Raw genomic sequence first — 115,343 nt, forward strand, 5'->3', positions numbered from 1 at the left:
TTAAGCTTGGCTTTTTTTCGGTACCATTTTTCGTCGAAATAGGGATTGGGTTTATATCCCAGGTCGACCCCTGTGTTGAAATAATGCTCGTAAGGATCTTCTTGCAAAAGCGCAACATCTGGATAGGTTTTCAGATACCAGTCCGGCATAAACAGGCCGGATTTGATCAGGCGTTTGATCTCGCGGGACTTTATCCCTTTTTTTGGAATGGAAGTGATGCCGGAGAGTGCCATAATATTTTGCGTTCTGTTACCTTGTGTCTTATTGCGAATAAAGGAATTCCGGCCATCTTGCAACCGGGGTGATGACAATTGCCTTGGTATTTCGTTTATCTCTGACCCTCCAGCCGAAAGAGGCTATCAAGACGGCTAAATGGTCTACCATTTCGTGCAAACGCAGGTGGATAGTAGGGATCGATGGGGTCAAGGTGCCCCCAGATGGTTTTCATGTTGTCATATTCGCGTTTGGCGCGTTTGATTTGATCAGGTGCTACCAGATCTTCATTGCCGCGGGTTTCCCACCCTAAATGGGTAAAACTGAATTGCGGCGTGTAAAGACAGGTCAGACCCTGTTCCCGAATACGGAAGCACATATCATAATCATTATAGGTAACGGACAGGTCATCCGCATTGAAGCCCTTTGCAGCGGTAAATGTATCATGACGCATAGCCATGAAAGCGCCAATAAGGGCGGCACATGCATGGTCCCTGTCTCGTCTGTCCAGATACCCATGGAATGATGCTGGCTCGCCCAGTCCCTCAATGCGGCCATCAGCGGTATCATAAAAGATAAGCCCGCCTTGTTGCAGGGTGCCATCTTCAAACAGAAGGCGCGGGCCGACAAGGCCAATATCAGAACGGTCAAGAAGGGCCCTAACCGTCAGGTCCCAGCCATAATCATTCGCCGTTGCGTCATTATTCAGAAAGACCAACAGTTCTGCATCTGTCTGTGACGCAGCCAGATTATTTTGCGCTGACCAGTTAAAATCTCCTTTGTAGGAGATCACCCGCGCAGTGCCGGCCTTTTCATACTCGGCAAACAGGGTATGGGTTTCTTCCTCGATACTGTCATTGTCAATAATAAGGATTTCTGTTTTATCCCGCAGGGCAAGGGTGTGTTCAAGGCTTGTCACACATGCCCGCAGGAGGTCCGTACGGTCCCGTGTTGGTATGATGATGGCCATTCTGGGCTGCTGGTCGGGTGTAGACTGTTGGAGTGGGTGCTGCGCCGCCCAATTGATTTTAAGATGCGGTGCAAAGGTAGCCTGTTTTTCCGGGGAGGGTATTTCGACGGTCGCCTGTAGCTGCATCCGTCCAAAATGTGCGGCCGTTGTACGCTGCAGATCAGCTAACTGGACTTCTTGATCTCCAGTGGTATTTCTGTGCCACAGACAGGTCCCGACATGTTGGAAGCCGTTTTTGCCAAGACGTTCATAGGCACGTAGGGCAAGGTCATGGAAAACGGCGGACTGCGCAGTGGGTGCAAAGCCCCCCAGTTCAAGGAAAAGAACGCGGTCGATAATAAAGCTGGGCCCGATGTAGGCCGTTTGCAGCATCAGGTCATAGTCAAAGCCCGCTTTTAAATGCGGGCAGCTATAGTTATCCGTCTCTTGGTCATAGTAATCATGATCACTATAGATCAAGGGAGCCGCACCCGTTTTAGCTGCTATATCAAGTCGTGCAAGGGAGGCGTCCGATACCCTATCATTCTGTGGTAGAAACAGGAGGTAGGGACGATCAGCGGCGTCCGCTTCTGCGATCATATCCTTCGTTGGGTATGGGCCGTCCAGTTCAATGACAGTAATCTGTGTGATTGGTTGTGACGGCGTACTTGGTTCTGTGTTCTTTACAAAAACATCATAATCACACAGAGGGTAGTTACTAAGCGATACTAGGCTTTTTTCCCTGACCAGCAAGTGACCCAGCTTGTCCGCCTGTGCGACGCTAGAGGTTCCAAAGGCTTGAACTTCTTTAATCTGGTGTCTGATGTCTTTCAGATCAGACAGAGCATTGATGCCGGACGGCTGGATTTCCATAGGGGCGAATAAAAGCTTATCCGTATTGCCGTCACGAATGATCAGTACCAGCGGTTTTTCGGTCAGGTCTTCAGGGATAGCTTTCAGTGCAAGGTCAAAGCCGCAATTGGTCATTGTATCTGGCACGCCGGTAATGTCCCGGCGAAGCAGGTTAGCAGTAGCGGTAGCGCGCAACCGGTCATTCACTAGGATCTTCAGATTTCGCGGAACATTCGGTGCCTCAGGCAATATCCAGCCAGCTATCTGCCCGGTTTGGCGTATTTCCACCTCGCCAGGAATGGAGGGTTCTGGTGGTGACTTGGCAAGTGCATGAAGCCCCCGGGTGAAAGATTTTGCACCTTTTGGGGATAGTATTTTTGTGAGGGCTTTTTTGACCGCTCGCACTTTGTAAAAAGCAATCAGATACGCGAGCCAGTTACCGCCGGGGGTATGTTTGCCGCCATGCCGGGTTAGAAAGTTACTGCACCCTGGTAAGAGGGCTGGGTCAAGGTCACAGGTTTGTGGCAGTTGGCCATATAGAACGCGCTGATACTGATTGATCTGGAACCCTTGCCAGCGGAATAGCCGTCTTGCAGCAGCTTCCAGCGTTTGCCCGGTCAGCATTTCCACCTCGCCGCTGTGGACAGGTTCGCGGCCCAGTACGGAAATCAGTAATCCCTCGGCGTCTTCCGGGGAGAGCCTTGTCTCCTGTTTTTTCCAAAAATAAGCCATGGGGATTTGAGGCGTCTTTAGAAGCCGCCGTCAACACCGTATTTCAGGATGCCTTTTAGATAGTCGCCGTAGCTGTTTTTATAGTCCGACGCAATCTCTGCAAGCTGGGCATCGTCAATAAAACGTTGCCGCCATGCAACCTCTTCCGGGCAGGCAATCTTTAGGCCCTGACGCGCTTCGATCGTCTGGACAAAGTGACTGGCCTGCAACAGGCTGTCTACCGTGCCGGTATCAAGCCACGCGGTACCGCGCTGCAGTTTCACCACATTCAGGGTGCCTTGTTTCAGATATACGTCGTTTACGGCAGTGATCTCCAACTCGCCGCGGGCAGATGGTTTTACGCCTTTGGCGATATCAACCACAGAATTATCGTAAAAATATAAACCTGTTACAGCCAGATTGCTTTTGGGGTTTTCGGGTTTTTCCTCAATTGAAATTGCCTGCCCGTTTTTGCCCATTTCAACAACACCAAAAGCCGTTGGATCACCTACGGGGTAAGCAAAGACATAGGCGCCGTCTTTAACCTGCCCGGCCTGCCGCAGATACTGAGTAAAACCAGCGGCGTAGAAAATATTGTCACCCAGTGCAAGCGCGCACCCTTCGCCGTCAATAAAGTCTTCGCCGATCAGGAAGGCCTGCGCCAGTCCTTCGGGGCGGGGCTGCTCTGCATATTCCAACCGGATGCCCCACTGGCTTCCATCGCCAAGAAGGTCACGGTACAGGGGCAGGTGCTGGGGTGAGCTGATGATCAGGATTTCCCGGATGCCGGCCAGCATCAGGGTCGTTAACGGGTAATAGATCATTGGCTTGTCATACACTGGCAACAGTTGCTTGCTGATAGACTTGGTAATTGGATACAGGCGTGTGCCCAGACCGCCAGCCAGAATTATGCCTTTCATGTGACCTCTCCCGTCCTAGTTTAGTTTTTTTCGAGCAGTTTCTTGATACAGCTTTTCATGCTGTCCCGCCAGTAGGGTAATTGAATGCAGAAGTTATCGTCCAGCTTCCCGCAGTTCAGCGTTGAATTGGCTGGACGCTTTGCCGGTGTCGGATAGTCGTCGGTAGTAATGCTGCTGACTGTCGGGCACGGATGGCCGTATGTGTTTGCTTCTTCAAAAATTGCGGTGGCGAAGTCAAACCAGGATGCAGCGCCCATGCCTGCCATATGGTAGATGCCGCCATAGCCAGACGCGCGCGGTACTTCCCACATATGATAAAGGGCAGTAAGCAAGGCGCAGGCTATGTCAGGCGCATATGTTGGATTGCCTACCTGATCGCCCACAACACCCAGTTCGGTCCGGCTTTCGGCCAGTGTCAGCATGGTTTTCAGGAAATTTTTACCATGGGGACTATACACCCAGGCAGTCCGAAAAATAAGCGCATCAGGATTGATGTCCTGTATCAGCCGTTCACCAGCCAACTTGCTTTTGCCGTAAACCCCTGTGGGGGCCGGCTGGTCTTCTTCTGAATAGGCTCCGTTTTTGGTGCCGTCGAATACATAGTCGGTAGACAAATGCAGAAAAGGGATCTTGTGGTCTGCTGCTGCACGCGCCAAAAGTGCGGCCCCGTCAGCATTAATTGCAAATGCAGTTTTTTCGTCTGTCTCGGCGGCATCAACAGCTGTATAGGCGGCGGCATTCAGGATCGCATCCGGTTCAAAACTGTCGATCGCCTGCCGGACAGCATCTTCGTTCGTCAGGTCATAGTCAGGTCGACCCGCAAACAGAATATCTGCTTCGAACTCGTTAGCTACATCAGCCAGAGACAGAGCTACCTGTCCAGATTTTCCTGCAACAAAAAGTTTCATGTTATTTTTTTAATAACCCCAGACGTTCTTTCGCGTGCGTGCGCAGCGGCTCCCACCACCAGTCATTTTCCAGATACCAGTCTACAGTCTTTTCAATGCCGGTTTCAAAGTTTTCTTCTGCCCGCCAGCCCAGTTCGGTTTCTAGCTTGGTTGCGTCGATTGCATATCGGGCGTCGTGGCCGGGCCTGTCGGTCACATAGGTGATCTGATCTTCATATTTGCCCGTCTCTTTGGGGCGGCGTGCATCCAGTATTTTGCAAATACCTTTGACCACCTGCAGATTCGTCCGTTCGTTCCGGCCGCCCACATTATATTTTTCGCCCAGACGTCCTGTTGTCAGGATGGTGAAAAGCGCCTTGGCGTGATCTTCTACATACAGCCAGTCGCGGACATTGGAACCATCCCCGTAAATTGGCAGCGGCTGCCCATCGAGTGCATTTAAAATCACGAGCGGAATCAGTTTTTCAGGGAAATGATACGGGCCGTAGTTATTGGAACAATTGGAAATAACTACAGGAAAGCCATAGGTTTCATGCCAGGCATTCGCCAGATGATCCGCTGATGCCTTGGAGGCAGAGTAAGGCGAGCTTGGGTCATACGGGGTTGTTTCCATAAACAGTCCCGTGTCCCCCAGCGATCCGTACACTTCGTCGGTAGAGACATGCAGGAAACGAAAAGCCTGCTTGCCCGCCTCTGACAGTGACTGCCAGTATCCGCGAGCTGCTTCCAGCAGTTCAAACGTGCCAACAATGTTGGTTTTGATAAAGTCGCCAGCCCCGGTGATCGACCGGTCAACATGGCTTTCTGCTGCCAGGTGCATCACCGCGTCCGGCTGGTATTTGGTAAACAGGGCGTCTAGTGCAGCACGGTCACAGATATCGACTTTCTCAAAGTGATATAGTTCAGAATCTTCAATTTCTTTCAGCGAGGCAAGATTGCCGGCATAAGTCAATTTATCGACATTAATTGCCATGTGTCCAAGGTCTTTGACCAAGTGCCTGCACACTGCGGATCCGATAAAACCTGCGCCGCCGGTTACTATGATTTTCATACCTGTGTCCTTCTTGCGGTCGTTTGCCATTCACTGTGTCTGTTTGCGGCTGTTCGCTGGATTGCCGCACTATTGCCTATTCTTCCTTGAATTGAAAGGGAGAGTTGAAATCTTTCAACTTTGGGAGTTGTTTATCTTTTTCCGACTGAATGACGGTGTCAGGCGTAACCGGCCAGTCAATGTCTAAATCCGGGTCATCATAGGCGATGCCCGCATCATGGTCGGGGGCATAAAAATTGGTTACTTTATAGAGAAATTCTGTATCGGGTTCGAGCGTGCAAAATCCGTGGGCCATGCCGGGTGGTGCCCAGAGCTGTTTCCAATTATCTGCACTTAATTCTACGGCTACATGCTGTCCGTATGTCGGTGACCCAACGCGAATGTCTACAATAACATCCAAGACTTTGCCGCGTGTGACACGGACCAGCTTGCCCTGATCAAAGGGTGGTGTTTGGAAATGTAGCCCGCGTAGAACGCCAACATCCCGTGACAAGGAGTGATTATCCTGCACAAAATTGGTGTCAGGCAGAAGCTCGTCAAAAACCTTTTGATTATAGGTCTCTGAGAAAAAACCACGATCATCCCCAAAGCGTTTGGGTTCGAACACATAGGCTCCGGGAATGGCCAGTTTTGTTACCTGCATAAAAACTCTCAAAAAATAATTCGTATTCTTATCCTTATAAGGAAACGAACATTGTATATAAAGATGTTTATTCATTGATTCTTCGCCCAACAGGCTCGTAAGATGGCGGCGTTGAGAGGTTCGAAAAGTTAAAAACGACAATGCACAGAATCAGCCGTACAGGAAACACCCACTCATTCGGGAAACAATTGCGCCTTGCCGCCCAGCAGGCAGGTGAAAATGGGCATGTATTAGCCTATTTCAGGCCGGTGATGAGTAATCCGTTTCTTCGCATGCTTTACAGCGATAGTTTCGCATCCGGATATGCCTGTGTTCCTGTGCTTGAGCGAACGTATCTGGATGAGATACGACAGGCACTGCCGCGGCCTGCATCGGTGACTATCCATTATCACTGGGTGAATGCCGTGTTTTCAAAGATGCGTACTGCCCGCAGTGTACAAAAAGCCTGTAAATCCTTTATCGGCACGCTTCAGCGCCAGCGCGATGAAGGTTTGGCGACCTTGTGGACTGTGCATAATATCCTGTCCCATGCTGGAAAGTTTATCGATGAAGAACTGTATCTGCGGCAGGAAATGGCGGCACTGGTTGACCATATCCATATTATGAATCCAGACACAAAGGCCCTGTGCGCGCCGTATTATTCGTTACCGGACAGCAAGATTTTTCACAGTCCGCATCCATCCTACACCGGGGTATATAGCTCGTATGTAAGTAGAGAGCAGGCGCGGCTGGATTTGGGTGTGGCAGAAACGGATATCGTCTTCCTGGCGTTTGGTGCGATTGGTCCTTATAAGGGGCTTCGGCATTTTCTGGATATCTGGCCACAGGTACAGGCAGCCATTGGGGGGCGCGGCAAACTGGTAATCGCGGGCAGGGCTGCAGACGGCAGCTTTTTGAAAGACGTGCAACGTCGTATGAAGGGCCATGACGACATTCGCCTATTTGCCAATCATATTGACGATCAACAGGTGCAGGCTTTTTTCAAGGCTGCGGATATTGCGCTTTGCCCGTATCAGCGCACCCTGAATAGCGGTGTGATTATGACCGCTGCGACATTTGGCAAACCTGTTATCCTGCCGACTGAACTGGCTCCCATTCTGTCCGGTGCAGAAGATGGATGTTTTACCTTTTCATCCCGTGACATGGCAACGATCGTGCCCGCCGTAGTCAAAGCCGTTGAAAGACTTGAAGCTGCTGATATACTTGCGCCAATTGCTGACTGGGCCCGCACCATGGAGCCTGGTATTTGTTCGCAACAATTTTTCAAGGCGTATGCCGAGGCACGCCAACGATAGACAGGTTTAACCAGGGGGTTCAAGTTGGTTCATTCGATCACGCCAGTCATTCTTTCCGGCGGGTCCGGTTCAAGGCTTTGGCCGCTCTCCAGGTCCGACTTTCCAAAGCAGTTTTTACCTATCTTTGGCAGTAAAAGTTTTTTTGTGCAAACGGCAGAGCGAGTGTCCCCGCAGTACGGCTTTGAACCACCGATGGTCGTCGCTAATGAAGCGCACCGGTTTATTGTAAACCGGCAGGCAGAAGAAAATGCTGTCGAACTTGGTGATTTTTTTCTGGAACCAATTGGTCGTAATACGGCTCCTGCAATTTTGATCGCTGCCATGCGGGCGTATGCCAGTAACCCTAAGGCACTGTTGCTGTTTCTGCCATCAGATCATGTGATTCTGGACACGCCGGGTTTCCATAAAGCGGTCCAAAAGGCTGCTGAGGTTGCTGCGAATGGTCGGCTGTGCTGTTTCGGGATAACACCTAGTCGGGCAGAGACAGGGTATGGATATATTCTGGCTGGGGATGCGCTGGCTGCGGGTAAGGGGGCCTACACTGTCCAGGCTTTCAAGGAAAAACCTGATGCAGAGACCGCGGAAGCCTATCTGAAAGCAGGTACCTACACATGGAATAGCGGGATGTTTCTGTTCCGCGCAGATGTTCTCATGCATGAAATGAAACGGTTTGCACCGGCCATGGTTGCGGCCTGTGAAAAAGTATTGGCTGCGACGGTGAAAGATCTAAATTTTGAGCGGTTCAGTGAAGACTTGTTCAAAGCGGTTCCCGCAGATTCGATAGATTATGCACTTCTGGAAAAGACCGATTTGGCTGCGGTAGTGCCCGCTGATATTGGCTGGTCTGATGTTGGGAGCTTTTCCTCGCTTTGGCATCACAGTGAGCAGGATACAGAGGGGAATGCGCACTCGGGCGATGCCATCTTTGTTGATACTAAAAATACCTATGTGCGCTCTGGTGGGAAGCTTGTTGCCACTGTTGGTGTCGAAGACCTTATCATTGTTGCAACAGACGATGCTGTTCTTGTGGCCGATAAACATTCAGATCAGGATGTGAAGAAGGTTGTTGATGTACTGAAGGCACAGGACCGTCAGGAAGTACAGGAACACTCTACGGTCTACCGGCCGTGGGGAAGCTATAAAAGTATAGCAATTGGACCCCGGTTCCAGGTTAAGGAAATCATGGTCTATCCCGGCAAGCGACTGAGTTTGCAAATGCACCATCACCGTGCGGAACACTGGGTCATCGTTGAAGGAGAGGCCGTTGTTACCCGCGACACAGAAGAGTTTACACTTGGTGAAGATGAGAGTGTCTATCTGCCTGTGGGTACGAAGCACCGCCTTGAAAACAAAGGGGATGTGCCGCTTAGATTGGTGGAAGTGCAGACCGGTTCATATCTGGGTGAGGATGATATTGTACGTTTTGAGGATGATTTTAACAGGTCATGAAAGTAGCTTAGAGTTTTCAGTAAGAAAAAACCCCTGGCCAGCGTTATGAGGCAAGGGGTTTACTTTTCGGGAAACACTGAGATGCGTTACTTCAGTGTGACCAGATCTGCGAGGTTTTTCTCCAGATGCTCTTCTTCAAGTGCGAGCGAGAGGTTAGCCATCAGCCATCCCACTTTGCTACCACAATCAAATCGCTGCCCTGAGAATTCCAAAGCATGGAAAGGTTGTTCGCCAATCACTTTGGCCAGTGCATCTGTTAGCTGGATTTCGCCGCCCGCACCGATTTCCTTGCTGGATAGATAGTCCATTACGGCTGGCTGCAGGATATATCGGCCCACGACCGCTTGATTGGACGGGGCTTTCTCTGGTGCGGGTTTTTCAACAAGGCCTTTAACCTCAATCATGTTACCGTCGACCACACCGGGGGTGATGACGCCGTAACTTGAGGTTTCAGCGGGTTCAACTTCCATAGTTGCGATGATATTGCCGCCAACATCCTTATAGGCTTCGATCATTTGTTTCAGGCAGCCGGGTTTGCCTTTGATCAAATCATCCGGAAGGGCGACGGCAAAAGGTTCATCATTGATGAAATTACGGGCACACCATACGGCATGTCCCAGACCGCGTGGACGCATCTGCCGAACATAAGTAATGCGCCCTTCTTCAAGCAGCATGCTTTTGGCAATTTCCAGTGCTTCCAGCTTTCCTTTTTCTGCCAGAATATTCTCAAGCTCATAGGCATGGTCAAAGTGATCTTCCATTACCTGTTTGTTACGCCCGGTTACCAGAATAATTTCTTCGATACCGGCTTCGAGCGCTTCTTCCACCGCATACTGGATAAGTGGCTTGTCAAGCACGGGCAGCATTTCCTTCGGGATTGCCTTGGTGGCAGGTAGAAACCTTGTTCCAAGACCGGCAACAGGAAGAACAATTTTCTTGATCGGTTTATGCATCAGTTATCCTAGAGTTTATTCGAAATTATTTGTGCACTTATTGTGCCTGTATCTGTGCTGTTCATTATTCAACGGTGACAGACTTGGCCAGATTTCTTGGTTGGTCCACGTCAGTGCCTTTTTCCAGTGCGGTATAGTATGCCAGCAACTGCACGGGTAAAGCGTACAAAATAGGGCTGGTCAAGTCACCGGCAGAAGGCATGGAAAAGCTTCCGGCCAGATCAGCTTGCGGCAGACTTTTTAAATGATCAGAGAACAGCACTACCCGTCCCTTGCGGGCCATGATTTCCTGTAAGTTTGATACAGACTTATCCAAAAGACCGTCACTGGGTGCGATGCCAATCACAGGGACATTTTCGTCAATTAGCGCGATGGGGCCATGCTTCAGTTCTCCTGCAGCATATCCTTCGGCGTGAATGTAGCTGATTTCTTTAAGCTTCAGGGCACCTTCCATCGCGATTGGGAAATGGATACCGCGTCCGACAAAAAGAATGTCGCGTGCATCTGCAATTTCCGCCGCGATGGCTTTAATATTTTCTTCGGTCGCAAGAACCGTGGACATCTGGGCGGGCAGGTGCTCCAGCTCTTTCACCAATGTTTTTTCTGTGTCGCTACTGATGAGCCCCTTGGCGACGCCCATCGCAACAGAGAAAGCAGCCAGAACGGCCAGTTGGCATGTGAATGCCTTTGTACTGGCGACGCCGATCTCGGTCCCGGCATAGGTTGGCAGAATGATATCAGCCTCGCGCGCCATGGTTGATTCGGTTACATTGACAATGGCGGCAGTGTGCTGCCCAGCCTCTTTGGCATGGCGCAGGGCGGCAAGGGTATCTGCAGTTTCTCCCGACTGGGAAATAAAGATACACAAACCATTTTCTGCATAAATGGGGTCCCGGTACCGAAATTCAGAGGCGATATCGACCTCGACAGGGGTGCGCGCATATTTCTCAATCCAGTAGCGGGCAACAGATGCAGCATAATAACTGGTGCCACAAGCAACCAGTGTGATTTTTGTGACTGACTTCAGATCAAAAGGCAATTTGGGCAAGGTGACCTGTGTCCCGATCGGATCCAGATACCGTCCGAGTGTTTGCGAGACAACAACAGGCTGTTCAAAAATTTCCTTTTGCATGAAGTGACGATGATTGCCCTTGCTGACAAGCGCATTGGTTACATGGGTTAGGGAGATTTCCCGTTCCACAGCAGAGCCTGCCGCGTCAAAGACCGCCACCCTATCCCGGGACATGACGACCCAGTCGCCTTCCTCCAGATAGATCAACTGATTGGTCAAGCCAGCAAGCGCAAGAGCGTCAGACCCAAGGAAGTTTTCTCCTTTGCCAATGCCTGCGACCAGTGGGCTGCCACGACGGGCACCAAACATGAGATCATCTTCTCCGCTGATAAGAACACAGAGTGCAAAGGCCCCCTCCAGCTTATCCAGCGTGGCTTTAAACGCGTCTTTTGGTGCCATACCTTCTTCAATGTGGCGGGTCAGCAGGCGTGCGACAACTTCGGTATCAGTTGCCCCCTCGAAGACAACCCCTTTGGCAAGTAAGTCATCTTTCAGGCTTTGGAAGTTTTCGATAATGCCGTTATGGACAAGGGCAACATGGTCCGTCATATGCGGGTGGGCATTTTCAATGACCGGCTCACCGTGGGTTGCCCAGCGTGTGTGCCCAATGCCGGCTTTTCCTTTAATGGGAGAAGTGACGAGTTCTTTTTCAAGGGCTTCCAGTTTTCCGACGGCCCGCCTGCGATCAAGCGTACCGTTCAGAACAGTCGCAATGCCCGCGCTGTCATAGCCGCGGTATTCCAGACGTCTCAATGCTTCTACAATTCGGGGGGAGGCAGACGAAAGCCCCAGGATGCCAATGATGCCGCACATGTTTTAAGCCTCTTTGTCTTTTTGTTTTTTTTCTTCCTGACGTTTGCGGAACCGGGCGGCATAGTTTTCTTTGCCGCGCTGGTCGGCCCGTGTTAACGCCAGTGAATCGTCTTCAACTTTCTTGGTGATGACACTTCCGGCACCGATTATGGCCCCGGCACCTACGGTAACAGGGGCAACCAGTGCCGTGTTTGAGCCAACGAAAGCCCCGGCGCCGATCCGGGTTTGATATTTGAAAAATCCATCATAATTACACGTGATTGTCCCGGCTCCGATATTGGCATTCGCACCGATGTGCGTGTCGCCTATGTAGGACAGGTGGCTGACCTTCACGCCTTCGTCCAGTGTCGATTTTTTTATTTCAACAAAGTTACCGATTTTTGACTTTGGTCCAACATCTGCTGCTGGCCGCAAGCGGGTATAGGGGCCAACGGATGCACCGTGTCGGATGGTTGCGCCTTCAATATGGGTAAAGGCTTTTACCGTAACTGCGTCTTCCACGGTTGCCCCCGGTCCAAACACAACATTTGGTTCAATGGTAACATCAACGCCAAGTTTCGTGTCATAGGAGAAAAAGACAGTCTCAGGCGCGGTCAAGGTCACGCCTGCATCCATAAACTCCTGCCGTTTGCGCTTCTGGAAAATTGCTTCTGCGGCGGCGAGGTCGGCCCGGCTGTTTACACCGAGAACATCTTCTTCCGCTGCTTCTACGACATGGACGCTGCGCCCTTCCTTGCGGGCTGCGGCCACCAGGTCGGTCAGGTAATATTCCCCGGATGCATTATTGTTTGTCAGCGTATCAAGCCAGTCAAACAAACGCGTACCGTCAATGATCATAACACCGCTGTTGCACAGGGTGATGGCGCGTTCCTCTTCGCTGGCATCTTTATATTCAACAATACGGTCGAGCGTACCGGCTTTGTTGGTTACAAGTCTGCCGTATTTGCCCGGATTCTGCGGCCTGAACCCCAGAACAACAATGCCAGGGTCGGCGCTGCTAGTCCGTTCAGACAGCATTGTTTCCATAATAGCAGTAGGGATAAATGGGGTGTCACCAAACAAGACCATTACATCGCCCGTGAAGTCGGTAAGCGCATCCTTGCAGACCATGACGGCATGACCGGTGCCGTGTTGTTCTGTCTGGTCAATATAAATATGGCCCGGCGCAGCTTCTTTGATTTGTTCACTAAGGGCGCCTACAACCAAGAGTGTTTTTTGCGGGCCCAGTGGGTGAACACTGTCCAATAAGTGCAGGAGCATTTCCCGGCCTGCAATTTTATGCAACACCTTGTGGCGGCTGGATTTCATCCGTGTGCCCTTGCCGGCGGCAAGAATTACCGCAGCGATGTTGTTCGTGGTCATAGTCCTGGCGCCCCTTATGCCTAATAGAGTGTTAATAACTGACCTTTTATACCCCTGAATGTCAAGAAGTGAACCAGCATGGCGGCAACTTTATGGCGACATCTTTTGCCGTGTATGCCCTTGATCTTGTTTGAGGGATGGTGTGACCGTTTTCCCCAGCATATCTTCTTTGGGAATACGGTACCAGCTTGGGCGTTTTCCCGTTCTGGCTGCGACCTTGTCTTTATGTCGGTAGAAGGCTTGAACTATGCTGTTTTCCAAACGGTGCAGCAAGCCCGATGCAATGCCCGGAAAAGGATTAAAGGGATTGTACCGACCATACGCCCATATCTCCAGGCGGGTCTGGTATCCTTCCGCCTGTCCCCGTCCATGGAACCCGTTTGTGTTTGCAATAACAAGGGTACCTGCTTTCACTGCCAGACTTTCGGGTGCAGGCAGCCCCATGGCAGCCAGATCATCCGGGAATGCACGAAGCGAGCCCCGGGCAGCATAGGTATTCATCTTGTCGGGTCCCAGGATGCTTTGCCTATATTCCCAGGCCAGCCGTTTGCGCGTTAATTGGTTTGAGCCGCGGACATATGTAAACGGCCCCTTTTCAAGCGGAACGTCTTCAAGGAACAGCCATGCTTTGATGGACGGGTGAAAGGAATCAGAATGCATGGTTTTCTGAGGGTCATTCTGTTTGGTGTCCTGGCCACCATTGACAATGCGCTGCAGATAAACAATTGGCCGGTGCCATTTGGCGCCGCAGTAGTAAATAGGGTCCAGGAAACGCTTGCTCGTTACAACGTCGCGCAGGGCCGGTGTGTGTGTAAGGGCAACTTCATCAAGCAGAATACGCTGGGTGAAGGTGTCGCCCTGTACCATTTGTCGGGCATCGTCGGGTAAGCTATTCAGGTCAGCATTGAGGCGTGCCAGCGTGTCGGCGGGCGCGAAATTTTCCAGAATGATAAAGCCGTCCCGGTGAAAGGCGCTGCGCTGCTCTTTGGATAGCAAGCCAGACAATATAGCCCACTTAAACTGTGACGCGGCGTGCGCGCATATGACCCGCAAGACATGTAGCCCCATCCGATTAAGGGTGACCGAACCAAGTATTGGATTATCGCGAAAGGACTTGCTGCGACCGAACAGACTAAGAAACCATAGGGGCCACATGTAGATTTTTCGGAGCGCTTTCATTGTCTGTGTGTTCTGCCGTTGTTATCGCTGGTTCGAGTTAAGGACATTTTGATTGTTCTTAACAAGCTCATGCAGAAAGGCATAGGCTTTTTCAAATCTGGGGATGTCGACCAGATCTTTGTGAATCGCTAGCCACAGCGGCAAGGATACGTTGATCTCGTCCTTTAATACCGGTGTTAGCGCTTTCATACGTTCTGCCACAAAACACGGTAAGAGGGCGATGCCAACCCCGCTTTCAGCGGCATGCGCCTGCGCTAAAACGTTCGTGGAGTGGAAGGAAATTTTCTGTCCTTCGATTAATCGGCCTACGGACCGTAATTCAGTAACAGGCAGCAGGTCTTCGATATACCATATGAAATCGTGCCCATTCAGACCGGCTAAATTTAGAATAGGTGCATGGTTTTTCAGATAGGACGGCGCAGCATACAGTCGCAGGCTATAGGTGCCGATCTGTTCAAAATCCAGTCTGTCATTATGGGGCTTGGCGATGGAAATTGCGGCGTCCGCTTCCCGTTTCGAAAGCGACAAATGACGTGTTTCTGCAACCAGTTCCAGTTCGATATCAGGATAGCGCTGGTAAAAGCCAGACAGTCGCGGGGACAGAAATTGGCTGCCAAACGCTTCTGGCGTCGCCAGACGAACCTTGCCGGACGGGCCGGATGATGTGCGCGACAAGCCATCCAGCAAGGCATCACTTGTATATTCCATCTGTTCGGCATGACGCATCAGTTTACGGCCTGCTTCGGTCAGCTGAAACTGCCGGTTTCGGCGTTTAAACAATGTGACACCAAGTGCCGTCTCTAACGCCTGAATACGGCGACTAACGGTGGTATGCTCCACGCCAAGCCGCTGTCCCGCCAGCGATAATGTCCCGCGACGTCCCAGTTCCAGAAAATATCGCAGATCATTCCAGTCATACATACAGCGTATCCCATCCAGTGCTATTATTTATGTGCAAAAATACACATTACATTATGCAAAACTTCTCAGTGACGTGCAAGAATGCATATTATATGGTGCGGCACGTAATTTCAAATTTGGGAGAGAGTTATGTACGAACGTCACCATTATGTGGGCGGTAAAGTTGTTGAGGGTACTTCCGGACGGTTTGGTCCTATTTTCAATCCGTCTACGGGCGAAGAGCAGGGTCGTGTTGCGCTTGCCAGCAAAGCCGAGGTCGAAGCCATCATCGAGGTTGCAGACAAAGCAACAGAAGAATGGGGTACAACATCAGTTGTGAAGCGCGCCCGTGTTCTGCAAAATCTGGTGCATATTCTGTACCGTGAAAAAGACAAACTGGCCGAGGCACTGTCCAGCGAGCATGGTAAAGTTTTCTCTGATGCACAAGGGGACGTGCAGCGCGGTCTGGAAGTAGCAGAGTTTGCAGCAGGTATCCCGCATCTGATTAAAGGTGAATACAATGATAATGTTTCCACTGGCATTGACATGTATTCCATGCGCAAGCCACTGGGCGTTGTCGCAGGCATCACACCGTTTAACTTCCCGGCGATGATTCCGCTGTGGATGAGCTGTGTTGCCATTGCTTGTGGTAATACATTTGTTCTGAAGCCGTCTGAGAAAGATCCAACAGTACCAATGATGCTGGCGGACTGCTGGAAAGAAGCAGGGCTGCCGGACGGCGTTTTCAACGTTGTGAATGGGGACAAGGAATCAGTTGATACGCTGTGTACAGACCCGCGTATCAAGGCTGTCTCGTTTGTTGGGTCCACACCAATTGCGCAGTATGTCTATTCTACTGCAACCGCACATGGAAAACGCTGTCAGGCAATGGGCGGCGCCAAAAACCACATGCTGATTATGCCTGATGCGGATATGGAGCAGGTGTCAGATGCACTGATTGGTGCTGCTTATGGTTCTGCGGGCGAACGCTGCATGGCAATTTCTGTCGCGGTGCCAGTTGGCCAGGCAACTGCCGACAAGCTTGTTGAGATGCTGAAACCTCGCGTTGAGGCACTGAAGGTTGGTCACTCTATGGACCCGGCGGCAGAAATGGGCCCCCTCGTGACAAAGGAGCATCAGGCGAAAGTGCGTGCTTATCTTGATCTTGCAGAACAGGAAGGCAGCAAGTTTGTCGTTGACGGTCGTGACTTTAACTATTCCATGCAGGGTTATGAAAATGGCTATTATCTGGGTGGGTCGTTGATTGACCACGTAACACCGGACATGCGCTCTTATAAGGAAGAGATTTTTGGTCCAAGCCTGCAGATAGTGCGGACGAACTCATTCGATGAAGCGGCAAATCTGCCAACTATTCATGAGTTTGGTAATGGTACCAGCATTTACACCCGTGACGGCGACACAGCGCGTGAGTTTGTTAACCGCGTTGAAGTTGGCATGGTAGGTGTGAATGTGCCTATTCCTGTGCCGTTGGCGTTCCACAGCTTTGGTGGCTGGAAGGCATCTGCCTTTGGCGACACAAACCAGCACGGCATGGAAGGTGTGCGTTTCTACACCAAGACAAAGACTGTTACCAGCCGCTGGCCAACCGGTATTCGGTCCGGTGCGGAATTTGTTATTCCGACGCTTAACAGCTAGGGCTTATATGCTTTTTAACAGGCTCGACATTGTCGGGCCTGTTCTGTGTTGTAGGTGCAGGTCAGGCTGTAATTCTTTGTTGCAATTGCCTGCCCAAACGGCACTATGAAAATTCGGAGTCTGGAGTAAACCTGACCCAGGAAAACATCAGCGGGGGAGATACCTATGAAATTCAAGAATTATTTACTGTGCGGTGCAGCCGTGCTGGCACTGGCAGCCTGTTCACCACAAACTGGGGGTGGCAACAGTCAGGGCACTGATCAGGCCACGGGCTCGGCCAGCCAATCATCACTTGCGGATATGGAAATCCATATTCCTTACGAAAAATTTGTCCTTGATAACGGCTTGACAGTCATCGTGCATGAAGACCGCAAGGCGCCGATCGTTGCCGTGAATGTCTGGTATCATGTCGGCAGCAAGGATGAACCTGCTGGCAAAACAGGTTTTGCCCATTTGTTTGAACATCTGATGTTCAATGGGTCTGAAAATTTTGACGGGGAGCTATTTGTACCGCTTGAAAAAGTGGGCGGTAAGGATCTGAACGGCACCACCTGGTTTGACCGTACAAACTATTATGAAACCGTACCAACCCCGGCACTTGAAATGGCACTTTGGCTGGAATCTGATCGCATGGGGCACCTGCTTGGTGCGGTGACGCAGGAAAAGCTGGATAACCAGATTGGCGTTGTCCAGAATGAGAAGCGTCAAGGCGATGCCCAACCATTTGGTAAAATGGAATACCCGCAGTTAGAGGGCCTGTTCCCGCCTGGCCATCCATACCGTCACAGCACAATCGGGTCTATGGAAGACCTGTCCGGCGCAAGCCTTGAAGATGTGCATGCGTGGTTCAAGAAATATTACGGCGCTGCCAATACGGTTGTTGTGCTGTCCGGTGATGTGGATGCGGCTACTGCCCGCCCGCTTGTTGAAAAATATTTTGGGGATATTCCGGCTGGTCCTGCACTCAGCAAGACCAAAAGCTGGGTGCCCGTCAAGTCCTCTAATCAGATAGAGGAAATGACCGATGATGTACCGAACCTGCGAATTTCCAGAACGTGGACCGTGCCAAACCGTACGGACAAGCGCGCGTATTTGTTGCGGTTAGCTGCCGAAGTTCTGGGCGGCGGCAAGAACAGTCGTTTGTATCAGGCACTTGTTTACCAGTCGCAGCTGGCGTCGGATGTGTCTGTGCATCTACAGCCGTTCGAATTGACCAGTCTGTTCGAAATTGAAGTGAATTTGAAAGACCCGGATGCGCGGGAAAAAGCCGAGCAGATTTTGAACGAAACGGTTGAAAAGTTTTTGGCAGAAGGTGCAACGGCTGAGGAAATATCCCGCGCCCAAACGGTGATTACAGCCAGCACCATTAGGGGGCTGGAGCGTATCGGCGGTGGCGGCAGTAAGGCTGTGACACTGGCGCAAGGGGAGCTGTATGCCGGTGACCCAGCTTTCATCAGCAAGGTCATCAACTGGACAAACACAGCAACGGCCAGTGATGTTAACGAACAGGCGAGAGAGTGGCTGACAAACGGCTACTATCAGTTAACTGTTCTGCCAGCGCAGTCCTACACGACTGTGGCAAGCAGTGTCGACCGGTCCGCGGGTCCGCCAATGCCTACAACAATGCCGGAGTTGACGTTCCCAGCCGTAGAGGAAGCAACCTTGTCGAACGGTATGAAAGTGGTTCTGGCCAACCGGACAACCGTACCGATTGTTGAGATGGCGCTTCAGTTCGATGCAGGGTATGCCGCAGATGCCGGACAAAAACCGGGCACGGCGAAGTTTGCCCTTGCCATGATGGATGAAGGGACGACAAACCGCTCGGCGTTAGAGATTGCTGCCGAGGCAGAAAGTCTGGGCGCTGGTATCAGTTCCAGTTCCAATCTTGATGTATCCCGACTGCATCTGAATGCGCTGAAGCCTAATCTGGATCAGTCACTGGATTTGTTTGCCGATGTTGTGAGGAACCCGGCCTTTGATGCCGAGGAAATGGAACGTCTTCGCCAGCGCTGGATCGTCAGCATTGATCAGGAAAAGTCCAGCTTGATGCAGGCGGCCCTGCGGTTGATGCCAACGGCCCTGTATGACGAAGGGCATCCCTACCATATGGCGTATCAGGGGTCTGGCACGAAAGAATCAATTACGAATCTGACCCGTGAAGACATAACGGCTTTCTACAGCAACTGGCTGCGTCCGGATAATGCCACGGTGATGATCGCAGGGGATATCACAATGGCAGAGGCAATACCCGCGCTTGAAAAAGCATTTGGGTCATGGACAGCCCCTGCAACGCCAAAACCGGAAAAAGACGTGGATGCGCTGTCTTCGCCTGCAGGCGGGCGGATCATTTTGGTTGATCAGCCTAATTCACCATCTACGATGATTATGGGGGCACAGCTCCTATCCTCAACCGGGGCGGATGATGCCATGCTGATAGATATGGCAAGTGATATTTACGGCGGCGAGTTCACCAGCCGATTGAATATGAATATCCGGGAAGATAAAGGATGGTCTTACTATGCCTATGCCAGTGCGCTTGATGCGCGCGGACAACGGATGTGGATCAATTATTCTCCTATTCAGGTTGATAAAACCCGGGATGGTTTCCTGGAAATGCGGAAGGAACTGGAAAATTATGTCCGCGCTACGCCTGCGTCAGAAGCAGAATTGCAGAAGATGAAGGAAACACGGACCAACAGTTTGCCGGGTGCGTTTGAAACATCGGGTGCGGTTCTGGGTAACATGTTGGGGAACGAGCGGTTTGGTCGGCCTTATGATCATGTTACGACCCTGAAATCCCGGTATGAGGCATTAACCGTGGGGGATGTCCGCACGGCTGCTAGCGAAAGCCTGAAACCAGAAAATATGGTATGGTTGCTGGTGGGTGATCTGTCAAAAATCGAAGCTGATATCAGGGGCCTTGGTATTGGCACCGTTGAAGTGTGGGATAAAGACGGCAACCGTCTACGTTAAAAGACATTAGAGATATCTCGGATCGTTGTGGCGGTCCGGGTTTGCGAAAAACGCATTTACAAAAGACTATATGGGGAAAGAAAATGGTTCGGAAGTTCGGGATAGTAGCACTTGCTGCATTAATGTCATCATCGGTTTTATATGCAGAATCTGCTGACTGGCCATATCCGCAGGATGTGCCGGTTTCAGAGCCAGTATCCGTTGGGTTGGCGGGTGAAGTTCCTGCGGATATCACACGCTATCTGATGGCACGCAGTGTCCGGTCCGTTCAGATCGCTCCTATGGGCGGCAAGGTTGCCTATATCAGCAACGCCACCGGTATTCCCCAGGTTTGGGTCATGAATGATGACGGTACTGGTGAAACCCAGCTTACTTTTGGTAACGGGGTTACTTTCTACCGGTGGCATCCAGAGGGAACGCATATTCTATACGGTGCGGACAATAACGGTGACGAACAGGAAGCTTATTATCTGCTGGCTGCAAACGGTCGTTCTGAGAAACAGGTGCTGGAGCATTCTAATGCCTATCGCCAGTTCGGGGCCTTTTCCAGCGACGGCACGCAAATCGTCTATGCGTCGACCGAACGTAATGGCCGTGACTTTGATATCTATGTCACTGACCTTGAAAGTGGCGACACGCGCATGGTGTATGAAGGTACTTTTGGATACTATCCTGTTAGCTGGCAACCAAACGGTGATAACGTCATCGTCAGTCAGACGGTTGGGGAAGATGCCAACAATGTTTTCCTGTTAAATGTTAAATCGGGAGAGATGAAGCCGCTGTTCAAGCCGGAGGTGGCGTCCGCCTATACCGACTTTACCTGGTACTGGCGCGGCACACGCTTCTATTTCGCCACTAATCAGGACCGTGAATATCAGGCACTTGCATCCTATGACATGGAAACCGGTGAAATGTCTTTTATCTCCGAGCCTGACATGGATGTTGAAAACGTCCGTATGTGTGGCGGAGGCCGTTATCTGGCATGGACAACCAATGAAGGTGGGTATGACCGTCTGCATTTGTGGGATTTTAAAGAAAATCGTGCGGCCAGCGTTCCCTACCTGCCAGACGGCGTGATCAGTATCAGCTGGGTGAATATGCACCGGTCCTGGATGACGATTACAGTTACAGGGCCATCAAGCCCTGGTGATGTCTATCTCTGGAAGGTGTCAGAAGGTGAAATGCGGCATCTGAAAGCACCTGTAATGGCCGGTCTAGACCGTAACACGATGGTCAAGCCAGAAGCGGTGACATTCAAAGCGCGGGACGGCGTTACCGTGCAGGGTCTTTTGTATTTGCCCAAGGGTGTGGAAAAGCCGCCGGTTGTGGTTGACGTGCACGGCGGGCCAACGGCACAGGCACGGCCACGGTGGCAGCCTGCCGCACAGTATCTGGTGGGCAAGGGTATCGCCGTTCTGGATATTAATGTACGCGGCTCCACTGGATTTGGTAAAACCTATATGCGTCTTGATAATCAGGAAAAACGTCTTGATAGCGTACGTGATCTTGTTGATGCGGTTGCGTGGATGCGGGAAGACGGGCGCGTGGATGCCGACAATGCTGCCGTGATGGGTGGGTCCTATGGCGGTTATATGGTCAATGCCGTGATGGGGCTGTATCCCGATGTGTTTAAGGCCGGTGCTTCATTTGTCGGTGTATCAAACTGGGTGCGTGCGCTTGAAACTGCATCACCGGGGCTGAAAGCCAGTGACCTGATTGAATATGGTGATATCCGCGATCCAAAGTGGCAGAAATTTTATGCGGAAAATTCTCCGATAAACACAGCGCACAAAATTAAGGCGCCGATGTTTTTCGAACACGGTGTCAATGACCCCCGGGATCCGGTGACAGAAACCGATGATATGGTCAAAACCATCCGGGATAATGGGTATGAGGTTGAGTATCTCCGTTTCCCCGATGAAGGGCACGGTATTCGGAAAATGTCGAATAGAATTACCCATTTCCGCCGGTTGGCACGTTTCCTGGAAACGCACCTGAAGGCTGAAAACTAAAAGGACAAATGTTGTGGACTATCAGTTAAACGAGGATCAGCGCGCCATACAGGATATGGCGCGATCATTCGCGGAAGATGTAATTGCACCGCAGGCAGCCCGCTGGGACGAAGAGAAAATCTGGCCAGCAGATGTTGCGAAACAGGCGGGCGAGCTTGGCTTCGGCAGTATTTATATCAGTGAAGACGCAGGTGGATGTGGGTTAAGCCGTGTTGAATCCGTTTTGGTTTTTGAGCAGCTTTCAAAAGGCTGTCCGTCCACAGCATCAATGATTTCCATTCATAATATGGCAGCCTGGATGATTGATCAGTTCGGATCCGAAACGGTTAAGGCTAAATATCTGCCAGAGCTGGTAACGCTGGAGAAAATGGCGAGCTACTGCCTGACCGAACCTGGTGCGGGGTCTGATGCAGCGTCTTTGAAAACCCGTGCTGTCCGGGATGGAGATAGCTATGTTCTTAACGGTGCCAAGGCATTCATATCCGGGGGCGGAACCTCTGATGTGTATGTGGTTATGGCCCGTACAAGTGATGACGGTGCAAAAGGGATAAGCTGTTTTGTTGTCGAGAAGGGTACGCCTGGGCTTTCCTTTGGGGCGCAGGAACGCAAGCTCGGGTGGCATAGCCAGCCTACTTCCGCCGTCATGTTTGATGATTGCCGAATTCCGCTAGAAAACCTTATTGGTGCCGAAGGCCAAGGCTTTAAAATTGCCATGCAGGGTCTGGATGGGGGGCGACTGAATATTGCAGCCGCATCCATCGGCGGGGCGCAGCGCGCGCTTGATGAAGCCATTATCTACACCAAGGACCGCAAGCAGTTTGGCAAGTCGATTGCTGATTTTCAGGCAACTCAGTTTAAATTGGCAGATATGGCAACCGAGTTAGAGGCAGCAAGGCTTCTACTGTATGCTGCCGCGCAAAAGGTCAGTGCCAAGGCATTAGATGCTACCGCGTCGGCTGCAATGGCGAAACGGTTTGCCACTGATGTTGGCTCCACTGTTGTCAATGACGCCCTGCAGCTTTTTGGCGGTTACGGGTATCTGATGGACTATCCGATCGAACGAATTTTGCGCGACCTGCGTGTGCATCAGATTTTGGAAGGTACGAACGAGATTATGCGTGTTGTCATCGCACGTGATTTGTTAAAGGACTAAAAGTATGAGCGATAGCGAAACCCTTTTTGAAATCAAGGGATCCATTGGCCTGATTACCCTGAACCGGCCTAAGGCGCTGAACAGTCTGACGCACGGTATGGCCGTGGCGATCAAGGACCAGTTAGCGGTCTGGACAAAGGATGATCAGGTGCAGGCGGTGGTGGTAACCGGCAGCGGCGAGAAAGCCTTTTGCGCTGGTGGTGATGTGGTCAGAGTCGCACAGTCCTACAAGGCGGGCACAGACGAATGGCGGGCGTTTTTCCATGACGAATATCTAATGAATGTCGCCATTGCCGAGTTTCCCAAGCCTTATATCAGCCTGGTTGACGGTATCACCATGGGGGGCGGCGTTGGCGTTTCTATCCCGGGTGATTTCTGGGTAGCGACTGAAAAGACATTGTTTGCAATGCCAGAAACCGGTCTGGGGCTGTTCCCTGATGTTGGAGGTGGGTGGTTCCTGCCGCGCATGCCGGGGGAAAGCGGGATGTTCATTGCACTTACCGGTGCGCGCTTAAAGGCACCCGATTTGCACGCACTGGGTCTTGCCAGTCATGTAGTCGCGTCAGCTGATATTCCAGAGCTTATCGAAGCCTTGTCGATCAAGGCCATTCACTGCGGCAACTGTGTCAAAGACGTTCTGGATGCGTTTCACAGCGATCCGGGCAGTGCACCGCTGATGGAATTTGTTGATGGTATTGACGAGCATTTTGCCGGTTTCAGTGTCGAGGACATCATTTCAGGCCTGCGGGCGGATACGTCCGACTGGGCGCAGAAACAGGCGGATATTATGGCCACCAAATCGCCGACCTCTCTGAAAGTAACTTTTGAGCAGTTGCGCAGAGGCGAGGCACTTGAAACATTCCGCGATGCGATGATCATGGAGTTTCGGATCGTGAACCGCATGATGGAAGGCGCTGACTTTTTCGAAGGTGTGCGGGCAATCCTGATTGATAAAGATAATAAGCCGACATGGTCCCCTGCTACGCTTGCGGATGTTTCTGATGAGGCAGTTGCTGCATATTTTGCACCGCTTGGTGACGGGTGTGAGCTTGCTGTGTAACCCTGTTGCTGGAAGGAAAGTAAGATGAAAACACTTGGATTTATTGGCCTTGGAAACATGGGACTGCCGATGGCGAAAAACCTGCTGGGTGCCGACTTTATGGTTAAGGGCTTTGATCTGTCCAGCGATGCTTTGAATGCCTTCAAGGAAGCGGGCGGTACCGTTTGCAGCAGTGTGGGCGAAACGGCGTCGAATGTGGACTGTGTGATTACCATGTTGCCGTCTGGCCCGATTGTGCAGGATACGTATCTGGGGGATGACGGTATTCTGGCAAACTGCGGTTCTGACTGTTTGCTAATAGACAGTTCCACGATTGATGTGGCGACTGCGCGTGCGGTATCTGCCGCAGCGGCGGATAAAGGCTGTGCCATGCTTGATGCCCCTGTGTCTGGCGGCGTAAGCGGTGCTGCAGCTGGGACACTGGCCTTTATGGTTGGCGGTTCAAAAGATGCCTTTGATCGGGCGCAGCCTGTTCTGGACCCGATGGGTGCCAAGATTGTTCATGCTGGAGATAGCGGCAATGGGCAGGCGGCCAAGGCCTGTAATAATATGTTGCTGGCAATTTCCATGATCGGCACCTGCGAGGCTTTTAATCTGGGGCGGTCCCTTGGTCTGGATGATCAGGTGTTTTTCGATATTGCATCAAACGCATCTGGCCAGTCCTGGTCTTTGACAAGCTACTGTCCTGTACCCGGCCCTCTGCCAACATCACCGGCGAATAATGGCTACCAACCGGGCTTTGCAACGGCACTGATGTTGAAAGACCTTGGCCTTGCGATGGAAGCAGCACAGTCCACGGGTGTACAAACGCCGCTTGGCGAACTATCGAAAAAAATCTACAGCGCGATGACAGATGCCGGGCATGGCGGCGTCGATTTCTCGGGTGTGATTAAGCACCTGGACGGTAGTTTATAGTCCTGGTGATTAGCGCGAAGGCCGTATGCCTGAGCGCTTCGTAAGATATGATAAGACAAAGCCCACGCCGAAACGGTGTGGGCTTTTGCATTTTGCTAGGTCAGGTGCAGCAATATCCTGTGCTACAGGCCCATGTCATGCCAGCCTCTGTGGCTGTCCATGCGTGTCCCTGCTGGTGTGCGATCTGTGCTGTGCGGGCCCTCTGTTACAGGTGCAGGGCGAACATTCTGCCCCGATGCACCATACCGAATAACGGCTTGTGTTCTGTTTGACACACCCAGCACCTTGAAGATTGCGTGCATGTGTGCCTTCACCGTACCTTCGGCAATAGTAAGCTGTGCTGCGATTTCCTTGTTTGGGAGTCCGTCTGCGGCCATGGCGAGGATCTGGCGCTGTCGGAAGGAAAGACGCTTCAGGTCGATGTTTGCCGAATTGTGTGCATCCTGTTTCATCATATTGGTCTGAAAATCGGTGAATTCGTCTTTGATCGCACTATGGATATCTGGGGTTGCTGGTGTGTTGCTCATACGTCCCAGACTATCAACCGGCATACGTAGTATCTGGCGGACATGTCGGATGATATCAACAACGCTGGCGCTGCGGTGGACCGAACTTGTGGCGCCTTCGGGGATTTGCGTTCCTTTGACATCTGCCACTGCAAGAATAGCCGTTGAAGGATAAAGGCGATGCGCCACCTTCAGACAATCTGCGCCGTCACCGCCTAAAGAGGCAGGGTGGATGACAATCAGATCAAATTTCGTATGTTTTGCCGTTTTGGCCAAAAATGTGGTGTTGCTGTCTGCTTCGACAACGTCAGTAAAAGGGGCAGCCGCAGAAACGACTTCTTTTAAAGACAAACGATAGAGTTCCTCACCATCAATAATGAGAGCTTTCATAATATTATCCTCGCTGTAACCCTGCTTCTAAGACATGGGTGCGGGAAATCGCTGTTGACCAGTCGTTTCCCTATTTGTTTTTATTGTGTAAGCTTAGCCTAATTTGCTCCAAGAATAAAGATGTTGCGATAACTTGTGTTTATTCAGCGATGAAATGCTGAAAGTTGATCATTTTTGAATGTGTAGAGAGATATATGTCGAACGATCTAATGAATTTGTTGGTTACTGACGAGGTCAAGACGACTCTGGACTGGCTTGATGCGCAGCAGGTATCCATGCAGGAAACTGTTATTAACTGGTCTCATATCAACAGTGGTAGTCGCAACCTTGATGGTCTGTCCGCGATGGAAGACGAAATTGTCTCTGCCTTCCGCTGTCTGGATACTGAAATCGAGCTAATTCAGTTGGAGGATACGGAAACTGTGCTGGACTCGGGAGAAGTGACCCAGGTCGCTAATGGTCGCACAATCCGCATTTTTAAACGCCCGACAGCCAATCGGCGCGTGTTGATGACCGGGCATTATGATACAGTTTTTCCGAAAAACAGTGCCTTTCAGAAAACCCACTGGCTGGATGAAAACACCCTGAACGGCCCCGGTGTTGCCGATATGAAAGGCGGCATACTGGTGATGTTGCACGCTCTGCAGGGGTTTGAGAAGACGGCGGCCGCAGCCAACGTTGGCTGGGAAGTGCTCCTGTCACCGGATGAGGAAACAGGATCGCTTGCATCGGCCCCCCTGTTGGCCGATCGGGCACAGGCTGCACATATCGGCATGACGTATGAACCGGCTCTTGCAGACGGTACGCTTGCTGGTGAACGTAAGGGCAGTGGTAATTATACAGTCCGGGTTCAGGGCAAGGCAGCCCATGCGGGTAGGGAGTTCTTCGAAGGACGCAATGCGGTTGTTTTGCTGGCAGGTATTATTGGCAAGCTTTCAGCCCTAACCGGTGGTCGGGAAGGGTTGACGGTAAATCCAGCGGTGATCACAGGCGGTGTTGCCCCGAATATTGTGCCGGACCTTGCCATGTGCAGGTTTAATGTCCGACTGAAGGCGCCAGAGGACGCCCCGTGGTTTGAAGGGGAAGTTCAAAAAATTATCGACACTGCAAATACGGAAGATGGTTTTACGGTGGAACTGTTTGGCGGCATTAATCGTCCTCCAAAAGCCCTTTCCGATGCGAATCTGAAACTGATGGATTTGATCGGGGCCTGCGGCAAGTCACTGGGGCTATCCATTGCCTATGTGCCAACGGGCGGGTGCTGCGAAGGCAATAATCTGGCGGCGGCAGGGCTACCCAATGTTGATACGCTCGGTGTGCGCGGCGGTATGATCCACAGTGATGAAGAGTTTATGATTGTAGAAAGCCTTTCTGAACGGGCAAAACTTTCTTTTCTAATCCTGACGGCTTTTGCGCACGGAGCACTGGACAGCGTCATTTCCGCCCGGTAGAAAGGAAGAGAGGGAATAACCCGCTACCCTCGTAAGGCGGGGAAATATTGGGAATAACCAATGCTTGTTGTCCGAGCCGTCCGGGAAAGCGATTTACCCGGTTTGATGGACCTTGCTGCGAAAACGGGGACAGGGCTTACAACTCTGCCAGCGCATGAGCCATCGCTTCTGGAGAAAATCCATGCCTCGCAGGAGGCATTTTCTGCAGAGACCTTCTCTGAAAAAAAACTAACCTATCTTTTTGTCCTGGAAGACACAGAAACCGGCACCATCGCCGGAACCAGCGCGATCATTTCTGGTGTTGGGTATGATCGGCCTTTTTACAGTTATCGCCTGCTTCATATCACACAGGTCAGCCATGAACCTGAAATGCGCGTCGATACGGAATTGTTGCAGCTTAGCAATGACTTTGTCGGCGCGACCGAAGTAGCAACCTTGTTCCTGGCGCCGGAATATCGCCGTGATAATCTGGGAAAACTGCTCTCAAAAGCACGCTATATGTTCATGGCCTGTCACCCGGAACGGTTTTCTGAGCGGGTAATATCCGAGATCAGAGGCTGGGTCCGTAAGGATCAAAGCTCCCCTTTCTGGGAAGCAATTGGCAGACATTTTTTCGGTGTAAGTTTTGCGGAAGCAGATGAAATTAATGGGCGTGGCAACAGCCAGTTTATCGCCGACATGATGCCGAAATTTCCGATTTACACAGCGCTACTGCCGTCCAGTGCGCAAAAGGTTATCGGCAGACCCCATGATAATGCCAAGCCCGCGATCCATATGCTGGAATCTGAGGGTTTTCGTTTCTCGGGCGCGGTCGATATTTTTGATGCCGGCCCGGCAATGGAAGTCAGCCGCGACAATATTCGCACCGTTCGTACAAGCAGCGAAGCAACGCTTGGCGGTACTGTTGATGGCGCCGGTCATGACTTTGCCCACCTGGCCTGTAATCAGGAACTTGCAGGTTTCAAAGCTATATTGACGGATGCAGTGGATACAGCCAGTGGACTTTGGATACCGAAGGGCTCTGCAGAATTGCTCGACATTCAGGCAGGCGACGCCGTCAGAACAGCGCCACTATTGGCAGACACGTAATTATCAGACCCTGAAAGGGAATAGCATGACGCATTTTATCGGAGGGAACTGGACAGAAGGTTCAGGCGCAGCCTTTCAATCACTGGACCCCGCCACGGGTGAGACTGTCTGGCAGGGTAATGAGGCAACCGAGCAAGAGGTTGAACAAGCTGTAACCATCGCCCGTGCAGCATTTGAAAGCTGGGGTTTTCTGTCGCTTGAACAGCGCGTACAGCATGTTCGCGAATATGCCGCAGCTCTAGAACAGCGTAAATCGGAAATGGCGGAACTGATTTCCCGGGAGGCGGGCAAAGTCAGCTGGGATGCGCTTGGCGAAGCTGGCGCCATGGTGGGCAAAGTAGAAATTTCTATCAAGGCGTATGAGGAACGGACAGGTACACGGGAAGCCGAGAATGGCCCGATTAAATCCCGTCTTAGCCATAGGCCGCACGGCGTTATGGCAGTTTTTGGCCCCTACAATTTTCCCGGTCACCTGCCGAACGGTCACATCGTTCCTGGGCTGATTGCGGGGAACACGGTGGTGTTTAAGCCCAGCGAACAAACCCCGGCGGTAGCTGAATTGATGGTTCGTATCTGGGATGAAGCCGGCCTGCCAAAGGGTGTCATCAATCTGGTGCAGGGTGGACGTAGCACGGGTGAAGCACTTGTTGGATCGCGCGGTATTGATGGATTGCTATTCACCGGTAGTGCCCGTACGGGGCAGGCTATTGCACGGCAACTGGTCGACAGGCCAGAAGTTATTCAGGCGCTGGAACTTGGCGGTAATAATCCCCTGATTGTACATGAGGTAGAGGACAAAGAGGCAGCGGCGCTTCTGACAATTAATTCGGCGTTTATCAGTTCCGGTCAGCGCTGCACCTGTGCCCGGCGTTTGATTGTTCCTGTCGGGGCAGAAGGAGATGCCTTTATCCAGACATTGGTGGATATGATGGCGCGGATACGGGTCGGTGCATGGAATGATGATCCAACTCCCTACATGGGGCCGGTGATCAGCGGGGCGGCAGCAACAGCGGCCATCGCGGCCTATGACGATTTGGTGCGCGCTGGTGGCATTGTATTGAAGCCGTTAGCGCGCCTTGACCGCGGCGATGCTTTTCTTACCCCCGGACTTGTCGATGTATCGGTTATTACCACGCGCCCGGATGAAGAAATTTTCGGACCGCTTCTGCAGCTTGTAAGGGTGAAAGATTTCGAAGAAGCAATCGCCGAGGCCAATAATACCCGATTTGGTCTGGCTGCCGGGTTATTGTCTGACAATCGACAGAACTATGAGAATTTTTATCCCCGTGCCCGTGCGGGCATTGTTAACTGGAACCAGCAGTTAACCGGTGCAGCGTCCACAGCGCCGTTTGGGGGCATTGGCTGGTCAGGCAATCATCGGCCAAGCGCCTATTATGCTGCTGATTATTGTTCATACGCGGTTGCCAGCATGGATAATAGTGGTGGCCGGGTAGAGATTGGCGCATTGCCGCAGGGACTGGATACAGAATAAGTAACACGGCCGCCTGACGGTGCAGTGACAGGCGCAAGTGAAAAGGATTTGAAATGGCGTGGTTTGAAGCAAATTTTGATGGTTTGGTCGGCGCGACCCATAATTATGCAGGGCTGAGCTACGGTAATGTTGCTTCTGCAAAAAACAAAGGACTGATAGCGAACCCCAGAGAAGGGGCGCTGCAGGGATTGGCAAAAATGCAGCATATGCGTGATCTGGGCATGGTTCAGGGTATCCTGCCGCCCCATGATCGGCCGCATTTATCCACCTTGCGCGCACTTGGGTTTTCTGGCTCTGATGCTGAAATTCTTACGACTGCATGGATGGCGAATCCAGCGCTAGTTGCCAATTTGTCGTCAAGTGCGACCATGTGGACTGCCAATGCTGCAACGGTTACACCGTCGCCCGATACCACCGATGGACGGACGCATTTCACACCTGCAAACCTGTCCGCAATGTATCACCGGTCAATTGAGCATGAGACAACAGGAAGGGTTCTGCAGGCCATATTCCCGGAAGGGGACCGGTTTACCCATCACGCTGCTATTCCCGGTGGACATCACATGGGGGATGAAGGGGCTGCAAACCATACTCGTTTCTGTGGCGAGTACGGGGATGAGGGGGTTGGCCTGTTTGTTTATGGTCGCGGTGCTTTTGAAAAAGCAGACGATCTGACATTCCCCGGCCGACAGACGATGGAAAGCAGCCACGCTGTGGGAACTGGGCATGGATTGCGTCCCGGCCGCATGCTGGTGGTGCGCCAGAACCCGGAGGCGATCAACATGGGCGCGTTCCATAATGATGTGGTTGCTGTTGGGAACCGGAATGTACATTTCTATCATGAAAAAGCATTCGAAAACCCCGCGGCGCTTAATGCCGCGCTGCAAAAGGCAGTGGGCGATGTGGAAATGCATTTCGTTGAAGTGCCGGACGCTGCAGTTCCTCTGAAGGATGCCATTAGCAGCTACCTGTTTAATAGCCAGCTGATCAGTGTGCCCGGACGCGACGGCATGACCCTGATCCTGCCGGTTGAGGTGGCAGAAACGGTGTCGACTAAACGATATGTTGATGAACTTTTGGCGTCAGGCGGGCCGATTACGCATGCAGACTATATGGATGTGCGTCAAAGCATGCGCAATGGCGGCGGGCCTGCGTGTCTGCGGCTGCGTGTTGCCATGTCGGATGAGGATAAAGCCGCGCTGGGTGCTAACTGCATATTGACCGATACGTTGGTGGCAACGCTGGAAGACTGGGTGAAAAAGCATTACCGGGACCGGGTTGCGCGCGAAGACTTGGGCGACGTTGCCTTGATGGAGGAAAATTTCCGTGCACTTGATGAACTGACGCAAATCCTGCAGTTAGGTAGTGTCTATGACTTCCAGCGGTAATGACCTTCTGATCGCATCAATTTCGCGAATAGGTTTAAGTGAAATACGCATAGGTTATGACGTGCAAAATACATATATGCACGTGTGAATAATCTTTTGAAATTAATAGGATAGTAAGATTTAGCTACTTTAAATAGCCTCTGATTTACATACAGTTTTCAGGGGCTTTTTATGCGTGCTTTGGTTTTTTGTTTGGTGTTTTTTTCGTCTACGGTATCAGCGCAGGAGGCAATGTTTCGTATGCCATCAAAATGTGCCGGAGTTGAAACTGGTGCTCAGCGCGAGGACTTCTGGAATATCACTTTCCCGCCATGTATCGACCGTTCAGTGTGCGGCACCGAAGATGCAGACAGTGTTTTAAAATCGCAGCGCCAGATCGGTGCAGAAATCCATAGCATCCACGAAAATATTCGTGATTATGATATCGGTAACACTACGGTCTCTATGTGTTCCAAGTTGAACACCTTTCATGATTTATTATCCTACTATGATCAGTTCGTGACGAATTTTCCGAAGTCGGATCAGGTAACTTACCAACAGGACCGGGCCGCAATCCATGCAGGCATTTCAAAATGGATGGCACGCGAGACAATGACCCGTGGCCAGTTGAATATGGAGTTGATGAAGGAAAAGCAGCTGGAGAAAGAAAGGCGGGAGCAGGAGCGTGCTGCGGCTATTGCCCAGGCAGAAAATGAACGCAAACTGAAAGAAGAAAAGAAACGCCAGGCAGCAGAGGCGAAAGCCAAGGCAGAAGCCGATAAAAAGGCACTGGCAGCTGCCTTTGAACAGCGTCTGCTTGCAGCACTGGCGGAGCGGCAGAGGTTTTTTGTGTCGACGCTGACAGCTGGACCGGGTCAACCGCTTGGTTCTGTCCGTGATCTGTTCAGCTATGCGTATTTGCAGGTGCAAAATAGTTTGGTGGATATTGCCAGCCGAGAGTATGAACCGACTGCCAAAGGCGAATTTGAAACGTCTGATGCCTATAAAGCCCGTATTCAGACAGAGGAGAAGGCGTTCCTTGCTGAAACAGAAACACGTCTGAAAGCTGCGCAGGCAAAAGCTGCGGACACCCTGAAAGGCGCACTTCAGAAAATGTTCGGGCGTGTTCGCGTCGCAGGTGCCGTTTATGACGCTGATCAGCAGGTATTTTCAGGCGTACTGGTCACACCTCATAAAGTAGAGATTGGGCAAGTGCACTTTAAAGTGCCCCTTGACGTAGCGCCACAGGTGAAACAGCGGCTGACGCATAGTGATGTGATACTTGGCTTTGATATGAGCCAGAAAAATCGCGCCCTACTGGACAAGGCCGTGATTGTCGACCGCAATGCGGCGGACCCTGCCCAGTCAAACTTCTATGATGCCACTGTCCAGGCTAGCTCGGTTGACACGTCGACAGAGGCGCTGGATGCCTGGTTGGCGGCCTATACGGAAATGGTAGAGAAACAAAAGGCCGAGCAGGCAGAAAAAGCACGTCAGGAGCGGGAGGCTTATGCAAAACGCTATCCTTACACGGCGACTGTGAGCTGTAATCTGGGGCGTTTGGCGATCTGTCTTGGTAAGGATGGGCAGGTCAAAGTCAGAACGGCTGAAGGTGCTGACACGATCACCAGCTACAGTCATAGCGGTGACAGTGATGTGGAAATCCCGCTATCTTACCGGTTTGAGGTGTTGGCCCAAAATGGTGGTAGCCGTAATCGAGTATTGTCTGTGACGATTTCGGAAACCACATCCGGCAAGGTTGTATGGCAGGATGCAACAGCTGAACCCTTTGGTGTGCTGCGTGCCAGTAATTAAAGTGAAGCAATCACAGTGGCATAATTAGGGTTGAGGGAATTCAGGCTGATCACAATAAATCTACTGCCTGTTACTGGACGTACAGGGATCGAGTGTTAGGCTGTGACCAGTTATGAGGAGACCGAGACATGTGGATCAAAAATCGCAATGGCTGGAATAGCCCTGAAAGAGATGTGACGCCAGAAAGCCTTTTCCTGAACCGGCGAAAGTTTATCGCGGGTGCGGGTGCCATTGCAGGGGCGGCGCTGGTTGGTGGCGCTTTCTCCCCAACCGAAGCCCGAACGCTGAAAGAATTGGGCGCAAAGTCTTCTGCGTTTGATCCGGGCGAAGAGCTGACGCCGTACAGTGCTGTAACCCAGTATAATAATTTTTATGAATTTGGTACGGACAAGTCTGATCCGTATGAAAACGCAGGGTCCATGCAGGTTGATCCGTGGTCGGTTAGTGTTGACGGCCTCGTTGACCGGCCAGGTACTTATGACTTGATGGACCTGATTGATTTTAATGCGCTTGAAGAACGGATCTATCGTCTGCGCTGTGTTGAGGCATGGTCCATGGTAATTCCGTGGATTGGTGTGCCTTTGTCATCTGTCCTGAATAAAATTGGCGTTCAAAGCGGCGCTAAATATGTGCGCTTCGAGACCCTGAATGACCGCAAGCAAATGCCGGGTGTGCGCTGGCCGGTGCTGGACTGGCCTTATGTTGAAGGGCTGCGCATGGACGAAGCCATGAATGATCTTACCTTGATGGCGGTCGGTTTATACGGCAAGGAGTTGCCAAACCAGAATGGTGCACCTCTCAGGCTTGTGGTGCCGTGGAAGTACGGATTCAAATCCATCAAGTCCATTGTGCGTATCAGCCTGACAGAGAAACAACCACGGACAAGCTGGCAGAAGTCAGCACCGCAGGAGTATGGGTTTTACTCCAACGTCAATCCAGAGGTGGACCATCCACGCTGGTCACAGGCAAGAGAGCGCCGCATTGGTGAATTCAGCCGCAGGAAAACATTGATGTTTAACGGTTACGGCGAATGGGTTGCAGATTTATATGCGGGTATGGATCTGGCGAAATATTATTGATGAAGGTTTCTGTGCATCATCTGAGGGTATGGGGTAAACCCTTGATATTTTTGCTGTCGTTGGTCCCGGCACTATGGCTCGTGTATCATTGGTATCTGGCCTATGGGGGGCTGCCCCATGATCTTGGTTTTAATCCAAATGAAACATCCAACCGGTTTACCGGTGACTGGGCGATCCGGTTTTTACTGCTTTCACTAGCTGTTACACCTTTTGCAACTGTACTGCGGTCGCCGAAACCGCTGCTGTTTCGGCGGATGCTTGGGCTATACGCGCTTTTTTATGCAGGCCTGCATGTGCTCAGTTATATCTGGCTCGATATGGCGTTTGACTGGCCAGAGCTTTGGGCAGATGTGCTGAAACGGACCTATATCACGGTGGGTATGCTTGCGATTCTCTTTTTACTCCCGCTTGGGGTTACCAGTACAAAAGGCTGGATCAAGCGTATGGGCGCAAAGCGGTGGCAAAAGCTGCATAAACTTGTTTATCTGATCGGGCTTCTGGCGTGCGTGCATTTCATTATGATGCGGAAGGGTTTTCAGGTGGAACCTTTGATTTATGCGGGCATATTCGCTGCCTTAATGCTGGCGCGGCTAAGAAAAAGGCGCGGAAAAGTCCGCGCCTGATGCCGTTTCTGAATGCTTGTCAGTCTTAGACCCTAGGTTGGATCAGCCTTGTAAATCATATTTACATCGTCGCATTCTTTATCCAGTTTCTTAGAGATTGCCTCAAGCTCTGTTCCCATGGCTTCCATCTTGTCGAGCGGGATTTTACCGCTTAGGGCAAACCGCATCATTTCGGCCACATCCCCTGTCATCGCCACGGAAAACATCTCCATGAACATGCTGTAACTTTCTGGTTTCAGCTCGCGCTTCAAGCCATCAATCACGCATTTACAGCCTTCACTAGAGTTGTTGTCATCATTCATGCAGGCTTGCATCAATTGTTTTTCTGCATCCTCAACAGATTCTGCAGAGGCCGGCAAGGCAGGTATTGCCAATCCTGCAATTAGTGCCAGTGTGAGTTTTAGTTTCATCATTTTTCCTCGCAATTACTTTTATACTCAGCACATGGAATCACTTTAGTTTAGCTGGGATTTCTTTTTAATACCATCATGTTTGATACCATGCGCATGACAACTTCATTATTTTGGTTAACAACTACCGTTTCAGTTTTTACCAGCCCAAGGTGTGGTTTGGAAGCACTTTCCCGTTTCTCCAGCGGGGTGCTTTGGACACGGAGTATATCACCGGGGAAAACAGGTTTTTTCCATTCAAGCTTATCAAGGCCAGGGGAGCCCATGCCAGCGAATCGTCTGTCCTTCATATCATCTACGAGGATACGCATGGTCATCGATGCCGTATGCCAGCCGCTCGCACACAGATTACCAAAGACGGATTGCTTGGCCAGTTCTTCATCCATATGAAAGGGTTGTGGATCGAATTTAGAAGCAAAATCCACGATTTCTTCCTTGGTTACTTCGCGTTTGCCAAATTCGCTTGTTTCGCCGACCACAATATCTTCATAAAAAGATTCAAACATAGATTTTCCAGTTCAGTTTGCGCAAATATTGGATGAAGACTATAGTGGAGGGGCTATGAAAATCCATACTAAGATATGTATTGCTGCTATTCTTTTCACTGTAGGTGTTACCTCTGGTGCCACTGCGGATACGTCCAGCAGTGCTATAGTCCCAGCAAAATCACAGAAGGTTACAGCGGTTTATGATTTTGTATGGAATGGATTTCTGATTGGTACCAGCGACACTGTCATTGACCTGGCAGACGAGAAGTATGTGATTGACTTTAAGTTCCGTACCCGCGGAGTGATGAAGATATTCTCAAGTGGTCGGTCGCAGGTAACATCGTACGGCAAATTCTTAGCTCCCGGCGAAGTGTTGCCGAAAGAATTCTCCTCCTCAGGTCGCTGGAGCGGTGATGACTTTGCCCGGTCAGTTTTTTATGATGACCAGGGCCGGGCTGTTGGTTCGCAGCTGGATTGGCCGCAAGAATGGCTGGATGATTTCAAAAATGAAGATGTCCCGGTTGATATGCAGCAAGGGGCTGATCCTTTGTCTGTAATGTTGCCAGTATTGACCCAGCCGTTACCCGTAACAGACAAAAAAGATCCAGCCCAACACCGTTTTTATACCGGGCGCAGTGTACTGGACTTGCTGATGGCCTGTGACGGCGAAGCAGATGATCTTAAAAAGGTTCGGCGGTCAGAGCATTTTGGCCCGGCGAAACTCTGTCGTTTTAATTTTAAAATGATTGCCGGGTTTCCGATCGAAACCGAAGAAGAGAAGCGTAAGCGCGAAAAGCGGGAGGCCAAAGAACGTGCCCGTGCAGAGCGTGACGCTAAAAAAGGAAAAACCCGGAAGGATGAAGACGATGATGACTTTATCCAGGTCTGGTTTCAGGATGATGCTTCGGTACCTGGACTTAATCTTCCTGTCCGGGGCGAGTTTGCCTTGGATATGGGGACGGTAAAGATGTATCTGCGCGAACTGAAAGGGACGGCGCCCGTCACACAATCTGGCAGGTGATTCTTCGAATAAAATGTGGTACTGAGTGGCTGTTCTGCCCTGTGATAAGGAGGGGCAGATACAAACATAGTACCTAAGGCAGGAGGACGGTATGGCAAAACGCCAATCACCCACGCCGCCTAAGAACCCATTTGCCAAGGCTTTATCAAGCGGATTGTTCCAGCAGAAGAAGGTCAGGGCAAAGAAGGGTAAGGGGGCCTACATACGCCGCCAGAAGCATCAAAAGTCGCTTCCGGCGGCGTTTGACGTTCTGCCACATGCTGTGTGCGCTATATAACTTTAGTTAATCCTCTTAGATTGGTTTTATAGGCTGGATTTTTCCATTCAGATGCCACAGTATGGCGCCGTTTCTAATGTTATTAATTATTTCAGTAAGGGGGCTTTCATGAAATCCATCCTCAAAACTGCTGCAGCGACGGCGATTCTGTCCGCAGCATTTTCTACGACCGCACTTGCAGGTGTGAAGCTGATCCATGCAGGGGAACTGCTTGCGGTCCCGGGTAATGATCCGGTCAAGGAACAAACAATTGTTATCGAGAATGGCAAAATTAAAGAAGTTCGTTCCGGGTATGCTGATCCGGCTGCGTACGGTGCTGACACAGAAGTTGTTGACCTGAAAAACAGCTTTGTGATGCCGGGCATGATGGACATGCATGTGCATCTTCAGGGAGAGCTGGGTCCAAATAACGATAGCGAGTCGCTGAAGATGTCTGATCAGCTGGTTGCGATCAAAAGTCAGCATTACGGTATGCTGACACTGAAAGCTGGCTTTACCACGGTTCGGGACGTTGGGTCGAACCCGCAGTATATGTATGCACTGCGTGACGGCATCAACAACGGCTGGGTCGATGGCCCACGGATCATCGCAGCGGGCGGTGTTGGCATCACTGGTGGCCACGCTGACGTTAGCGGTATGAAGCCTGATCTGATGGAGAAATATACATCAAAAGCCGTATGTGATGGTCCTTTTGATTGCCGCCGTGCGACCCGTCACCAGATTAAATATGGTGCGGACCTGATTAAGATCACGTCTACGGGCGGCGTTTTGACAGACCGTGCAACCGGTACCGGCCAGCAGATGGAAGCTGACGAACTGGCAGAGGTTGTTCAGGCAGCCAAGCGCATGGGCCGTAAGGTAGCGTCACACGCACACCAGGAAGACGGTATCATTGCTGCGCTGAAAGCAGGCGTGGACAGTATCGAACACGGTACTTACACGGGTCCGGAAGCGATCAAGCTATTCAAGAAAACCGGTGCGTATCTGGTGCCAACGCTTATTGCGGGTGACACTGTGAAGAAGATGGCAACAAGCTCTGATTTCATGTCTCCGGCGATTAAAGCCAAGTCCATTGAAGTTGGTAGCTCGATGAAAGCGAACTTCGAGAAAGCCTATAAAGCAGGCGTGAAGATTGCCTTCGGTACCGACAGCGGTGTGTCCAAACACGGCACAAACGCCTACGAAGCTGTTCTGATGAACGAAGCTGGCATGAAGCCAATGGATATTCTGAAGTCGGCCACTGTGAATGCGGCTGATTTGATTGATATGAGCGCAAGCCTTGGCACCATTGAAGCCGGCAAGCATGCTGATATTATTGCAATGGATGAAAGCCCGCTGCAGAACATCAAAGCATTGATGGACGTAGATTTTGTCATGAAGGGCGGTAAGGTTTTTAAAGACTAAGCCTCTCAGTCACTAACTTTGAAAGAAAGCCCCGGTTCTGCCGGGGCTTTTTGTTTTTTAGAATGCGAGACAGGCTGGTGTTACTGCGACTTCATTAGAATGTTTTTCACATCTTTGACCGGCAGGGCTTTGATCGTGCCCCGGTGGCCTATGGTATCCTCCGCCATCAGAAGGGCGTTATAGATAGCTTCCTCGGTTGCTTCTGCGACGCTTTGGAACAGGGGGCTCATTCTGCTGTTGGGCAGAGTGTTTTGGTCAAGGGCATCCGCACTATTATCACGGCGAACGGACGGGTGGGTGGAAAAGGCCAGTATATAATCCCCTGATCCGTTTGTCATACTGGACCCGGTGCGGGCAAGTCCGACGGTTGCCCGTTTTGCCAGTCGTAGCAGGTTCCTGTCTGATAGGGGCGCGTCCGTTGCAACTACAATCATGATTGAGCCATCAGCCGATGCATCTGTGCCGACCGCGTCTTTCAGGTAATATTGATCCAGTTGTTCGCCGATTTTGTGGCCGTCAATCGTTAAAACACCGCCGTAGTTCGCCTGGACGAGAACACCAACCGTATGTCCGCCAAGACTTGCAGGCAGTCTCCGGCTGCTGGTGCCAATGCCACCTTTCCAGCCGAATGCCACGGTGCCTGTGCCAGCCCCCACGGCCCCTTCCGTCACCGGGCCGGAAACTGCTTTGTCCAGTGTTTCCTTGATCTGGTCTTTTGTAACAGCGCGGGCACGAATATCATTTAGAAATCCGTCGTTGGTTTCCCCTACCACCGCGTTGACCGACCGGACATCTTCATTGCCCGGCTGTGCCAGGGTCCATTCGACGGTAGCTGCGATACCTTCTGCCACATTCAGGGTGTTTGTCAGCACGATCGGAGTTTCAATTTCGCCCAGTTCCATGATTTGACTGATCCCGGCCAGTTTGCCGTACCCGTTTGCAATATAGACGGCCGCGGGTACCGGGTTTTGCCGTAAATTCCCGTCTGCGGGAATAATGACTGTGGCGCCCGTGTTTATCGCTGGCGGTGCTTTCAGCGTATGGTGGGCAACTTTCACACCCTTAACATCGGTTATCGCATTCAGGGGACCCGTTGGCAGAATACCGGGCGTGATCCCCAAATCACGGGCGCGGACTTTGTCGCTGTCTGCTTCAACAGAAGATACATCTGATACGGGAACAGCGGTGGTTGCCAGTCCGGCAATGATAGCAAGGGCGGCTAGGCCCTTTGCCGTGTGTGATAGACGGGTAAACATATTTACTAATCCTGATCTAATGAAGTGATGGGTATCATGCTGTTAACCGATTGGCCGAGCATGATCTTAAGGGCTGCTTCCAGCATGGGCAGATTGACATCCGCGTTAATTTCAGCCGTGTGACGGAAATTGGGGAAGCTGTTTATTTCTGTCAGTTGCACGCAACCGTTTTGCTGCAACAAGATGTCTATACCAAGGAGGGCATAGGTATCCTTGGTGGACGCATTGCAGGCATCATGTAGGGCAGGGTTAAGGTCCCTGATAAGCTGCACACAGGCAGGGAAGAAACGGTCATACTGTTCATAGTCCGTGAATGACTGCATGGTGACAGGGCTGTCATCCTTGTCGTATCCCCTGTGATCAATCTGGACGGCGTAATCAGTACTGTCAGCCTGATAAGGCACACCGTGGATGACATTAAATCCACCCTTGAAAAGATAGATTTTATGATCCCATAACAGAACGTATAGACGTGTCGTGAATTTGCGACCGTCCAGAAGCATCAGGTCATTCACCGCGGCCTGTATGATTTCGTCGCTGTTGATTATTGCATTGTGCAGGGCGCTATTTGTGACACAGCGCATGCCTTTGCCGCCGGTTCCAGCGGCTTTCTTGATAAACCAGAGGGCGGCGGGGGCACCTTTGTGGGCAAGGGCGTCTTCTTTGGTGAAATAGGTGCGGGGTGCGAGCCGTTCTAACCCTTTGTCAGCCACCAGCTTTGCCAGGCTTTTCTTGTTGGACAAGGCATTTAAAACAGCCCGTTCTATCAGCCCAAGCCGTCTATACTCTGATGGTACCGATGACAAATCAGGCTGCGAGCCGCCGTATGTATCCCAGTAGGTGAAACAGGTCCGCAGGAAGCTGCTGGGGTTCTGTTCCCAGATTGCCTTACTGACTTTGTGAAAGTGTGCAGTAGCACGGTTCACCAGAACCAGTGGTCCCATCGCCGGATTTGTTGCGGGTACAGGCAGTAGATCATATCTACCGTTTCTTGCACGTTCAGACAGGGTTTTTGAGCGGAAATCAAGGCCACAGAAGGTTTCATAGTCTTCAAGCGAACGGGCTGTGCCCAGACTGAATTTCTCTATATCCTGAAGATATGCCGGATTAGACGGGAGCTCACCAGTTAGAAGATACTTTACTCTTTGGCGCGATCGTTTGTCTCTGTCTGTCCAGTCACTATGGTCATCAAAATGGGTCGCCTTGCGGTGACTGCGCTGCCAGCACTGATACGCCACTAGTTTATTGGGATGGAAAATATCAAAGCCGTGTGTCCAGTATCGGGCAGACAGAGATATTTCTTCCCCAAAGAAATAAAGATAAGGATCGCAAGGCACCTCAGTGAATACCTCTGATTTGCCGAATAGCAAACATCCGCCCATAAAAGCGCCGCGGAAGGGTTTTGCAGGCGCTTGGTCAATCGGAATACTTTTTGAACGCAGCAAAAGGGTGTCAAATTCGTCAAACCGTTCAGCCTGAATGCCAGAAATATGTGTTTTCTTCAGATCCATCGGCGGAATATAGGGCGGCGTATAGGTTGTCAGAACCGGCTTGTCGCTGTCACATTCTGCCAGCATGGCAATCAGGCTTTCATCCCAGCCCGGTTCAAACCGCATGTGGCTGTCAGTTTGCAGTACATAGTCTTCGTCTTTATAGTCCAGCTGACCACGCCAGCGTGCCTCGCAAACACCCTGTGCATGTGCGGCATCTATTCGGTGGATGGTGACTTGTTCCGGCTTCGTTACGATTTCAAAAAGGTCATCATCTTCATGCGGGTCTGCATGAAACATCACAGTGACGCGCAGTCGGTCGGGGAACGCTGCTTTGTCGAAAAGGTCATGTATGGAATGTTGGCATTCCGGGTCGCGGTAGGCAGCTATCTGGATAAATATGGTTTTGTCAGATGTTGGTGTTTTTTTTTGTGCCTTGGCAGAGCCTTTTTCCCGGATAACAGCCTTACCTTTTCCCGTTGTTTTAATCAGTTCTTCTGAAAAGTCCTGAATTTCAGCCATGGGACGCGCATGGAACCAAAGGTTGAAGGCCCATTTTTCGCCCTTTATGACAGGTGTGCCAGCATGCAGGCTGTCAGGGTGAATTTTTGTGGTGCCTGATTTGCAGTTATGAAACAGAGCCAGTCGCCCTTTTTTTGCTGTTACTTCTGCCTTCAGCGTGGGGAAGCCGGTCGCGCCGCCTTCTTCAATATCGTTCAGATAAACAAGGGCTGTGACTAGCCGCTGACCACCGCGTTTGCAGTAGTGCCGCCCCCGTTCAGTAGACAGGTCATAGCTATCGAAATGCGCCTTATATTCCTGACTTACACCGTAATGTATCACTTGCAGAGCTTCTGCATTCTCAAGCGGTATCTGAACGATGCCTGCGATCCTGTCAGCAATGGCTTTGATCGTGTCGTCGGTCTTATGGGGTATCCATGTATTACTACCAGTGCGACCGTCAGAGATCGCATCGTCACCTTCCAGTGAAACACGAGCGCGCTCTACCTTATCTTTGGCCAGGTTGATAATATAGTCACATTCTTCAGGCGACAGTACATCATCAATATAGGCAATCATGGGATCTACGTTAATCACATGGCTGTTCTTATATGCCGGTTGTACCGGAGCTACTTTTGTCATTCATGTCGCCGTAAAGTAAAGTGGAAGCATATCAAAGATGTATTCTTCCCTAGGTTAACGATTTGGTCACACATTCCAAGTAAGTCCCGTATTTTGTGAAATTACATGCCGTTATGTAAACAGTTATATTACAGGTTTCAGCTTTTTTATGAGTACTTCTTCTATTTTGCCACCGGCTGATGCAGCCGCTGAAACACCGTCGAACGTGTCAGATGGAGGAGTATTGCACCCTACACCATCAGAGACCGGGGTATCACCCTATACCTTTCATGATTTACCTGGTCAGCTTTATTTTCTGTCTGTGAACGATAGTGGATGTGTTGTGGACGCTAACGGCGCATTTTTGGCATTTGTTGGCAAGAAACGTCAGGATGTATTGGAACAGCCGGTTGAGTCTATTGTAAGTGATCTTGGTATTTATATCACACAGGATATAATCCAGCAGGTTCGGGAAACGCGCCAGCCATGGGGAGAAGCACAGGAATATCATCACCCGTCTTCTGGCAAGCATTTCATTGAGTGGCGCTGTTATACGACAGTTCGACAGACTGATAACCGCGTATATGTGGTTGGTGTGGATGTGTCCCACCACCAGTTTGTCAAGGACCAGCTAGCAGAAACCACATCGGTTGGTCGTGTCGGATATTGGCGGTTTGACCTGAACCATGAAAAGCTGTTTTGGTCTGATGAAATCTATGCCATTCACGGTGTTTCAAAGGATGACTTTGTTCCAAGTGTGGAAACGGCGATAGAGTTTTATTTGCCTGCAGACCGCGAAATAATCAGTGCTGCGGTTGTCGACTGTATAGAAAACCATAAGGCCTATACTATTCATCTGCGCATTATGCAGCAGTCAACCGGCCGTACGATCTATGTCGAGACTAAAGGCCGCCCCGAGTTTGATGTAGAAGGCCGTATCGAAGCAATTTCCGGCACTTTCCGAGACCGGTCCGATATCGTTCTCGTGCAGAATGAACATGAAGTAATGGTGAAAAGCCTGCAGGAAGCCAGACATTTATCAGAGCACCTGCATCATACGCTGGACGAACATGCACTTGTGTCAATTACAGATGCGACTGGCGTGATTATTTATGCCAATACCAAGTTTACTGAAGTTAGTGGCTATAAGCTTGATGAACTGCTTGGAAATAAGCACAACATCATTAAGTCGGACAAGCATGATGCCGCTTTTTATAAAGATTTATGGCGCACGATTGCCAGCGGTGAAACCTGGCAGGGTGAAATTTGTAACCGAAAGAAAGATGGGGAATTATATTGGGTACGATCAACGATTGTGCCCTTTAAAAACACCTACACAGACAAAATTGAACAGTATGTTGCTGTTAGAACCGAGATTACTGAAGCTAAAAAGCTGCAGGCCGAGCTTGATGCAGCGCTTAAAATGGCGGAGGAAGGCAATCTGGCAAAAAGTAGGTTTATTGCCAATATGTCTCATGAATTGCGGACACCCCTAAACCATATTATTGGCTTTTCTGATTTATTGATGTCTTTGGCAGACGATAAGCAAGCACAGGAGTTTGCGTCCTATATCCGTAATAGCGGTCAGGAGCTTTTTGAGAAGCTCCAGTCAGTACTGGAATTGTCGGCGAATATTGCACCAGATAATCTGAATCAGTCTAACGTTCAGCTGCTCAAGCATATCGAGGAAGATTTATTTCCTGGCTTTCGGTCTTCTGCGTCAAAGGCTGGCCGTATTCTGGAGGAAGAGGTCCCGAATCAGTCCGCGACAGAGATATATCTTTGCACGGATGAGATAGACCGAGCCATCAAATATGTTTTCGAAAATGCGGTACGTTACACACGCTCTGGTGAGAAAATTCTGCTAAGATTGTCAGAGACCGACACGAAGGTTCAAATAGACTTAGCTGATGAAGGGCCGGGCATACCGGAAGAAAAGCAGAATCTGATTTTCACGCCATTTGCGTTGGTGAATGAGGATTATAGTGCAGCAACGCCAGGAATGGGTGTCGGACTGCCTGTGGCCAAAAGGTTGATTGAACGGAATGGCGGTACGCTGGAGCTGATTGAGATGCCAGGCAAAAGCACCTGCTTTAGGATTAGTTTTAACAGGTCATAGAAAAGCAAAACGGCGCCTGTTACAGCGCCGTATTTATTTTGGCTAGACGTTAAAGCGGAATAATAATACATCCCCGTCTGCGACAACATATTCCTTACCTTCAAGGCGCATTTTCCCTGCATCCTTGGCACCTTGCTCCCCACCGAGGCTGACATAATCGTCATAGGCAATGGTCTCTGCGCGGATGAACCCTTTTTCAAAGTCGGTGTGAATTACGCCCGCTGCTTGCGGTGCTTTGGTGCCGACAGGAATTGTCCATGCTCGGGTTTCTTTTGGACCACATGTGAAATAGGTAATCAGGTGCAGAAGGTCGTATCCGGCACGAATAACACGGGCGAGACCCGTTTGACCAAGACCGAGGGTTTCCAGAAATTCTGATTTGTCTGCTTCATCGTCCAGCTGGGCGATTTCTGCTTCAACTGCCGCGGAGATCACAACAGCACCGGCCCCTTGCTCGGCAGCCATTTTAACAACTTTTTCGGAAAACTCGTTGCCGCTGGCTGCGCTTTCTTCGTCGACGTTACAGATATATAGAATTGGCTTGCTGGTCAGTAGCTGCAGCTCGCGCAGAATTTTTGCTTCCTCGTCGCTTGACAGTTCAACCTTACGGGCAGGAATACCGTCTTTCAGCAGCGGAATACATTTTTCGATCATTGCCATTACGGCTTTTGCTTCTTTATCGCCACCGCGCACCTTGCGACCCAATCCGTGTATACGGCCTTCCAGACTTTCCAGGTCTGCGATCATCAGTTCGGTTTCAATGGTCTCAGCATCAGCTACTGGATCAACACGACCATCCACATGTGTGATGTCATCATCTTCAAAACAGCGCAGAACATGACAAATCGCATCTACTTCCCGAATGTTCGCCAGAAACTGATTGCCAAGGCCTTCCCCCTTTGAGGCACCACGAACAAGGCCAGCGATATCAACGAACGATAGCTGGGTCGGGATGACTTCTTTTGACCCCGCTTTGGATGCAAGTTCATAAAGGCGCTCATCAGGCACAGGAACCTGGCCTACGTTTGGCTCAATCGTGCAAAATGGATAGTTTGCAGCTGCGGCGGATGCCGTATTTGTCAAGGCATTGAACAGGGTAGACTTGCCAACATTAGGAAGCCCTACGATACCACATTTGAAACCCATTATTTGTCTCCTGTCTTCAGAGATCGCAGCATATCAGCCATCGGACCATCTGGTACTTTTTTGGAATAACTGGCGGCCGGTTTAGGGGCCGCTGCTTTTTGTTTTGTTTCGTCCGTGGGCGACGAAGGTGCCCCGGCTGGTTTTTTTGTGCCTGTACTTGGGCGCTGCGGTGTCAGACGCTGTGCTAGTGCAGTCTGGAAACGCGCACCGTCGCGTTTGGCAAGCCACGAGGCTTCCCGTGCGATACCGTCCAGAACTTCTTCAATTTCCGGCCACTCTGATTTGGCAAAGTCGCCCAGCACATGACTTGTCACCTTGTCACGATGCCCTGGATGCCCAATGCCAATTCTGACCCGGTGGAAGTTTTCTCCGATATGGGCCTTGATTGATTTCAGCCCATTATGGCCGGCAAGACCACCGCCTTGTTTAACTTTGACTTTTGCAAACGGTAAATCCAGTTCGTCATAAAAGACGACAACATCTTCGGGTGACAGCTTATAGAAGCGCATGGCTTCACCTACCGAACGGCCACTTTCATTCATAAATGTCTGTGGTTTGAGGACCAGAATTGGTTCTCCGTTCAGCTTGCCTTCGGATACCAGTGCCTGAAATTTTTTTCGTTCCGGCAAAAAGTTATGGCAGCGAACGATTTCGTCCACTGCCATAAAGCCGACATTGTGCCGGTTATCCAGATATTTGCTGCCCGGGTTGCCTAATCCGACAAAAAGCAGCATGCTATCTTCCTTTCCGGCTACAGGTAGGGACTTGATTAAGCCCCCGACCAATATTTATGCAGACTCTGCGTCCCCGGCATCTTCAGATTCTTCGTCAGAAGCATCAGCAGCGTTTGTCGCAGACTTAAGACCACTTGGTGCAACAATCGCACAGATAGTGAAGTCACGGTCAGAAATAGTAGGTGTGCAGCCTTCTGGAAGCGTAACGTCAGAAATTTTAACAGCTTCGTTAATGTCAAGGCCAGCAACAGATACTTCAATAAACTCAGGAATAGCTGATGCAGGAACGTTCAGTTCAATATCGTGACGCGTGTAGTTGATAACGCCGCCACGCTTCAGACCAGTTGATTGTTCTTCGCCAATAACTTTCACTGGAACAGCCATTGCAACAGATGCACCTTTGCCCAGACGCAGGAAGTCGATGTGCATAGGAATATCAGATACCGGGTGCAGTTGCAGATCACGTGGCAGAACAGTTGATTTGTTCTTGCCTGCTACGATTTCGTAGGTGTGTGACATGAAACCACCACGGTTGATCAAACGAATTACTTCGTTCAATGGAATCTGGATGGACAGTGGGTCTTTGTTGTCACCGTAAATTACGGCTGGAACTTTACCAGTACGGCGAACAGCACGAGAGGCTCCCTTGCCAACCCGGTCGCGGAGTTCCGCTTCGATTGTAATGACTTTTGCCATTGTAATTCTCCTAAATATTACCTGTCGGGACAATCCAGACAGGCCCGTCACTTCCTCCAGGGATGCAAGGACGGATTACCACCCCTTCAGATAACGAAGGGAAGTCGGGCGCGTGATACTGTACAATGCGCACAAAAGCAAGCTGAATCACGGTAAAATGCAAAGAAAGCAATAGACCTTTAACCATTTTCTGCGATATATGTTTTCAGGGGATGATATTTAATCCGTATCGGGGTTTGAGTAAAGTAACTGTGTATTCCATATCAGGAACCTTGAATGCGTATAAGTAAATATTGGGCGGCACTTCGGATAGCTCTTGGTTTAGCGTGTCTGTTACCAGCAGTGATAGCACTTGAGGCTGTTCAGTCATCTGATTCCACAGTGCGCGTTTTTACCCATGGTGAAGGGACCTATGCCCAGCCTGATGAAACTGGAAAACTGGCAGGGCCGGGCATGGATGTGCTGCGGTGTGCTATGGACCGTCTCAAGCGCGCGTATGAGGTAAAAACTGTTGCCATGGTGCGGGTAGACCGCATGATTGAAGATGGTTTAATCGATATCTGGTTTCCCAGCTATAACAAGGGCGAGATTGACCGACACAGAAAAATAATTGGCGTGCTGGGGGAATTAAGAATTAACTGGATTTTGCGCCAAAATATGGACATGGATCCCTTCAGCAAAATGTTCAAAGATACCGCCAAAGTCACCGCATTTCCCGGGTCAACACCAGAAAGAATGCTGCAGCGAAATGGCTATCGATATATACAGGGGACAGATGATACCGACCGCATGTTTTTGATGCTGTATGGCGGTAAGGTAGATGCAATCCTGTCTGCAGACTTCCGTGCATTTCTCAGTCCCCGCTTCAAGGACGCTGTAAAAGACGTCCGTGTAATTGAATATGCCCGGTACCCTGCAGGGTTTGAGCTATTTTCACCGTTCATAGACAAAGAGCCAGAGTTTGAAAAGGCTTTCGCGACTGCACTGGATGGATGTTAGCCGCCTGTGAGGCGCCGCTTCCCTGATAAGCAGTAAAAAATAACCGCCTCCTGATGACAGAGGCGGTTTTGTATTTTCTTTATTGGGACGGCAGATACCTACCTACGCCCAACAAAATGCGACCATAGCACCAGGTGCCCTTAAGTGCGCTTAGTCAAACAGGCTGGAAACGCTTGTTTCGTGTGCAATTCTGTTCATGGCTTCTGCAAGCAGGGGCGCCACGCTTACAACACGGATTTTGTCAGTTGCAACGCAGGCATCGCTTGGGCGGATGCTGTCTGTAATTACAACTTCGTCCATGACACTGTTTGCAATGCGGTCATACGCCGGACCAGACAATACGCCGTGTGCGATATATGCGGAAACGGATTTCGCACCCTGCTTCATCAGGGCTTCTGCCGCGTTACACAGCGTTCCGCCACTATCGACAATATCGTCAACCAGCACACAGTGCATCCCGGATACATCACCAACAACGTTCATAACCTCGGACACACCAGCGCGTTCACGGCGTTTGTCGACGATTGCTATCAGGGCATCCATACGCTTTGCATAGGCACGGGCACGAACAACACCTCCCACATCAGGCGATACGATCATTGTTTCCTTGCCCGCGTATTTTTCTTTCAAATCACGAACAAGAACCGGCATTGCATAAAGGTTATCGGTTGGAATATCGAAGAAACCCTGAATTTGCCCTGCGTGCAGGTCCATAGTCAGAACGCGGTCCGCACCAGCGGTTGTGATCAGGTTTGCAACAAGTTTCGCCGAGATCGGTGTCCGCGGGCCGGGCTTCCGGTCCTGACGGGCATAGCCGAAATACGGAAGAACAGCTGTGATGCGGCGGGCGCTTGCACGGCGCAGCGCATCAATACAAACGAGTAGTTCCATCATATGGTCGTTTGCGGGATAGTTAGTGCTCTGAACAAGAAAAACGTCCTCACCGCGGACGTTTTCATGAATTTCTACAAAGACTTCCTGATCAGAAAAACGCTTAATGGACGCTTTCGTCAGGGGCATGTTCAGATAGGCTGCGATTGCTTCGGCAAGTTCCGGGTTGGAATTACCGGCGAGAATTTTCATGCCCATTGGCTAGCCTCCATCAGGACAAAAGTTAAATCAAAAACTTGAATCGTGATGTATCAGTATCGTCATGCTTTTGTAAAGTTTGCAGATACGAATTTTAGGATATTGGTGCCTATCAGACACACATGGCTAAGAATTGCTTCTCAAATGGTCTGTTCAGGGCAGCATTATTACCGAGATTTGCCGTCCGTAATCCGAATCACCCTTGTGTGTGGAGCGTCTGTATGAAAAATGCCTGGAACTGCTGTAGGTATCTGTGCCGCTTTGCCAGATATGCTCGATACCGTGTTTCTGAAGCCGGTTCTCAACATACCCAGGTAGGTCAAACTGATGGTGGTCAGCATCCTTGCCGTTCTCGAAAAAGCGTTTTGAATTGGCATCTGTATCCAGAAAACGCTCTAAAAAGTTTTTATCAACTTCATAACTGGGCTGATGGATGGTGGGGCCAATGGCAGCTTGGATCCGTTGTCGGTCAGCACCCAGTGTTTCCATCATACTGACTGTATTTTCCAGAATGCCCGTCAGCGCGCCTTTCCAACCCGCGTGGGCCGCGCCGATAACGCAGACTTCCGGGTCGTAAAACAGGACCGGGGTGCAATCTGCTGTCAGGATGCCAAGAATAAGTCCGGGTGTGCGGGTGACAAGGGCATCAGCTTGCGGCCTGTTGTCTGAAAAGCTCTTCGTCGCATGATGCACGATATTAGAGTGTATCTGGTAACAACTAAGGAGCGGTGTGTGTGCGCTACCAGACAGTGTATCCGCTACGATACGTCTGTTTTCTGTTACATGCGCCTGATTATCGTTTGATCCCGGGCCACAGTTCAAACTGCTGTAAACGCCCTTGGACACTCCTCCGGTATTGTCAAAAAAACCGTGGGGGCACTGCAGTGATGATGTTTGATAATTTTTCATAGCGGGTACCATCATACGTAGGAGTGTGTCTGAACTATGGACATGGGGGCAACGGCCTACCAGCCACCACCGCCTCCACCGCCACCGCCGCCTCCGGAGCCGCCAGAGAAACCGGAGCTGCCAGAAGAGGAAGGCGGTGTTGCTGCCGCTGCAACGATTGTGGACATGGACGACCCAATAGACTGTCCGACTGATCGGCTGGAGAAACTGGAACTACCGTGATACCAAGCAGGACTGTAGGACGATTTGCCCTGTGCTGCCGCAGTGTCCTCCAGAATGTTATGGAACTGGGCGCCCCATTCATTTTCCAGCTCAAGCGCAATCGCATACGGCAGATATTTCTCATATAGTTCCGGCGTTTTCTCCGGTGGTGTATGGAAGTTTAGCCGGTCTTCTTCTGCAACTTTCAGATACAGTTTGAAGCCTTCGATATGGTCCATGATTTTACGGCCAAACTGTGTGGGGGCCGGCATCAGGAAAACAAACAGCGTCATAACAGCCATTGTAGCGCCCAGAATAATGATAGCGCCAAGGCCATAATCCGCCAGACTGCCAGAGAAGAAACTACTGCCCCACATGATAAAAAGAACAAGGGTAAGGAGGTGTCTGGCCTTTAAGCTTCCGTCAGTCAGGCGAAAACTTTTAACCATCCGGGTCAGAACAATGCCCAGGGCAGTAAGGGCAAACAGCATCGGAATACCTTCAGCGAGCGAGTCAGCCGCAATAAATGTCGAAGTAATGGTCAGCATACCAAGACCAGCACCAATAAGGTATGCGGTCCAGTTGCCAACGAAATAATCAGACTTTTCCTTTAGGATTGCTTTTCGGAAGGCTGTCTGTGCTGCTGCAACATCTTTGGAATATTTGTCTTTCAAGGTGATGGATGACTGGGTGCCGGGCAGCAGCTTATCAAAGAGCGCTTTTTCACCCCGCGCCAGTGGCACTGTCCGGTCTTTGACCGTCAATGTAATTTCGTCGCCTATCTGATCAATGACAAGAAAGCCTTTTTGTGCAGCACTGACAATGGCGCCTGTCAGCGCCTTGCTGTCATAGCGCATTTTCAGAATATAGCGGCACGCAGCAGGGGACAGTCCCTCGGGCGGCTCATACTGGGCAATAATGGTGCCTTTTTTCGGATCACGCCCAAGCTTGTTCCATGCCATGAAAAAATACAGCGTGGTAAAAAACAGTCCAATGGAGCCAGCCAAAAGATTAAGATTATCCAGAAACAGGCGATTGGTTTTGTCCAGTGCCGTAGGCCTGTCTACAAAACCGGCTGGCCATTCAACAACAATTGTCAGGCCTTCATAGGTGCCAAGGGGGCTCGTTGTATCAAACCGGACAATGTTGTCACTGATCATGTCGGACTGATATGCCCCGTCCCTGGACCCGGACCGCCCGGTATAGGCTGTCGTGCGGGAGATGGTTGCTCCACTGGGCAGCTCAATAACCGCACGTGCTTTCAGTATCGGGAATGCCCAGCCATTGCCGGTCACATTCCAGTATAGTTCGTCGACTGTATCGAAATGTGTAACCTGCCAGCTGGTGGTGTAGGAAATCGTGTATGTGTGTTCCCCGCGGGGTAAGATGATATTGGCGCTTCCAATTCTAATACGTTCACCGTTACCGATGGATTCCTGGGTCCAGTTAACATCACTGTTATCCTTTTGGACAGACTGGACTGTAAAACCCATTTTGATACGGTTGCCGTTTCTGTCGGTATATTCGGTTGGGAAGTCCCGGAAGATGCCGTGTCTGATCTCGGCTCCTTCTGCGTTAACCCGAATGGTCTCCGTGATTTGCAGCTCGCCTGTCGGCAATACAACAATATCACTGATAAATTCTCTGATCTCTTCGCGTGCAGTAGCAGGGAAGGCGACTGCCGAGATCAAGGTGATCAGGGCAAGGATAGAAAACCGAATACGCACAGATATATCTCTATTAATTAAAGGTAACTTTAGGGGCGGTTTTCACGGCACCAGCTTCTGCCTCGTCCAGCTCAAAATACTCGGATTTATGAAAGCCAAATTGCCCGGCAATCAGATTGGACGGGAAGCTTTCGACCATAGTGTTCAAATCCCGCACACTGCCGTTAAAATAGCGGCGAGACTTTTGGATATGATCTTCGATCTCAGAAAGGTCGGTCTGCAATTGTTGGAAGTTGGTGTTGGCTTTCAACTCCGGGTACGCCTCGGATACGGCGAAAAGCTGTCTTAGTGCGCCGGACAGGATATTTTCTGCGCCGGATTGCTCTCCCGGGGTGCCTGTGGATTTGCTGGCGGTGTTGCGGGCTGCGATAACATTTTCCAGCGTTTCTTTTTCGTGGGATGCATATCCCTTGACCGTTTCAATAAGATTCGGGATCAGGTCGTAGCGCCGTTTCATCTGGACATCGATATCAGACCAAGCCTCTTCTGTACGTGTCCGAAGCACAACAAGTTTGTTGTAGATTGATATGACAAACACGGCCAGAAGGATTAGGCCACCAATAACACCATAATATATCATGATAATTTTCTCCAATGTCTCTATGTTATCTTATGGTTAAATAGTGATTCAGGCAACAAGGGATAGAAAATATGCGGCTGAAACATTTGATAGGGGTTGTTGGGGTTTTAATGATGGCTGGTTCTGCAACTATGGCGGAAACGGAGGCTGTGCCAGATGCAGAACTGGTCGACCTTGGGCAGGTTATTCCCGGGCTTGTGTGCGAGGCGCGCTACTTCGGGAATGAGAATTTCATAGGCGAGCAGATTGATGGCTATCTGGCACCGAAATGCCTGTTGACCCGCCGTGCAGCACAGCAGCTCGCATATGTACAGAAGGAACTGGAAGCTTTCGGGATGACGCTGGTGGTGTTCGATGGGTATCGGCCACAGCTTGCCGTTGATCATTTTGTGCGCTGGGCGGCGGATCTGGATGACACTAAAATGAAGACTGCCTACTATCCAAATGTCCCCAAATCCAAATTATTTGAAGAAGGGTATATCGCTGCCAAATCAGGTCATAGCCGGGCAAGTACCATTGACCTGTCCATCGGGAAAACAGACAAAAACGGCGGCTATACTCTTCTCGAAATGGGGACCCCGTTCGATTTCTTTGATGTGCTGTCACACGGTGAAAATCCGGATATTCCTGCGGACGCGCGCGGGAACCGCTTGTTACTGCGGTCGGTGATGATGCGTCACGGTTTTAAACCGTACAGTGCAGAGTGGTGGCATTTCACCCTTGAAAATGAACCGTTTCCCACCACTTATTTTACAGAGCCGGTTGAATAAGGGCTGATAGTAGGGGGATAAGATGGCGAAAAACCTGCCTGAAATTTTTGAAGAAATGCGTCAGGCCTTGCTTGGTCGAAGGCCTGATCACAAGTGGGGTGCCAGTGCAGGTGAAGCTGCGTCTGCTGCGGTGGGTGGCCTGAAAGGTCTGGGCGGTGACACCCTGACCAAAACGGCTGAGCATTTTAATGAAATCTCCCCCTATATTGAACAAGCGGGCTTTGAGGTCATTGAAATAGAAGTTGGGCTGGGCCTGTCACCAAAAGTGGTCGCACACTTGGTTTTGAATGAATTGCTGGAGCCAGAGGAGCAGCAAGCCCTGCTGGACGAAATTCAAACGCAGAATAAAACCCTGACATATACGGTGGTGAATTCCCTGTTCAAAACCACAGAGGCAAGACGCAAGCTTAACTTCAAGCGGTTTCATTTTACCCATATTGAATTGGAGCTGAGTATTCTGCCGACCGTTGTGTTGAAGTTCCGACGCAATGATTATGACGGCGATGATGTCAGTGATGTCCTGTCTGCAAATGAAGGCGAGGCTGATTCACTTCTTCCGGAAACGTGATTTCAACTGGTTCAGGCGAGTTGACTGGGTATTAAGAATACCGGTCCGCAGGAAGTCAGGGATATCCGGCAACTCCTGATTTGTAAGAACATCCCGCTTTTTCGGCGCTTCCACCGAGGTATTGTGCGGGGTTACATTGCCGCCGCAACTACTGCAGACGACCTTCGGCACCACTGCATGCCCGCATGTTGAATGCCGGGTAATTTTCGGTGTGCCTTCTTCTTCAAAACAGTAGGCGTCCCCCCATCCTGTGATGGTCATCATCACGGGGAACAGCGCCATGCCCTTGTCCGTCAGGGCATATTCATAGCGTGTCGGTTTTTCCTGATAGCTAACTTTGGTGAGAACCCCACTGTCCACCAGTTTGCCTAGTCTGTCAGATAGCATTGTCCGGGATATGCCAAGCGATGATTTAAAGTCGTCAAAACGCATGGTCCCCGCAAAACATTCCCGCAGAATAAGCAGGGTCCAGCGATCACCAATGACCGCAAGCGCCCGTGCGATAGAACATCTTTCGTCTGACAGGTTTTGCCATTTCATGTGTATGAAGCCCTCCGATACAACTAAGCATTATCAGAAGGCAACCAGTGCCGTCTAGCGGAAATAACCTATGGTCCAAAAAATGGACCATTAGGTATATCAACGATTATTTTGCAAAAAGCTGTGACATGTCTTTAAAGCTTTTTATCTCGATCGCATTACCTGCGGGGTCGCGGAAGAACATAGTCGCCTGTTCTCCAACCTTGCCCTGGAACCTGATTTTAGGTTTGATGATGAAATCCACATCGGCTTTGATCAGCTTTTCTGAAAGCACATGCCAGTCATCCCAGTTCAACACTGCTCCGTAGTGAAAGCTGGGGACATTATCGCCGTCCACACCGTTATGATCCGGGTCTGTCAGCGGTGTGCCAAGGTGCGTCACAAACTGGTGACCGAAAAAGTCAAAATCAATCCACTTTTCGCTTGAACGACCTTCCGGGCATCCCAGGAGCCCCCCGTAGAAAGAACGGGCTGCATCAAGATCGTTCACTGGTACAGCAAGATGAAATGGGGGAATGGAATGGGTCATAGTCTAAGCTCCTCATAAAACATCCTGACACCATAAACCTGCTTATAGAAAAACGGTATCTTTTTGAACAAAATTTCAATTCCTTGACACGTGTCAAGGTTTCTTCTTCAAGTTGTGTGCATACTCAGGATATCAGAACGCCAAATCTGATGCTATCCGGGGCCGAACTTTGCTTTAATGCTTCCCCTATTCGCCCGGTTCCGGTAAATTGTGGCGCATTCTCTTTGAGGATGCGTCACTTTTGTATTTCAGGCTTTGCCGCACGTATATGCGCCAGTGTTTACAGCGCAGGTGGCGCGGGTATGTCTTTGTTCTGAAGCGCAATAACTTTAAATAGTTCGCCCATTTCCTCTGGTGCGGTTAGTCGCTTAAGCTCTGACAGTAGGGTCGCTTGTGTTTCCAGGTCTTTGCCCTTTGCAAGCGCCTGTGCCCGCAGCCCAAGACCAAGTGCCATTAAGAATTGCCCCTGTGTCGCAGGGCCAAATGTCGCGGCTCCTGCCTCTTTGCCGGCATATTGTAGTTGGTCAAAGGCAACATGGGCCGTCAAGTCAGCTTTGCCGGGCTCCAAAAGCGGATCGGTATAGTTGTGTTGCCTGAGCGCCTGGAAGCTATCTCCGGGCTTTGATGTGCTGTACCCATAGTCAATGAAAAGGGCAGCCCCGCCGTGACCGACAATATGGCGGGCTATCTGCCCGGTGAATGATAAAGCAGCCGGGCATACTTCCACCACATCACCTTCCGGGCACTGTTGCAACGACGAAGGAATAAGTGCTGCCATGGAGGATGCGGGCATCAGGCACCACTGCAGATCATTGTTGTTGTCTGCGGTAATGGCACGTTGTCGCCACCCATCTTTGGTCTTTTCAAACTGGTGAATAGGCAAGGCATCAAAAAATTCATTTGCAACAAAAAGTGTGGGCAGGGGGTCCAGGGCTGCAAGATTATCGTGCCACGCTGCATGTGGTACTTTTTTGCGCTGCATGTCCCGTAGTTGTGGTGACGCTTCGACAAAATTTACTGATGCTGCTTCGGTAAAGCCCTGCACCTGTTTGCCTGCCCGCAGAATATCTGCCATTAGCGTCCCGCGCCCGGGGCCCAGTTCAACAAGCTGAAACGAGGCGGGGCTACCCAGGGCCATCCATCTATCCGCGCACCAAAGGCCAAGCATTTCGCCGAACATCTGGCTAACATCCGGGGCCGTGATAAAATCCCCTTCTGCACCAAAGACGCGCTCTCGTGTGTAATATCCATGCTTTGGATGCATCAGACATTCGGCCATATAATCAGCAAGCGGGATAGGGCCGGTTGCACGAATGCGGTCAAGGAAGATATCTTTAAGTGCGGTCACAACTTGGTTCGCTTGCTGTTGTTGCTATTATTTGTTTGGTTTATTTTGGTAAAAAGATTGCCCAACCAGCCACAGTGCGAAAATCAGTGTCGGGATAGAAAGCATCTGTCCTCTGGAAATCCCTTCGACCAACCCGATATGGGCATCAGGCTCCCGCACAAATTCAACAAGAAAACGAACCAGACCGTATCCAAGGAAGAAGACACCTGCGATAAAGCCGGGTCGCTCTTTCGCCAGATTGGTCTTGTGATAGAGGAACTGCAGCAGCAGAAACAATAAAAGACCTTCGCCAATAGCTTCATATAGCTGGCTGGGGTGTCTGGGCAGCCCACTTGGGTCAGTGGGGAACACCATCGCCCAAGATGCATCTGTGGTCCGACCCCAAAGCTCACCGTTAATGAAGTTAGCGAGCCTGCCGGTGAAAAGGCCAACGGGCGCGACGATTGCGATCACATCTGCAAACCGCATCAGATCAAGCTTTTTCCTTTTGGCGAAAAGAATAACGGCTATCACAACACCGGCCGCCCCGCCGTGAAAGCTCATGCCCCCATCCCACAGACGTAGGATAGAAATTGGGTCCTCGAGATAGGCTGACAAGTTATAAAAGAGAACATATCCAAGTCGGCCACCCAAAATGGTGCCGATCGCTGCCCATGTCAGAAAGTCATCCACATGGTCTGTCGACATAACTGCGCCGGGTTTGGATACCAGTCGTCTGATATACCACCACCCAAACATCAGGCCAGCAATATAGGCAAGCGAGTACCAGCGGATCACAATTGGTCCAAGTTCAAAGAGAACCGGGTCAATCTCAGGGTACGCCAGTACGGAAGCGCTGACAGCAGCAAGCATAGATATAGCCTTTCAACGGGTGGTCAAACTGCGACAATCTTGATGGTCGGTAGCTATCTGTCAAGTCATGTCGGCGCTATTTCGAACATCAACGGGGAAAGCCATTGCATTTTATGGGACAATGTCCCATATCAACACTGACTGTCTGAAGGATAATGACACCTGGAAGGATGCAAGCATGCAAACCAATAACAAGTTTATTGATGATCTGGCGAAACTGGCAACCAGTGCTGCAGGTGCAGTGCATAGTGTTCGTGGTGAAATGGAAGACAGTTTCCGGGCGTGGCTTGATCGGCAACTTGCGGGCATGGATCTTGTCAGCCGCGAGGAGTTTGAAATCGTCCGTGACATGGCTGAAAAAGCCCGGTCCGAGAATGAAGACCTACGCGCCGAACTGGAAATTCTGAAAAAGAAACTGGCAGACTAGTTTTTTTAAAAGAATTTTTTCCAAAAAATATTCAAAAAATCGCACACCTTAAACGTTCAGAATAAGCGACTGTTTCGACTCGCTTAATCACGATTCTAAAACGATTCGCTGAAATAGTTTTCCACAGGAAATCTTCGGTGTTGGTAAATTCGTGCTTGCCAGAATGCATTCGCTTTGGCACCCTACATATAGTGTTTTATTGCTGACGTACTAGCTAGAAAATGTGTTTTCTGGCGCTGGGGAAAGTATCTCCTGCGATTGGCAAGTCAGGCGGCAGGGCAAGGTTGCCGCGATTTCCAGGGGGAAATGGGATGACGACTCTAAGCACAGGGCTTTCCGCATACACAACGCCGCATCCGGTGGACATGGCGCAGGAATTGGCAGGCGCCAATGACTGGGCTTACGAACGTCATAATGAAGATGAACTGACGATGTTTTTGTCAGGGCACTATGCTGATCTTCAGTTTCGGGTTTTTTGGCGTGATGATTTTAAAACGCTGCAGTTTGCGTGCCTGTTCGATATCAAGGTACCTGAAGGCAAGCGGGATGAAATTTACCGCGTTATCGGTCTGATCAATGAAAGAATGTGGATCGGTCATTTTGAGTTTTGGGCCGATGATAACGCTATTTTATTCCGGCATGCCAGTTTGGCAAACGACCCAATGACAGGTGCATTCGGCGAAGATCATATGGCTACTGTTGTGGAAACTGCGATGGGGGAATGCGAGCGCTTTTTCCCGGTATTCCAATTTGTAATGTGGGGTGGGCAATCACCAGAAGAAGCGATTGAGTCTGCCATGCTTGAATGCATGGGGACAGCATAATTATGCGCAGTAGATCTCAGGCTTAAGGGAGCTATGGGTGGCCCCTGTCGGGTTGGCAGTGATCAGGGGCTTGTCGCAAGGAAGGGGTAGGGCTATGCTCTGCCCTTTCTGTTTTTAGTCATACGGTACGAGAGAATTTATGCTGGATACATTCCATTCACACGCTCCCTTGATCCTTGTTGGTTGCGGTAATATGGGCCGCGCAATGGCGGAAGGGTGGCTGCAGGCAGGGCTTCGGCCAGAGGCGCTTTTTGTCGTTGATCCCGGTGTCACTTCAGGGCTTTTGCCAGGTGTTCCAGATGATAACTATCATACAAGCGCAGATGATTTACCGAGCGGGATAAAGGCGCAGGCATTAATCCTTGCAACGAAACCCCAGATCATGGATGTGGCACTGCCGCCGCTTGCATCCTGTGTTGATGCGGGCAGTCTTGTGATTTCTGTGGCTGCAGGTGTTCGTGTGGCACGCTTCCAGCAAGCATTCCCCCATGCGCCAAAGATTGTCCGTGTGATGCCCAACACACCTGCCGCTGTTGGGGCTGGTATTTCGGGTTTGTATGCTGTGGATGCAGTTGACGGTGCATCCAGAACGCTTACGGAAGCATTGATGGCTGCGACCGGGAAAACAGTGTGGGTAGAGGCAGAGGCCGACATTGATAAAGTAACCGCAGTGTCAGGCAGCGGACCGGCCTATGTGTTCCATATGGTTGAATGCATGGCGGCTGCGGGAGAGGCATTAGGCCTGCCCTCCGACGCAGCTATGGCGCTAGCGCGGCAGACAGTTATCGGCGCAGGGCGACTGATGGAAGCGCAGCCAGATACCGATGCCGGGGAGTTGCGGCGACGTGTCACCAGCCCTGGAGGCACAACAGCAGCAGCGCTCGCAATATTGATGGAAGAGGATGCGCTGAAAGACCTTATGGCGGCTGCGATAAAAGCTGCTGAAAAGCGTGGTGGCGAATTGGGGCAATAGTCCCGGATGAACTGGGCAGGCTGACGGTATGCCGCCTTTTCCTGATCTACGCTATCAGGTGCGCTCTGTCAGCCGGGTTTGAAATACATGCTTGATCGTGGATTTCATCAGTGTGTGCATTTCAGTCTTGATCGGTTCTGGCAGGTTGGTTGCGTGACTTAGGGTGCTAACCGCAGTCAGGAAGACATACTGAAAAATAACATCCATTTCTTCTGCTGAATTGCTGTAGCGGGTAACTGCTGAACGGGTCAGTATATCTATGCATCGCCGCTGATGATTTGCTGAGTGTTCCTTCATCGCGGGAATGGTCTGAATTGCCAGCATGATATTGTAGCGATAGGACGGATTATCATAGTGCCGCGTTGCTGATTCATCTAAATAGGCATTTGAATTTTCCCACATGGGATTGGTCTCTCGCCCGTTAAGGAAATAATGCTCCAGCCTGCTTTCAATATCGGCAAAATACTCCTCCATAATTGCAACAATTATGGCTTCTTTGTTTTCAAAGAATCGGTAAAGCGACGCCACATTAACCCCTGCATCGCGAGCAATATGATTGGTCGTCATGCTCATCAGGCCTTTTGTTTCCATGAAACGGAACGCAGCGTCCATTATTTTGCGTTTGGTCTCGAAGCCCGATTTACGGGTAGGGGTAACTTTGGCAGATAGTTCAGACATTAGACACTGATATTCCTTGGGAAACTTTCAGAACAGAAAGTCATTATTCTCTGAAATAGAAATGGAATCAATTGTTAATACCTGAGTGTAAGCAATTACTAAAATAACTTGACAATATGCAGTGGCCTCGAGATATTAAAGCAATTACTCAAATATTGGAGGGCTTTATGGGATACAAAGCGTTGATGGGTTGTGTTTCACTCATTGCGATTTCAGGCGGTGTTGCTGCACAGGAAGCTGATTCTTCCGGTGGTTATGCGCTCGAGGAAATTGTCGTATCTGCAACGAAAAGGGTGGAACGCCTTGTAGATGTTCCAACATCCGTGTCTGCGGTTAATTCAGACATGATCGAAAATGTAAACGCGCGGTCACTGGATGAAATTTCAAACCTGATTCCTAACGTAACGATAAAGGGTCAAAACGGCCTGAATAGCGTTGTGTCTATTCGCGGTGTTGGTAGTACCAGTCGAAATATCGGATTTGATACTCGTGTTGGCGTCTATATTGACGGCGTGTATCTGGGGCAATCACCGGCGCTTAATCAGGAATTGGTGGATCTGGAACAGGTAGAGGTTCTAAAAGGTCCGCAAGGCGCGCTGTTTGGTAAAAATACCGTTGCTGGCGCAGTGAACCTGATTACTAAAAAGCCAGGTGATGAGTTTGAGGGCAAGGCCCGTGTCAGACTTGGTAATTATGATACGCGGGTTCTGTCAGGTATGATCAACGTACCTTTGGGCGATATTGCAGCCTTGAAAGTGTCCGCTAGTAAAAGCGACCAAGACGGATTTGTAAAGAATCTGAACGCTGACTCCGTCAATGGTACCGAAATGGCGAACCGTGACCGTTTCTCATGGCGGGCCGCACTTCGCGTGGATCCAACCGCGAACCTGAACATGAATTTCTCTATCGATGGGTTGGATGTGAATGAAAACCCCTTGTTCGGTGAGCCAATCTCTGACCCATTTGGAACGACACCTGTTCCTACTGGTGCTGAGCCGTATGTAGTTGATTACTGGCAGGTGCCGACCGAGGACCGCGAGATTCTTGGTATGGCGGGAGATGTTACCTATACGATGGACAGTGGCTATGCGGTCCGGTCGATCACATCGTACCGTGAGACAGACTTTAATCAGGTTTTCTCTGCGACTTATGCACCCTATGAGCTGTTGTATGTGGACTATACAGACAACTATGATCAGTTCACCGAAGAGCTGCAGTTGATTTCACCGCAAGGGGAACGCTTGGAGTTTCTTGCTGGCCTGTATTATTATCATCAGGACGGCTCGACAGAGCGCTATACAGTGCCCGGTGATGCAGCGCCTGCATATTTCCCGGATGACCGGCTTTCCAGTATCGGTGATGTTACCACCGAAAGTTTCGCGATCTTTGGTAATATTACCTATGATCTGACAGAACGCTTGGAACTTGGTGTTGGTTTCCGCTATTCGGATGAGACTAAGGACGTCGATTGGGAACTGGATGGTTCGGCCTCCAACGCCTTTATGATCGGCGTAGCAGATATCGAAGATGATCAGAAGTTTAAAGATTTCGCACCAACGCTGACCCTGACATACGATGTTACTGACCGCATGGTTGCGTATGCACGTTATGCCGAAGGGTATAAATCAGGCGGCTATAATCTGGACTATGTGAACCAGAGTACGTTTGATAATTTCCTGGCCGCTGGCCGGACAATGGTTGATGCAATCAAGTTCGATAAAGAGACCGTTAAAAACTGGGAATTGGGACTTAAGGGCGCAGCGCTTGATCGGCGCCTGAATGTAGCATTATCAGTATTCCGCACGACCTATAATGACTATCAGGTTAATCAGTTCCAGGACCTGGGTGAAGGCCGTACGGCCATGACCATTACCAACGCAGCAAAAGTGAAGACGACTGGCGGTGAGTTGGAGTTGCGGTATATGGCAACTGAGAAACTGACAGTGTCTGGTGCGGTAGGCATTCTGGACGGTAAATATGTATCCTTCCCAGGCGGTGCTGCTGGCGGCGGTGATGCATCAGGTAACAAGCTATCTGCGCCTGATTTCGAATCTGTTGTTGGTGTCGACTATTACGACACGCTTGGTGACAGTGATCTCAGCCTGGCTTTCCATGCTGACTGGACGTATCAGAGCTCGCAATATTCTACGATCGATAACATCAGTACGTATCCATCTGCTACAGGCCATGTATTCACCTGGGGCAAGGTTGGATCGCAGAATCTGATCAACAGTAATCTGATGCTATCGAACGAGGTGCAGGGCTGGTCAGTGTCCTTATGGGCGCGGAACCTGCTGGGTTCGTCAAAGATAAACGCTTACAACCGGGACTTTTTCGGCACGCTTAATGCGCAGTATCAGGCGCCCCGTACATACGGTGTAACCCTGGAATACCGTTTCTAGGCTGTAAGACATTGTTTTAAGGAGGGGGCTTCCCCTCCTTTTATTTTCAAAATTGCAATGCCGGGACTGGGATTTTGGTCACGGTAACATTGAAACCCTTTTTTGGATTGGGGGGAGGAAAAGATGGATCGTAGACAATTTTTAGGGGCCTTTGGTGCAACGGCGTTGGCCGCGGGCAATATTGGTGTGGCTGCAGAGGCGACTGCACCTGCCGCAGCAGCGAAAAGTGTCCCCAACACAGCATCAGATGATTTTGCTGATCTGGATGCAGTTGGTCAGGCGCAGTTGTTCAAGTCAGGCCAGGTGTCTGCTGCGGAACTGGTAGAAGCATCAATCAGCCGGATTGAACGGCATAATGGTTTGTTTAATGCCGTCGTGGAGCCGGCTTTTAATCTGGGGCGGGAACTTGCGAAAAAATCCAAGCCAACAGACGGCCCATTTGCCGGTGTGCCATACCTGCTTAAGTGCCTGAATAGCAAAGAAGGCCAGCCCGCGACAAAGGCCAGCCGATATTTCAGAGATGTTGTCGCGGACAAATCGGATCCGGTTACAGTTGATTTTGATAAAAGCGGCGCAATCTTTATCGGTCAGTCCAATTCCCCGGAGTTTGGTGCCTTGCCAAGTACAGAGTCCTCTCTCTATGGCCCATGCAATAATCCGTGGGATCTGGGTCGCAGCTCCTCTGGCTCATCTGGTGGGGCTGCGGCTGCGGTTGCGGCTGGTCTAGTGCCGCTGGCAACTGCCAGTGATGGCGGCGGTTCAATCCGGTTGCCTGCATCCGCGTGTGGCCTGGTGGGTTTGAAGCATTCCCGTGGTCGCGAAAAACCAAAATCCAAAGACAATATACTGACGAACACTGGCTGCGTATCACGTACTGTTCGTGATACGGCGGCTGTTCTGCAGATGACAGAGCAGCATAATAATTCGGCTTTGCCGCCTATTGGTATGATCAGTGGACCATCGTCAAAACGTCTGAAAGTGGCATTGGCGATCAAAGGTGTCCGCGCAGACAGCAAGCCTGATGCGGAAGTGGAAGCAGCAACGTTACTGGTTGCCCGCAAATTGGAAAGCCTTGGTCACGAAGTCTCCATGGAGCGGTTTGATGTCAATGGTGAAGAGTTTTGGCATCATTTTCTGATGCTTTGGTCCATGCTGCCGTACAGTTCAGATCAGCGTGCGCAGAAAGCACAGGGTCGTCCATCCGGTGAAGGCGATTTTGAGAACTGGTCCCTGCATTTGTCTGGTCTTGTTGGTACAGTTTACGACCCTTCAGTTGATATTGATAAAGCTCTGGCTTATTTCCAGAAACTGGAAAGACAGGCAAATGCATTTCATTCAAAGTATGATGTGTCGCTGACCCCGGTTACGGCCAATGTTGCGGAGAAGACAGGCAGCTTTAGCCCACGCCGTGCAGATATGGATGCTCTGATGGATGCCGTAACCTACTGGACTGGCTACACGCCCTTTCATAATGCAACGGGTCTACCGTCCATATCACTGCCGCTTTCCATGTCAAAGGCTGGTATGCCCATTGGTGCGATGTTTAGCGCGGGATTTGGAAACGAGGCGACGCTTTTGCATCTAGCGTATGAACTGGAAGAAGAGCTGCCCTGGATTAATCGGCGTCCAGTCTATCATGCCTTTGGCTCATAAGGCTTAGTCAATTCCCCCTTCCTTTTTAGGTAGGGGCAGAAATACAGGAAAACCACAGGTGGCCAAGCGGCTGCGCTGTGGTTTTTCTTTGGGCTTTGGTAAACCGCAAACAAAAAACAATAGCGAAAGGGCCATTAGGATTAGCCGGTCAAGTGGGAGTAATTTGATAAAGCTTTGTGGGAAGTTATGGGCCGGTCCCAGGAGGGAAGTGGGGGAGGGGGGGAGGGTATCCTGGGACCGGCTTAAAGACGGTGGTCGATTAGATCGCCGTCAAAACTTTGGTCGCTGGGGACTGCGTATATTGCAGTGCGTTGCGATGAGGTGGTTATACGTTTTGCAGCGCAACATTAAAAGAGCAAAAAACACACACCAGCCATGCGCAATTTGCATGGCTCCGGGGGTGGGTCTGGTTGCTCAGGACATGGTGGGAAGAGCCGTCTTTGGTAAGTACTTTAGAGGATATTACTTTCCGCCTTAATTTGTCTGACAAGAAAGTCCCGGAGCAGCGCAACTTTTAAAGATCCTTTAAGTTCAGGTGGATAGCAGAAAAAACTGTTATAATTTTGCACTTCCCAGTCTGGGAAAATACGGACCAGTTTCTTTCTGTTGTGAACCAGGTAATCAGGCAAGACAGCGATACCCATGCCAGCCTCTACTGCATTCAAAACCGCATAGAGGTTATTGACCTGCAGGCGCGGCTTCCATTTGATGCCGGGTTGGATGATTTCCAGAATTTTACTGAGATTCTTCAAAGTTGGCGCATTTGTTTCGCCGAACGTGATCAAATCATGATTACACAGATCACTTTGGTCCAGCGGCATGCCCATTCGGTCGATATAGTCGGGGCTGGCATACAGGTGCACATGAAACGTGGCTAGCGGCCGTTGAATTAAGTCTGCCTGTTCTGGCTCATGCAGTCTGATGGCGACATCGGCTTCCCCTGCGGCCAGATCAAGGTCCGCATCATCCAGAATCAATTTGATATCAATATCGGGATATTCTTCCATAAAGTGTTTCAGGTGGGGGGTCAGCCAAACGGCCCCAAAGGTGACCATCGTCGTGATTCGCAGCAAGCCCTTGGGACTTTGCTTCGATTCCATAATTCTGCGCTGGGTTTCTTCCAGTTGCTGAACCACGCCGTTTGCCGTTTTGAAAAGTTCCTGACCCTCATGCGTCAGGACAAGCCCGCGCGCGTGCCGGGTAAAAAGGCTTACATTCAGACTTTCCTCAAGCGCCCTGATCTGACGACTCACTGCGGACTGGCTGCAATTCAGACGGTTGCCAGCGCTTGTAAAGCTTCCTGACTGTGCCACTGTGTGAAAAATACGAAGCCTGTCCCAGTCCATTTGTCATCCTGAATGTTTATATGGTACCCTCAGGAAGTTTCTAGCTCAGTTGGTGACTTAGAGCAAGCACAGGGGAGTTGGAGGGTGCAGGAACGGGATGCCTTAAAGATTGCGACTGAGTGTTTCAGGCACTCATTCCCGTCTATCAGTCCGGAAGCTATCCTGGCCTTTTTGGTCGCAGCTGATACGGATAGAGCCAGCATCGACATGATTGCCCAAACGATTGGTCATACAGACCCGGACACCCGCAGATATTTGTCCCAGCTTCAGGCAGGTAGTGGTTTTGGTCTGATCAGACTCGTGAGTGATTCTGACGGCGCTACTTACGTTCAGTTGACCGATACAGGCTTGAGCCTCGTCACGGAAATTGAAACAGCATATACCGTCGCTGCAATAAGCTAGCTACACTGCGACTAATAGCCTTTTCGGGAAAAAGCAGTCGACTTAATGAGGCAGGATTTCTACTGTCTCTGACAGTAGGTGGTGCCCCCGCGCCATAACAGAGGAAGATTAGTATGAAAGCAATTATCGGCGCAGTGGTTCAGGCCGGAACCCCACTTTTCGACAAAAAGCATACGTTTGAGAAATTGGGTGACATGCTGTCTGATGCTGCGGGGTTAGGAGCAAAGCTGGTTGTTATGCCAGAAGCCTTTGTTGGCGGCTATCCCAAGGGGCTGGATTTTGGCGTGCGCCTGGGCTCGCGGACACCAGAGGGGCGGGAAGATTATTTGCGGTATGCAGAAAATGCGATAATGGTCCCTGGCCCGGATACCGATCTGATCGGTGAATTGGTGCAAAAAGCCGGTGTCTATCTGGTTGTTGGTGTGGTTGAACGGGATGGTGGCACGCTGTATTGCACGTCTCTCTATTTTGCACCGTGTGGCAGTTTACTGGGTAAACACCGCAAACTGATGCCAACGGCGTTGGAACGGGTTGTCTGGGGTTTTGGTGACGGGTCCACACTTGCGGCCCCTGAAACAGACATCGGTACGCTGGGCGGCGGGATTTGCTGGGAAAATTATATGCCGCAATACCGCTTGGCCATGTATGGCAAGGGGGTAGAGTTTTACTGTGCGCCAACGGTGGATGACCGTGATGTCTGGTTGCCAACAATGCAGACAATCGCACTGGAAGGTCGCTGCTTTGTCCTAAGTGCCTGTCAATATCTGGAACGCGGATATGGCCCCGCTGATTATCATCCGGTGCAAGGCAGTGCAGATGATACCGTTCTTATCCGGGGTGGAAGCTGTATCATTTCACCGCTTGGCGAGATACTCGCGGCGCCCATCTTTGGGAAAGAGACTATTTTAACGGCGGAGCTTGATAAGGCAGACATCCTGCGCGGTAAATATGATTTGGATGTGGTGGGGCATTATGCCCGTCCTGATGTTTTTAGTCTGCAGGTCAATGAATGCCCCCAGTCGTCTGTGAAGCCTGTTCCGTCACAAACAGAAAAAGCATAGTCCGCACAAATCCGGTTTTGATAAAGGAAAAGGGCGGCTGGAAGCCGCCCTTTTTGGGAAAATTTGATGTGGCGGTGCCACTGAAACGGTTTGTTTAAGCTTCTAGCTCAGCCAGATATTTTTCCGCTTCGAGTGCCGCCATACAGCCCATGCCTGCGGCAGTAACCGCCTGCCGGTAGACTTTATCAGTTACGTCACCTGCAGCGTACACACCCGGAATATCAGTGGCAGTGCTATCCGGCTTTTTAAGGATGTAGCCCTCTGAATCCATTGGCAGCTGGCCTTTGAAAATCTCGGTTGATGGTGTGTGGCCGATTGCGACAAATACACCGTGCACGCTTACGTCTTCAGTGTCACCCGTCTTCACGTTTTTAAGCCTTGCGCCTGTAACCCCAAGCGGGTTTTCGTCGCCCAGAACTTCGTCAAGAACCGTGTCCCATTTCACTTCTACGTTTGGCAGTTTAAACAGACGATCCTGTAGGATTTTTTCTGACCGCAGCTCGTCACGGCGGTGTACCAGTGTAACTTTGCTGCAGATATTTGCCAGATACAGTGCTTCTTCTACGGCAGTATTACCACCACCAATCACCAGCACTTCTTTGCCGCGGTAGAAGAAACCGTCACAGGTTGCACAGGCGCTAACGCCGTAGCCGTTGAATTTCTCTTCTGATGGCAGGCCCAGCCAGCGTGCCTGTGCGCCCGTTGCAACAACAATTGTGTCCGCGGTGTAGACAGTACCACTGTCACCAACTGCACGCTTTGGTGTTGCCTTCAGGTCAACTTCATTGATCAGGTCATAGACGATTTCAGTGCCAACATTTTCCGCTTGCTGGCGCATTGCTTCCATCAGTTCTGGGCCCTGAACGGCGTCGGCAAACCCAGGATAGTTCTCAACATCTGTTGTGATGGTCAACTGCCCACCGGCCTGCATGCCAGTTACAATCATAGGGCTAATATTGGCACGTGCAGCATAAATAGCCGCTGTATATCCCGCAGGACCAGAACCGATAATTAGCATTTTAGTATGTTTGGTGTCAGCCATGCATAACTCCTGTGGCAAACTGAATTCAGAAAAACTTTGATATAGTACATAGGGAATTGTTTTGAATATGCAAATGGGGAATGCCGATTTCTTTGATCGACAGGTTCAATCATGTTGATTGTCTGTGTAGGCCAAGGCTAAACTGGTTGTGAATTTACCGGAAAGGAAGTTGTATGAAGGGGCTTTTTGGATACCTGCGACAGGATCAGGGGATGGTTGATGTCTATCTCTACGAAGATAGTAAGCCAATCACTGGTTTTATTGCAGAAACTACACCCGAACTGATGTTCCTGAAGCGCGTCACCGACGGCCCTTCCTTTGATGGGGGTAGTCTGGTTGCAACAGACCGGGTTGCACGGGTTCACAAAGGAGGGCGGTCCCTTGAAAGTCGTCGCAGGCTGATCTCGGAAGTTCAGGAACCTGACTGGCCCGGACTTGACCTTCGGTCATGGCAGTCTTTGTCCAGTGTTTTGAAAATGTCGGGCGAGGTTGTTCGTGTAACATTGCGCGATGGGGATCATCTGGCGCGGTTTGTTGGCAAAATCCTGCATTTTGAAGAAGATATTATGGAGCTGGATGCAGTCGGTGCGTATGACGATCCGGACCGGGAGCAAATTTTCCTGAAAATATCGGATATCCTGCAAATGGACTTTGGCCGTAAGAAAGACGAAGATTTGTACCGGTATAATTTGCGAGCTTTAGGGCCAGGCTAAATATATCCGAGTATCGGATTTGAAAATTAGTATCTGGACACAAAAAACCGGGGCCAAGTTGACCCCGGTTTGTTTTTAAGATTTTGTCTGATTTTACTGTGCAGACAGCAGGCGGTGCAGATAAAGCGCCGTACGCTTGGTAGTCAGGCGCAGGCCTTCAATATCTGTCCATTCATCTTCTGTGTGGGAACTACCACCAAAGGCACCGAGGCCGTCCATTGAGGCAGGTACATACGGTGCAACAAAGCTGATGTCCGCGGCGCCGCGACGTTCTGGCGGGAAGGCTGTGACTTCACCCAGTCCAAGATCCTGATTGACCTGACTGAATATTGCCAGCAGTTCTTCATTTGCAGGCGTTGCCGTCATGGCAGGGTAGCTGTCCGTGAAGGTTACAGTTGCGCTGGTGTGTGGCAGGTTTTCCGCCACAATTTTCCGCATGATGTCGCGTGCTTTTTCCTTGTCTTCTTCACTCAGGAAACGCAGGCCACCGTTGACGACAACTTTGGATGCAACAACATTGGATTTACCGAAGGCGGATTGATAGGACTGATTTTCGCCTTCTTCGACCTTGGTGCCGCCAGCGATCACGCCGGGGTTAAAGGTCAAACCAGGGATTTTGCGGACTTCTTCATAGAATTTATGGATGATCCGGGAGGCTTCGAAAATTGCGCCTGCGCCGACCTGGTCACTGAAAATGGCACTGGAATGCGCGCGGCGACCAGTAACTTCAAGCGCCCAGCCAGACGAACCGCGACGACCAATAACCGCCGTGGACAGTGCACCCCCTTCGAAATTCAGGGCAATGTCACTTTCCTTCGCCATGTCGATCATGTCTTTTCTGGAAACAGACAGGGGTTTTCCTGTTGATTCTTCGTCACCCGTCAGGATGACCTGCAGGGTTCCCTGGTCCAGATTGCCACTGGCTTTTAGTGCCTTCAGTGCATACAGAAGAACGGCATTGCCGCCTTTCATGTCAGAAGCACCGGGGCCGTAAATTCGTTCGCCGCGACGGGTGGCTGTCTGGAATGGGCTATCCTTTGGGAATACGGTATCAAGGTGACCGATCAACATGATTTTCGGGCCGTCCCCCAGATCCAGCTTACCAGCAAGGTGGCCGGCCCGGTTCATTTCCTCCGGCATATCAATCCAGCGTGTCTGAAAGCCGAGCTCACTGTATGCTTTGTCCATAACCACGCCGACTTTGCGAACGCCTTCAAGGTTGCGGGTGCCGCTGCTGATGTTGATTGTTTCGGTCAGGAAGGAAAGCTGATCATCAAATGCAGCATCCACTGCATCCATGATTTTTTGCTCCTCTTCTGTAAGGCCGTCGCCGATAGCTGGCGCCAGTCCCATCATTACTGCCAAACCTACGCCGGCAACCTTTGAAAAAATCCCCATGGTACTCCTCTCCAATCAATTAAAAATAACTAAAGCTGTTGGATTTTCATGATAGCGTCTTACTTCCGGGTCTGACCAGTCTTTTTCTGTTTTATATTGGCTGGTTACGATCATCTGGCCGTCTTCAATTGCGATTTGGGAGCGCACAGATTCAGGGCCTCTTCTTGTGCCCTTTACGGTTTCTTCGACTATGATCTGGTCATCCGCCTGCCGGATCGTACATTCAGTATAAAACCCACCATTGGTGACATATGTACATCGTAGTATACTTGCCTCGGCATCATAAAAGATCAGGGTATAGCCGCCGTACACACCCTCATTGACAGAGTGCCGGGTCAAAACCGCATGCCCGCCCATAACGGTTTGCCAGTGACTGATATCATTAAAGTAGCCTGGCTCCCCTTTCGTGCCGACGGTGTGTTGCCATGTCCGGTTCGTATAGGGTTCTAATAGTGCCAGGGGATCAATCAGGGCGGGTGCATTTGTCTGGGGGGCTGCGCTTACCATACTGTTGATAGAGAGTAATATCAGGGTGACAGACGTGACCAGAAGCTTTTTCATAGCGGACCTTCCTGTAAATGCATGACGAATGGGTGCGAGTGTAGCACAGTCGCCAGCAATTGCAGAGCTGGCTGCAAAGGCAAGAGGAAGACGGTCAGCCAAGTCTTTTAAATAAGCGGCACGCCTGTCAAATAGGGGTGTGCATAAACCAGCGCTGCGGTTAATGCAGCACCAATGGCCAGGGGCAAAAGTGCAGTCGATATTGGTTGCCGTTCAGGGCGTGCCCAGGTGCCATCCCGTTTGTTTAAGAAGAAGATTTCCAGGCAGGCCCATAGAATAAAGCCTCCGAACAAGACGGTGGTTCTATCATCTCCATTCACCAGAAGATGGGTTATACATAGCAGAATAAAACCAGTAAGCTGGGGGTGGCGCAGATAATGTTTGATGATGTTTTTACCGTAGGGTGCGACACTTAATGACAGCGCTACAAACATCAATAGTGCTGTAACAGGAACATTTGTCAGCGGGGGTGTGTATAGCAATACCGGGCTGACTGCTTGCCATCCCGTTACTATCACATAAATCGCCGCCAACAGCCCCAATGAGATCAACCCGCGATAGGGGTGACCGAGCTTGGCCCATAGTTTAGCGCGCAGGTTTGGTGCTGCGCTGGAAATTAGATGTACGACCATCCATAGTGCGATGCCGCTGATAAGAATATGCATTGTTTCCCTCCCCGGAAGCGGTCCCGCATGCAGTATGCTTGCCGCAATGGTCACTGTATGGCGGTGGGGGATGGGGATCAATCTATAATTGGATTAGGGGATTGTTGCGGCGTAGAGCCACAAAAAAGAAGGCCCCGACAATGCGGGGCCTTCTGATTTTACCGAACGCAGACGACTTAGAGTTCGTCAGCGTGCTTGGAAAGGTAAGATGCAACGCCGCTAGCATCGGCAACCATGCCTTCGTCACCTTTGTTCCAGCCTGCAGGGCAAACTTCACCGTGCTCTTCGTGGAACTGCAGTGCTTCAACAAGACGGATGAATTCGTCAACGTTACGACCCAGTGGCAGGAAGTTTACATACTGGTGCCAAACGTTACCGTCTTTACCGATCAGGAAGGTGCCGCGCAGTGCAATGCCAGCGTCTTCGATCAGAACGTCATAATCACGTGCGATCTGTTTGTTAATGTCAGCAACCAGCGGGAACTTAACCGGGCCAAGGCCACCTTCGCTAGTTGGCGTGTTCCGCCATGCAGCGTGGCTGAACTGACTGTCGATAGAAATACCAACAACTTTCACGCCCAGCTCTTCGAAGCGTGCCATACGGTTGTTGAATGCCAGAATTTCTGATGGGCATACGAATGTGAAGTCAAGCGGATAGAAGAAGATCAGACCGTAATCATCACCGATATATTCTTTGAGGTTGAAATTCTCATTGATGCTGCCATCGCCCATTACGGCAGTGGCTGTAAAGTCTGGAGCTGGTTTACCTGCGAGAACGGCCATAATGCCCTCCTTAATAATGATAGTTGAAATATTCTTTTGTCTAAAATGGATGCACCACCGATGGTGATGCAGCGCCTGCAGTGAATGTAGGCACAATGGGCAGGAATTCAACCAGCTAAATTCGATTTATATAATCGACAAAGTCGATTAAACGCATGCAGATTGAACATTAAAGCCGTTTAGGCGTCCGATCCCGGAAGTAATTGATCCCTGAGAGTGCGTGCACAAGCTGTGGCAATCTCTGTCTGCAAACGAACTTGCAGCTTATTGCCTGTTTCACTGGCTGTTGACAAACGGCTTAATGCTTCCTGCAGCATGTCAAGTGTAGCCAGAAGGGCTGCCGGGTCAGGTTGTCCAATAGGGCCAATGTCATCGCTGCTTTGGGGATGTTGTGCTGCGGGAATAGGTGCAGATTCCACCTTTGCGCTATGCTCCTGCGGCGAAGATGGTTCGTCTGCAGAATCATCCTCCTGCTTGGAGGTGTTCAGTGTTTTCTGCAGATATTCCCATGAGGCAGATACTGTATCCGCATCAAGGTGAAATGCGTGACTGTCAGCATCTGTTTGTGTCGCCCCGGCACCTGCGGATGGGTTACCTGGCTGGTGCTGGGTGCGGGCAGCTGCATTTTCCTCGTCGCGAAGCAAATCACCAAGGCCGCCGAGGGCTTCTGTCAGAGAGTTTTTAATCTGGGCATGTGCAGTCTCGTCCAGATCGCTTGCTGAGCGCCTGAAAGAGGGTTTCACATCTTCGGTAAAAAGTGGTGTGTCCCCTTCGTCTAGAAGGGAATCACGGCGTGTATCATTTCTGGCCGGAGAACCAGACCCGCGCAGCAGCTCGCTGGCAGCAAGGGAATCCAGATCGCTTTGTGCCGGTATGATGTCTTCTTCGCCTTCTGCGGGGACAACAGGCATTAAAATGCCTTCGTAGCCTTCAAAAACACCAGTGGCACTGAAAATAGGCCGTGCGTCCAAAGTCCAGTATCGCTCCCCCTTTTTTAGGTGAGACAGATACAGTGGGGCATCGTGAATATGGCTACGGCGCTGAAAGGCGCGGGCGACCGGGTGTCCAACCTTCATGCCAAGGCCCAGCATTTCAATCATGGGCATGCCATTCATGGTTTCGGGCTTTTCTCCAAAGAGCTCTAAACCTAAATCCGAGATACCGACAATCCTGCCGTCACGGTCGCTGAACCAGGACCAGCCTCCGCTTGCAGCCTTCGGCAGGGCAATGTCGCTAGAAACTGTATTGTCCTGCCGCGGTGCCGCAGGTTTGTCTTTGGCCTGCGACTGCGCAAGAGCTGCCGGTGTAGTAGCCGGCTTTGAGGCAGTAGCCGGTCTTGAAGTCAGGGTATTAGAGGTCAGGGTATTATCTGCCTCTGATGGCAGTATGGGTGCCCTTTTGCCGGTATCCACCGGTACAGGCGCCCCTGATGTCAGCTTAAAGTCACCAAGCGCGTCATCTGCATCCATATGGTCGGACATCAAGTCTTCATTGGTACGCAGTATTCTAAGTTTGGCGGTCGATCCTGCTGGTTTCTCCGCTTTTTCTTTTTTCGGATGCAGGTGTGTAACTGTGGCAGATGCCAGACCGGTAATATCCGGGCCACAAAGTTCATCAGACCATAATGCCAGCGTTGACTGGGATTCGTAAGGGGGGGCTGCAGGCGTCGCACGCGCCAGTGCAATCCAGACATTCGCAGACAAATCACCACGGCTGGCAATTTCCTGATGATGTTCACGGCCAGTTGTTTCAATCAGGTCAATCAGTTCGTCTTCGGTGAAAGGTGCTGCAAGCAGAAGCCCGGAAACAATTGATGCACGGTCCCGGCACACACGCTGGACAAGGTCCATGGGGGGATCTGACATGTTTGCAAGCAGGTCGGCCACAACGCGCCGTGCTTCTACCTCTACATGAGGGACGAGCGCATCAAGAACACCAAGAAGCTGCCCACGAGTGGGTTCTTTCAGCGGTGCTTTTCCTGTCAGGAACATATCGACAAGATTACGATACAGAACAGTTCTGTCTTCGCCATCTTTCTCGCGGGCATACGCCACAAGTTCCCGTATTCTGTTATCCAGTGCGTTCATTTCAGACTAAAGACAATCCAGCTAACCCCCAGATCTTTCGACAGCATTGACGAAAGATGTGCATCATAATTTATGCCCGAATCGATTGCCACCATAAGTCACAAAAAAGTAAATTAAAAGCGGCATTTTAACCAAATTTTCAAGAGTTCAATCGCGTGTAAAATCATTCAGCAACATCATTGTAACGAAAAGATTTAGAGACGCTATAGATAAAAGTAAAAGGAAATAAAATTATACGAATTTGGAACTTTATTTCCGAAAGCGCCTTCGCTAGTATGGCAGAGTTTCAAAAATGGTATGGAGGATTACCAATAATGGCACGTGTTAAGCTAGATGCGGTCGACAGAAAGATACTGTCCTGCTTGCAGGCCGAGGGCCGTGTTTCGAACGTCAACCTTGCCGAGCGGGTAGGTATCACTGCCCCGCCGTGTCTGAGACGTGTGCGCGCGCTTGAAGAAGAAGGCTATATCCACGGATATCATGCTGACCTGAATCAGGAAGCTTTGGGGTTCGGACTGACAGTATTTGCCATGGTTGGGCTGCACAGCCAGGCAGAAAGCGACCTGCGGGCGTTTGAAAAACAGGTCGAAGATTGGCCGATGGTGCGTGAATGCTACATGCTGAACGGTGAAATTGATTTTATGCTTAAAATTGTCGCGCATGATCTGCAGGAGTTTCAGAAGTTCCTGACGTCTGAGCTAACGCCTGCTGGTAACGTGGCAAGTGTGAAGACTTCTTTGACCATACGTAATAGCAAGCATATGCCGGGTGTTCCGCTGCCGGAGGTGCCGTAACGGCCCCATCCCTTTCCGACGTTTTCTAACCTTTGTGCGTGGCATAATGGCGCGGCATCGGACTTTTGGTTGCCGATGACAGTCATGCTGGTCTCGGGCGACTATGTGGCAGCTTCGGTGAATACGGACCAGGGGAAGATAAAAAGCGGGCACCTATTGTCTAAAAGGTGCCCGAAATTCTTTACAGTATTTGCAACGGCGGTTTGATCAGCCTGTCTGCGCGAAAGATAGCATCAGGGAAGCAAGTGCTGCACTCATTAGATTTGACAAAGTTCCGGCAGCTAGTGCCCGCATGCCCACTTTGGCAATGAATGCTTTGCGTTCTGGTGCGAGTGCGCCAAGGCCGCCAAGCTGAATCGCCAGCGAGGAAAAGTTTGCAAATCCGCACAGGGCAAAGGTTACAACGGCCAGCGTATGCGGGTTCATCTGGTCCAAGAGAGTCGTCATATTAGAGAAGGCAACAAACTCGTTCAGGATTAATTTTTGTCCGACCAGATTGCCCGCCAGTTCAGCCTCGGCCCAGTCAATGCCCAGAATATACATCAGTGGCGAGAAAATGGTGCCGAGAATCCCTTCAAATGTAAGGCCTTCGAAACCAGCCAGACCGCCAACATATCCCAGGATACCGTTCATCAGGGCAATCAAGGCGACAAATGCAAGCAGCATGGCGCCGATATTGCCCGCCAGTTTTAAACCAATGGATGCGCCGTCAGCTGCAGCTTCGATAACATTTGAAGGTTTGTTACCGTCTTCATCGGCAAGGTCAATATTCAGTATATCAATATCTTCATCCGTTTTGCTGGCCACGTCAGTTGCAGGCATAATGATTTTAGCCATCAACAGGCCACCGGGTGCCGACATGAAGGCTGCTGCGATCAGGTAGGTAAGCGGTATGCCCATCGCCGCATATCCGACAAGCACAGACCCGGCTACAGAGGCCATGCCCACCACCATCAGTGTGAAGAACTGATCGTCTTTCAGACTTTTCAGATAGGGGCGTATAACCACTGGTGCTTCGGTTTGGCTGACAAAGATGTTGGACGCAGCGCCCAGAGTTTCCACTTTGCTGGCCCCTGTCGCCTTGGCAAGGCCGCCACCAATGATCATGGCGATCCACTGCATAATCCGCAGGTGATACAAAACGGACATCAGTGCAGACATGAAGATGATGACTGGCAAAACATGGAACAGGAAAATAAAGCCGATAGTTTGTGGTTTCCCCAGTGACCCGAAAATGAATTCGATACCAGCGTTCGAATATTGAATGATGGAATGAACGGCGGAGGAAAGCCCTGCCATAACAGCCTGACCAAACTCGAAATAAAGCGCAAAAGCGGCAAAAGCCAATTGAATAGCAAATGCACTGCCAACAGTCCGTATGTTGATGGCTTTTCTGTTAGTCGACAATAGCACGGCAAGGGCAAGGAGAAAAATGATACCGAAAATGGCGATCATACAAAGGGTCCTTTGTTCTTAGGCACCATCAGTCGTGCCGATGATTTCCTTTTCCAGGTTATCTGGACCGAAAGAATGCGGGAGTAGCTCCCCAAGGGTTGTTTTTAGCGTAATATCGCCGTTCATGTCACAGCAGATAATCTGTGTATCATCAGTGGCGAATTCACGTAGGACCTGGCGACAACCACCACACGGTGGACAGGCGTGCTTGCCGGGGCCTGCGATAATCACAGTGGTAATTCGTTGCAGGCCGTCACTGCCGATCATGCCGGCGACAGCATTTCTTTCGGCGCAGGTGCCCAGGGGGTAGGCGGCATTTTCGACATTACAGCCCGTATAGACATTGCCTGAGTCGCTGACAATCGCAGCACCAACAGGGTGATGGGAATAGGGTGCATAGGCCTTTTCCCGTGCACCAATCGCCAGTGTGGTCAATGTTTCAATCTTAAATTTCATCCTGATCCCCTAAATGGACTTGAAACAATACGGACAAATGAGTCATGGTCAAGTCCCCAGAAAGAATCAAACATACAAGTTTATTCATGAAAATTCTCTCGTGATGGCACGGAAAGGTAACGGCATGAAGTCAGTCACAGAAGTTAATCATCCTCTTGTGCAGCATAAAATGACACTTTTGCGCAGGAAGGAAACAAGTGTACTGGAATTTCGGCAGCTACTAAGGGAGATTGGCTGGTTCCTGGGTGCTGAGGCTACAAAAGACCTCAAGCTAATTGATGAACCTATTGAGACACCGGTTACATCCATGGTCGGCAAGAAGCTTGACGGCAAGAAGGTGTGTCTGATTTCCATCCTGCGTGCCGGGGATGGGTTGATACAGCCGATGCTGGATTTGATCCCATCTGCCCGGATCGGTGTCATAGGTTTGGCACGGGATGAAGAAACCCTCATGCCAACTAAATACTGCTTTAAGGTGCCAAAAGATCTGGAAAACCGTGTCACGATCGTTGTGGATCCCATGCTGGCCACTGCTGGTTCTGCGATCTTTGCGCTGGATGAAATTAAAAAGGCAGGTGCAAAGGATATCCGGTTTATTTCGCTCGTGTCCTCCCCGGAAGGTGTGAAGGCCCTGCATGACCGTCATCCGGATGTACCGCTGATTACCGCAGCCATTGATGATCACCTGAATGAGGCGGGCTATATTGTGCCAGGTCTGGGGGACGCAGGCGACAGGATTTTCGGCACGAAGGGCGTGTAAGACACTATTATGGCCAAGCTGTATTTCTATTATTCGGCAATGAACGCCGGCAAATCCACCATGTTGCTTCAGTCCAGCTTCAACTACCGGGAACGCGGTATGAATACCTTGCTGTTCACGGCGGCCATTGATAACCGGGCAGGTGTTGGTCGTATCTCCAGCAGAATTGGTATCGAGGAAGAATCGCGTACCTTCGAGGGGGCAGTGGATTTGTTTACGCTCGTTGCGGACGAACTGAAGCGGCGCCCCCTGCACTGTATCTTCGTTGATGAAGCACAATTTCTGTCCAAGGAGCATGTGTTTCAACTGGCCAGCATCGCAGATTCGCTTGGTATACCGGTGCTATGTTATGGCCTTCGGACAGACTTTCAGGCGAATTTGTTTGAAGGCAGTAAATGGCTTTTGGCGATTGCTGATGAACTGAGTGAGCTGAAGACAATTTGTACCTGTGGGCGCAAGGCAACCATGAATTTGCGCATAGATGACAAGGGCAATGCTGTCAAACAAGGCGAGTCGATTGAAATTGGCGGTGATGACAGATATCTGGCGCTGTGTCGCAAGCATTTCATGGAAAAGATCGGTTGGTCAGGGTAGCTATTATAGCAATAGAAACTACTCTATCAGCTATATATGTAACAAATCTGCAACAATAATGTCATTAAACTGTAGCTAACCGGGCTATGCTTGGGGCGTCTGCGTTTGACTTCCACTCTGGCTGATATATAAATCCAATTCATCAAGGGGGCCCTTATGGACAATCAATTTGCGCGAGCCTTCGGCTTAGCCTTTCTGTTTGCATCTATCGTATCCAGTGCTGGAACCAGCTATGCCATACAGGATGATGCTTCTGCTCAATCACAGACAGTTTCCGATGAAATTTTAATTCCAACGCCTGCGCCGCCACTGGCAGGCGATACGGTTCTGACCCGTTTGGCGTTTGGTTCCTGCGCTGATGAAGAGAAACCACAGCCGATTTGGAAGGCAGTGTCGTCAGTATCCCCGCAGCTTTTCCTGTTCACCGGTGATAATGTGTATGCGGATATTAATCAGGGCGTTTGGGTGAATGAACCCAGCATGGATGCTTTGCAGTTCGCCTATAACACACTGGCGACCAACGCTGATTTCCTGTCTGTATACGGTAAAATTCCCATGCATACTACCTGGGATGATCATGATTACGGTAAAAATGATGGCGGATCTGATTTCCCGATAAAAGAACAAGCAAAAGACTATATGCTTGATTTCTTCTCGGTGGCGCAGGATGACCCTGTACGGTCCCGCGCTGGCGCCTATTACTCCCGGATGTATGGACCAGAAGGACAGCGGGTTCAGTTGATCATGCTGGATACACGTTTCTTCCGTTCTGCACTGACGAAAACGGACGAACGCAACGCCCCGGGCAAGGAACGGTATGTGCCTTCTGAAGACCCTGATCAGACAATGTTGGGCGACGAACAGTGGGCGTGGCTGGAAGCCGAGCTGCAGAAGCCTGCCGACCTGCGGATAATGGTGTCCAGTATTCAGGTTTTGGCAGATACCCACGGATGGGAAGCCTGGCGCACCATGCCGCAGGAACGGCAACGGTTATACAGTCTGATCAATAATGCCAAAGGTGGTCGCGTTGTGATTGTCAGTGGTGATCGTCATGTTGGCGGCATTTACCGCCGTGCTGACCTGATTGATTACCCTCTTTACGAAATTACCTCCAGCAGCCTGAACTTGCCATTTAACCCATCCAAAGAAATTCGCAATGAATGGGACAAGAATCAGATTGGGCTTCTTTATGGTCCAGAAAATTTTGGCACGATGGATATCGACTGGGAAAACAGCCTCCTATCCATAGACCTCAGAGACATTAATGGAGACAGTGTTCGGTCGGTGACCATTCCGATCGCAGAGATTACCAGACCAGAGTCTGGTGAAAAGACCGAGTCATAAAAGAAGAAAGAAAGCGTAACATAGCTGTCATACAGTTTCAGTAGTAGGGGGCAGCTCGAACACAAAGTTCAAGTACGCCGGTTTTCGCACATGGCTCGATTAATATAAGTGACGAGTAAAACTCGATATAAAACAACGAAAGTGGAAATGATGAAACGCTCATTGAAAGCATACATGCTAAGCGGTGTTGCCGCTGCTTGCCTTCTGGCGAGTAGCCCAATCGTCGCACAGGAAACGTCTTCCTCCATTCGGGGGCAGGTAATAGATCAGTCGGGTCAGGCACTTGCTGGCGTAACTGTTCAGGTTACACACGTTCCGTCTGGCTCTGTCAGAACATTCGAGACAAACAACCAGGGTGTGTTTTACGCACGTGGCCTGCGTGTTGGTGGTCCATACATTGTTAAACTGGCTGATGGTTCTGAATACCGCGCGAACACTGTAGAAGGTTTGGAGCTTCTGCTTGGGCAGGTTGCTTCAGTAAGTCTGATCGCAGGCATGGGTGACATTGAGGAAATCTCTGTAACGGCACGTGCAATCGTTGCAGACGTGGCGCCGGGTCCAAACGCGACATTTAACCTGACGGACCTGGAGAATGCTCCTGCTATTAACCGCGACATTAAAGACGTTGTTCGGATGGACCCACGGGTATTCATCGACGAATCAAACAGTGACGCGATCCAGTGTGTGGGCGGTAACCCACGTTTCAACTCTTTGACTGTTGACGGTGTTGGTCTGAACGATAACTTCGGTCTGAACTCCAATGGATATCCAACAGAGCGTGTACCGTTCTCTTTTGACGCAATCCAGCAGGTTGCAGTTGAAATGGCACCGTTTGATGTTGAATACGGTGCTTTCACCGGTTGTAACATCAACGCTGTTACCAAGTCCGGTACTAACGATTTCCACGGTGGAGCGTTCTTCGATTATACGAATGACAGCCTGCGCGGTGAAACAGTCGACGGTGTCAAGTATGACAATGGTGACTATTCTCAGAAGCGTTATGGCGCCCATCTTGGTGGTCCAATCATCGAAGACAAACTGTTCTTCTTCGCATCTTATGAGAAGCTGGAAGGAGCACAGCTCTTTAACCGTCGTCCAAGCGAATCGACTGTAACGCAGGCTGAGCTGGATCAGATTGCAGAGATTGCACAGCGTGTGTACGGGTACGAGGTTGGTGCAATTGTTCCGTCTCTGCCAGTAGAAGATGAGAAAATCCTGGCGAAAATTGACTGGAACATTAACGACCAGCACCGTCTTGCTCTCGTCTATAACTATAACGACGGTTTCTCTATTGCAGAATCAGACGGCGACAACAACGAGTTTGAATTCTCCAAGCACTATTATGAGCGCGGTTCCAAGCTGAAAGCTTACTCTGGCCAGTTGTTCTCTGACTGGACAGATAACTTCTCCACTGAAGTACGTGTTTCCTACACTGATCTGGATGGTCGCCAGAACTCCCGTGCAAACGGTGAATTCGGCGAAGTACGTATCACTACCGCTAACGATATTGATGTGTATCTTGGTAATGACGACTCCCGTCAAGCCAACGATATGTACTATAAAATCTGGAACTATAAAGCTGCGGGTAACTATCAGCTTGATGATCATGCGATCACATTCGGTCTGGAACGTGCAGAGCTGGAAGTTTACAACCTGTTCGTACAGCACACTCTGGGCGAATACCGTTTCGACAGCATTGCTGATTTCGAAGCTGGTATCCCGGACCGCGTATACTATGGTAACGCTGGTGGCACCAATAACCCGATCGATGCAGCCGGCACTATTGCCTACAACATCAACACTGTCTACTTGCAGGATGAGTATACTTTCCCGTCCGGTGATCTGACAGTCACTGCCGGTTTGCGCTATGACTGGTACAGCAGCAACGCGTTGCCACGTGAAAACCCAGCCTTCGTTGCTCGGAATGGTTTCTCCAATGCGACAAACCTTGATGGAGAAGACCTGGTGTTGCCGCGTTTTGCCTTCCGCTGGGATGCTAACGAGACACTGCAGGTCCGTGGTGGTATTGGCCTATATTCTGGTGGTAACCCGAACGTTTGGCTGACAAACAACTATCAGCAGGACGGTTTCACGCAGATTCAGGTTAATTACCGCGATTACAGCGAAGACTTCACTTTGTTTGACGAAGCAACTGCCAATGGCGGTACGCCAATCAAAGATGTACCGCTGCGCGGTGTGGAAGATGTTGCAGCCGGTTCTTCGAACACTGGTGTGAACGCGATGGACCCTAATTTTAAAATCCCAACCCAGCTTAAAGTCGCTTTGGGTGCAACGTGGGAATTTGATGCAGGTGAATTCGGTGACGGTTATGTGCTGCAGGCAGACATCCTGTATTCTAAAATGCGGAATCCGGCCACAATCATCGATACGACGCTGGTCGAAGTTGGTACAGCACCTGATGGACGTCCGACTTTCTTCTCGCTTAATAAAGCAGATGCAGACTGTGCGGCTGATCCGGGCTCAAACCCATTTGGTTGTAACCGCTGGTTTAACTCAGATTATGTTCTGACAAACACCAAAGGTGGTTCATCCAAAGTCTTCTCTGTTTCCCTTGCGAAAACGCATGAAGACCTGGGTATCAACTGGAATGTTGGCTATGCATACACTGATGCAAAAGACGTAAATCCAATGACGTCGTCTGTTGCCTTCTCTAACTATGCAGGCGTTGCTGTAAGCAATCCAAATAACCCTGGTTCCGGTACAACAAACTGGGAAATCAAGCACCGTTTTACGGCGAATGTTTCCTGGGCTAAAGAGTTCTGGGATGATAACGAAACTCGTGTCAGCATGTTTGCAAGCTTGCAGTCTGGTCGTCCTTACAGCTTCACGTTCAGTGATATGGGTGGCGCGTTCAATGGCGGCTTGAGCGAGTTCGGTGATGCGGTAGATGATCGTCATCTGCTGTACGTTCCAACGGGTGCGGATGATCCACTTGTGACATTTGCTGATGGTTTCGATACAAATGCATTCTTTGCATACCTGAATGAGCAAGGCCTGATGGATTATGCCGGTCAGATTGCACCGCGTAACGGTCACCGGTCTGACTGGTGGGGTAAGATTGACCTGCGTTTGTCACAGGAAATCCCTGCACCCTTCGAAGGTCACAAAATGAATGCCTACATGGTTATCAAGAACCTGACCAATCTGATTGATAGCGATTGGGGCGTGATGAAGCATGCTGGTTACTTTGGCCATATCAATGTGGTTGAAGCAGAGATCGAAGGCGGCAAGTATGTTTACTCCGACTTCAATGCACGTGACCCACAGACTATTCAGCTGGCACCTTCCAAGTGGGAAATCCTGCTTGGTGTTAACTACAAGTTCTAGGGAACTCAGCTAATCATAAAAATAAGAAAGCCCGCCAATTTGGCGGGCTTTTTTCGTCGAAAAAAATATCAAAAAAATTAGATATATTCGACTTTTTCAATCTCATAATACCGTTCGCCACCAGGTGTTTTAACCTCGATCTCCGCGCCCGTTGATTTGCCAATCATGGCCCGTGCGATGGGAGACTGGTAGGAAATGCGGCCTTCTTTAACATCACCTTCGTCTGCGCCGACAATCTGATATTTGACGGTTTTGTCATCTTCATCAATCAGTGTAACGGTCGCACCGAATACGATACGGTCGCCAGACAGGGTAGACGGATCAATAACCTGCGCCCGGCTCAATTTACCCTCGATCTCCAGAATACGACCTTCAATGTGACCCTGTTTCTCTTTTGCTGCATGATATTCAGCATTCTCGGACAGGTCACCGTGGGCGCGCGCTTCCTCAATCGCCTGGACAACAGCAGGGCGCTCAACGGACTTTAAATTTTTCAGTTCTGCTTCAAGAGCCTCATGGCCCGCTTTCAGCATAGGTACTTTTTCAGTCATATTCTCTCGTCCAATGGCTAAAGGCCGGTGGCCTTTAGTATCAAATGTTAAACGTGTCGGAAGGGATGCCCCTCTTAGAAAAACATAGACGCCGACCTCGGAAAGGTCGGCGCACTAGGATTTATGTAGTGTATTTAGTGCTGAAAATCAAGGATATGCGTAACCCATTGTTTTCAGGTGCTATTTTGAGACGGCAAATTCCTGCAGGCTCTTTACATCCATGGCGCCTGAACGCAGTACTTTCAGTGCCTGTACGGCAGCGCGACTGGCGGCAATGGTTGTGAAATATGGCAGCTTCATCGTCAGGGCAGTATGGCGCAAGCTGTAGCTGTCCATAATGGCCTGTTTGTCTGAAGTTGTATTGAACATCAACTGGATTTCACCGTTGACCATGATGTCCAGAACGTGTGGACGCTGACCTTCGGTAACTTTATAGACAGATTCCACATTCAGCCCCTGCTGGTTCAGATACGTTGCAGTGCCAGTGGTGGCAACGACGCTGTATCCCATTTCAAGAAGGCTTTTGACCAGGGGAACCAGTGCGTATTTGTCACTGTCTTTCACAGATACGAAAACTTTACCTTCGGTTGGAAGTTTTACACCTGCTGCCAACTGGGATTTGTAGAATGCCATGGGGAAGTTGCTGTCAATGCCCATCACTTCACCCGTAGACTTCATCTCTGGGCCCAGTAGGACATCAACACCCGGGAAGCGAGCCCACGGAATAACAACTTCTTTGACTGCAACGTGATCTGTTATTGGATCTACCAGATCAAAGTCCGTTAATTTCGCACCGGCCATGACCTGCGCTGCGATGGCTGCAACCGGGCTGCCAATTGCCTTCGCGACGAAAGGCACAGTCCGTGATGCCCGTGGGTTAACCTCGATCAGATAGACTTCGTCATCTTTCACGGCAAATTGTACATTCATCAGGCCAACAACATTCAGTGCCCTTGCAAGGGCCTCTGACTGGCGTTTGACTTCATTGACCACGCCAACAGGCAGGCTGTATGGAGGCAGCGAACAGGCACTGTCGCCAGAGTGAATGCCAGCCTCTTCGATATGCTCCATGATCCCTGCAACATGAATGTTAGTACCGTCGCTCAGGGTGTCCACGTCAACTTCGATCGCATCCTGCAGGAAACTATCGATCAGGACGGGACGTTTTTCGCTGATTTCCAGTGACTTGTCACCGGACATGGTTACCGTTTTGATATAGTTTTCAAGCCCAGCTTCGTCATGGACGATTTCCATCGCACGACCACCCAGCACATAGCTAGGGCGTGTCAGGACAGGATAGCCAACCTGCTCTGCAACTGATTTTGCTTCATCCAGGCTGAAAGCAATGCCGTTTTTCGGCTGCTTTAGACCCAGTTTTTCGACCAGTTCCTGGAACCGCTCCCGGTCTTCTGCAAGGTCAATCGCATCCGGGCTGGTGCCAAGAATTGGGATGCCTGCTGCTTCAAGGTCCATGCAGAGTTTAAGCGGTGTCTGGCCGCCAAACTGAACAATCACACCCTTTACAGAGCCGTTTTCATTTTCCTTGTGGACAATCTCGACCACATCTTCGGCCGTCAGCGGCTCGAAATACAGACGGTCAGAAGTGTCATAGTCTGTTGAGACAGTCTCAGGGTTACAGTTGATCATGATAGTTTCATACCCGGCGTCAGACAGGCTGAAGCAGGCATGACAACAACAATAATCAAATTCGATCCCCTGACCAATCCGGTTTGGTCCACCACCAAGAATGATGATTTTTTCGCGGTCAGACGGGAAGGCTTCACATTCAGCACTTTCACCGGCGGCAAAGGTCTCGTAGCTTGAATACATATAGGGTGTTTTTGCGTCAAACTCAGCCGCGCAGGTATCAATGCGTTTGTAGCTTGGGCGCACACCGGCGTTGCGGCGGATGTCAGAAACCTCAGCTGCAGTTTTGCCGCAGAGTTCCGCCAGTCGGCTATCCGAGAAGCCCAGCATTTTTAGCTGACGCAGGCCGCGCTCATCAGAAGGAAGACCGTTTTCGCGAACAGAGTTTTCTGCGCTGACAATGGTATCCAGTTGGCGCAGGAACCACGGCTCATAGTGACATACGCGGTTGATTTCTTCGAGGGAGACACCTTCGCGGATTGCCTGTGCGATACGAAGCAGGCGATCAGGTCGTGCGGATCCAAGGTCGCTCAGGATCGCGCGCTTGTCGTCACTGCCGGGTGTGTAACCGTCGAATACAATTTCGTTCAGCCCCGTCAGGCCGGTTTCCATCGACCGCATAGCTTTTTGCAGTGATTCCGCAAAATTACGGCCAACGGCCATAACCTCACCGACAGACTTCATAGCGGTGGAAAGGACTGGCTCAGCTCCCGCAAATTTCTCGAAAGTGAACCGCGGTACCTTGGTGACTACATAGTCGATTGTAGGTTCGAACGATGCCGGGGTCACGCCTGTGATGTCATTTGATAGTTCATCAAGCGTGTAGCCAACCGCAAGCTTTGCTGCAACTTTGGCAATCGGGAAGCCTGTTGCCTTGGACGCCAGAGCAGAAGACCGACTTACCCGAGGGTTCATTTCAATGACGATCAGGCGACCATTTTGGGGGTTCACAGCAAACTGTACGTTCGATCCCCCTGTTTCGACACCGATTTCGCGCAGAACAGCAATCGATGCGTTACGCATAACTTGATATTCTTTGTCTGTCAGTGTCAAGGCAGGGGCTACGGTGATACTGTCGCCCGTGTGAACGCCCATCGGATCAACATTTTCAATCGAACAGACAATGATACAGTTGTCAGCTTTATCGCGGACAACTTCCATCTCATATTCTTTCCAGCCAAGGATGCTTTCCTCCACCAGAACCTCGTTCGTCGGTGAAGCATCCAGCCCCTTGGTGACGATGTCAAGGAACTCGGCCTTATTATATGCAACGCCGCCACCGGTGCCGCCCATCGTAAAGCTGGGGCGAATAATTGCAGGAAGGCCACCGATTTCTTCCAGAACCACTTCTGCTTCTGCGATAGACCGGGCAGTGCGGCCCTTACATACTTCCAGATTGAGCTTGGCCATTGCGGCATTAAAACGTTCGCGGTTCTCTGCTTTATCAATCGCATCGGCCGTGGCGCCAATCAGTTCGACATTATGACGCTCGAGCGCACCGTTTGCGGCCAGTGCCAGTGCGGTATTCAGACCGGTTTGTCCGCCCATCGTTGGCAGGATCGCGTCGGGTTTTTCCTTGGCGATGATCATTTCCACGACTTCTGGTGTGATCGGCTCGATATAGGTCGCATCGGCCAGTTCTGGGTCGGTCATGATCGTCGCAGGGTTAGAGTTTACCAGAATAACCCGGTACCCTTCTTCCTTGAGTGCCTTACAGGCCTGTGTTCCGGAATAATCAAACTCGCACGCCTGGCCGATGATAATGGGGCCGGCGCCGATAATCATGATGCTTTTTAAGTCAGTTCTTTTTGGCATGGTGATCCCTTTATCCTAGGCAGCTTTGTGCGCCTTGATAGATTTCATAAATTGTTCAAACAGGTAAAAGCTGTCCTGAGGTCCAGGGGACGCTTCAGGGTGCTGCTGGACGCTGAAGATTGGCTTGTCGGTGCATTCGATACCACACACAGTCTGGTCAAACAGAGATACGTGGCTGATCTTTACGTTTGCAGGCAGACTGTCTCCGTCCACACTGAAGCCGTGGTTCATGCTTGTGATTTCAACCTTGCCCGTGCGCAGGTCCTGAACCGGGTGGTTCGCACCGCGGTGTCCCTGGTGCATTTTGTATGTCTTGCCGCCGAATGCCAGTGCCAGCAACTGATGGCCAAGACAAATACCGAAAATGGGCAGGCCGGTTTCGATCAGCTTGTTGATAACGGGCAGGGCATATTCCCCTGTTGCCGCAGGGTCGCCTGGGCCGTTAGACAGGAAAATGCCGTCAGGCTTATGGGCCATGATGTCATCAAAACTTGCTGTCGCCGGTACCACGGTCACCCGTGCTCCTGTTTCAGCCAGACAGCGCAGGATATTGATCTTTGCGCCATAATCGACTGCAACGATGTGTGCCTCTTCTTTGTCGAGCGTCCCGAACCCTTTACCAAGATGCCACCGGGTGCCGCGCCAATCGTACGTTTCGTCACAGGTAACGTCTTTTGCCAGATCCATACCGTTCAACCCGGGCCAATCTTGAGCCTGAGCCAATAGTGCGGGAATGTCGAACACGCCGTCTTTATTATATACAATCACACCGTTTGGTGCACCGTTCTTGCGGATGTGACGGGTTAGCTTGCGTGTATCAATGCCGGCGATGCCTACCAGCCCCATCTCTGCGGCCCATGCCCCGAGCGGGCTTTCTGCTCGGAAGTTTGCAGGGCTTGTCACCTCTTCGCGCACAACGAGACCGCGTGCGGCGGGGTGTCTGGTTTCCATGTCTTCAGCATTGGTGCCGACATTACCGATGTGCGGGAATGTGAAGGTAATGATCTGTCCGGCATAAGATGGGTCAGAGAGAATTTCCTGATAGCCTGTTATAGACGTATTAAAACAGACTTCGCCAACCGTGTTTCCTTCTTTTCCGAAGCCGTATCCCCAGAAAACAGTGCCGTCTGCGAGTACCAGTGCAGCCGTAATATCAGAGGATGGAGGAGTGGAAGAACAGGAGGCATTCTGGAGAGTGTTGGTGGCAGATTCGGTCATTTTGACGGTTCCTTTTCCAGAATTTACATTCAAGCCCATGAAATCTATATCGAAATCTGGGCAAGGCCAACAGGGCAAAGTTAAAAAGGCTTCGCTGACTAGAGGCCAAATTGCCGGGACACTATTCAAAACATGCCGGCTAGTCAAGAAAAGAATTTAAAAAAATATATAATAAAATCAATGACTTACGGCTGTCTTTCTTGTTTGCTTGATAGGGGCTTATGCGGTATGATCCGCGTTTCCATTTCGTTAGACAAAACTAAAAGGGGGCGGTCGCTCATGTTGCGTGATGATCTAACACAATCAATGAAAGAGGCCATGCGATCCAAAGACTCACGACGACTGTCTACAGTCCGGTTGATTCTGGCTGCAGTAAAAGAAAAAGATATTGAGCTGCGGACACAGGACGATTCAGATCGTGATGATGATGCTATCATTACCGATATACTGGCTAAAATGGTCAAACAGCGGAAAGATAGTATCCAGGCGTATGAAGAAGCAGGACGCTGTGAGCTGGCTGAGCGGGAGCGTGAGGAAATTGAAATTATTCAGGACTTCTTGCCAACTCAGATGACAGATGATGAGATTAAAGCCGCGTGTGAGGCAGTTGTTTCGGAGCTTGGGGCTGAGGGGCTCAAGGATATTGGACGCTGTATGGGGGTCTTAAAAACAAAATATGCAGGCCAGATGGATATGGCCAAAGCCAGCGGTATGATTAAGGCGATGCTTAGTTAACACAGATACTGGCAAACTTTTAGAACATGATCAGGGTAGCTTTTTGCTGCCCTTTTTTATGGTTTTGAAGCTTTTCAACTATCAGTTTTGATCCGATTCGTAAAAATTAGTATCAAATTCCTTAAAAGGTAGTGCATCCATAAGTAATATTAAAGTGGTATTTATGTACTAAAGGTGGCGTTTCCGGCATAATTAGTTAACCATTTGTTAACGAAAGTTGAAAATTTGACATGACTTTAGTATTGTTTCGGACCTAATCAGGTTCAGGCTAACCTCAGGGGTTCACTTAAGGAGGGTAACGCTATGAGAAGAGTACTTGTAACTTTAATGACAGTATTTGCGATGAGCATGTCAGCTCATGCAGCAGTGATATTTTCGGCTTCGGGTGCCACAATAAACAGTGGTGGTCCTGGATCAGGGTCTATTGCAGACACTTATAATCAGTCTGGTTTGTTATCCGGTTATATTGACGGCGTGACTGATTTTGATGTGTATATGGCTACCAATCCAATGCATTCATTTGTCTTTGCCGGCAATGAATGGTTCGGAAATCAGGGCACTACATCTGCTAGTGTCACATACGATTTTGGCAGTGTCCGATCTGTCGATGCAGTGGCACTATGGAACGAGGAATCTTCTGGTATTGGAATACTCGATCTATTCTGGTCTGTGAACAATGTTGATTTCTTCTCGCTCTCTAGCGGGATAACTCCAACAGATAATCCGCTTGCAGACTATTCTGCGGACGTTTTTTCGTTCACATCTGTTGATGCCCAGTATATTCGGTTTGATATGAACCGTTGTCCGCAGGATGATCCGGGCAGTTATGCGTCGTGCGCGATTGGTGAAGTTGCTTTCCGGGAAGGTGTTACAAGCGCTGTTCCTGAGCCTGCGACCTGGCTGATGATGATCCTGGGTTTTGGTATGATTGGTGTTGCAACACGTCGCCGTAAGTCTTTGGCTTTGGCATAAACTGTTAGAAACCATTCATATGAACTTAAAGGGTGACTTTGGTCGCCCTTTTATTTTGCATTTCTGTGACGCGCTGGCCGTGGTAATAACTTCCTATTCACTGATTCCCGCGCGGCTTATGGAGACCCTATGGCGTTAAGTCCACAGTTTCTGGATGAACTTAAACACCGTTTTACGCTGTCTGATGTTGTTGGACGGACGGTCAAGCTTGTGCGTCGCGGCAGGGAGCATACAGGACTTTGTCCCTTCCACGGGGAGAAAACGCCTTCTTTTACCGTTAATGATCAAAAGGGCTTTTATCACTGTTTCGGGTGCGGGGCACATGGCGGTGTTATCGACTTTGTCATGGGGACCGAGGGTCTGACTTTCCCTGAAACGATTGAAAAGCTTGCTGGTGAAGTCGGGATGGAAGTACCTAAGCCGTCCCGTGAACAAGTGGAACGGGACAAGAAACGATCCAGCCTTTCAGAAGTGATGGAAATGGTGACCACATGGTATGAAGCACAGCTGCAGGGGGCTGTCGGCGCGAGTGCGCTTTCATATGTGCGTGGGCGAGGCTTGCGGTCGGACACCATTACATCTTTTCGGCTTGGCTATGCGCCGGGCGGACGCGCGGGGCGAACCCACCTTAAAGACGCCATGCTTGCGCGCGGGGTGACCGAGGATCAGTTGATCGAAACTGGCATGGTGATCAAGCCCGAAAGTGGTGGTGAGAGTTATGACCGGTTTCGGGATCGCCTGATGTTCCCGATTGCAGACAGACAGGGCCGTATTATCGCATTTGGCGGGCGGGCCCTGTCATCCGACGTGAAGGCGAAATATCTTAACAGTCCGGAAACAAGCCTGTTTCATAAAGGGGCTACCCTTTATAACTGGGCCAATGCCCGTCAGGCTGCTTATGATACCGGGCAGGTGATGGTCGTTGAAGGATATATGGATGTCATTGCACTGGCAGAGGCAGGTATTCCTTACTGTGTGGCGCCCCTTGGAACAGCCCTGACCGAAGAGCAAATCGCCCATTTATGGCATATGGCAGATGAACCAATATTATCCTTTGATGGTGATAATGCGGGCCGACGCGCTGCGACACGGGCGATGGACAGGGCGCTGCCGATGCTCCAGCCAGGAAAATCTCTGCGCTTTCTGTTTATGCCGGAAGGTGAAGACCCGGACACGCTGGTTCGTAAAGAAGGCAAAACCGTCCTAGAAACCATGATTGATACAGCCGACCCGCTTGTCAGTGTTCTTTGGCAGTCGCTGACGGACGGTGTTGCAGTCGATACGCCGGAACGCCGCGCCGGGCTTGAAAAGGCAATTTTTATCAAGCTTGCTGATATTCAGGACGAGAATATCAAAAAGCTCTATCAGGGCGAGTTTCGGGATCGCCTGTATCAGTTATTCAGACCGCAGAAGAAATGGACAGCGGGGCATGAAAAGGGAAAGTATTCACCACGCTCTGGCCATGGTCGCAAAGGGCAAGGATTGGCAACCGGACTGTTGGCTAAAACAATGCTGGGGCGATCTCGCGGAGTGGAGCCGGTCACCATCATGATTGAACGTATATTACTGCTGTGCTTGATCAATCATCCTGCGATCCTGCTGAAATATACAGAGGAGGTTGCCGCGCTAAATCTGGTGGATGAGGACTTGGGGCAGATAAGAAATTTGCTCATTCAGATGATTGATGACGAAATAAGCCTTGACCGAGAGCATGTTCAACACCAAATAAGCGAAAGCGGGCTTGCCCATGTGGCCGGTAAGTTGATGCAGGACAAGGCGCTGAAGGGAGACTGGTTCGCCTATCCAGAGGCGGCGCTGGGGGATGCGGAAACGGGGTTTGCTCATACGATGGCACGGTATCGGCATTTAACATCTGCGCGGTCTGACTATTTGAGGGCAGAAGCAGAATATGCTGCTGATATGACCGAGGAAAATCAGGAACGTTTTTTTGCTGCCCAGCAAGTGTTTCGAGCATTGGAAGAAAAAGAAGCGACTATTTACGGGTATGGTATCGAATCAAATAAGGTTCATGAGGCTTAAAACCAGTAAAAAGTCATCGAAAAAGTTAAAATGGGGCCGAATCAAGGGGTACCCCATCAAAATTTATGGTATAGACTGCGATTCGTAAGCGCAAAGCCGCGAATCTGGAGAATTTTTTAATGGCAACGACCAAGACTCAGGATGATCAAAAAGACACTCGCTCAGAAGAGGGCAGCAATGACCCAATGTCTGATGCTACGGAGGCGGCTGTCAAAAAGATGATCGTCAAGGCGAAGGAGCGTGGGTACATCTCATATGATGAACTTAATGCGGCTTTGCCAACCGAAGAAATGTCATCTGAAAAAATTGAAGATATTATGACCATGCTCTCCGAGATGGGCATTAATGTTACCGACGGTGACGAAGACCCGGAAGAGGCTGAGGGCAAGAAGGACGAATTTGTTGCGTCTGAGACCAAGAAAGACGCCGGGGACCGTACGGATGACCCTGTTCGCATGTATCTGCGTGAGATGGGCACTGTAGAACTGCTGTCACGCGAAGGCGAAATCGCCATTGCAAAGCGTATTGAAGCAGGCCGTGCGACCATGATCGAAGGGCTTTGCATGAGCCCGTTGACGTTTCAGGCGATTATCGAATGGGCGACCAGACTTGAAAACGAAGAAATGCTGCTGCGGGACATTATTGATCTTGAGGCAACGATCGGCAAAGAGCCCAATACCGAAGAGCTGGAAGACGAAAACGCAGGCGATGTTATTGCTGAGAGCGCTAGTAGCGATGACGACGATGATGATGACGATGACGATAAAGAGAAAAGTGACGAAGACAGCACAGAAGGTGAAGACGGTGAAGGCGGTCGTTCAAGGGATGATGACGACGACGATGATGACGATAACACCATGTCGCTGTCTGCGATGGAAGAGCACCTGAAGCCTGAAACTATCGAGAAATTCCGTCTAATCGCTGCGACATTCAAAAAATACGTCAAACTGCAGGATGCTCGCATGACTGCGGTTGTTGCCGGGGATGCATTATCCACACCGCAGGAAAGACGCTTCAAAAAGCTTCGTTCTGAATTGATCGAGCTGGTGAGTTCCGTCAAGTTTAATAACCTGCGGATCGAAGAACTGGTCGACGAACTGTATGGTTTGAACAAACGTTTGATGAGCTTGTCTGGACGTTTGTTACGTCTGGCAGAATCCCATAAAGTCAGCCGCACGGCTTTCCTCGACGAGTATGAAGGCAACGAGCTTGAAGAAGGCTGGCTTGAGCGTGTTGGCAAATTGAAGGGTAAAGGCTGGGCCGCATTTGTTGATAATGAAGAAACTGCCGTCCGCCATATTCGCTCCCAGATCGGGGATGTTGTCAGCCGCACGGGTTTGAAGGTTGCGGAGTTCCGGAAAATTGTCCGGACAGTGCAAAAGGGTGAAAAAGAAGCCCGGATTGCAAAGAAAGAAATGGTGGAGGCTAACCTCCGTCTGGTGATCTCGATTGCCAAGAAATATACGAACCGTGGTTTGCAATTCCTTGATCTTATTCAGGAAGGTAATATCGGTCTGATGAAGGCGGTGGACAAGTTTGAATATCGTCGCGGTTATAAATTCTCCACATATGCAACATGGTGGATCCGGCAGGCTATCACCCGGTCTATTGCGGACCAGGCGCGCACTATTCGTATTCCGGTGCATATGATTGAAACAATCAACAAGCTGGTTCGTACGGGCCGGCAGATGCTGCACGAGATTGGCCGCGAAGCCACACCAGAAGAGCTTGCGGAACGTCTGTCCATGCCACTTGAAAAAGTGCGCAAGGTTATGAAGATCGCCAAGGAGCCGATCTCCCTTGAAACACCGGTTGGTGACGAGGAAGACAGCCATCTTGGAGACTTCATTGAAGACAAGAATGCGATCCTGCCGGTGGATGCTGCGATCCAGTCGAATCTGCGCGAGACGACAACCCGGGTTCTGGCGTCACTGACACCGCGTGAAGAGCGTGTTTTGCGGATGCGTTTTGGTATTGGTATGAATACGGACCATACTTTGGAAGAAGTGGGTCAACAGTTCTCTGTTACACGGGAACGTATTCGTCAGATTGAAGCGAAAGCGCTTCGGAAGCTGAAACATCCAAGTCGCTCCCGCCAGTTGCGGAGCTTCCTCGATACATAGGGTGCGGTAGAGTGTTCTTGAACAGTAAAAGTCAAAAGGGCTGCACGGTTGTGCGGCCCTTTGCTGTTTTGCTCTATGTTATTGTATCAGTACAGCTTTTGACTGGCAGTCAATATGCGGCCGCCACAGATGATGCAGGGTCTGCACCGTTCATCCCAAGCCGCGAAACCGTTCAAAGTGAAGGCCGCCCTGTAACTCTTGTCCGTATTGGCCAAGGGGGTGTTGGTTATCCCTTCATCGTCGATACGGGGGCCAGCCGAACGGTTTTATACCGGTCGCTGGCGACTGAACTTGGACTAGAGGCACTGCCGATGCAGTCGCGCGCAGTTATCACCGCAACGGGCACGCAGGAAATGTCGCTCTACAAGGTTGGTGTAGTTCAAATATTTGGCTATGACTTTGACCTGCGGGATACCGTTGCTATGCCAGATCCAAAAAGAAATGGTGTTTTTGGATTGGTGGGTGTTGATGTCCTTAGGGGGCGGGTACTGTTGCTGGAAAAGGGACAGCCCGTGACGTTGGCTCCCGATTTATCCGCCTTGTCAGGGGATGGCTGGCAGTCGGTGCAGGGCAGGCCCGTCGGCTACGGCTCCATTGCGGTTGATGTGCAGATTGACGGGGAAACAATCCCAGCAATTTTGGATACCGGGGCCTCGGTAACTGTTTTGAACCCTGCTGCTGCGCTGCTTTTGGAAAAGCATGATAGCACTGTCACTGGCGCAGATACGCCCCGTGTTGAGGCATCTGGCCGCGGTATTACTGCTACAACGGTTCCCGTCGGGTCAATAAAGCTTGGCGACGTTACTTTCCGGCCAGGGCAAATCATGGCGGCACCACTACCAGTTTTCAGGGCGTTTGGGGCAGGCCGTGCTGCCGCTGTAATCATTGGCATGGATATACTTGGTCAGTATGATACGGCGCTTGATTTTCGTGGGTGGTCGCTTTGGATACGCCCAGCCTCATGATTTGGGTACGGCTGCTGCGCTCAGTGGCAGTTGTTAGATACCTGCACCAATGTCGATATGCTCAAGATAGTTGGCGACAGTCTTGCTGAAATCGGTGGACACAGGTTTGGTTTGATCATACGCATCCATGGCCTGATGTCCAACCCCGATAATATGGGATACCTGTCCCTCTGCATTAAACAGCGGCAGTTGGATCGTAGTATAATCAAATTGCAGATTGGTCTCTAGTGTAACACGCCTGCGGGTTACTTTACCTGCGCATGGTTTTGTCCTGATGGACTGATAAAAATCGACATTCTTCTGTATTTCATCGCCCTGAAACAGCGACAGCAGATCAATCCCGGCCAAATTCTTGCCTAGCCATGCATCAAGCTGGGTACCTGATATCTGCAGTACCAGGGCATCTGTACCTTCCCATTTGCTCAGGTAAATGTAGGGCAGAATAGTTTTCAGCTTCACCATGGAAAGACTGGCTTTTTGTGGACACAGGGCATTCTCACGCACACGTTCTTCATGCCATATATCAACAAGGCGGGAAGCCTGATCAGATATGCAAAGAGCTTCAAGAGATTTGGGAGAATTCATTCTATACTCAACTGTTGTAAGAGATATGAAGGTAAATGATGCCGTATTACGCTGTTGCTTCTTTGAAAATTGGTACGCTGCGCTTATATATAGGTGATACTATAAAAACCGACAGAGAGAGAAGCAATGCATGTTTTCGAAGCAGCCGCGATAATTGTAGCGATTGTTATGATCGCAGGGGTCATTAATAACTGGATCAAGTCCAAACAACAGCAAGCATCAGCCCGGACGGATATGGATGACAGCACGGCAGAGCGCATTCAAAATCTGGAAGAACGGGTGCGCGTTCTGGAACGCATACTCACCGATAAAAGCAACCGCCTGAAAGATGAAATCGACGCACTGTAAGTAAAACGTTGGCGCAAGCGGCTTAAATTATACGGCACATGCATTTTTTGCTGTTTTTCTGCGCTCGCTTTTGCTAACAACTCCGGCGTGGTATGGGGGCGTAGCTCAGCTGGTTAGAGCAGTCCGCTCATAACGGATTGGTCGGGAGTTCAAGTCTCTCCGCCCCTACCACGATTTCCCGTCTCAAATAGTATTCTTATATGCATACCATCAGCTTCACTGAACGGTGGGGTTCCGCATGGAATTTACGCAAAATATATGACGCTACTAATCGGTAGACTTATTACTACCGGCAGCGCTACTATCATGCTTCGCTTGGACGGCTCTTACAACCCGATCCCACCCAAAATGGGAACAATAAAAACCTGCAAAGTCGGTGAAACAGCCTGCCTCAGTCACATCTGCTGGCAATGACTTGATGGGTGGTGCCGAGGCATGCGCATCACGTCACGCAGCGCTGGACGGGCGGTATGTTGAACTGAACCCGGTTCGCACGGGTTATGGTTTAGGGGCTCTAAGTGGGATTTTGCGCTCTATCCACAACAGGCTGGCAAGGATAATGAAAGAAATCCACAGCCAGGTTTTATCTATCGGAGTTCGCTGCGTGAAGGCGGACGTTTCCGGTTGCCCCCCATTCAGTAGCCGTTCCTGATAGCGTTTTGTTGCTTGCTGCCTGCTGTACTGTGCTTGCGCGCTGAAGTCATTTGCGGCGTAGACGTAAAAGGCACTTTCGGCCTTCTCTCCGTCAGCAGTTTCTGCGGTGACCCTGTGCCACCCACTTTCACGTGCATAGTGGACAGCGCACCATAAGGGTGCGCCCAAGCTATCCTGGTTGGCCTGTACCGTTTCCTCTGTATCCTGACGAACTGTGCGTATCTGAAACTTTATCCCCGAATCGGCGGTCAGGGCGCACAAACGGTTTGCACGGTCCACTAGGGCTATCTGGTCAGAGGGTTCAGGCACAATGCGGACGGCAGCGTCAGCGCGGCCAAGGCTGCGCAGTATGTGGGCCCAGTAAGCTGCATAGGCCGAGCGTTCACCACTTGTCGCCAGGATATAACGCTCCCTTAGAATGCTGACTGCGATTTTGCCGAGGCCTTGTGGGGTCGACACGCTTAGGACTTTGCCGTCGGTGCTTTGCAGTAGCGGGGAGGCTGAATTCCCCTTCAGGGCAACGGCCAACACGGGCAAAGGGATGTCCGATGTGATCCCCGGCCAGACAGGAGTAACCGTTTCGGGTGCGGGGTCCTGCCCCTCGATGGCAACAGCGCCGACCCTTATATCACCCGCCTGAACCGCCGCGATTAATTCGCGGTCAGCCAATATGAAAAGACCAAGCCCACCGGTAACAGCCATTTCAAGGGTGTTTCGTTGTTCGCTGTCCATGCCAGCATAAAAGCGTCCATCGATAATCATCAAATCAAAGTTACGCAGGGTATCGCTGGTGAAAATAGTGTTGGTTGGGGCGTCTGGGAAATTCACCGTCTGCGTTAGAAAGCGGTCCTTGCTTATCTGGCTTTGTATAAGCATTTTCGCGCCGAACTCTTTGGCCCAGTTTTTCAGGTGCTGGGTTTCATAGGACGGTGCCGACTGAACAACAAGAATACGGGCAGGGTTTACGGCCGTGACAAACAGATACAGATTTTCAGTATGAAGTACGGTGCCGTCCCGTTCAGTAGCAACAAGTTGGTATGCAAGATGGCCTTCTGCCCGCGGTACCGCAGACAGGATAAAGGGTGCGTCGCTTTTGGTGTTGACGGTACCAATTTCATCGCCCGCGGGGTCCAGAAGTTTGATACGCAGGATTTTATCCGTATCACCGCCGGTTATGTAGCGGCCATAAATCTGAAGCGGCTCACCAACCGTAAGGGAGCGCTGCCAGCGCATATCGGCAAACCCGGAAATTTGTGGCGGCTGCCATTCCAGATTTTGGACAGGGGGTAGTGTATTCAATTCGGGTGCATCAAGGCCATTTCCAACAAGCGTCAAGGTATCAATAGCGGGTACCTTCAGCGCAAGCTGGCCAATATCATGCAGTCTTATCGTGTCTTTTTGTGTGCCGGTTTCTACCAGCGTGAAAACCTGGCTTCCCGTCTGTGCCGGGGCAGGGGTAGACGGGTCTGTCAGGAGAATGATATTTTGTGGGGACTGGTCAGATGTGCGAATGTCCAGCCCTAGAAGGAATAACGCACCTGCTGCCAGAAGGTTCAGGAGGGTAACGCCGACAAGGCGCACGGGACTGCCTGCCAGTCTGCGCCGTACTTTGGGGAGTGTTAGCATCAGCGCCACTATAAGCAGTGCTGCAGTAACTACTGTCAGTGTACCGGCCGTTTCAAGTGTCCAGGGGAAAAGGTTAGTCATACGTGCTTACCCCGTCAGAAATGATCTGATCACCATGTAGATAATATTGTTGCCCGACCGATGGCTGCGCAATCGGATCCTTCAGCAGGTGCCACAAGGTGCGCTGGATGCCGGTTACACAGTCATCACAATCGGCAAGTGCCAGACTGCGGGTGGCGATCAGTTTTTCAAGTGTTGCCACATGGGTAATCAGCGCCGGTCTGTCCTGTGCAGCCTGCAGGAAATAGTCCTTCAGGTCAGTAAGCGTCTGCCGTGTCTGTTCAGAAAGAAGTGCTGTCTCTCTTTCCGGGTTCGACAGCAGTTTATAGCCCGCAAGCAACAGAGCCTCATCACGGTCGTTTTCAGGGGTGGCTGCTTCGTCGCGGCGGAAACTTTCAATGTCGTCCAACTCCCCGGTCAGGCGCCGGTCTTCTGATACAGGCGGGGGTTCAAAGCCCAGACGTTTAACATAAATCCGGTCAGCCTGTTTGGCGAGTTTCAGGAACTTCAGTGCTTCATATTCATACGGCAGGGCTTTTTCCGGTTCTGCCAACATCAGATGCAGTTCAGCCTGCCACATTATGCTGACCGCTTTTTTCATCAGTGTTTTGGGGTCGCGTTTGGCAATTGGGCCGACATCAGAGTCGCCGTGATTATGTCCAAACCGTGCAATCATTTCAGCCGCACCGCTCCTGCTTGTGGCCTGATCAGCCCCTTCATGGGTATGGCCAACCTCGGGGGCTGATACTTCTGCTTCCTCATGGCCATGGTCGTGGCCCTCTTCATGGTCATCATCTGCGCCCGTGTCGGCGCGGCCAGCCTCCGCTAGCTGGTCCCCCGGTCCTTCGCCAAATTCGTCGCCCAGATACTGGCCGTACCGCTGCTTCAGATCGCTTTGTGCCTGCCCCAAGCCGTAAGAAATATCTTTGAATTCCTGTGCGTCCAGAATGCTTTGATCTTCTATCAGCTGTTCTGTTTCGATGATAATCTGGCGCTGGCTTTTGAAATATTCCGGTTCAAGATTGATAACAATACCCGCCGCAGCAACAGGGACTTCTACATCATCCAACCATTTCACTATGACGGTTGAAGACTTGCCGCGATTGGGTGTTGGTGTTTTATTGTCCCAGGCTTCGACGCTGAAATACACCTCATCCCCGGGTTCCATCCCAAGGGCTAAAAGGTCCCAATCCTTGCTGTATTGATACCCATTTTCTGTCGTAGTCTGCTGGTCAAAGCTGAAGACTTCATCCCGGAATTTGACAGCTTCCCCCGTTCCCTTTGCCACTGACGCAAGGATCTGTGCACCAGCCACCCCGAAATCATCCCGTACCTCCACAATAGACCGGAAAAACGGGTCCCCGTTTTTGGGTATCTCAAGCACCCGTTTCTCTGGTTCGCGGATATCAATATCCGGTGCGCGATCTTTGAAAACCTGAAGCGTGTAAAAGTCACCAACCTGCGCCTCTCCGTCGCTGGTTGAATGCATGATCCGGTATAGTCCGGTACTGTCGGCGATCATCTCGGCGCGGAAGGATCCATCGGTGTCTGCGGTGAAGGGTACCAGTTCCCCGTCACTGGCATGAAGCATATAGCGCCCGTCCATCCGTGAAAATTTCAGACGCCACATAATCTGGCTGGCTTCAACCGTTTTTATGTTCAAATCCTGCATAACAGAGGGGGCAAGATTTGTGTAGGGCGGGGCCGTTACTGTTACAGTCGCTTCCGTAATCGAGGCTGGCAACAGAACATTTTCTGCCGTTTGTTCATACATATTTTGTCTGGCAGTTTTCCGCCAGTCATATTGGTAGAGTGCGACTGCAAGCATCAAGAATAGAAGGGTAAGGGCAATGGGCGTCTTTGCTTTTAAAGGGGGTACCCACAAAGAATGATCTTGAACGGCCCTTTCAAACGCTGCTTCTGCGCGGTCGAATTGTAGCTGTTTTAAGGGTGGGAGTGTCGTTCTGTCCGCCAAGAGGAGCTGACCGCTTTCCTCCAGTTCGGGTATCTTGCGGTTCAGGTGCAACAAGAAGGTTGCGACAGATATTTCCCTGTATCCGCGGTGTCGCGGCAACAAAAGAAGGCCCGTGACGACAACAAGCAAAGGCGTAGCAACTTTGACCGCAATAGGCATTTTGAAAAAGGCCATTACCATCACCACAAAAGCCGCAACTGCAAGCAAGCGGAGCAGGGCAGACAATAAAGTTCTGCGCTTCAGATACCGCACCGAGTGGGTAAGGCGATCATGTAGGCTACCGTTTTGGCCAGACTGAGTTCTGCGGCTATCTGTCACGGGATTGCCTTTCGCTCAGAATACGTTCACCAACCCAAAGTAGGGCGATTAAAAGAACCAGCCAAGCGGACAGGTCTGACAAAGGATGGCTATATCCTGCCCCGTCAGGGGACGCCGCCGTGTCCCGATAGACCGGATCGGTTAAAGCCCTATCCAGTTTTCCTTCTGTTTCCTGCAATAAAGACAGTAATATGATCGGAAATTCTGGTTTTGCCAGCAGGTCACTTGAGCCCGCGCCAAGGTTGAAACCAGCCTGATGCCACATAGCCCCGTTCGATACGAAAGTCACCAGCGCAGGGGTGCCAGAACCGGTGATCCATGCCGCATGCCCGGATTGGATGTCGCCTATTTCCGAGATGTGAAAACGGGAAAAGGGATAGTCGGGCAATGTGACCGTTTCGTCCGTAGGTCTTGACCCTCGCGCAAAAAAGAGTGCCTTTTTTGGGGGGATACCAAAGCCTGACAGATCAGGAAGCTCGGATGTTTCTGGTAGCCAGATCAACCAGTCGAACAGTGTCCCGGTTTGGTTTTGAAGGGCGTTGGGCGCTGTCACCGTAACTGTATAGTCAATTGCCCGGTGCTGGTTCAAACGATCAAACGCAGTTTGCAGATTGTTCAGAATGGACAACTGTTCCGGATTCGAAACAAGTAAGATATTGTAGGATTGTTCAGAATCCATGGCACTCGCGGACGTATTAGAAAAATGCCACGTCACTGGCTGGGCGAACTCTGGCCAGCTGCTCCCAATTTCACCTGCTGTCGCGCTGGCATAAATGTGGATAGTGCCGCTGTGTTCGCGCTCTGTCAGGGTTTGGTGAATGTGTGCCCAAGCCGTGTCATCACCTTCAATCCTGTGGACGACAGCATCCGGGTGATTTTCTTCAAGCGTTTGCCAATCAGTGTCTGTTGCGGACTGTGCCCACATCGGGGTGACAAACACGCTTTCCCTGTCTTCATCCCCGGCTATATTGCCTGCAAACTCCGCCAAAATGAAAGTAGCCAGCGTAAAAATACCCAGTCGAAACGCCAGCAGCAGATATTGCTTCAATCTGATCTCGGTAACGCGCTGCATTGCGGCTGTTCTTAGAAATTCTACTGACCCTAATACAACACGCCGCCCTTTGCTCCGATTAAACAAATGGATCAGTATGGGAATCAGAAGCGTCAGCAGGCCCACAAGGCCAACAGCATTCAGGAAAGTAAATGTCCCAGAGGAATAGATCATCTACCGTACCACCCGACTGCGGTTTCGCAGAAAGTCATACAGTGCCTGATCCATGGGGGCATCAATATTGATGGTTGTCAGCTCTATCGCTCGCTTCAGGAGCGTTAGCCTGACTTCTTCTGTATGCGCGTCCCGGGCAGTTTTATAGATCTGTTGCGCATCACGTGCATTCACCAGTATTTGTTCGCCGGTTTCTGCATCTTCAAACCTGACCGGGCCGGTGAAAGGGAAATTTTCTTCATCATCACAGTTGAGCTTCATGGCGATGACTTCGGTATGTTTACCTGCCAGGCGGTTCACGAAGTCATAGATTTCAGATTTTTCCTGATAGAAATCACTGAGGACGAAAACCATACCGTGTTGTTGTAGCAGGGGAAGATACTGTTTAGCGGCATCCTCTGCCGGGAAGCGTTGCCCCGGTTTTACTGTTACGAGCTTCCGAAGAAGGGCTGACCAGTGCTGGTCGCCGGTGCCAAGGGGCGTGATGGCCGCGCTATCATCGTATAGAGCCATCAAACCAATACTATCGCCCTGACGGCCAGCAATATATGCCATGGTCGCTATCAGATGTTTTGCATAGTCCAGTTTGGTCCAACCGTCTGCGTCTTCGCTGGCTACCGCCATGGATGCGCTTGCATCAACAACAAACCAGACGGATATCTCGCTTTCGCGCTCGGCTTCCCTGACAAAATAACGGTCCGAGCGTGCAAACAGTTTCCAGTCGATCCGGCTTAGATCGTCGCCTTCTTCATATTGACGGTACTGGCTAAATTCCACCCCGACACCGCGCATCCGGCTTTCATGCAGCCCGTGCAAAAACCCGTCTGCCACTGTTTTTGCAACAAGGGGCAGATCCTTAATCCGGGATAGTGTTCTGGGGTCAAGGAACCTTTCCATGGAGGGTTAGCCCTCTAGCTGGCTTTTGGGTTCCGGTACATGTTTGAAAAGATCATCAATAATATCTTCAATACTGATCTCTTCTGCCTCGGCCATGAAACTTCTAAGAATGCGGTGTCGCAGGACAGCCTTAGCGACAAATCGGATATCCGGAAGGGTTACTGCAAACCTTCCAGACAGGAGTGCCTTTGCCTTCGCGCACATGACAAGGGCCTGTCCCGCCCGTGGCCCGGAACCCCAGCGTACATAGTCGCGTACCATGGGAACCTGGCTTTCATCCGGGCGCGTAGCCCGAACAATTTGGGCCACATATTTTAGAATATCCTCGGACACTTCAACCGACCGCACCAGGTCCTGTAAGGCAATCATATCATCCCCTGTCAGCACGGTGCTTAGGTCCGGGTTATATGATCCTGTGGTACGGTTCAGGATTTCAATTTCGTCCTGTTCTGTCGGGTAGCCGACCTGAATAAACATCAGGAAACGGTCGAGCTGCGCTTCCGGCAGGGGGTAGGTGCCGGACTGTTCAACAGGGTTTTGGGTCGCCAGAACAAAGAAAGGTTTGGGCAGCTTGTGTTGTTCGCCCCCATAGCTGATGGACCGTTCCTGCATCGCTTCGAGGAGGGCAGCCTGAGTCTTGGGCGGCGTCCGGTTGATTTCATCCGCCAGCAGAATATTGGTGAACACGGGACCTTTTCGGAATTTGAAGAAACGTTTGCCAGTGGCATGATCTTCTTCAAGGATTTCGGTGCCGATAATATCACTGGGCATCAAATCCGGTGTGAACTGTACCCGGTGGAAACCGAGATCAAGGGTTTTCGCCAGCGTATTGACCATCAGGGTTTTGGCCAGTCCCGGCACCCCTTCCAGAAGACAGTGACCACCAGCCAAGATGCTGATGAGTAGTTCTTCAACGACGGTACGTTGACCGACGATAACTTTGCCAACTTCATCAACGACTTTGTCGAGCTGGTTGATTCTTTCCTTGATGTCCTGTGTGTTCATGCTGTCGTTCATTTCTTTTTTTGGTGAATATAGTTAGCCCGTCATGGCGTACATAACGATATTAACGGCGAAGCGCGTGTTGTCTTTTGCAAGCCACCGTTTATTCCGAAAGTCATAGTCCCATTCGCACCCATAATCCTTGTTGCTGTATAGCACCCGGATTTTGCCATCTATCTCAATGGCTTTCAGGTAATCATGTACCAGGTCATCACCCCAGCCATTCAGTTCAAGCCCTGTAGTTGGTGGGCCGTCGAACTTGAAAAAACTCGAATATAGGGGATGGTCGTTCGGTATTTTTTTCAGCGCATCTGGGCCAAATATTTTGGCCATTTGCTCTTCAAAAGTACGTGCGAACAGACCGTCAATATCGTGATTGCAATCGTCAACAAAGACGAAACCGCCATTGCGGACATAGGTTTCGAAGTTTTCGGCTTCCGCGTTGTTGAATTCCACGAGCCTGTGTCCGGCCATGTAGCAAAATGGCGACCGCAGCATCAAAGGGTCTTCAAGAGCGATTACCCGTTCGCGCAAGTCTACCCGGATTGTTGTATATTCTATCAGGCTGTTGAGGATATTGGCCGGTGCTCTCTCGTCAACTTCCCAGTTGCCGGATTCGTAGCTTAGTCTGGTGAAGTAAAAGTCATAGTCGTCGTCAGATGCGAAAGCACGTGTGGGTACAAGGCAGGAGCCCAGTCCGCATGCAGCAATGGATTTCAGAAAATGACGACGGTCCAACGTCTGCTCCTGTATAGGAAAAGGGATTGGGGGCTGGAGTTGCTCCCCAATCCTTCATTAGGCTTTCCCTGATGAAATTACACCGCGTCAGAAAGGGAGCTGAAGTTAAAGTCCCGCAGTTTCATCGGAGGAATCATGCAGCCATTGATGCGCTGGGGCTTGCCCAGTGCTTCGATGTTATTCAGCATGACGATCGGGCTTTCATTGAAGCGGAAGTTTTTGATCGGATATTTGATCTCTCCGTTTTCAATGTAGAATGTCCCGTCCCTGGTCAGCCCCGTGTACATCAGGCTTTGCGGATCAAGCTGACGGATATACCACAGGCGTGTCACCAGAACACCGCGCCGGGTGTTCTTGATCATATCCTCGAGACTTTCGTCACCGCCGTCCATATTGATCGGGGTTTGCCCTGCGAACAGACCACCGCCAGTGTAGGGCGTCGGAACATAGGGCATGCCGGTTTTCTCTGCCCAGTAGCGGGAGTTTGGCATGGTGGTGACAACACCATCTTTGATCCAGTCGGTTCTGCGAAAGGCTGCGCCGTCCCCTGAAAAAGGATGTGTTGGCGCATCCGGGCTTTGCGGATCGGTGTAAATGGTGACGCGTTCGTCGAACATTTTTTCACCAAGACGGTTTTTGGGCGCGCCTTCTTCCTTTGATTTGCCAGACAGGAAACTACGGCCTTCATCCGCTGTTCTTTGATTCATTGCGCTGAACATATTTTGCAACAACTGCACCGTGGCTGCAGGTTCCATGATCACAGTGTAGCGACCTGGCTCCATCGCCTTGCCGTCAACACTGTCCATGGACTTCTGGATTGCGATTGCGGACGCTTCCTTTGTGTCCATTTTCTTCGCGTCGTTAAAGTCGCGGGAAACCCAGCCAGACCCCTTGCCATCCGCAGTTCGGATTGTTGCAGTGAAGCTAACGTTGGTCATCTTGTTGTAGGCAAAAAGCCCTTTGGAGTTCATGACAGCAGCAAATGTTTCACTGTCATTCAGGTAGCCGGAGGATACCAGATTGTTAGCTTTGGAAGCTGCGATGCTGGCATCTGCTGCTTCTGCGCGCCAGGATGGGTCCACATCAACAGTGGACTGAAAATGTGTGTTCACTTTTTCATATTCCTGCGGGCCCAGAATTGGCATGAATTCCGGATTATCAGGCGCCAGTCTTGCCAGCTCTTCTGATGCGCGAACCACTTTCTCAATCGCTGCGTCAGTGAACTCGTTTGTCGATGCGGTTCCCTGCTTTTTGCCGAATGATGACTGAACGGTCAGGTTCACGTCGTTTAGTTCACCAGATGTGCTAACGGTGTTACGGGCATACCGAATATTGCCGTTTACTTCACCGTCCAGATTACATTCGCACGCTTCTGCCTTTGAATAGGACAGGACCTTGGTCAATAGCGCTTTAGCTTCTTCTCTTGTCATAATAGCCATGATGTATAATTCCTTGATTTGCCAAACGCCAACTAGACCTTACGGGCCGTGCTGATCACGTTTACATTGTTAAAGCGGGTGGTAGGGCAACCGTGTGAAACGGCGCTTACCTGGGGCGGCTGCCCCTTACCATCAAAGAATGATCCACCAATTCTGTAGTCAGACTTGCCAGCCAGATCGGTACAACTGTTCCAGAATTCCTGTGTATTGGACTGGTAAGCAACATCTTCGATCTGATCAACGATCTTGCCGTCCTTGATTTCATAGAAAAGCTGACCACCAAACTGGAAGTTATAGCGCTGCTGATCAATCGAGAAAGATCCGCGGCCAACGATATAGATACCGTTTTCAACGCCTGCGATCACATCTTCTGCGCTTTTGTCTTCTTCGCCAGGACGCAGGGAGACGTTTGCCATCCGCTGGAACTGCACATCACGCCAGCTTTGGGAATAACAGCAGCCATGCGATTCTTTTTCGTCAATGATATGGGCCTGATCGCGGATCGCCTGATAGTTTACAAGGATACCGTCTTTTACAAGGTCCCATTCCTTGGTCTTCACGCCTTCATCGTCCCAGCCAACATAGCCAAGGGAGCCAACCTGGGTCTTGTCCGCAAACAGATTGACTTTGTCAGACCCATATTCAAACGTGCCGCTTTTCCATTTGTCGAGCGTTGCAAAGCTGGTGCCCGCATAGTTGGCTTCATAGCCAAGAACACGGTCAAGTTCCAGCGGGTGTCCTACGCTTTCATGGATTGTCAGCATCAGGTGGTGCGGGTCGAGAACCAGATCATATTTGCCAGGCTCTACCGATTTGGCCTTCAGTTTTACCTGAAGCTGTTTGGCTGCCTCGGTCGCATCTTCGACAAGGTCATATGACTTGCCGTACCCGATGTTGGCACCCTGCACGCGGATTTTGTCTTCTTCGCGACCATCCAGATATTCAAAACCCATTCCAACTGGGTTTCCAAGGCCTTGGCGCTGTTTGAAGCCGCTTTCACCCACAGCTGTGGCAAAGAATGGACACCAGAGGCGGTGCACATCCTGATCTGTGTATGTGCCCTCAGTCGATCCGAAATATTTCTGCTCGTTCACCAGGAACAATACGCTGGTGATGAAGTTCGCACCGTTTGAAAGGGCTGCATTGTTTGCTTCCAGAAGCAAGTCGACCTTTTCCTTAATTGGAACCTCGAAGGCATTTTTCTTGATTGGTGTTTTCCATTCAACATCGCCGTAGCTTTCGACAGGGGCTAGCTGCACGGGATCTGTCTGAAACTTGGCATTTGCCTTTGCCACCGCAACGGCTGTTTCGGCTGCCTTTGCAATGCCGTCATCCGTCATGTCGGATGTAGAGGCAAAACCCCATGTGCCGTCCGCTATCACACGAACACCAATGCCGTAGGATTCTGTATTCACTACGTTATCGACACGTTTTTCCTGAGCGGTGATGAATTGGTTCAGATACCGTCCGATACGTACGTCAGCATAGGTTGCCCCCTTTGACGTTGCCGCGTTCAGGGCGACATTGGTCATCCGCTTTTTCATCGCGACATCTGCTGCTGGCTCTAGCAGAGCTTCTGCGGATACTGCATTCCCAATCACGGGTAGCATAAGGCCCCCAAGCCCCACACCAGTTAGTTTGATAAATTGCCTTCTGTCCATTTTTTTGCCTTTTGTTTATTAGCCCGCGGGCCATTTCTATAGCGCAATAGATTCCGATTAAGACGCCGTGCCCCTCCCTGTGGACAGACGCAAAGGATTTTTACACGCTGGAATACTGTATAGACAATTGGCACTTGTCAAATAGTTGCTGATGAAATTAAACCATGGTTTTAGTGGGCCGACCTGAAACTTCATTTGTCAAAAGCCATGATCCTCTTTGGTGTCCATATTCAGAGCGGAACACTATTGTCGTTAGGAACTGCGGCGGGAGTGTTAGTGCCCTGGATTATATCTTTTTTCTCAAGGAGGGCCTTTGTCAGGAAACTGATCAGAGTTTTGATGCGGGGGCTGGTGCGCAAGTCAGGGTGCGTTAAAATCCATAAGTCCTGCTGCAACAGGGGTTTTGTGCCCGGCAGGCGACGAACGGTAGGGTCCGTGTCGCCAAGAAAGCAGGGCCCCACATACATGCCAAAACCACGTGCAACAATGCGGTGCCGGGCGGTGATGTCCTTTAGTTGCAGTTGCAAAGGATGGTTGGGGTAGGGGGATAGTGCCAGAAGTTCTCTATGCCATTTTTCGTCCATGCCACCAACCCAACACCGGTCCTCTTCCGGCGCGGTGCGCAGGTATGCGTCAGTGCTATAAAAGCCAATTGCGTAAGGAAACAGACGGCGTCCAACCAGATGGTCCGGTGGGGTGTCACTGCCGCGTATGACAACGTCTGCTTCTGACTTGTCCAGATCGACCAGAGTAAAGGAGCTGTCAATCCGCAACTTAATGTCGGGGTATGTTCTGCAAAACGCACTAATATCATCGGCCAGTAAATAGTCTGCATACGCTTCTGGCAAGGAGACATCTATACCCCCTTGGTGGTGCATGTCCTGCGTGCTGATCAGATGGTTTGTTTCCTCCGCCAGTGCCTCCATCTTCTCAGCGGCCTTGACTAAAATCTCACCAGTTTGAGTGGCTTGATATCCTCCGGCAACTTGCTCAAATACATTATGGTTATAGGCATCATTCAGTGCCTGGATCCGCCTGGAAACCGTTGAATGGTTCACGCCCATAAGCTTTGCCGCGCCTCGCAACGTGCCCGTCCGCGCAAGTGACAGAATAAATTGATAATCATCCCATGCTTTCATTGGTGCAAAATTGCACCATTTTACGGAAAAATCAATCCGCCCATGCTGGCAGGTGGGTATGTATGCTTCGGCTCTAATCGGAGAAGGAGCACATTATATGCGAGGACTATTAATGATGGCAGCACGCAGAACAGCGCTGGCGTGCATGACGGGACTATCCTTCGTGACCGCATCCCTTGGGGGACTGCAGGCCGTAAACGCTGCAGACGTGGCAGATACCACAGGGGTCTCAGGTGCCAAAGAAGACGTGATGGGACTTTTTGTGCTGCATAGCCCTACTTGGAGGGCAGAAGCGGATGTAATGAAGCGCATGCAGGAGGAGGAGCAATGCCAGATACGGCGACAGGGCAGGATTGAAGGTGCTCGAGGAGCGATGTCCATTCAGGGGCTGGACCGGTTTAGCTTTTTTGAGTGTGCGAGGCGTCCGGCTGCTGCGCGACACGCATCCTGGGCGCAGTTTCAGAAAGATCTGAAGAGCGACGGGGCGCTTGCAGTTGCGGGTACCTATCACCGGTATCAAAAAGATACACCGGATGTAGACACTAGCAACAGTCGAAAATATGTGCTGAAAATCAGCCGTCTGAAGGGCGGGAAGGATGATGAGTTTTGGGCCGATCACACTGACTTTATGGATACGGCGCTTGAGCGCCCGCATGCCTTTACCTACAAAGCTGCGATACGCGTTGATTGGGCCGCAGGTATGCCTGCGCCCGAGTTGTTCGAAGTTTTTTATTATGACAATGATGCCCAACAGGAACTGTTTCTGGAAAATAACCTGGACATACGACAGCGTTCAGCAACCTTTAACGCAAAGCATATGGCCGAGTATGTCTATATGGCAGCAAGGGTTGAGACAAAAGAAGGCACTGATAAAAGCCCGCCGGGGGGCAACAGTCCCCAAGACAGCAGTGTGGGTGACGATGATGCCAGTGCTTTCTTCGCACAGTATCTGGATGCCTATAATGCCTATGATCCCGTGCGTGCGTCACAGAATTATAACGATACCGTAACAGTTATTGGTAAGACTGTATCCCAACTGTCGCGGGACGGTATGGCATCGCTTTTAGGGCGCTTTCTGGGGCAACTGAAAGACCAGGGCGTCAAACGGTTTGCGTGGTCACATCAGGGGCTGCAAATGCTGAATGATACGACCGCAATTGCCAGCAATGTTGCGGCACGGTATCTGGCAGACGGAACCGTTTTTAATACGGCTTCGGCAACTTTTGTTGCGGTGAAAACGGACGCGGGCTGGAAAATATCTGTACTGATTTTGCATCCCTCAGATGCGATTTTGCCGCTGGGGCGCTAAAACGTTTCAGTGCCAAAATTTGTCCCGTGGGTTTGGGGGTAGTTAAATCTGCGGCGCTGCTCTGTGCGTATACTTTTTATCATGTCAGATAAAGGAAGTGCCGTGCCGAGTATGCTGCCCAGATTAATCCTGATCCTTGGGGACCAGTTAACCCCGGACATTTCTGCACTTAAGGGAGCCGACCCAGAGCGAGACCACGTGTTGATGGCGGAAGTGCAGGATGAAGCAACATATGTTCGTCACCACAAAAAGAAGCTGGCATTTGTGTTGTCGGCCATGCGGCATTTTGCCGGGGAACTGCGGGCCCTTGGTTTCAAGGTTTTGTATGTGCCCCTGACGGATGATCACAATACTCAGTCACTGCCTGGGGAGGTTCGTCGTCACACTGCAGCAGGGCATTACAGCGACGTTGTCATGACCGAAGCGGGGGAGTGGAGACTGCGGCAGGCATTCTCCAAATTGGCTACAGATATTCCAGTGCCGCTGGAAATCCGTCCAGACACACGGTTCCTCTGCTCAGAGGAAGAGTTTAAAGATTGGGCAGAGGGTAGAAAAAGCCTGCGCATGGAATATTTCTATCGTGAAATGCGGCGCAAAACCGGTTTATTGATGGATGATGGCCAGCCAATAGGTGGGCAGTGGAATTTTGACAGTGAAAACCGTAAACCGGCGAAGAATGATTTGTTTCTACCGTCTCCGCCCAGCCACACCCCGGACCAGATAACAGAGGATGTGATATCGTTGGTTGCGGAAACATTTGCGGATTATCCGGGTCAGTTGACACCTTTCTGGTTTGCTGTCACACGGGCGCAGGCGGAAAAGGCCGCAGACTATTTCATTACCCATGCATTAGCGGATTTTGGTGCCTATCAGGATGCCATGCTTTCGGGACATCGCTTTTTATACCATTCGGTATTGTCGCATTATATTAATATCGGCCTTCTTGATCCACTCAGTGTGTGCTGGCAGGTGGACAGAGCGTACCGGGAAGGTCGGGTGCCGCTGAATAGTGCAGAAGGATTTATTCGTCAAATCATCGGATGGCGGGAGTATGTGCGCGGTATTTATTTTTTGAAAATGCCCGACTATGCCAGTAGCAATTATCTGGAAGCTGCCAGAGCCTTGCCGGACTTTTACTGGTCTGCCGACACGGACATGCACTGTGTGCGGGCGGCAGTTACGCAAACCATGGAGGGCGCGTACGCCCACCATATTCAGCGCTTGATGGTAACAGGCAATTTTGCATTGATTGCCGGGGTTGACCCCGGTGAATTGCACGAATGGTATCTGGCGGTTTATGCAGATGCATATGAGTGGGTGGAAATGCCCAATACAATTGGGATGAGCCAGTTTGCCGATGGCGGTCTGTTGGGGTCAAAACCATATGCCGCCAGCGGTAATTATATCAATAAAATGTCAGATTATTGCAAATCATGCCGGTATTCGGTATCGGCCAAGACCGGCGATGACAGCTGCCCGTTTAACAGCCTTTACTGGGATTTTATGATCAGACACAGATCCAGATTTGCGAAAAATCCCAGGGTCAGCAGGGTTTACACAACGTGGGACAGGATGAAAGAAGATACCAGGAATGCCTATACGTCAACGGCCCGTGCCTTTCTTGCACGGTTGGACGCAGGCAAGCGACTGTAGGGGGGCAGAGGGGGCTATAGATCAGGAAACCGCTTTGTTCCGTGCTTTTTTCTTATATTCTGAAGCCGTGCAGTTCATCTGTTCCTTGAAGGCTTTGTTGAAGGTGACACGGTTGCTGAAGCCTGATTCCAGAGCGATGCGTTCGATGGGCCAGTGTAGCTTTGGATCGTCAAGTAGCCCGACAGCATGCTGCACGCGGTAGCTGTTAATCAATTTATAGAAATTGGTCTCCAGCCCCTGATTGATGACCTGCGACAGCGTGTGTGATTTCATATCCAGCTTTTTGGACAGGTCGGTCAGGGATAGTTTGTCATCCAGATAGAGCTGGTCTTCTTCCAGACTTTTTTCAATCATGCGGGCGATTTCATGGGTCGTGCTTTCCGGTAGGGCTGAATAGAGATATTTGACTTTTTCGTCAGTCTCTTGCGCCCCCGACGTGGCCTTTGCATTGGTTTGGCCAGCCTCTGTCAGCAGTCTTTCTTCCTGGGTGAAGACAATCTGAGGGTTCTGCAGACCTGCAAACCCCATGGCCAACACAATAACTGCGATGAATAATAACCAGCCTTGGCTGACCAGACTGAGTGTGCCTATCCCTGCATATTGCTGTGCAAGAAACAGACCCACCCACAAAGCCTCCAGAAGGATAAAGGAAATAGCCAACAATCTGAGTTGTTTGATAATGTCTCCGCTATTGTCCGACCGCAAATTCTCCGCGCTATGGGCAAATAGATTAAGTTTCTTCCAGCTTGCATACAGGTACCCGGCCAGAATGACCTTAATGGCAAGCAGCCTGATCACAATTGCTGTTGGAAGAACGACGATGCCACCGGCCGATGATGCGGATCGGTCATACAGCGCCACTTTCTCTGCGCCCGACAGAAGTATGAAATCAGAGTTCACATAAAACCACATACCAACAAACGGGACCAGGTGCAGCGCCCAGTCGACAAGGCGGAATGGGGGGTCACCGGTCATTCTTCTTACATATGCATAAAAAACCGGCCCCAGTGTCAGTACCATATAGGGCATCAAATTCATCAGATGGGGAACATAGCGGTATAAACCAGAATAGACGGCACCACCTTCGAACAGGGTATAAGCCATGATGGCAAGCATGACAGATAATAGCCGACCGGATTGCAGGGTTGCAGAGCGTCGCCATAAGACGATTGCAAGCATAAAGGCATGACTGAATGCTATGAAATATATTACGCTGAGAAGGCTAAGCGCCATAGTCGGTCCCGCAGTTATTTACCCGCTTGGTATTAAGACTATCCGGAAAGGGTGTGTAAATCTCCATTTATTTTATCAGGAAGGGAGCGGCTCTTATCTACCCTGTTCTTTCAGTCGGGGCATGAAAGATAAAAGGGATACAAAATGGATGTGAAAGCAATACTGGCAAGGGGATTAAGCGCTATTATTCTACTGTCTGGCGGGGCGATTGCAGATGGTGAAGGCGCGGCCAGTGGCGCTGCATACAAAGAATATTGTGCCAGTGTAACTTTTCGAGAAACGCCCTTTGCGGATATACGGTGTGGCAGGAAGCTACGCCAACAGACTATCGGGGAAATGAAACATTTCCAGCTGGACTATGATGGTGCAGGCAGGCTCACAGAAGTTCGCTATCAGCAGGGCACTTCTCTCAGGGCTTACAGTGACAGGTTTGTCCGCGCACCGCGCATCGCAATTACCTATCAGAATGATACGGAAATCCGCACTTTCTATAATGAGTGGGGCCACAGGGCGCTGGTAAGCGGTGATGTTTATGAAGTGCGCTTTAATCTGGACGCGGAGGGTGTCCGAAAGGCTGCACATTTTTACGGGTTGGATGGCCAGCCGGTAAATAATGATTTCGGTATAGCTAAGTATGAATGGGATGTTGCCACAGACGGGGACGTAATTGAACGCCGCTATAACCTAGCCGGGGAATTGGTGCGTAATCGCCCTGGATTTGGCTATATGATTACCCGGTTTAGCTATGATGCCAGAGGCTTGCTGGCGCAGATGGACAATCTTGGTACAGATGGGCTGAAGGTAACAGCAGATGAAGCCGGTATTGTCAGTACACGGATCAATTATGACCATCATGGGCAGTTTACCGGTTGGGTGAATCTGAATGCCGCTGGAAACCCGCAGCGAGGTATGAGCGATATTGCAATTATTCGGTATCTTCCATCACGCTATGCCTCTGAGGAAGTTGCGACATTCATTGATGCGGACGGTACACCCCAGACAACCGGGTGGGGGGCGCATCAAGTTATCTATAGTTTTGATGTGTTTGGTAATGCGGTTGACCGCAAACATTATGATACTTCGGGGCAACTGACGGGGACTGTCTCAGGTGTGGCGCGAATAGTCTCCCGCTGGACACAGGATGGTGCTTACCACCAAGAGGACCAGTATTTTGACACCGATGACAATCCTGTTGCCAGCAGCTATTCCAAAATTCACAAGCTTGCCACCCAGATGGGAAAGAACGGCAGACCCGCGGAAAGAAGCTTTTTAAATCTGGCGGAGGATGTGATCACTCATCCCGGATTAGGGTATGCAACAGAGTATTTTATCTTTGATGCAGCGGGCCGTCTTACAGAGAGGGGATTTCGGGATGCAGACGGCTCCCCCGCGGACCACCGCACATGGGGTGTTGCCCGTTTTACATATACGTATGACGGTACCAATTTGACATCTGCGCGTGCTTACAAGGCAGATGGAACCGTCGCAAAACCACTGTGGAATCCAGCGCACTAATAGAGGGGTAAGACCGGAGGAAGCTTTCCCACCCCCGTGGTCCTGCGATTAATGCGGTTAATTTCAATCCATCTTATCAAACTGTGGCGGAATGCGGTGCAAGGATAATCCCATGTTTCACAAAGGGGTGGTGGACGTTAGATGAAATTCCTATCAATTGTTATGACAGCAATGCTTTGGACGCTGCAAGCCGGTGCTGAGGATGTTGAACTGCAACGCAGCGCCTTTCTGGGCGTGATACCAGCATCGCCTGCACAAGGGCAGCCAGTGATCGTTGCGAGCCTGCATCCCGCCGGATCGGCACAAGCTCTGGGTGTTCTCGAAGGGGACGCAGTGTTGACGGTCAACGGTCAGGAGGTGCCCGATTATCCAACGCTCGCGCGGATAACCGGACAGGTACGCGCGGGGGAGACACTATCCCTGACAGTGCGCCGCGATGGGGCTGTACAAACCCTGACCGGGGCTGTGGCGGTTCGTCCGCTTGAGACAGGGGATGGCTATTCGGTTACTTACGGTCAGTTTGAATGGCAGGATAACCACATCCGTTCTATCGTCTATACACCGGATACACCGCGACCGGACGGTGCAGCGGTTATGTATATTCAGGGATATACCTGCGGTTCTATTGATTACGGCATGGTCCCTGATCTGACCCTCAATCAGGTATTGGCGACATACGCAAAAGCGGGCTTCACGGTCTTTAAAATGGAGAAACCCGGTATTGGGGACAGTGTCGGGCCGCTTCGGTGCGATCAGTATGATTTTCATACGGAGAACGCAGCCTTTCAGGCAGGATTGATGCATTTCAAGACCCTGCCCGGTGTGAATGGTGATGCGGTCTTCGTTCTGGGGCATTCTTTAGGTGTACTTCATTCTGCTGTGCTTGCCTCAAAAGGGCTTATTGCCGGCGCGATGGGCTACGGCGGGGTTGTGAAGTCCTGGCATGAATATTTGACAGAAATCTACGCCAAACAGTCGGTAAAATATTGGGGCGTGTCGCAGGCACAGG

96 protein-coding genes and 1 tRNA gene (2 of these 97 running past the window's edge) are annotated in these 115,343 nt (G+C 50.6%); 46 read left to right on the forward strand and 51 right to left on the reverse strand.

What is annotated here, in order from left to right; translation table 11 throughout:
* The 6 genes from IE181_RS05670 to rfbC all read right to left on the reverse strand — a co-directional run.
* Positions 1-233 carry the 5' end (the start) of a rhamnosyltransferase WsaF family glycosyltransferase gene (locus IE181_RS05670; protein ID WP_191250691.1) on the reverse strand. It extends 2,740 nt beyond the left edge of the window, so the window shows 233 of its 2,973 coding nt (coding positions 1-233); it begins with the start codon at positions 231-233; its stop codon lies beyond the left edge, outside the window.
* Between the two features lie 95 nt (positions 234-328).
* Positions 329-2,746 carry a glycosyltransferase gene (locus IE181_RS05675; RefSeq protein WP_191250693.1) on the reverse strand — a complete coding sequence of 806 codons (2,418 nt, stop codon included), beginning with the start codon at positions 2,744-2,746 and terminating at the stop codon, positions 329-331.
* A 17-nt stretch (positions 2,747-2,763) separates the two neighbouring features.
* A complete protein-coding gene (gene rfbA, locus IE181_RS05680) occupies positions 2,764-3,645 on the reverse strand; it encodes a glucose-1-phosphate thymidylyltransferase RfbA (RefSeq protein WP_191250695.1) in 882 nt (293 codons plus the stop codon).
* A gap of 20 nt (positions 3,646-3,665) precedes the next feature.
* Complete coding sequence (gene rfbD / locus IE181_RS05685; protein ID WP_191250696.1) at positions 3,666-4,553, reverse strand: dTDP-4-dehydrorhamnose reductase; 888 nt, start codon at positions 4,551-4,553, stop codon at positions 3,666-3,668.
* 1 nt (position 4,554) lies between these two features.
* Positions 4,555-5,604 (reverse strand): dTDP-glucose 4,6-dehydratase, encoded by a 1,050-nt coding sequence (gene rfbB, locus IE181_RS05690; RefSeq protein WP_191250698.1) that lies wholly within the window; start codon positions 5,602-5,604, stop codon positions 4,555-4,557.
* A 76-nt stretch (positions 5,605-5,680) separates the two neighbouring features.
* The gene (rfbC, locus tag IE181_RS05695) at positions 5,681-6,247 is read right to left on the reverse strand and encodes a dTDP-4-dehydrorhamnose 3,5-epimerase (RefSeq protein WP_191250700.1); all 567 of its coding nucleotides are present in this window, start codon (positions 6,245-6,247) and stop codon (positions 5,681-5,683) included.
* A 140-nt stretch (positions 6,248-6,387) separates the two neighbouring features.
* On the opposite strand from rfbC, the gene IE181_RS05700 reads away from it, so the two are divergent.
* On the forward strand, positions 6,388-7,542 hold the full coding sequence (locus tag IE181_RS05700; RefSeq protein ID WP_191250702.1) for a glycosyltransferase: 1,155 nt from the start codon (positions 6,388-6,390) through the stop codon (positions 7,540-7,542).
* 24 nt (positions 7,543-7,566) lie between these two features.
* Positions 7,567-8,991 carry a mannose-1-phosphate guanylyltransferase/mannose-6-phosphate isomerase gene (locus IE181_RS05705; protein WP_229819161.1) on the forward strand — a complete coding sequence of 475 codons (1,425 nt, stop codon included), beginning with the start codon at positions 7,567-7,569 and terminating at the stop codon, positions 8,989-8,991.
* 86 nt (positions 8,992-9,077) lie between these two features.
* On the opposite strand, the gene galU is transcribed toward IE181_RS05705, so the two are convergent.
* The 5 genes from galU to IE181_RS05730 form a co-directional block, all read right to left on the reverse strand.
* The gene (galU, locus tag IE181_RS05710; protein WP_191250704.1) at positions 9,078-9,944 is read right to left on the reverse strand and encodes a UTP--glucose-1-phosphate uridylyltransferase GalU; all 867 of its coding nucleotides are present in this window, start codon (positions 9,942-9,944) and stop codon (positions 9,078-9,080) included.
* Positions 9,945-10,008: 64 nt separating this feature from the next.
* Positions 10,009-11,829 (reverse strand): glutamine--fructose-6-phosphate transaminase (isomerizing), encoded by a 1,821-nt coding sequence (gene glmS / locus IE181_RS05715; protein WP_191250706.1) that lies wholly within the window; start codon positions 11,827-11,829, stop codon positions 10,009-10,011.
* Between the two features lie 3 nt (positions 11,830-11,832).
* Positions 11,833-13,191 carry a bifunctional UDP-N-acetylglucosamine diphosphorylase/glucosamine-1-phosphate N-acetyltransferase GlmU gene (gene glmU, locus IE181_RS05720; protein WP_191250708.1) on the reverse strand — a complete coding sequence of 453 codons (1,359 nt, stop codon included), beginning with the start codon at positions 13,189-13,191 and terminating at the stop codon, positions 11,833-11,835.
* Positions 13,192-13,281: 90 nt separating this feature from the next.
* A complete protein-coding gene (locus IE181_RS05725) occupies positions 13,282-14,370 on the reverse strand; it encodes a phytanoyl-CoA dioxygenase family protein (protein ID WP_191250710.1) in 1,089 nt (362 codons plus the stop codon).
* 21 nt (positions 14,371-14,391) lie between these two features.
* On the reverse strand, positions 14,392-15,291 hold the full coding sequence (locus IE181_RS05730) for a LysR family transcriptional regulator (protein WP_191250712.1): 900 nt from the start codon (positions 15,289-15,291) through the stop codon (positions 14,392-14,394).
* Between the two features lie 129 nt (positions 15,292-15,420).
* Between IE181_RS05730 and IE181_RS05735 the strand changes: the two genes are divergently transcribed.
* The 6 genes from IE181_RS05735 to mmsB all read left to right on the forward strand — a co-directional run bounded on the left by IE181_RS05735 (position 15,421) and on the right by mmsB (position 25,039).
* Positions 15,421-16,926, forward strand: a complete 1,506-nt coding sequence (locus IE181_RS05735) for a CoA-acylating methylmalonate-semialdehyde dehydrogenase (RefSeq protein ID WP_191250714.1) — start codon at positions 15,421-15,423, stop codon at positions 16,924-16,926.
* A 165-nt stretch (positions 16,927-17,091) separates the two neighbouring features.
* Positions 17,092-19,899 (forward strand): M16 family metallopeptidase, encoded by a 2,808-nt coding sequence (locus tag IE181_RS05740; RefSeq protein WP_191250716.1) that lies wholly within the window; start codon positions 17,092-17,094, stop codon positions 19,897-19,899.
* Between the two features lie 83 nt (positions 19,900-19,982).
* Positions 19,983-21,911, forward strand: coding sequence for an alpha/beta hydrolase family protein (locus IE181_RS05745; RefSeq protein WP_191250718.1), 1,929 nt, complete (start codon positions 19,983-19,985; stop codon positions 21,909-21,911).
* Between the two features lie 13 nt (positions 21,912-21,924).
* Entirely contained in the window at positions 21,925-23,064 is a 1,140-nt protein-coding gene (locus tag IE181_RS05750; RefSeq protein ID WP_191250720.1) for an acyl-CoA dehydrogenase family protein, read from the forward strand.
* A gap of 4 nt (positions 23,065-23,068) precedes the next feature.
* On the forward strand, positions 23,069-24,124 hold the full coding sequence (locus tag IE181_RS05755; RefSeq protein WP_191250722.1) for an enoyl-CoA hydratase/isomerase family protein: 1,056 nt from the start codon (positions 23,069-23,071) through the stop codon (positions 24,122-24,124).
* 24 nt (positions 24,125-24,148) lie between these two features.
* Positions 24,149-25,039 (forward strand): 3-hydroxyisobutyrate dehydrogenase, encoded by an 891-nt coding sequence (mmsB, locus tag IE181_RS05760; RefSeq protein WP_191250724.1) that lies wholly within the window; start codon positions 24,149-24,151, stop codon positions 25,037-25,039.
* 122 nt (positions 25,040-25,161) lie between these two features.
* On the opposite strand, the gene IE181_RS05765 is transcribed toward mmsB, so the two are convergent.
* A complete protein-coding gene (locus IE181_RS05765) occupies positions 25,162-25,935 on the reverse strand; it encodes a response regulator transcription factor (protein ID WP_191250726.1) in 774 nt (257 codons plus the stop codon).
* A gap of 194 nt (positions 25,936-26,129) precedes the next feature.
* Here IE181_RS05765 and IE181_RS05770 point away from each other — a divergent pair, with 194 nt between their 5' ends.
* The 7 genes from IE181_RS05770 to msrQ all read left to right on the forward strand — a co-directional run bounded on the left by IE181_RS05770 (position 26,130) and on the right by msrQ (position 34,851).
* Positions 26,130-27,386 (forward strand): hydrolase, encoded by a 1,257-nt coding sequence (locus tag IE181_RS05770; RefSeq protein WP_229819163.1) that lies wholly within the window; start codon positions 26,130-26,132, stop codon positions 27,384-27,386.
* 60 nt (positions 27,387-27,446) lie between these two features.
* Positions 27,447-28,475: an arginine N-succinyltransferase gene (gene astA, locus IE181_RS05775; RefSeq protein WP_191250728.1), complete on the forward strand. Its 1,029-nt coding sequence runs from the start codon at positions 27,447-27,449 to the stop codon at positions 28,473-28,475.
* Between the two features lie 25 nt (positions 28,476-28,500).
* Positions 28,501-29,967, forward strand: a complete 1,467-nt coding sequence (gene astD / locus IE181_RS05780; protein WP_191250730.1) for a succinylglutamate-semialdehyde dehydrogenase — start codon at positions 28,501-28,503, stop codon at positions 29,965-29,967.
* A 53-nt stretch (positions 29,968-30,020) separates the two neighbouring features.
* The gene (gene astB / locus IE181_RS05785) at positions 30,021-31,355 is read left to right on the forward strand and encodes an N-succinylarginine dihydrolase (RefSeq protein ID WP_191250732.1); all 1,335 of its coding nucleotides are present in this window, start codon (positions 30,021-30,023) and stop codon (positions 31,353-31,355) included.
* Between the two features lie 240 nt (positions 31,356-31,595).
* Positions 31,596-33,149, forward strand: coding sequence for a hypothetical protein (locus tag IE181_RS05790; RefSeq protein ID WP_191250734.1), 1,554 nt, complete (start codon positions 31,596-31,598; stop codon positions 33,147-33,149).
* Positions 33,150-33,277: 128 nt separating this feature from the next.
* Positions 33,278-34,228, forward strand: a complete 951-nt coding sequence (gene msrP, locus IE181_RS05795) for a protein-methionine-sulfoxide reductase catalytic subunit MsrP (RefSeq protein ID WP_191250736.1) — start codon at positions 33,278-33,280, stop codon at positions 34,226-34,228.
* Positions 34,228-34,851: a protein-methionine-sulfoxide reductase heme-binding subunit MsrQ gene (msrQ, locus tag IE181_RS05800; protein ID WP_191250738.1), complete on the forward strand. Its 624-nt coding sequence runs from the start codon at positions 34,228-34,230 to the stop codon at positions 34,849-34,851. The genes msrP and msrQ overlap by 1 nt, the downstream gene beginning before the upstream one ends.
* 32 nt (positions 34,852-34,883) lie before the next feature.
* Here msrQ and IE181_RS05805 read toward each other — a convergent pair whose 3' ends face one another.
* Together IE181_RS05805 and IE181_RS05810 are read right to left on the reverse strand one after the other, a co-directional pair.
* Positions 34,884-35,261: a hypothetical protein gene (locus IE181_RS05805; RefSeq protein WP_191250740.1), complete on the reverse strand. Its 378-nt coding sequence runs from the start codon at positions 35,259-35,261 to the stop codon at positions 34,884-34,886.
* Between the two features lie 50 nt (positions 35,262-35,311).
* Entirely contained in the window at positions 35,312-35,767 is a 456-nt protein-coding gene (locus IE181_RS05810; protein WP_191250743.1) for a MaoC family dehydratase, read from the reverse strand.
* Between the two features lie 55 nt (positions 35,768-35,822).
* Between IE181_RS05810 and IE181_RS05815 the strand changes: the two genes are divergently transcribed.
* From IE181_RS05815 to IE181_RS05825, 3 genes are all read left to right on the forward strand, one after another.
* Positions 35,823-36,770 (forward strand): DUF3108 domain-containing protein, encoded by a 948-nt coding sequence (locus IE181_RS05815; RefSeq protein ID WP_191250745.1) that lies wholly within the window; start codon positions 35,823-35,825, stop codon positions 36,768-36,770.
* 91 nt (positions 36,771-36,861) lie between these two features.
* Positions 36,862-37,047, forward strand: a complete 186-nt coding sequence (gene arfA, locus IE181_RS05820; protein ID WP_191250748.1) for an alternative ribosome rescue factor ArfA — start codon at positions 36,862-36,864, stop codon at positions 37,045-37,047.
* Positions 37,048-37,155: 108 nt separating this feature from the next.
* Positions 37,156-38,451, forward strand: coding sequence for a metal-dependent hydrolase family protein (locus IE181_RS05825; protein ID WP_191250750.1), 1,296 nt, complete (start codon positions 37,156-37,158; stop codon positions 38,449-38,451).
* A gap of 80 nt (positions 38,452-38,531) precedes the next feature.
* Here IE181_RS05825 and IE181_RS05830 read toward each other — a convergent pair whose 3' ends face one another.
* Together IE181_RS05830 and IE181_RS05835 are read right to left on the reverse strand one after the other, a co-directional pair.
* On the reverse strand, positions 38,532-39,707 hold the full coding sequence (locus tag IE181_RS05830) for a DmpA family aminopeptidase (RefSeq protein ID WP_191250752.1): 1,176 nt from the start codon (positions 39,705-39,707) through the stop codon (positions 38,532-38,534).
* 5 nt (positions 39,708-39,712) lie between these two features.
* Positions 39,713-42,340: a GlcNAc-transferase family protein gene (locus IE181_RS05835; RefSeq protein ID WP_191250755.1), complete on the reverse strand. Its 2,628-nt coding sequence runs from the start codon at positions 42,338-42,340 to the stop codon at positions 39,713-39,715.
* Positions 42,341-42,488: 148 nt separating this feature from the next.
* On the opposite strand from IE181_RS05835, the gene IE181_RS05840 reads away from it, so the two are divergent.
* Complete coding sequence (locus IE181_RS05840; protein ID WP_191250765.1) at positions 42,489-44,438, forward strand: PAS domain-containing protein; 1,950 nt, start codon at positions 42,489-42,491, stop codon at positions 44,436-44,438.
* Positions 44,439-44,480: 42 nt separating this feature from the next.
* On the opposite strand, the gene ychF is transcribed toward IE181_RS05840, so the two are convergent.
* From ychF to IE181_RS05855, 3 genes are read right to left on the reverse strand one after another with little or no spacing between them, the layout of a single operon-like run.
* Complete coding sequence (ychF, locus tag IE181_RS05845; protein WP_191250767.1) at positions 44,481-45,584, reverse strand: redox-regulated ATPase YchF; 1,104 nt, start codon at positions 45,582-45,584, stop codon at positions 44,481-44,483.
* The gene (gene pth / locus IE181_RS05850) at positions 45,584-46,318 is read right to left on the reverse strand and encodes an aminoacyl-tRNA hydrolase (protein ID WP_191250769.1); all 735 of its coding nucleotides are present in this window, start codon (positions 46,316-46,318) and stop codon (positions 45,584-45,586) included. The genes ychF and pth overlap by 1 nt, the downstream gene beginning before the upstream one ends.
* A gap of 54 nt (positions 46,319-46,372) precedes the next feature.
* Complete coding sequence (locus IE181_RS05855) at positions 46,373-47,014, reverse strand: 50S ribosomal protein L25/general stress protein Ctc (protein ID WP_191250771.1); 642 nt, start codon at positions 47,012-47,014, stop codon at positions 46,373-46,375.
* 276 nt (positions 47,015-47,290) lie between these two features.
* Here IE181_RS05855 and IE181_RS05860 point away from each other — a divergent pair, with 276 nt between their 5' ends.
* Positions 47,291-48,013, forward strand: coding sequence for a transporter substrate-binding domain-containing protein (locus IE181_RS05860; protein ID WP_191250773.1), 723 nt, complete (start codon positions 47,291-47,293; stop codon positions 48,011-48,013).
* Between the two features lie 150 nt (positions 48,014-48,163).
* Here IE181_RS05860 and IE181_RS05865 read toward each other — a convergent pair whose 3' ends face one another.
* The 4 genes from IE181_RS05865 to IE181_RS05880 all read right to left on the reverse strand — a co-directional run bounded on the left by IE181_RS05865 (position 48,164) and on the right by IE181_RS05880 (position 52,519).
* Entirely contained in the window at positions 48,164-49,096 is a 933-nt protein-coding gene (locus IE181_RS05865; RefSeq protein WP_191251575.1) for a ribose-phosphate pyrophosphokinase, read from the reverse strand.
* A gap of 159 nt (positions 49,097-49,255) precedes the next feature.
* A complete protein-coding gene (gene pgeF / locus IE181_RS05870; protein WP_229819170.1) occupies positions 49,256-50,011 on the reverse strand; it encodes a peptidoglycan editing factor PgeF in 756 nt (251 codons plus the stop codon).
* A 56-nt stretch (positions 50,012-50,067) separates the two neighbouring features.
* Positions 50,068-51,939 carry a DUF2207 domain-containing protein gene (locus tag IE181_RS05875; RefSeq protein WP_191250775.1) on the reverse strand — a complete coding sequence of 624 codons (1,872 nt, stop codon included), beginning with the start codon at positions 51,937-51,939 and terminating at the stop codon, positions 50,068-50,070.
* Positions 51,940-51,952: 13 nt separating this feature from the next.
* Positions 51,953-52,519 (reverse strand): LemA family protein, encoded by a 567-nt coding sequence (locus tag IE181_RS05880; RefSeq protein WP_191250777.1) that lies wholly within the window; start codon positions 52,517-52,519, stop codon positions 51,953-51,955.
* Between the two features lie 71 nt (positions 52,520-52,590).
* On the opposite strand from IE181_RS05880, the gene IE181_RS05885 reads away from it, so the two are divergent.
* Both IE181_RS05885 and IE181_RS05890 read left to right on the forward strand, forming a co-directional pair.
* A complete protein-coding gene (locus IE181_RS05885) occupies positions 52,591-53,289 on the forward strand; it encodes a M15 family metallopeptidase (protein ID WP_191250778.1) in 699 nt (232 codons plus the stop codon).
* A 22-nt stretch (positions 53,290-53,311) separates the two neighbouring features.
* Complete coding sequence (locus IE181_RS05890) at positions 53,312-53,857, forward strand: hypothetical protein (protein ID WP_191250781.1); 546 nt, start codon at positions 53,312-53,314, stop codon at positions 53,855-53,857.
* On the opposite strand, the gene IE181_RS05895 is transcribed toward IE181_RS05890, so the two are convergent.
* From IE181_RS05895 to lgt, 4 genes are all read right to left on the reverse strand, one after another.
* Complete coding sequence (locus IE181_RS05895) at positions 53,837-54,397, reverse strand: winged helix-turn-helix transcriptional regulator (RefSeq protein ID WP_191250783.1); 561 nt, start codon at positions 54,395-54,397, stop codon at positions 53,837-53,839. The two genes, IE181_RS05890 and IE181_RS05895, sit on opposite strands and share 21 nt — an antisense overlap.
* A gap of 106 nt (positions 54,398-54,503) precedes the next feature.
* Entirely contained in the window at positions 54,504-54,926 is a 423-nt protein-coding gene (locus IE181_RS05900) for a VOC family protein (protein WP_191250785.1), read from the reverse strand.
* A 280-nt stretch (positions 54,927-55,206) separates the two neighbouring features.
* Complete coding sequence (locus IE181_RS05905; RefSeq protein WP_191250787.1) at positions 55,207-56,274, reverse strand: class I SAM-dependent methyltransferase; 1,068 nt, start codon at positions 56,272-56,274, stop codon at positions 55,207-55,209.
* Between the two features lie 27 nt (positions 56,275-56,301).
* The gene (gene lgt / locus IE181_RS05910) at positions 56,302-57,126 is read right to left on the reverse strand and encodes a prolipoprotein diacylglyceryl transferase (protein ID WP_191250789.1); all 825 of its coding nucleotides are present in this window, start codon (positions 57,124-57,126) and stop codon (positions 56,302-56,304) included.
* 178 nt (positions 57,127-57,304) lie between these two features.
* Between lgt and IE181_RS05915 the strand changes: the two genes are divergently transcribed.
* From IE181_RS05915 to proC, 3 genes are all read left to right on the forward strand, one after another.
* Positions 57,305-57,553, forward strand: a complete 249-nt coding sequence (locus IE181_RS05915) for an accessory factor UbiK family protein (RefSeq protein WP_191250791.1) — start codon at positions 57,305-57,307, stop codon at positions 57,551-57,553.
* Between the two features lie 311 nt (positions 57,554-57,864).
* Positions 57,865-58,377 (forward strand): type III secretion system chaperone family protein, encoded by a 513-nt coding sequence (locus tag IE181_RS05920; protein ID WP_191250793.1) that lies wholly within the window; start codon positions 57,865-57,867, stop codon positions 58,375-58,377.
* Positions 58,378-58,516: 139 nt separating this feature from the next.
* Entirely contained in the window at positions 58,517-59,350 is an 834-nt protein-coding gene (gene proC, locus IE181_RS05925; protein ID WP_191250795.1) for a pyrroline-5-carboxylate reductase, read from the forward strand.
* A 54-nt stretch (positions 59,351-59,404) separates the two neighbouring features.
* On the opposite strand, the gene IE181_RS05930 is transcribed toward proC, so the two are convergent.
* Complete coding sequence (locus tag IE181_RS05930; protein ID WP_191250797.1) at positions 59,405-60,028, reverse strand: TetR/AcrR family transcriptional regulator; 624 nt, start codon at positions 60,026-60,028, stop codon at positions 59,405-59,407.
* Positions 60,029-60,195: 167 nt separating this feature from the next.
* Between IE181_RS05930 and IE181_RS05935 the strand changes: the two genes are divergently transcribed.
* Entirely contained in the window at positions 60,196-62,430 is a 2,235-nt protein-coding gene (locus tag IE181_RS05935; protein ID WP_191250799.1) for a TonB-dependent receptor, read from the forward strand.
* A gap of 123 nt (positions 62,431-62,553) precedes the next feature.
* Positions 62,554-64,083 (forward strand): amidase family protein, encoded by a 1,530-nt coding sequence (locus IE181_RS05940; RefSeq protein WP_191250801.1) that lies wholly within the window; start codon positions 62,554-62,556, stop codon positions 64,081-64,083.
* Positions 64,084-64,535: 452 nt separating this feature from the next.
* Here IE181_RS05940 and IE181_RS05945 read toward each other — a convergent pair whose 3' ends face one another.
* Positions 64,536-65,429 carry a LysR family transcriptional regulator gene (locus IE181_RS05945; protein WP_191250803.1) on the reverse strand — a complete coding sequence of 298 codons (894 nt, stop codon included), beginning with the start codon at positions 65,427-65,429 and terminating at the stop codon, positions 64,536-64,538.
* An 84-nt stretch (positions 65,430-65,513) separates the two neighbouring features.
* Between IE181_RS05945 and IE181_RS05950 the strand changes: the two genes are divergently transcribed.
* Complete coding sequence (locus IE181_RS05950; RefSeq protein WP_191250805.1) at positions 65,514-65,831, forward strand: hypothetical protein; 318 nt, start codon at positions 65,514-65,516, stop codon at positions 65,829-65,831.
* 113 nt (positions 65,832-65,944) lie between these two features.
* Positions 65,945-66,892, forward strand: a complete 948-nt coding sequence (locus IE181_RS05955) for a carbon-nitrogen hydrolase family protein (RefSeq protein WP_191250807.1) — start codon at positions 65,945-65,947, stop codon at positions 66,890-66,892.
* Positions 66,893-66,986: 94 nt separating this feature from the next.
* Here the strand turns inward: IE181_RS05955 and trxB are convergent, their stop codons facing one another.
* Positions 66,987-67,934, reverse strand: a complete 948-nt coding sequence (gene trxB, locus IE181_RS05960; protein ID WP_191250809.1) for a thioredoxin-disulfide reductase — start codon at positions 67,932-67,934, stop codon at positions 66,987-66,989.
* 173 nt (positions 67,935-68,107) lie between these two features.
* Here trxB and IE181_RS05965 point away from each other — a divergent pair, with 173 nt between their 5' ends.
* Positions 68,108-68,647, forward strand: a complete 540-nt coding sequence (locus IE181_RS05965; protein ID WP_191250811.1) for a hypothetical protein — start codon at positions 68,108-68,110, stop codon at positions 68,645-68,647.
* Between the two features lie 93 nt (positions 68,648-68,740).
* Here the strand turns inward: IE181_RS05965 and IE181_RS05970 are convergent, their stop codons facing one another.
* The 5 genes from IE181_RS05970 to IE181_RS05990 form a co-directional block, all read right to left on the reverse strand.
* Entirely contained in the window at positions 68,741-70,045 is a 1,305-nt protein-coding gene (locus tag IE181_RS05970; RefSeq protein ID WP_191250813.1) for a M20/M25/M40 family metallo-hydrolase, read from the reverse strand.
* Between the two features lie 15 nt (positions 70,046-70,060).
* Positions 70,061-70,606 (reverse strand): hypothetical protein, encoded by a 546-nt coding sequence (locus IE181_RS05975; protein WP_191250815.1) that lies wholly within the window; start codon positions 70,604-70,606, stop codon positions 70,061-70,063.
* Positions 70,607-70,713: 107 nt separating this feature from the next.
* Positions 70,714-71,271: an NnrU family protein gene (locus tag IE181_RS05980; RefSeq protein ID WP_191250817.1), complete on the reverse strand. Its 558-nt coding sequence runs from the start codon at positions 71,269-71,271 to the stop codon at positions 70,714-70,716.
* A gap of 176 nt (positions 71,272-71,447) precedes the next feature.
* Positions 71,448-72,053: a peroxiredoxin gene (locus IE181_RS05985; RefSeq protein WP_191250819.1), complete on the reverse strand. Its 606-nt coding sequence runs from the start codon at positions 72,051-72,053 to the stop codon at positions 71,448-71,450.
* A 179-nt stretch (positions 72,054-72,232) separates the two neighbouring features.
* Complete coding sequence (locus tag IE181_RS05990) at positions 72,233-74,140, reverse strand: PAS domain-containing protein (RefSeq protein WP_191250821.1); 1,908 nt, start codon at positions 74,138-74,140, stop codon at positions 72,233-72,235.
* Between the two features lie 314 nt (positions 74,141-74,454).
* On the opposite strand from IE181_RS05990, the gene IE181_RS05995 reads away from it, so the two are divergent.
* A complete protein-coding gene (locus tag IE181_RS05995; protein WP_191250822.1) occupies positions 74,455-74,934 on the forward strand; it encodes an Lrp/AsnC family transcriptional regulator in 480 nt (159 codons plus the stop codon).
* A 207-nt stretch (positions 74,935-75,141) separates the two neighbouring features.
* Here IE181_RS05995 and IE181_RS06000 read toward each other — a convergent pair whose 3' ends face one another.
* Positions 75,142-76,389, reverse strand: a complete 1,248-nt coding sequence (locus IE181_RS06000; RefSeq protein WP_191250824.1) for a NupC/NupG family nucleoside CNT transporter — start codon at positions 76,387-76,389, stop codon at positions 75,142-75,144.
* Positions 76,390-76,407: 18 nt separating this feature from the next.
* A complete protein-coding gene (locus IE181_RS06005) occupies positions 76,408-76,845 on the reverse strand; it encodes a cytidine deaminase (RefSeq protein WP_191250826.1) in 438 nt (145 codons plus the stop codon).
* 124 nt (positions 76,846-76,969) lie between these two features.
* On the opposite strand from IE181_RS06005, the gene upp reads away from it, so the two are divergent.
* The 4 genes from upp to IE181_RS06025 all read left to right on the forward strand — a co-directional run bounded on the left by upp (position 76,970) and on the right by IE181_RS06025 (position 82,891).
* Positions 76,970-77,605, forward strand: coding sequence for a uracil phosphoribosyltransferase (gene upp, locus IE181_RS06010; RefSeq protein WP_191250828.1), 636 nt, complete (start codon positions 76,970-76,972; stop codon positions 77,603-77,605).
* A 9-nt stretch (positions 77,606-77,614) separates the two neighbouring features.
* The gene (locus IE181_RS06015; RefSeq protein WP_191250830.1) at positions 77,615-78,199 is read left to right on the forward strand and encodes a thymidine kinase; all 585 of its coding nucleotides are present in this window, start codon (positions 77,615-77,617) and stop codon (positions 78,197-78,199) included.
* Between the two features lie 156 nt (positions 78,200-78,355).
* Positions 78,356-79,543, forward strand: coding sequence for an alkaline phosphatase D family protein (locus tag IE181_RS06020; RefSeq protein ID WP_191250832.1), 1,188 nt, complete (start codon positions 78,356-78,358; stop codon positions 79,541-79,543).
* Between the two features lie 150 nt (positions 79,544-79,693).
* Positions 79,694-82,891, forward strand: a complete 3,198-nt coding sequence (locus tag IE181_RS06025; RefSeq protein ID WP_191251579.1) for a TonB-dependent receptor — start codon at positions 79,694-79,696, stop codon at positions 82,889-82,891.
* Between the two features lie 77 nt (positions 82,892-82,968).
* Here the strand turns inward: IE181_RS06025 and greA are convergent, their stop codons facing one another.
* The 3 genes from greA to carA form a co-directional block, all read right to left on the reverse strand.
* Positions 82,969-83,442 carry a transcription elongation factor GreA gene (greA, locus tag IE181_RS06030; protein ID WP_191250834.1) on the reverse strand — a complete coding sequence of 158 codons (474 nt, stop codon included), beginning with the start codon at positions 83,440-83,442 and terminating at the stop codon, positions 82,969-82,971.
* A 180-nt stretch (positions 83,443-83,622) separates the two neighbouring features.
* A complete protein-coding gene (gene carB, locus IE181_RS06035; RefSeq protein ID WP_191250843.1) occupies positions 83,623-86,904 on the reverse strand; it encodes a carbamoyl-phosphate synthase large subunit in 3,282 nt (1,093 codons plus the stop codon).
* A gap of 15 nt (positions 86,905-86,919) precedes the next feature.
* Positions 86,920-88,122: a glutamine-hydrolyzing carbamoyl-phosphate synthase small subunit gene (gene carA / locus IE181_RS06040; RefSeq protein WP_191250854.1), complete on the reverse strand. Its 1,203-nt coding sequence runs from the start codon at positions 88,120-88,122 to the stop codon at positions 86,920-86,922.
* A 279-nt stretch (positions 88,123-88,401) separates the two neighbouring features.
* Between carA and IE181_RS06045 the strand changes: the two genes are divergently transcribed.
* The 5 genes from IE181_RS06045 (at position 88,402) to IE181_RS06065 (ending at position 94,957) form a co-directional block, all read left to right on the forward strand.
* Positions 88,402-88,857, forward strand: coding sequence for a GatB/YqeY domain-containing protein (locus IE181_RS06045; RefSeq protein ID WP_191250856.1), 456 nt, complete (start codon positions 88,402-88,404; stop codon positions 88,855-88,857).
* Positions 88,858-89,160: 303 nt separating this feature from the next.
* Positions 89,161-89,829, forward strand: coding sequence for a PEPxxWA-CTERM sorting domain-containing protein (locus IE181_RS06050; protein ID WP_229819174.1), 669 nt, complete (start codon positions 89,161-89,163; stop codon positions 89,827-89,829).
* 129 nt (positions 89,830-89,958) lie between these two features.
* A complete protein-coding gene (gene dnaG / locus IE181_RS06055) occupies positions 89,959-91,869 on the forward strand; it encodes a DNA primase (protein ID WP_191250858.1) in 1,911 nt (636 codons plus the stop codon).
* 119 nt (positions 91,870-91,988) lie between these two features.
* Entirely contained in the window at positions 91,989-93,992 is a 2,004-nt protein-coding gene (rpoD, locus tag IE181_RS06060; RefSeq protein WP_191250861.1) for an RNA polymerase sigma factor RpoD, read from the forward strand.
* Positions 93,993-94,009: 17 nt separating this feature from the next.
* Entirely contained in the window at positions 94,010-94,957 is a 948-nt protein-coding gene (locus IE181_RS06065; protein ID WP_191250863.1) for a retropepsin-like aspartic protease, read from the forward strand.
* 33 nt (positions 94,958-94,990) lie between these two features.
* On the opposite strand, the gene IE181_RS06070 is transcribed toward IE181_RS06065, so the two are convergent.
* Entirely contained in the window at positions 94,991-95,542 is a 552-nt protein-coding gene (locus IE181_RS06070; protein WP_191250865.1) for a PAS domain-containing protein, read from the reverse strand.
* A gap of 126 nt (positions 95,543-95,668) precedes the next feature.
* Between IE181_RS06070 and IE181_RS06075 the strand changes: the two genes are divergently transcribed.
* Positions 95,669-95,890 (forward strand): hypothetical protein, encoded by a 222-nt coding sequence (locus IE181_RS06075; protein WP_191250867.1) that lies wholly within the window; start codon positions 95,669-95,671, stop codon positions 95,888-95,890.
* A gap of 94 nt (positions 95,891-95,984) precedes the next feature.
* A tRNA-Met gene (locus tag IE181_RS06080) sits at positions 95,985-96,061 on the forward strand.
* A gap of 327 nt (positions 96,062-96,388) precedes the next feature.
* Here IE181_RS06080 and IE181_RS06085 read toward each other — a convergent pair.
* The 9 genes from IE181_RS06085 to IE181_RS06125 form a co-directional block, all read right to left on the reverse strand.
* Positions 96,389-98,251 carry a hypothetical protein gene (locus tag IE181_RS06085; RefSeq protein WP_191250868.1) on the reverse strand — a complete coding sequence of 621 codons (1,863 nt, stop codon included), beginning with the start codon at positions 98,249-98,251 and terminating at the stop codon, positions 96,389-96,391.
* Complete coding sequence (locus IE181_RS06090) at positions 98,244-100,523, reverse strand: hypothetical protein (RefSeq protein WP_191250870.1); 2,280 nt, start codon at positions 100,521-100,523, stop codon at positions 98,244-98,246. Before IE181_RS06090 ends, IE181_RS06085 begins: the two co-directional genes overlap by 8 nt.
* Positions 100,513-101,748 carry a BatA domain-containing protein gene (locus IE181_RS06095; protein ID WP_191250872.1) on the reverse strand — a complete coding sequence of 412 codons (1,236 nt, stop codon included), beginning with the start codon at positions 101,746-101,748 and terminating at the stop codon, positions 100,513-100,515. Before IE181_RS06095 ends, IE181_RS06090 begins: the two co-directional genes overlap by 11 nt.
* The gene (locus IE181_RS06100) at positions 101,749-102,645 is read right to left on the reverse strand and encodes a DUF58 domain-containing protein (protein ID WP_191250875.1); all 897 of its coding nucleotides are present in this window, start codon (positions 102,643-102,645) and stop codon (positions 101,749-101,751) included.
* 6 nt (positions 102,646-102,651) lie between these two features.
* Positions 102,652-103,662, reverse strand: a complete 1,011-nt coding sequence (locus IE181_RS06105; protein ID WP_229819175.1) for an AAA family ATPase — start codon at positions 103,660-103,662, stop codon at positions 102,652-102,654.
* 21 nt (positions 103,663-103,683) lie between these two features.
* Entirely contained in the window at positions 103,684-104,358 is a 675-nt protein-coding gene (locus IE181_RS06110) for a DUF4159 domain-containing protein (protein ID WP_373308359.1), read from the reverse strand.
* A gap of 104 nt (positions 104,359-104,462) precedes the next feature.
* Entirely contained in the window at positions 104,463-105,824 is a 1,362-nt protein-coding gene (locus IE181_RS06115) for a TldD/PmbA family protein (protein ID WP_191250880.1), read from the reverse strand.
* A gap of 32 nt (positions 105,825-105,856) precedes the next feature.
* On the reverse strand, positions 105,857-107,485 hold the full coding sequence (locus tag IE181_RS06120) for a TldD/PmbA family protein (protein ID WP_191250881.1): 1,629 nt from the start codon (positions 107,483-107,485) through the stop codon (positions 105,857-105,859).
* 230 nt (positions 107,486-107,715) lie between these two features.
* Positions 107,716-108,624: a LysR family transcriptional regulator gene (locus IE181_RS06125; protein WP_191250883.1), complete on the reverse strand. Its 909-nt coding sequence runs from the start codon at positions 108,622-108,624 to the stop codon at positions 107,716-107,718.
* A 97-nt stretch (positions 108,625-108,721) separates the two neighbouring features.
* Between IE181_RS06125 and IE181_RS06130 the strand changes: the two genes are divergently transcribed.
* Both IE181_RS06130 and IE181_RS06135 read left to right on the forward strand, forming a co-directional pair.
* Positions 108,722-109,933 (forward strand): DUF6841 family protein, encoded by a 1,212-nt coding sequence (locus IE181_RS06130; RefSeq protein ID WP_191250885.1) that lies wholly within the window; start codon positions 108,722-108,724, stop codon positions 109,931-109,933.
* A gap of 111 nt (positions 109,934-110,044) precedes the next feature.
* A complete protein-coding gene (locus tag IE181_RS06135) occupies positions 110,045-111,586 on the forward strand; it encodes a cryptochrome/photolyase family protein (RefSeq protein ID WP_229819237.1) in 1,542 nt (513 codons plus the stop codon).
* A gap of 21 nt (positions 111,587-111,607) precedes the next feature.
* On the opposite strand, the gene IE181_RS06140 is transcribed toward IE181_RS06135, so the two are convergent.
* Positions 111,608-112,819 (reverse strand): helix-turn-helix domain-containing protein, encoded by a 1,212-nt coding sequence (locus IE181_RS06140; RefSeq protein ID WP_191250887.1) that lies wholly within the window; start codon positions 112,817-112,819, stop codon positions 111,608-111,610.
* A gap of 144 nt (positions 112,820-112,963) precedes the next feature.
* On the opposite strand from IE181_RS06140, the gene IE181_RS06145 reads away from it, so the two are divergent.
* Both IE181_RS06145 and IE181_RS06150 read left to right on the forward strand, forming a co-directional pair.
* Positions 112,964-114,334: a hypothetical protein gene (locus IE181_RS06145; RefSeq protein ID WP_191250889.1), complete on the forward strand. Its 1,371-nt coding sequence runs from the start codon at positions 112,964-112,966 to the stop codon at positions 114,332-114,334.
* A gap of 141 nt (positions 114,335-114,475) precedes the next feature.
* Positions 114,476-115,343: the 5' portion of a PDZ domain-containing protein gene (locus tag IE181_RS06150; RefSeq protein ID WP_191250891.1), read on the forward strand. 500 nt of this gene lie beyond the right edge of the window; only the first 868 of its 1,368 coding nucleotides appear in the window; it begins with the start codon at positions 114,476-114,478; its stop codon lies off the right edge, out of view.

This window comes from Kordiimonas sediminis, from assembly GCF_014656395.1.
Lineage (GTDB): Bacteria > Pseudomonadota > Alphaproteobacteria > Sphingomonadales > Kordiimonadaceae > Kordiimonas_A > Kordiimonas_A sediminis.

Bases quoted from the DNA above. Each gene is read 5' to 3' on its own strand.
- IE181_RS05770 (WP_229819163.1), top strand. From the start codon at position 26,130: ATGTCGAACGATCTAATGAATTTGTTGGTTACTGACGAGGTCAAGACG.
- IE181_RS05980 (WP_191250817.1), bottom strand. From the start codon at position 71,271: ATGCATATTCTTATCAGCGGCATCGCACTATGGATGGTCGTACATCTA.
- mmsB (WP_191250724.1), top strand. From the start codon at position 24,149: ATGAAAACACTTGGATTTATTGGCCTTGGAAACATGGGACTGCCGATG.
- rfbB (WP_191250698.1), bottom strand. From the start codon at position 5,604: ATGAAAATCATAGTAACCGGCGGCGCAGGTTTTATCGGATCCGCAGTG.
- IE181_RS05790 (WP_191250734.1), top strand. From the start codon at position 31,596: ATGCCATCAAAATGTGCCGGAGTTGAAACTGGTGCTCAGCGCGAGGAC.
- IE181_RS05935 (WP_191250799.1), top strand. From the start codon at position 60,196: ATGGGATACAAAGCGTTGATGGGTTGTGTTTCACTCATTGCGATTTCA.
- carB (WP_191250843.1), bottom strand. From the start codon at position 86,904: ATGCCAAAAAGAACTGACTTAAAAAGCATCATGATTATCGGCGCCGGC.
- IE181_RS05825 (WP_191250750.1), top strand. From the start codon at position 37,156: ATGAAATCCATCCTCAAAACTGCTGCAGCGACGGCGATTCTGTCCGCA.
- IE181_RS05865 (WP_191251575.1), bottom strand. From the start codon at position 49,096: ATGAAAATTCTCGCCGGTAATTCCAACCCGGAACTTGCCGAAGCAATC.
- IE181_RS05805 (WP_191250740.1), bottom strand. From the start codon at position 35,261: ATGAAACTAAAACTCACACTGGCACTAATTGCAGGATTGGCAATACCT.
- lgt (WP_191250789.1), bottom strand. From the start codon at position 57,126: ATGCTTGCTGCTGTCAGCGCTTCCGTACTGGCGTACCCTGAGATTGAC.
- IE181_RS05995 (WP_191250822.1), top strand. From the start codon at position 74,455: ATGGCACGTGTTAAGCTAGATGCGGTCGACAGAAAGATACTGTCCTGC.
- IE181_RS06145 (WP_191250889.1), top strand. From the start codon at position 112,964: ATGGATGTGAAAGCAATACTGGCAAGGGGATTAAGCGCTATTATTCTA.
- glmS (WP_191250706.1), bottom strand. From the start codon at position 11,829: ATGTGCGGCATCATTGGCATCCTGGGGCTTTCGTCTGCCTCCCCCCGA.
- msrQ (WP_191250738.1), top strand. From the start codon at position 34,228: ATGAAGGTTTCTGTGCATCATCTGAGGGTATGGGGTAAACCCTTGATA.
- IE181_RS05765 (WP_191250726.1), bottom strand. From the start codon at position 25,935: ATGAAAGCTCTCATTATTGATGGTGAGGAACTCTATCGTTTGTCTTTA.
- glmU (WP_191250708.1), bottom strand. From the start codon at position 13,191: ATGACCACGAACAACATCGCTGCGGTAATTCTTGCCGCCGGCAAGGGC.
- IE181_RS05885 (WP_191250778.1), top strand. From the start codon at position 52,591: ATGCGGCTGAAACATTTGATAGGGGTTGTTGGGGTTTTAATGATGGCT.
- IE181_RS05920 (WP_191250793.1), top strand. From the start codon at position 57,865: ATGACGACTCTAAGCACAGGGCTTTCCGCATACACAACGCCGCATCCG.
- IE181_RS05955 (WP_191250807.1), top strand. From the start codon at position 65,945: ATGAAAGCAATTATCGGCGCAGTGGTTCAGGCCGGAACCCCACTTTTC.
- IE181_RS06120 (WP_191250881.1), bottom strand. From the start codon at position 107,485: ATGGACAGAAGGCAATTTATCAAACTAACTGGTGTGGGGCTTGGGGGC.
- IE181_RS05990 (WP_191250821.1), bottom strand. From the start codon at position 74,140: ATGAACGCACTGGATAACAGAATACGGGAACTTGTGGCGTATGCCCGC.
- IE181_RS05735 (WP_191250714.1), top strand. From the start codon at position 15,421: ATGTACGAACGTCACCATTATGTGGGCGGTAAAGTTGTTGAGGGTACT.
- pth (WP_191250769.1), bottom strand. From the start codon at position 46,318: ATGCTGCTTTTTGTCGGATTAGGCAACCCGGGCAGCAAATATCTGGAT.
- dnaG (WP_191250858.1), top strand. From the start codon at position 89,959: ATGGCGTTAAGTCCACAGTTTCTGGATGAACTTAAACACCGTTTTACG.
- IE181_RS06045 (WP_191250856.1), top strand. From the start codon at position 88,402: ATGTTGCGTGATGATCTAACACAATCAATGAAAGAGGCCATGCGATCC.
- ychF (WP_191250767.1), bottom strand. From the start codon at position 45,584: ATGGGTTTCAAATGTGGTATCGTAGGGCTTCCTAATGTTGGCAAGTCT.
- IE181_RS05675 (WP_191250693.1), bottom strand. From the start codon at position 2,746: ATGGCTTATTTTTGGAAAAAACAGGAGACAAGGCTCTCCCCGGAAGAC.
- astA (WP_191250728.1), top strand. From the start codon at position 27,447: ATGCTTGTTGTCCGAGCCGTCCGGGAAAGCGATTTACCCGGTTTGATG.
- arfA (WP_191250748.1), top strand. From the start codon at position 36,862: ATGGCAAAACGCCAATCACCCACGCCGCCTAAGAACCCATTTGCCAAG.
- proC (WP_191250795.1), top strand. From the start codon at position 58,517: ATGCTGGATACATTCCATTCACACGCTCCCTTGATCCTTGTTGGTTGC.
- IE181_RS05945 (WP_191250803.1), bottom strand. From the start codon at position 65,429: ATGGACTGGGACAGGCTTCGTATTTTTCACACAGTGGCACAGTCAGGA.
- IE181_RS06000 (WP_191250824.1), bottom strand. From the start codon at position 76,389: ATGATCGCCATTTTCGGTATCATTTTTCTCCTTGCCCTTGCCGTGCTA.
- pgeF (WP_229819170.1), bottom strand. From the start codon at position 50,011: ATGAAAAATTATCAAACATCATCACTGCAGTGCCCCCACGGTTTTTTT.
- astD (WP_191250730.1), top strand. From the start codon at position 28,501: ATGACGCATTTTATCGGAGGGAACTGGACAGAAGGTTCAGGCGCAGCC.
- IE181_RS06015 (WP_191250830.1), top strand. From the start codon at position 77,615: ATGGCCAAGCTGTATTTCTATTATTCGGCAATGAACGCCGGCAAATCC.
- msrP (WP_191250736.1), top strand. From the start codon at position 33,278: ATGTGGATCAAAAATCGCAATGGCTGGAATAGCCCTGAAAGAGATGTG.
- IE181_RS05730 (WP_191250712.1), bottom strand. From the start codon at position 15,291: ATGTATGACTGGAATGATCTGCGATATTTTCTGGAACTGGGACGTCGC.
- carA (WP_191250854.1), bottom strand. From the start codon at position 88,122: ATGACCGAATCTGCCACCAACACTCTCCAGAATGCCTCCTGTTCTTCC.
- IE181_RS06020 (WP_191250832.1), top strand. From the start codon at position 78,356: ATGGACAATCAATTTGCGCGAGCCTTCGGCTTAGCCTTTCTGTTTGCA.
- IE181_RS05755 (WP_191250722.1), top strand. From the start codon at position 23,069: ATGAGCGATAGCGAAACCCTTTTTGAAATCAAGGGATCCATTGGCCTG.
- rfbC (WP_191250700.1), bottom strand. From the start codon at position 6,247: ATGCAGGTAACAAAACTGGCCATTCCCGGAGCCTATGTGTTCGAACCC.
- IE181_RS05745 (WP_191250718.1), top strand. From the start codon at position 19,983: ATGGTTCGGAAGTTCGGGATAGTAGCACTTGCTGCATTAATGTCATCA.
- IE181_RS05895 (WP_191250783.1), bottom strand. From the start codon at position 54,397: ATGAAATGGCAAAACCTGTCAGACGAAAGATGTTCTATCGCACGGGCG.
- IE181_RS05900 (WP_191250785.1), bottom strand. From the start codon at position 54,926: ATGACCCATTCCATTCCCCCATTTCATCTTGCTGTACCAGTGAACGAT.
- trxB (WP_191250809.1), bottom strand. From the start codon at position 67,934: ATGGCTGACACCAAACATACTAAAATGCTAATTATCGGTTCTGGTCCT.
- IE181_RS05970 (WP_191250813.1), bottom strand. From the start codon at position 70,045: ATGGGGATTTTTTCAAAGGTTGCCGGCGTAGGTTTGGCAGTAATGATG.
- IE181_RS05740 (WP_191250716.1), top strand. From the start codon at position 17,092: ATGAAATTCAAGAATTATTTACTGTGCGGTGCAGCCGTGCTGGCACTG.
- astB (WP_191250732.1), top strand. From the start codon at position 30,021: ATGGCGTGGTTTGAAGCAAATTTTGATGGTTTGGTCGGCGCGACCCAT.
- IE181_RS05880 (WP_191250777.1), bottom strand. From the start codon at position 52,519: ATGATATATTATGGTGTTATTGGTGGCCTAATCCTTCTGGCCGTGTTT.
- IE181_RS05835 (WP_191250755.1), bottom strand. From the start codon at position 42,340: ATGACAAAAGTAGCTCCGGTACAACCGGCATATAAGAACAGCCATGTG.
- IE181_RS06050 (WP_229819174.1), top strand. From the start codon at position 89,161: ATGAGAAGAGTACTTGTAACTTTAATGACAGTATTTGCGATGAGCATG.
- IE181_RS06025 (WP_191251579.1), top strand. From the start codon at position 79,694: ATGAAACGCTCATTGAAAGCATACATGCTAAGCGGTGTTGCCGCTGCT.
- IE181_RS06140 (WP_191250887.1), bottom strand. From the start codon at position 112,819: ATGGCGCTTAGCCTTCTCAGCGTAATATATTTCATAGCATTCAGTCAT.
- upp (WP_191250828.1), top strand. From the start codon at position 76,970: ATGAAGTCAGTCACAGAAGTTAATCATCCTCTTGTGCAGCATAAAATG.
- IE181_RS05985 (WP_191250819.1), bottom strand. From the start codon at position 72,053: ATGGCCGTTCTCGCAGGTAAACCAGCTCCAGACTTTACAGCCACTGCC.
- IE181_RS06070 (WP_191250865.1), bottom strand. From the start codon at position 95,542: ATGAATTCTCCCAAATCTCTTGAAGCTCTTTGCATATCTGATCAGGCT.
- IE181_RS05725 (WP_191250710.1), bottom strand. From the start codon at position 14,370: ATGAAAGCGCTCCGAAAAATCTACATGTGGCCCCTATGGTTTCTTAGT.
- IE181_RS06105 (WP_229819175.1), bottom strand. From the start codon at position 103,662: ATGAACGACAGCATGAACACACAGGACATCAAGGAAAGAATCAACCAG.
- IE181_RS05815 (WP_191250745.1), top strand. From the start codon at position 35,823: ATGAAAATCCATACTAAGATATGTATTGCTGCTATTCTTTTCACTGTA.
- IE181_RS05975 (WP_191250815.1), bottom strand. From the start codon at position 70,606: ATGAAAAAGCTTCTGGTCACGTCTGTCACCCTGATATTACTCTCTATC.
- rfbA (WP_191250695.1), bottom strand. From the start codon at position 3,645: ATGAAAGGCATAATTCTGGCTGGCGGTCTGGGCACACGCCTGTATCCA.
- IE181_RS06115 (WP_191250880.1), bottom strand. From the start codon at position 105,824: ATGGCTATTATGACAAGAGAAGAAGCTAAAGCGCTATTGACCAAGGTC.
- IE181_RS06135 (WP_229819237.1), top strand. From the start codon at position 110,045: ATGCTGCCCAGATTAATCCTGATCCTTGGGGACCAGTTAACCCCGGAC.
- IE181_RS06005 (WP_191250826.1), bottom strand. From the start codon at position 76,845: ATGAAATTTAAGATTGAAACATTGACCACACTGGCGATTGGTGCACGG.
- IE181_RS06130 (WP_191250885.1), top strand. From the start codon at position 108,722: ATGCGAGGACTATTAATGATGGCAGCACGCAGAACAGCGCTGGCGTGC.
- IE181_RS06095 (WP_191250872.1), bottom strand. From the start codon at position 101,748: ATGATCTATTCCTCTGGGACATTTACTTTCCTGAATGCTGTTGGCCTT.
- rfbD (WP_191250696.1), bottom strand. From the start codon at position 4,553: ATGAAACTTTTTGTTGCAGGAAAATCTGGACAGGTAGCTCTGTCTCTG.
- IE181_RS05940 (WP_191250801.1), top strand. From the start codon at position 62,554: ATGGATCGTAGACAATTTTTAGGGGCCTTTGGTGCAACGGCGTTGGCC.
- greA (WP_191250834.1), bottom strand. From the start codon at position 83,442: ATGACTGAAAAAGTACCTATGCTGAAAGCGGGCCATGAGGCTCTTGAA.
- IE181_RS05930 (WP_191250797.1), bottom strand. From the start codon at position 60,028: ATGTCTGAACTATCTGCCAAAGTTACCCCTACCCGTAAATCGGGCTTC.
- IE181_RS05830 (WP_191250752.1), bottom strand. From the start codon at position 39,707: ATGTTTACCCGTCTATCACACACGGCAAAGGGCCTAGCCGCCCTTGCT.
- IE181_RS05965 (WP_191250811.1), top strand. From the start codon at position 68,108: ATGAAGGGGCTTTTTGGATACCTGCGACAGGATCAGGGGATGGTTGAT.
- IE181_RS05810 (WP_191250743.1), bottom strand. From the start codon at position 35,767: ATGTTTGAATCTTTTTATGAAGATATTGTGGTCGGCGAAACAAGCGAA.
- IE181_RS05700 (WP_191250702.1), top strand. From the start codon at position 6,388: ATGCACAGAATCAGCCGTACAGGAAACACCCACTCATTCGGGAAACAA.
- IE181_RS06075 (WP_191250867.1), top strand. From the start codon at position 95,669: ATGCATGTTTTCGAAGCAGCCGCGATAATTGTAGCGATTGTTATGATC.
- galU (WP_191250704.1), bottom strand. From the start codon at position 9,944: ATGCATAAACCGATCAAGAAAATTGTTCTTCCTGTTGCCGGTCTTGGA.
- rpoD (WP_191250861.1), top strand. From the start codon at position 91,989: ATGGCAACGACCAAGACTCAGGATGATCAAAAAGACACTCGCTCAGAA.
- IE181_RS06125 (WP_191250883.1), bottom strand. From the start codon at position 108,624: ATGAAAGCATGGGATGATTATCAATTTATTCTGTCACTTGCGCGGACG.
- IE181_RS05855 (WP_191250771.1), bottom strand. From the start codon at position 47,014: ATGGCAAAAGTCATTACAATCGAAGCGGAACTCCGCGACCGGGTTGGC.
- IE181_RS05860 (WP_191250773.1), top strand. From the start codon at position 47,291: ATGCGTATAAGTAAATATTGGGCGGCACTTCGGATAGCTCTTGGTTTA.
- IE181_RS06100 (WP_191250875.1), bottom strand. From the start codon at position 102,645: ATGGAAAGGTTCCTTGACCCCAGAACACTATCCCGGATTAAGGATCTG.
- IE181_RS06085 (WP_191250868.1), bottom strand. From the start codon at position 98,251: ATGACTAACCTTTTCCCCTGGACACTTGAAACGGCCGGTACACTGACA.
- IE181_RS05840 (WP_191250765.1), top strand. From the start codon at position 42,489: ATGAGTACTTCTTCTATTTTGCCACCGGCTGATGCAGCCGCTGAAACA.
- IE181_RS05890 (WP_191250781.1), top strand. From the start codon at position 53,312: ATGGCGAAAAACCTGCCTGAAATTTTTGAAGAAATGCGTCAGGCCTTG.
- IE181_RS05915 (WP_191250791.1), top strand. From the start codon at position 57,305: ATGCAAACCAATAACAAGTTTATTGATGATCTGGCGAAACTGGCAACC.